A 113,906-nucleotide genomic window follows, 5' to 3' on the forward strand; every position below is an offset into this window, starting at 1 on the left:
AGCCTGCGCCGGAAACGCCATTTACAGCGCTGGCTATGGCGGATTTGGCGATGCAGGCCGGCGTGCCGGGAGAAGTCTTCAGCGTTATTACCGGCGATGCAGTCCAAATCGGCGATGCATTTTTTGCAAGCAATGAGGTCAGGAAATTCACGTTTACCGGTTCTACGCCTGTGGGCAAAATGCTGCTGGAAAGATCCGCTAAGACTTTGAAGAAAGTTTCGCTGGAGCTGGGCGGCAATGCGCCGTTTATTGTCTTTGATGATGCAAATCTGGAAGATGCGGTAAACGGCGCATTAATCGCCAAATTCAGAAATGCCGGGCAGACCTGCGTTTGCGTGAACCGCTTTCTGGTGCAGGCTGGCATTTATGAGCAGTTTATCCAGCGCCTGAATGAAAAAATGCAGGCGTTTTCAATTGGAAACGGCCTGGAGGGCGGCCATGATATTGGGCCGGTGATTAATCAGAATGCGGTGAAAAAAGTGCAGTCGCATATTCAGGATGCATTGGATAAAGGCGCAAAATTGATTCGCGGTGGCCGTCCGCATGCTGCCGGCGCGCTGTTCTTTGAGCCGACCCTGATCGCTGATGTCACGCCGGAGATGGATGTGGCAACGCAGGAAACTTTTGGCCCGCTGGCGGCTGTATTTAAATTTGAGACCGAGCGCCAGGCGCTAGAAATGGCGAATGATACAGATTTCGGTTTGGCATCCTACTGCTATACCAATAACCTAGGCCGCGCATGGCGCATGAGCCAGCAGCTGGAATACGGCATGGTGGGCATCAATAAGGGCATTATTTCCAATGAGGTCGCGCCTTTTGGCGGCGTCAAGCATTCGGGCTTAGGCCGCGAAGGCTCTAAATACGGTATTGAAGACTATATGGAAATCAAATACACCTTATTTGGCGGGCTTGAGGAATAAGCGGTGATGGCTGAAGCCTGAGCGGGCAGCTGTATTAATCAGGCTGATTTTTAAACAATATTTAATTCGTAATGGAAGTTCCCTCTCCTTTTTAAGGAGAGGGGTAGGGAGAGGATTTTATTGAAAAAATTCCCTCATCCTAACCTTCTCCCAAAGGGAGAAGGAACTTCCAATATTAATTTTACTGCCAATTAATAGTTACTTGTTGATTTATGAAAGGTATCTATTTAAGATGTCCTAGAATTTAAAAAAAAGCCAGTCAATGTCTTAACTGACTGGCATTAGCTTTCTCAGCGGCCTTTTTGATTCTGGAACAATTTGAGACGCGTTACTCAGTAGCTTCTAAAATTTCAAAATCATGGGTAATTTCAACGCCGCCGTCAGACAGCATTTTGCTGGCGGAGCAGTATTTCTCAGCAGAAAGCTCAACCGCTTTCGCCACCTGCTTTTCTTTAACGCCTTTGCCGCTGACCACAAAGTGCAAATGGATTTTGGTAAATACCGCAGGAATGCTGTCGGCGCGTTCGGCGCTCAGCTCGCAGCGCACATCGCTGATGTCCTGGCGGGCTTTCTTTAAAATGGTCACAATATCAAAAGACGCGCAGCCGCCCAGGCCAGTCAAAATCAGCTCCATCGGGCGCGGGCCGCGGTTCTCACCGCCGTATTCTGCCGAGCCATCCATGATAATGCTGTGGCCGCTTTGAGTTTTTGCCTCAAAAGCGACATTCTCTAGCCAATGAACACTTGTTTGCATTGCAACTACCTAAAAAAAGCTATAGATTTACGAAGTGCCTGTACACTAACATAAATTGAGCTGATAAGGAATTTCATCTCTTACGTGTGACAAGTTCATTTTAGGTCTGTGCGATCTATAAATTATCCATATCCGGAACCGTTAGCATGACTTCAAACTTTTCACAACTTAGCACAGATGCGCTGTCGCCAGGTCAGCTTCCTGAGTCAGTTAAAGCATTACTAAAACGTGCATACATAAATCGTTACCCAAAACGCACGACAATCGTAGATGCAGGATCAGAATCCAAATCGCTGTATTTGATTCTGAAGGGGTCTGTATCCATCATCCTAAGTGAAGATGATGAGCGTGAAATCGTGGTTGCGTATTTAAACGCGGGTGATTTTTTTGGGGAAATGGGTCTATTCGAAACCAATGCGCAGCGCACGGCGGAAGTCCGCACGCGTGATGTCTGCGAAATTGCCGAAGTGACTTATGAAAACTTCCATGAGCTGAGCAAGCAGTATCCAGATTTAAGCTATGCTGTTTTTGCCCAGCTGGTGCGCCGCTTGAAAAATACCACGCGCAAAGTCACTGACTTGGCGTTTATAGATGTGTCCGGCCGCATTGCGCGCTGCCTGATCGACCTGTCTTCTCAGCCGGAAGCGATGATTCTGCCGAATGGCCGCCAGATCCGCATTACCCGCCAGGAAATTGGCCGCATTGTCGGCTGCTCGCGTGAGATGGTCGGCCGTGTTCTGAAAACGCTGGAAGAGCAGGGCATGATTGAAACAGACGGCAAAGCCATTCTGATTTTTGATGCATCTTTAGAAGCCAACAATGAATTTTCATCAGATGATATTGATGATGAAGAATGAGTTCTAAGGAACTGAAAAAAAGCAAATCTTCGGGTTTGCTTTTTTTATGCCCAGCTTTCCTGAAAACCGCGGCCAAGCCGGCAAAATAGTGATTTAACTTAGAGGCTGAAATTGGTTAGTCTTAGTGATGAAGCTATTCAGCCTGATATAAAAATACAGCAAGGATTAAGAGTGTTATGCAGTTTAAACCTTTAGCCAATACCGGCATTTCAGTGCCGGAAATCTGCCTGGGCACCATGACTTTCGGTGAGCAGAATACGCAGCAGCAGGCCTTTCAGCAGCTGGACTATGCTTTGGAGCGCGGCTTGAATTTCTGGGATACTGCAGAAATGTATCCGGTGCCGCCTAAGCGGGAAACGCAGGGCGCCACGGAGCGCATCATCGGCAATTGGCTTGCAACGCGCGGCGGGCGCGACAAGCTGTTTTTAGCCTCTAAAATTGCAGGGCCGGGGCAAGGCGGCAGCCAGATCCGCGGCGGCGCGACCCGCTATACCGCAGCCGAAATTTCCTCCGCGCTGGATGGCAATCTGCAGCGCCTGCAGACCGACTATATTGACCTGTACCAGCTGCACTGGCCGCAGCGCCCGGCCAATTTCTTTGGCAAGCTGGGCTACGGCAATACTGAAGCCGGCAGCGCTCAAGATATTACTGCGCTGGAAGAAACCCTGACAGCTTTAAGCGCTGAAGTGAAAAAAGGCCGCATCCGCGCGATTGGCCTGTCCAACGAAACGCCGTGGGGCACATTGAAATTCCTGCATTTAGCGGAAAAGCTGGGTCTGGAAAAAGTCGTCAGCGTGCAAAACCCCTACAGCCTGCTGAACCGGACTTATGAAATCGGCATGTCGGAAATTGCAAAATTTGAAGGCGTGGGCCTGCTGGCCTATTCGCCTTTGGCCTTCGGCTATCTTAGCGGGAAATTCCGCAACGGCGCGCGGCCGGCCAATGCGCGGGTGACTTTATTCAGCCGTTTCAGCCGCTACAGCAATCCGCAAAGCGAATGGGCCACTGAACAGTATGCGCAGCTGGCGGAACAGCATGGCCTGACATTAACCCAGCTGGCATTGGCCTTTATCAAGCAGCAGTTTTTTGTGACCAGCACCATTATTGGCGCGACCAGTTTGGAGCAGCTACAAGAAAATATTGATGCGTTTCAGGTTAATCTTTCGGAAGAGATTCTGCAGGGCATTGAAGAAATTCACCGCCGGCAGCCGAATCCGGCGCCATAAAGCGCTGTCAATAAAAAATACCCTTAATTTTTAAGGGTATTTTTTTCGGCTTTGCCAAAAAATTGGGCAGAATGCCGCGGAATCTGGCTGCAACTGAATCTTTCTGCAAAATTAATCGGATTTTTAGAACAAAAGACTTGAAATTATTTTTCAGCAGACCAATATTAGTACTGATATCTAGAAAGTCTAATTTGCTAAGTTTTTGAAAAATATATAAAAATTTAGTTGAAAAATCGTTGAGTGTTCCCATATATCCATCAAGTACAAAATTTGTTGTGAGGAATAACAAGAATGCGTTTTGAAAAATTCACCAACCGCCTGCAGCAAGCCCTATCTGATGCGCAATCATTGGCCATGGGCAAAGACCATGCTGCAATTGAAGGCATTCATATCCTGTCGGCTTTGCTAGAAGAGGCTTCTAATTTAAGCCTGCTGCAGCAGTCGGGCACCAGCCTGCCGGAGCTGAAAACAAAGCTGCAGCAGGCGCTGAGTGACGCGCCAACCTTAGCCAATCCAACGGGCGACATCAACCTCAGTCCGGATGCGGTCAAAGCGCTGAATCTGGCCGACAGCTTTGCCCAGAAAGCCGGCGATGAGTTTCTGTCTACCGACTGGGTCATGCTGGGGCTGGCTGAAACCGGCGCGACCAAAACGCTATTGAACAGCGCGGGCCTGAAAACCGACAGCTTGCGCAATGTAATTACTAAAATCCGAGGTGATGAAAAAGTCATGAGCAATAATCATGAAGATCAGCGCGACTCACTGAATAAATATACGATTGACCTGACCGAACGCGCGCTGGCCGGCAAGCTTGACCCGGTGATTGGCCGTGATGATGAAATCCGCCGCACGGTGCAGGTGCTGTCGCGCCGCACCAAAAACAACCCGGTGCTGATTGGAGAGCCGGGGGTCGGTAAAACCGCGATTGTAGAAGGCTTGGCGCAGCGCATTGTCAACGGCGAAGTGCCGGAAAGCCTGAAAGACAAGCGGGTATTATCCCTGGATCTGGGTTCGCTGCTGGCGGGCGCAAAATACCGCGGCGAATTTGAAGAGCGCCTGAAAGCGGTGCTGAAAGATCTGGCCAAGCAGGAAGGCGCAGTCATCCTGTTTATTGATGAGCTGCATACCTTGGTGGGCGCAGGCAAGGGCGAGGGCGCAATGGACGCCGGCAACATGCTGAAGCCTGCTTTAGCGCGCGGCGAGCTGCGCTGCGTGGGTGCAACCACTTTGGATGAATACCGCCAGTTTATTGAAAAAGACGCCGCGCTGGAGCGCCGTTTCCAGAAAGTGCTGGTGGATGAACCGAGTGTGGAAGACACCGTTGCCATTCTGCGCGGCCTGAAAGACCGCTATGCAACGCATCATGGCGTGCAGATTCTGGATTCGGCCATTATCGCCGCCGCCAAAATGTCGCACCGCTACATCACCGACCGCCAGCTGCCGGACAAAGCCATTGACCTGATTGATGAAGCGGCTTCGCGCATTAAGATGGAGCTGGACTCCAAGCCGGAAGCTTTAGATAAGCTGGAGCGCCGCCTGATTCAGCTGAAAATGCAGCTGGAAGTGGTGAAAAAAGATGATGATGCAGGCAGCAAAGCCGAAGTGGCGAACCTTGAGCGCCAAATTGCAGAAATCCAAACCGAATACAATGATTTGGAAGAAGTATGGCGCGCCGACAAAGCGCTGGTTGAAGGCAACAAAGACATTCAGGTGAAGCTGGATCAGGCGCGCATTGCTCTGGAAAAAGCCCAGCGTGAAGGCGATTTGGGCGAAGCCGGACGCCTGCAGTACGGCGTGATTCCAGACCTGCAGAAACAGCTGGAGCGCATAGAAGCTGCGGAAGAGAATGAATCGCCGAAACTGCTGCGCAACAAAGTCACAGACAATGAAATTGCCGAAGTAGTGAGCGCGGCCACCGGCATTCCTGTAGCGAAAATGATGCAGGGCGAGCGTGAAAAGCTGCTGAATATGGAAGACTACCTGCATAACCGCGTGGTTGGCCAGGACGAAGCTGTGGTGGCGGTTTCCAATGCTGTGCGCCGTTCACGCGCCGGCCTGTCAGATCCTAACCGCCCAAGCGGATCGTTCCTGTTCCTTGGCCCTACAGGCGTGGGTAAAACTGAATTGACCAAAGCTTTGGCCAGCTTCCTGTTTGACAGCGATGACGCGATGATCCGCATCGATATGTCCGAATTCATGGAAAAGCATTCCGTGAGCCGCCTGGTCGGCGCGCCTCCAGGCTATGTCGGCTATGAAGAAGGCGGCGTTTTGACCGAAGCTGTGCGCCGCAAGCCGTATAGCGTGGTGCTGTTTGATGAGGTTGAAAAAGCCCATCCGGATGTCTTCAACATCCTGCTGCAGGTGCTGGATGATGGGCGCTTGACGGATTCACAAGGCCGCGTGGTGGACTTTAAGAATACCGTGATTGTCATGACATCCAACCTGGGTTCCAGCGATGTGCGTGAACTGGGTGAAGGCGCGACGGATGATGAAGTGCGCGCAGTGGTCATGAGCGCGGTAACGCAGCATTTCCGCCCGGAATTCATCAACCGTATTGATGAGCTGGTGGTCTTCCATTCGCTGCAAAAAGCGCAAATCCGCGGCATTGCCGATATTCAGCTGGCCCGCCTGCGCGCGCGCTTAAGCGAAAGGGATATGAGCTTAACTGTGGATGACAGCGCCTTTGATCAGCTGATTGAAGCCGGTTTTGACCCTCTGTATGGCGCCCGCCCATTGAAGCGCGCTATACAGCAGCAGGTTGAAAATACATTGGCGCAAAAAATCCTGTCCGGGGAATTTCAGGCAGGAGACACCATTGTTGTCCGGGGTGAAAATGGCCATCTCAGCTTTGAAAAATTAAAGCTAAGCTGATGCGCTGAATCAGCTTGCTGTTGAAAACACCATAAGGAACCCGGCTTCGGCCGGGTTCCTTATTTTGCACTTGTCGAATTTCCTCATTTAAATGCGCAAAGCGGATTGCATTTGTTCAAATGATGGAACTAATATGATGAATGCGCTGCTGCACAAAAACAGGCCTTCTGCGCATGCAGTTAAAACAAGAAAAATAGCGCTCTGGGTGATGAAGGGGCAGCAGGGAATAAACACGATGATGGGGTCTAAGCGATTGCGGCGCCTGAATAATGGGCCATACGGTGAAGATCGGCGTGCAGCAGGCATTGCGGTGCATGCGGCCATGCTTATTTGCGGCATGGCTCAAAAATGCCGCGCCAATGCCGGATTTCGGGGTTCTGCAGGCGGTTTTTTGCTGGCGGACTGCTATCGCTGCCATGCGTGGCGCTTTTTGATTAAACATGACTGTCGGGGAAAAGATGACTGCCTGGCTCAGCCAAAGAACGCATCTTTGCATATCGCGCCTGACCCTACTTTAAAGGTGGCTTGAATATGGGACTGTTGCTGGCTGCATCACACCGGTTTCTCGCGCTGGCTTGCCGGAAAGCGTTTCATCGCTTCCAGCATCAGGCCGGCCAGTTAGAGCGGGTTCAGCGCGCCAAGCTGAGCCAATTGTTAAAGCAGCATAGCGGGCAAAGCATCAGCTATGAACGCTTTGCGGAAAAATATCCCCTAACTAGCTATGCCGACTGGCAGGCCAAAATTGAGCAGTCGCGCCAATGCGGCAAAAACTTTCTGAGCGCGGGGAAAATTGTCCGCTTTAAGCCTACCAGCGGCTCCGGTGAAGCGCTGAAATTTATTCCGTATACGGAAATATTCCTCAGTGAGCTGGATCAGGCGGCCGGCTTATGGCTGGCCAGCCTGTATCAGCGCCATCCGCAGCTGAAAAATTCAACGCATTACTGGCCGGTGTCCTGGCTGCCGGAAAGCCAAAGACAGTTGCTTGAAAGCAGCAATCTGAACAATGACAGCGCATTGCTGAATGCCTCCAGGCATATCCTGAACAGTATTACGCAATCCGTGCCTGCGGAAATCGCTATGGCGCAGTCTGCCGATGACGCCATGTTTGCGACAGCCGTCTACCTTGCAGCGGACAAGCGCTTAGGCATGATTTCGGTCAGGAGCCCGACTTCCGCTCTGCAGCTGCTGGAGATGATTGAACGGCATCAGCCTGAAATCACCGCGGTGCTGACCACCGGTAAATGGCCGCGTCCAAGCCTGGCTTTTCTGCCTGCGCCAAAATCCTGCGAGCAGAGCTATAAGTTGAAGCATTTGAACCTTAAAGATCCGCAGTCATGGAAAAAGCTTTGGCCAAGGTTAAGCTTAATTTCCAGCTGGGATACCGCCAGCGCCGAGCAATGGGCAGTCCAGCTGCAGGCGCGTATTGCAGGCGTGGCTTTTGAAGGGAAAGGGTTGTGGGCGACCGAAGCTGTGGTTACGGTACCGTTTGAAGGCCAGTATCCTTTAAGCTATCAATCGCATTTCTATGAATTTCTGCTGCAGGATTCGCAGCAGCTGGTGCCAAGCTGGAAGCTGAAGCAGGGCGACATTGTCAGTCCGGTCATTACATCAGGGGCAGGCTTAATCCGTTATTTGATTGAAGATGAACTGGAAGTGACCGGTTTCTATCAGCAGGTGCCGTGCTTTAAATTTCTGGGCCGCAAAATGACGGTTGATCTAGCCGGAGAAAAACTGGATCAGAGCATGGCGGCGCAGGTGCTGGCCTGCTTTAAGCGGGAAGACTACGCGCCTGTCAGCCTGCTGGGCATAGAGCAGTGTAGCCTGAAAAAGCCGCACTATATTCTGCTGAGTGAGGGCAATGGCCTGCATCAGCCCAGCGTTGAAGAGCTGGACCGGCAATTGAAGCAAAGCTTTGGCTATGAACTGGCGCGTGACTTGGGTCAATTGGACGCGCCGGAAATTAAGCATGTAGATGACGCATGGCATTATTATAAGTCGCTGGCGCTGCACAACGGCATGCTGGAAGGCAGCATCAGGCCGGAACCGCTGAAAAAAATGAGAACAAAAATATACTGATAAGCCTAAGCCAGCGCGCAAAGGAATGCGCATTGCTCAGGCATGCCCTGCGGAAATCATAATGGAATCAGGGCCTCTTTAAGCTTAAGCCGGCCAGCGCGGCGCATTATGCAGAGCCGGTTTAAACTGGCGAAGCCATTTAAAAATATTTCTGTTCCCTGATAGCATTATGTGTTTTTTTGTAATTGTTATTTGATTATACTGCTATGAAAACAATCAAAAAAAGAGCAAATAATGTCGAAAATTATTTGGGCCGCGGGAAGCATTATGGCTGCAGCTGCCACAGCAGCCGGTGCAAACTGGTATGCAGATCAAAAGCTGGCTGCCTATTATGCGCAGGAGCAGCACTCCGTCGCGGATGATGAAGTGAAAATCCAGTACAGCAATTTTAAAATGGGCGCTTTGCAGGGGACGGCAGACTGGGTGATGACTTTAGCCTTAGATCCCTGCAAGGCCAATGATCTGCTGGTGTTGCAGGGGCAGGATAAAATCCGCAAAAGTTGGAACGGCTATCAGATTGATTCCAGCTATGTCTTCAAGTCCGGCAATGCCGCCGCCAAAGCGCTGTTGCGCGGCGAGCAGCAGGCGCATACCAAAATCAACTGGCTGGGCAGAGCCTTAACGACGGTAAACATTCCAAGAGTCGATACGCAGGCGGAAGGCGTAAAAGTCAGGCTTGATCCGAGCGTCATCAGCATTCATGCGGCCGCGCCAATCAGCGGCGCGCCTAAAGTGACAAAATTAGAAATGGAAATTCCGGCATTTACGGTTTTAAAAGGCCCGAGCCAAATGCTGATGCAGAATGTCCAGTTTGAAACCACGCAAGGGCTGAATGACGCCGTGCTCGATTCAGGCCATACGCGCTTTTCAGTCGCTTCCGTGCAGCGCCTGGATACAGACTTATCCGGCGGGATCAAGAACATGGAGATGATTTGGAATACAGAGGTCGGTGAGAAGACTGTCGGATTTGACGGCAGCTTTAAGATTGGCGAACTGAATGTGCCGAATTCGCCGGTGACCAAAGACATTGTCATGAATCTGGAAATTCAGAACCTTAGCCTGCAGCGCATGCAGGAATTGTCGACGGTGATGCGCAAGGCGCAAAAAAGCTGCGAAAGCGCTGAATTACTGCGTCAGGATGCATCGGATGCTTTCCTTAAAATCGTCAATGAAGGCTTTGATTTTGCCTCTGAAGGCAATCAGATCAGTGTCGGCAGCGGGGTAGGCAAAGCGAATCTGACCGGAAAAATGATGCCGGGGCATCACGGCTCAGTGCAGTCCTTTGTGAAAATGATGCCAAGCCTGCTGTCATTTAGGGCGGATCTGGAATTTGATAAAAACCTGCTGAAAAGCATCAGCAGCGGCTATTCGCAGGCGACTTCCGCGCCGCTGATGACGGATCAGGACATTGAAACCATGTTCAGCTCTCTGGAGTCTTCAGGGCAGGCCAAGCGCTCTGGCGACAGCTTGAAAATGCTGATGGATTATCAATTCGGGCAGAAAATGTTTTTGAACCCGGATAAATAAAGCCTTCTGCCGGCAGCCATGCTGGGAAATGCAAAAAACCGCTCAGATAGAGTAATACCAATCAGTTAAGCGTAATTTTTATTACGTATTGATAAATCTCCCCTAACCCCTCTTTGAAAAAGAGGGGGAACACTTTTGAATTCAATACGGTATTGAATCTAAGGTGCTCCCTCCTTTGGAAAAGGAGGGCTGGGGGAGGATTAAAAATGTTTAACTGACTTGCATTAGCTCAAATCTGAGCGGTTTTTTCTCCTGATGGATTTGCAGTGCTGAAGCGCAATCAGCGCGCCTCAGCATTTTTTCAGAGCTTAAACCGGATGGTGCTGGATTTTCCATGCGCGGTGGATTTTCTGATTGCGCTTGAAATCCGGGCCAATGGTTTCATTGCTGATTTCCTGCACGTCAAACATCGCTTCAACTTCTTCATCCATCTCAAAGCCGCGGTAGTTGTTTGAGAAGTACAGCGTGCCTTCCGTGGTTAAGCGGTTCATGGCGCGCTTCAGCAGAGAATTATGGTCGCGCTGCACATCAAATGTGCCGTAGAACTTCTTCGAGTTGGAGAACGTCGGCGGATCAATAAAGATCAGGTCATACTGCTCATGGCCTTCTTTCAGCCATTCAAAACAGTCGCTGGCGAAGAACTGATGCTGTTCATCGACATGGTCAACCGTTAAGCCGTTCAGCACAAAGTTCTCTTTAGACCAGTTCAGGTAGGTATTGGAAAGGTCAACACTGGTGGTGCTGGCTGCGCCGCCTAAAGCGGCATGCAGGCTGGCTGTAGAAGTATAGCTGTACAGGTTCAGGAAGTGCTTGCCTTTGGCTTCAGCAGCAATGCGCAGGCGCATTTGACGGTGGTCAAGGAACAGGCCGGTATCCAGATAGTCTGTTAAGTTGACTAGGATTTTGGCTTTGCCTTCCTGCACAATAAAGCGCTTGGACGCTGTGCTTTGCTTCGCGTACTGGGCTTTGCCTTCCTGGCGCGCGCGGGTCTTAATAAAGATTGCGTCGCGGCCTAAGCCGGTTACCGCGCGGATTGCCTGCAGCGCAAGGTTGAAGCGCTTTTTGGCTTTTTCAGGATCGATAGTTTTTGGCGGCGCATATTCCTGCACATGCAGCTTGTCGCCGTATAAATCGACCGCGACATTAAAGTCAGGCAAATCCGCATCATATAGGCGCAGGCAGTAAATATTTTCTTTAACAGCCCACTTTTTCAATGCCTGCATGTTTTTCTGCAGGCGGTTGGTGAAGTCTTCTGCGCCTTCAATCGCTTCAAACTGCTGCGGCTGCCAAGTGGCTAAAAATGGCTGAGTAACCGCTGCCGGTTTAATTGTTCCGAAGCGGACATAAATCGGCAATTTGCCGTTCATCAGGCGCAGAATTTGCGGATCATTAAAGGCCAGTACGTCAGCCTGCTCAACGGCCGCAGCAATTACGGCTGCATATTGATTCGGGAAATTCTTCTGCAACAGCGCAGATAGGCCTAAGTACAGCGCGCGGTTGGAGGCTTTTTCACCCAGACGCTCGCCATAAGGCGGGTTGGTGACAATAAATGCGCGCTTGCCGGCAGCTTCAAAATCAGGCCAGTCGGCTAAAGTGCGCTCTTCAATTTTAATTTGATCCAGAACCGATTCAAAGCCGGCGGCGATAATATTCTGCTTGGTGGCTTTGACTGCTTCCCAGTCGGCATCATAGGCATAGAATTTCGGCAGCTGCTGTTCCAGCGCTTTGGCGTGGCGTTCGGCAGCATCGGCTTTAATGCCCATCCATAAATCATGGTCATGGCCATTCCAGCCGTTGAAGCCGAAGCGGCGCACTAAGCCTGGCGCGCGGTCAGTCAGAATCATCAGCGCTTCAATAATAAATGTGCCTGAGCCGCACATCGGATCTAAAATAATTTCCGGATCGCGCTGTTTTAATTTTGCTTTTTGCAGAATGGCTGCAGCTAAGTTTTCTTTAATCGGCGCATCGGTCATGTAGCGGCGGTAGCCGCGCTTATGCAGCGAGTCGCCGGACAAATCCAGGCAGTAGGTATGCGCGGTTTTTCCGGCCAGCACATACAGGGTGATTTCCGGCTGCTTAATGTCAATGCTTGGGCGCTTGCCGACCGCTTCCATGAAGGAATCCACCACGCCATCTTTTACGCGCAGCGTCGCAAACTGGCTGTTGACTTTAATTTCACGCTCAACATGCAGGCGCACAGCAAATGTGCTTTGCGGCGCAAAAATCAGCGACCAGTCAAAGCTGATCGCACCTTCATAGAGCTCTTCAGCCACATCGCGCGCGTCATGGGTAAATTCCAGTTCATGGGTATGAATAGGCATTAAAACGCGTGAAGCCAAGCGTGACCACATGCAGATGCGGTAAGCGTCCGCCAATGTGCCTTTGAAAATCAACCGACCCGGCAACTGCTCAATATTTTGAACACCTAAACCTTCAATTTCCTCGCGGAGTAAGGTTTCAAGCCCATCTGCACAGGTGACCCAATATGAAGAAAGACGGGGTTTCGAATTCATGTAAATTTCCAAAAGCAAAAAAGCAATCCGATATTTTAACTTATTTTCACCTATTTGGGCGCATCATCTGCACCGGTTGCTTGAGAAATATGAAGCATTGCCTGCGTGCTCAAAAGATTCAGCAGCGCCGCCTAAAAAGAAAAATCACGTTATTGGTATGCATTTTGCTTATTTGAATGCTTATTCACTGAAGCATCTGCGCTTGGGGCTGGTAAAAAGCAGATGCATTCGGTTTTTTGAAGTTTTCTAATAGGGTAAGGGGAATGAAATGATGCATGCAGAGCGCGGTGAAAGTATTGTAAATTCAGAAGTTTTTTCTGCGGCGGCGCTGTTTTACGCGCGCCTGCGCAGAGTGACTGGCCGTGTGATTGATGTACTTTATCTGGCTGAAAATCAAGAATATGCGCGCTATGCCATTGAAATTGCGCAGCAGGCCAATGACCCGGAACTGGAGCGCCTGACTCAGCGCCTATATGCCTTGCTGGATTTAAGCGCGGCGGCAGAACCGGCAGAGGAAACGCTGGAAGAACAGCTGCAGGAGGAGCCTGAGTACCGTGAGGAGGCGACGCCGGAAGAAATCTACAATGCGCAAGTGTCCCATCATTATATTGGCGCGCTGCGCTAGCTTTCCGAAAGCATCAAATTTTTAGGCAGGCGTTAAGCGCTTGATCCGCTTGGCGCCTGTATTTTTTGCAGCAAAAACAAGGGGGAAAGCGCAGCGCCAAAAAAGTCCGGATGAATTACTCTGTTTAAATTATCTCATTGAATTAATACATAGGAATTCAGGATTAATTTTTTAATTTCCGTTTTTATTTCTGCAATAATTCAGTTCAAATGCTGAAAACTTCAACTGCCAAAGGCTGGGATTCTCTGTATAATGTATTAACTTAACGATAAGGAATCTCTCATGCACTTGGCGGCATTGCATACACCGAGCCAGATTCAACTCAACCAAGATGGAAACCTAAAACATTTTCTGACCATCGAAGGCCTTTCTAAAGAAACCCTCACAAAAATATTGGACACTGCGCAGTCCTTTTTTAATGACCAAAATCAGCTAATTACCAATAACCTCCTAGAAGGTCGCACGGTAATGAATCTGTTTTTTGAAAATTCCACCCGCACCCGCACCACCTTTGAAGCGGCAGCCAAGCGCCTTTCCGCCAACGTGCTGAACATTGATATTGCCCGCTCAAGCACCTCTAAAGGTGAGACGCTGCGCGATACCTTGTGGAATTTGGAAGCTATGGCCACGGACATTTTTGTGGTGCGCCATTCATCTTCAGGCGCGCCGCATTTCATTGCCAAAGACGTTTGCCCGCATGTCGCGATTATCAATGCAGGCGACGGCCGCCATGCACATCCGACGCAGGCCATGCTGGATATGCTGACCATCCGCCGTGAAACCAAGAAAAATTTTGAAGACTTAAGCGTTGCGATTATCGGCGACATTAAGCATTCGCGCGTTGCGCGCTCGGACGTGGCCGCTTTGCAGACGCTGGGCTGTAAAGATATCCGCGTGATTGCGCCGAATACCTTGCTTCCTTACGGTTTTGCAGAATATGGCGCAGATGTGCGCTTATTTAACAAAATGGAAGACGGCATCCGCGACTGTGATGTGATCATTACCTTGCGCATTCAAAACGAGCGCATTGATTCGCCGGCATTATCGTCACAGGCGGAATTTTACAAAATGTACGGCCTGAACAAAGAGCGCCTGGCCTTGGCGAAACCGGACTGCATCGTGATGCATCCCGGCCCTATGAACCGCGGCGTAGAAATTGATTCCAGCATTGCTGACGGCGCGCAATCGGTGATTCTGCATCAGGTGACCAATGGCATTGCGGTGCGCATGGCGGTGCTGGCTTTGGCCATGCAGGGCCAGCTGCAGGAAAAAGGTTTAATTGAAGCGGTTGCGGGTTAAGGGAAAGTCATGACTATTGTAAAAATTGAAAATGTGCGTGTCTTGGACCCAATCCAGAAAACTGACAGCGTGCAGACGGTTTATATTGAAAACGGCAAGCTGATTGCTGAAACAGCCCATGCTTCAGAAGTGATTGACGGCCAAGGCAAATGGCTGATGCCGACCATGGTGGATCTGTGCGCGCGCCTGCGTGAGCCGGGCCAGCAGCAGCATGGCACGCTGAAGTCTGAAGGCAAAGCTGCCCGTGAAAACGGCATTCTGCATATCTTTACGCCGCCGGATTCACAGCCGATTGTGCAGGACAATGGCGCCTTAATTCACGGCCTGGTTGAAAAAGCCATGCTGGACGGCGGCATTTATCTGCAGGTGATCGGCGCGCAAACCCAAGGCCTGCTCGGCAAGCAGCCGGCGAATATGGCGGGCCTGAAAAAAGGCGGCTGTACTGCGGTTTCCAATGCTAATGAGCCATTTATGGATGATGATGTGGTGCTCCGCACATTGGAATACGCCGCTGGCCTGGACATGACGGTGGTGTTCTATGCGGAAGAGCCGCAGATTGCCAAAGACGGCTGCGTGCATGAAGGCTTTGTGGCGTCGCGTCAGGGCCTGCCGATGATTCCAGCTTTAGCTGAAACTATCGCCATTGCCAAATACCTGCTGATGGTTGAAGTTAGCGGCGTGCGCGCGCACTTTGGCTTGTTGTCCTGCGGCGCGTCTGTTGAATTGATTAAGGCTGCTAAGGCGAAAGGCTTGCCGGTCACTGCGGATGTCGCCATGCATCAGCTGCATTTAACTGACCAGCTGATTGACGGCTTTAACTCGCTGGCGCATGTGCGCCCGCCGCTGCGTTCAGCAGCAGACCGCGACTTGTTGCGCCAAGGTGTAAAAGACGGCATTATTGATGCCATCAGCACGCATCATGAGCCATTAAGCAGCTCTGCCAAAATGGCGCCGTTTGCTGAAACGCAGCCGGGCTTTACCGCATTTGACACCTATGTGCCGTTTGGCATTCAGCTGATTGATGAAGGCCTGTTTGAACCGCTGCAATGGGTTGAGAAAGTGACTGCTGCGCCGGCGCGCGTTGCCAATATGTATGCGCGCTGGGTGGAAGAAGCCGGCTGGGCGCTGGTTGACCCTGCACTGGAATGGACGGTGAGCAAAGACAGCATTGTTTCAAACGGCAAAAATACCCCGCTGATTAATCAAACGGTAAAAGGCAAGGTGCTTAAAACCTTCGCCGCTTAGTTTTTATGGCAGTGAAAAGTCAGCTCCGGCTGGCTTTTTTATTGGGCTGTTCTATTCCTGATAAAAGGGAAAATAGCCTGAGAACAGGCGAAAAGCAGAGACAGCTTTAAGCAAGGGAAATTGAGCCTTGAATGCTCGCAAGGCAGGATTTTTTCTCAAGAGGATGGCTTAATCGCGCGCTTTTTGGTTAAATACCGCGGAAAATTATAAAACAGCATGGTTTAAATAGAATGAACAGCAAAAGCATTATTCTTGGTCTGGTTTGCAGTACAGCGCTGATTTCGGGCTGTGATTTTTTTAAAAATAAAAAACAGGAAGCTGCGGAAGTCAAAACTCCGGAAGTGGCTGACTGGAGCTGCACCGCGCCGGACAATGTGCAGCAGATGCAGGACTATCTGAAGGAAGAATATTTAAAAGAAGTCGATCAGCGCATCCGCCATTCAGGCTATGAAGCCGATCAGGCGCTGCTGGACAAAATCCGCAAAAACATCAAATTTGAAATCAGCCACATCAGCACCAAGACAGAAAAGCCCGAACAGGCGAAAACACTGGACTGCAGCAGCTTAATTACCGCTGTTTTGCCGAAAGGCCTGCAGAAGCGCGCCGAAAATGCCTATCTGGATGAGCCTTGTGAAGAATGCGAAACTGAAGAAAACAGCAGCCGCAGCTATACGCTGCAGGATCATTACAGCACGTCTTTTCCCAGCCTGACCTTGAAAAATGACCGCTTAAATGGCATCGACTTTATTTATCATATTGAAAAATCAGATAAAGATGAGATCAGCATGACCATGGAAAGCCATTATGTTGTGGGGCAGGCAGCCTATCTGACCCAGCTGGCGGTGCAGTACGCATCCTACTTAAAAGCCAATGCGCAGAATAAGGAAGATTCGAAAAAGTACGTAGAGGAAAATGCCGCGCAGCGTGATTTGGCGCAAAAGGCTTTGGATGTGCGCCAGAAAGAACTGGAAAATGAGAAAAAATCCAGCGTTGAGCGCCTGAATGCGGCGTGGGACCGCTTCAGCGCTGAGCAGAAGACCTCACTGCAGCAGGACCAGTCCGACTGGTTTGAAAAGCGCGATATTGACTGCAAGGTGCTGTCGCAGAAGAATGTGCATGAGCTGGATGAAAAAGAGCGGGAAACTTACCAGAAGCAGGCGGAGTATTGGAATGAGGCGATGTATCAGCAGAATCAGGACATTCAGTACAGCAAGTGCTTTATTCAAAAGACCAAAGAGCGTGCAGTGTATTTAAATAACGTTTTTAATTAAATTAGATCCGCATTTTTACTAAAGGGCGAATTGATTCGCCCTTTTTTTATTGGCATGCTGTAGGCGGTAAAAAAAACAGCGGATGGATTTATGCGGATCAGTTTTATCGGCGCCGGACGGGTGGCGCATCATTTGGCGCATGCGCTGAAGCAGCAGCATCAGATCGTCAATATTTTCAGTCAGGGCCATATTCATGCGCAGCAGCTGGCGGATGCCGTTGGCGCAGCAGCGGTGCAGTCTTTCACTGAATTAAGCGCTGATATTGATCTGCTGCTGATTGCGGTCAGTGACAGCGCCATTGCGCAGGTTATTCAGGCGGTGCATCCGCAGCTGCCGAAGACCTTAATTGCGCATACCTCGGGCAGCACCGATATCGCTAAGCTTGCGGAAGCGCATAGCCGGGCGGGCGTATTTTACCCTTTGCAGACCTTCAGCCTGGAGCGCGGGATAGACTGGGGCAGCACGCCGGTTTTTACCGAAGCTGCAGCGCCCGCTGATTTAGAACTGCTGACCGAGCTGGCAAATAGCCTAAGCAGTAGGGTCTATCAATATTCTTCGGCGCAGCGCCTCAGCCTGCATTTGGCTGCCGTCTACGCCTGCAATTTCGCCAACTATTGCTATGACATGGCCAAGCAGATTACGGATGAAAAACAGGCCGATTTCAGCCTGCTGTATCCCTTAATTCTGGAAACGGCGCAAAAAGCGCTTAAGGCTGACCCGAAAGACACGCAGACCGGGCCTGCCATGCGCGGCGACCATAACATTATTGCCATGCATACCCGGATGTTGCAGCAACAGCAGCGGACAGACCTGCAGCAGGTTTATTCGCTGTTCAGCGAGCAGATTTTAAGCCGGCATCAGCAGCCGTGAGGGCCGCTTTAGAGCGGCATTGCCTCAAAATATTTTAAACCGGATAAGAAGGAAAATAAGTTTGGCTAAGGATTTCAGCAGTCAGCAGGTGGTGGATGGCTACGACCAGCACATCAGAAAATTAATTCCCGGCTATGAAGTGGTGCATCAGCAGATTTTGGCGCTGCTGAAAGCGCATTTGCCTGAGCGCGCCAATATTCTGATTATCGGCGCAGGCACAGGCTATGAGCTGGGCTATCTGCTGCAGCATTTTCCAGACTGCAGCTTTACCGTCACGGAGCTTTCACAGGCCATGCTGGACAAAGCTCAGCGCTATGCCGCGCCGTGGAATGCCGCGGACCGCGTGGACTTCATCTTGGGGCAGCATACGCAGTTCAGCGGCCAGACAAAATTTGACGCGGTTCTATCCATTCTGGTCACGCATTTTGTGCCTTTTGAACAGAAACTGGAATTCATGCAGGGCGCCCGCCAGTGCCTGAATGCTGAGGGGATTTTTATGACCTTCGATTTAATGCAGTTTAAATCTGAATTGGAAGCCGGTGCCTTAAAGCAGATATGCGAGCTGAATGGCTTATCTGAAAAGCAGACCCAAGCCATGCTGCATAGAATGCGTGATGATTTTTTTGCGTTAAATGACCTGCAAACCTTGGAGCATCTGCAGCAGGCGGGTTTTGGCAAGGCGGAGCGCTTTAGCCAGATTTTGTGCTATCAAGGCTTTATTGCCCATGAATAAAAACCGTTAAAGCTGCGGCGGGATAATCAGCAGCTTCTCGATTGTTCCGCCAAAAGGCATTCTTAATATCAATTATTCTATTGCCTGAAAATGGCATACTTTTAGATCATAAAAATAAATAGCCTGGATCATAAAAATGCAGAATAAGTTTGATTATATTGTCATTGGTGGCGGCAGCGCCGGCTGTGTGCTGGCCGGACGCCTGACAGAAGATCCGAATGTGTCGGTCTGCCTATTGGAGGCCGGCGGCAGCGGAGACAGCTGGACTGTTAATGTTCCGGCAGCGGCGGTGGTCAGCCTGCCGACCCGAATCAATAACTGGGCCTTTGAAACTGTGCCGCAGGCGGGCCTGAATGGGCGCAAAGGCTATCAGCCGCGCGGCAAAGGCTTAGGCGGCTCGTCCAATATCAATGCCATGATTTACATCCGCGGCAACCGCGCCGACTATGACCGCTGGGCTGCGCTAGGCAATGCGGGCTGGTCATATCAGGAGGTGCTGCCTTATTTTATTAAGTCTGAAAATAACCAGCGCATACAGAATGAATATCACGGCAATGCCGGGCCGCTTTCGGTTACGGATGTGCGTTCAGACAATGCGCTGCATCGGCGCTATCTCGCTGCAGCGCGGGCGGAAGGCTATAAAATACTGGATGACTTTAATGGCGCAGAGCAGGAAGGCCTAGGGGTTTATCAAGTCACGCATATCAACGGCGAACGCTGCAGCGCGGCCCGCGCTTATCTGCAGCCGCATCTGCACCGGCCGAATTTAACCGTGCTGACCCATGCCGTGACGCAGAAAATTCTGATTGAAAACAAAACCGCGGTCGGCGTGGAAGTGCCGCATGCAGGGCAGATCCGGCAGCTGCTGGCCGCAAAAGAGGTGCTGCTCTGCGCCGGCGCGCTTCAGTCGCCGCAAATCCTGATGCTGTCTGGCATTGGCGATACTGCTGAACTGAAGGCGCACGGCATAGACAGCGTACACCATCTGCCGGGCGTCGGAAAAAACTTCCATGATCATCCGGACTTCATTTTTGGCTATAGCGTCAATGATATTCAGGGCACATTCGGCGTCTCTCTTTCAGGTTCGCTGGACTTGCTGAAGCAGATCAAGCGCTACCGCAGCGAACGGCGCGGCATGATTGCATCAAATTTTGCCGAATGCGGCGGCTTTTTAAAAAGCGATCCATCGCTGGAGATTCCCAATCTGCAGCTGCATTTTGTGGTGGCGCTGGTGGATGACCATGCGCGGAAATTCCATGCCAGCCACGGCATTTCCTGCCATGTTTGCCTGCTGAACCCGCGCAGCCGCGGCTCCATTCAGCTCAGCGGCGCAAAGATCAGCGATCCGCTGAAAATTGATCCTAACTTTTTTGCCGATGAGCGAGATGTGGAAGACTTGGTGCAGGGCTTCAAGCTGACGCAGAAGTTGATGCATTCGCCGGCGCTGTCTGAAATCTGCAGGCAGGATCTATTCACCGCGCAGGTTCGCAGCGATGACGATATCCGCCGGATTCTGCGCGAGCGCGCAGACACGGTTTATCATCCTGTAGGCAGCTGCAAAATGGGCATTGATGACATGGCGGTGGTTGACCCGCAGCTCAGGGTCTATGGCGTGCGGAATTTGCGCGTGGTGGATGCTTCGATTATGCCTGCGGTGGTCAGCGGCAACACCAATGCGCCGGTGATTATGATTGCGGAAAAAGCTGCCGATTTGATCCGCCGCGCCTGCAGGCAGCGGCAAGTGGCCTGAACAGGCACGGAATTGTACTGACAGCATGTTAAGTTTCATTTATTTTGTAAAATAATCATAAGAATAGGAACACACGCGATGACGGCGGAACAGCAGCTTTTTGATGAGAAAGACAGCTTTGACGCGGCAGGCTTAGCGCTTCAGCAGGCTTTTCAGCAGCAGAAGCAGGCGTTCAAGGCGCAAAGCTATCCCGGTTTTGAACAGCGCAGGCAGCATTTGCAAGCCCTGTATCAGCTGGTGGCGCAGCATCAGGATGAAATCGCCGCAGCCATCAGCCGCGACTTCTCCAACCGCAGCGCAGATGAAACCCGGCTGTTTGAGGTGATGACCAGCCTGAACGGCATCAAGCACAGCCTGAAGCATTTAAGAAAATGGATGAAGCCGAGCAAGCGCGAAGTCGGCATCCTGTTTCAGCCCGCCAGCGCCTATGTCATGTATCAGCCCTTGGGCGTAGTCGGCATTATTGTGCCGTGGAATTACCCGCTGTTCTTAGCAGTCGGGCCATTGGCGCAGGCGCTGGCTGCCGGCAACAGCGTTATGCTGAAAATGAGCGAATTTACCCCGGAGTTTTCAGCCTTATTTAAGAAGCTGATAGCCGTTGAATTTGCAGAAAGTCATGTCAGTGTCATTACAGGCGATGCACAAATTGCCCAGAAGTTTACCCAGCTGCCGTTTGACCACCTGCTGTTTACTGGAGCAACCGCAATCGCGCGCCATGTGCTGCATGCGGCGGCGGATAACTTAACCCCCGTAACTTTGGAGCTGGGCGGCAAATCTCCGGTCATTGTTGCGCAGGATGCAGACCTGAAGGAAAGCGCGCGCCGTGTCGCTTTCGGCAAAACCATGAATGCCGGCCAGACCTGTGTTGCGCCTGACTATGCGCTGGTGCACCGCAGCCAGCAGGATGCCTTCATCCAAGCCTATTTTGAAGTCATTCAGCAGTTTTATCCCGACAGCATCCGTGACAATCCGGACTATACCGCGATTGTCAGCGAGCGCCAGTTTGAACGCCTGCAGCATTACCTGATTGATGCGCAGCAAAAGGGAGCGCAGCTGATTCAGATCGAAGCTGCGCCGGACGGGCGCCGCATGCCGCATGCTGCCGTTACCAATGTCAGCGATGATATGGCGCTGATGCAGAATGAAATCTTTGGGCCAATTCTGCCGATTGTCTGCTATGAGCAGATTGATGAGGCGATTGCCTACATCAATGCGCGTGAACGGCCTTTAGCGCTGTATTATTTCGGCTATAACAAGGCGGAACAGCAGAAAGTCCTGCAGGAAACCCATAGCGGCGGGGTGTGCCTGAATGAAACCCTGATGACCGCAGGCATGGAAGATCTGCCGTTTGGCGGCATTGGTGCTTCTGGCATGGGGCATTATCACGGCCATGAAGGCTTTAAAACCTTCAGCCATGCCAAGTCTGTTTTTGTCCGGCCCAAATTCAGCTTAATGAGGCTGATTTATCCGCCATACGGCACATTGATTCAAATGTGGATTTACCGGCTGTTTTTGCGTTAATCGGGCCATAAAAAAGCGCTCTGATTTGAGCGCTTTCTTTGGTATTTGCTACAAGAGCTTAGCCGATTTTCTTGAAGATGAAGTCATTAATTTTATGGCCTTCTTCCAGTCCGCGGCGTTCAAACTTGGTTTGCGGGCGCCATTCTGGACGCGGGTAGCTGTTGCCTTTGCCTGCCAGATTTTCCAGATTTGGACGGTTGTCCAGCACATCCAGCATCCATTCCGCATACGGTTCCCAGTCAGTGGCTGAGTGGAACGTGCCGCCCATTGCCAATTTCTGCTCAACCAGCGGCATGCGGTCATGAGATACAAAGCGGCGCTTGAAATGGCGCTTTTTCTGCCAGGGGTCCGGGAAATACAGCTGAATGGTATCAATGCTGCTGTCCGGCATTTCACGCAGCACTTTAATCGCATCGGCGTCCAGCAGGCGCAGGTTTTTCAATTCAGACATGCCGGCTTCATATACGCACTGCGCAATGCCCGGCACATGCACTTCAATGCCGACAAAGTTGCGTTCTGGGTTTGCTTTCGCCATCAGCACCAGCGAGCGGCCCATGCCGAAACCGATTTCTACCGTTAAAGGGCGTTCTGGGTGTTCAAAATGCTGGCGCAGGTCGCCAACCGGGTATTCCAAAATTAAGTGACCATATTGTTCAAGCGCAGTGCGTTGAGAAGTGTTCAACGGCGTTGAGCGGCGCATAAACGTCACAATTTCACGCTGCTCGCTTAAGTTGTCCAGCTCTACGACTTGCTGGTCTAATTGATCGTTCGACATAACTTTGGCAAAGGTAAAAAAATTGAATGCGGTATTTTAAGTCCTGAGCTTAACAAGTCAAACTTTTTGCAGAAAATCAGCCGAAACAATCTTACCGCCAGCAGCGGAAAACTCAGTTAAATTGTCACAGAATTTTCACGGCTATGTCATTTGGTAAAATTATCCTGATCATAATTTTAACAAGCAATAAAAAATTATGAAGGCGTTCAATCCAAAATTCTTAACCGCATGCGTGCTGCTGGGCGGCTGCTCATTTCCTGTATATGCTGAAATCATGTTCAGCCAGTATATTGACGGGGCATCCAATCAGAAAGGACTGGAAATTTATAACCCGGACGGCAAAACTGTAGACTTATCCGGCTACAGCATTCTGCAATACAGCAATGGCGCTTCAGACAAGCCCAGCGGCACATTTGCGCTGGCGGGAAACTTAGGGCCAAAGCAGAAAATTATTGTCGGGCGCTCAGAGCTGCAGGCAGCCTTGGCGGGCTATGCGGATAAAATGCAGTTTCTGCAGAGGGGCGTGTCTTTTAATGGCGATGATGCCTTAATTTTAAAGAAGGGCGATAAAGCAGTAGACCGCTTTGGCCAATTGGGCGCAGATCCAGGCGATGGCTGGGGTACAGCAGAATTCAACAGCGCCAAGAACAGCCTGACGCGGATTCAGGCCAGCAATGACGCAGGCAGCGTCAACCCTGCAGATCCCTTCAATTTAGAAAGCCAATGGACAAAATGGTCTGACCGCAGCGCTTACAGTGAAAACCTGTTCAATGGCGGCGGCAGCCAGCCGGTGCCGGAAAGCATCAGCTGCAGTTCAGGCACCACAGCCATTGCCGACCTGCACAGCGCAGCGTTGGATCAGCCCTATGCAGTGCGCGGCGTGATTACCGCGGACTTCCGCTATAGCAATGGCTTTAATGGCTTCTTCATTCAGACTGCGGACAGCAAGGCCAAGGCTGGCGTGAATAATGCAATTTTTGTGTATATTCCGGCCAGCAGCGCGGTTAAAGGCGGCAAGCTGGGCGATGAAGTTATTTTAAAAGGCACGCTCAGCAATTACAAAAACCAGCTGCAGCTGCAGGACTTAAGCACCGAAGTGGTGTCCTGTCAGGACAACGCGTTGTCTTTGGTGCAGCCGCTGGCAGTGAATTTGCCCTTTGATAGCTTAAGCGCTCCCGCCGGCCATGCGCCGAAACGCTATCAGGGCATGCTGGTTAAGCTGCCGCAGAAGCTGACCGTCAGTGAAAATTATGAATATGGCCGCTTTGGCTCAGTGGTGCTTACGCCGGAACGCCATTACATTCCGACCAATCTCTATCCGGCGAAATCTGCAGAAGCGCTGGCTTTGGCCAAGCAAAACATGCTGTCCAAAATTGTGCTGGATGACGGCTATAACAATCAGAACCGGACGCCGTGGCTGCCGCAGAATTTCAGCGCCGCCAATACCCTGCGTACAGGCTATGACCTGCAGAATGTGCAGGGGATTCTGGAATACCGTTATGATCAATGGCGGATTCAGCCCCGCCCGAGTTTAGATCAGCCTGCAGTAAGTGCGGAAAAGAACCCGCGGGCTGCGCTGCCGGCGAAAGACGCCAAGCAAATCCGCGTGGCGGCTTTCAATGTGCTGAATTATGACAATGGCGCGGAAAAAGGCTTTCCCACAGCGCGCGGCGCAAGCACTGCAGCTGAGTTTGACAGGCAGCACAGAAAAATTGTCAGCGCTTTAAAAGCGATGGATGCCGATGTGGTGGCGCTGATGGAAATCGCCAATAACGGCTATGGGGAAAACAGCGCGATTGCCAATTTGACCAAAGCCTTGGGCCGTGACTGGAAATATGTTGCGCCTGCAAAAGATCAATTGGGCAGTGACGCGATTGCCGTTGCGGTGATTTACAACAGCAGGCGCGTGACGCCAGTGGGCAGCCCGGCGGTATATGATGATGAAAGCAAGATGAACCGCGTCACCTTCCTGCAAAGCTTTAAGCCGGCGGGCGGCGGCAAGCTGTTTACGGTCATTCCCAACCATCTGAAATCCAAAGGCAGCTGCCCTAAAGATAAGGCTTCGCCGGATGCCGATCAGGGTGACGGCCAAGGCTGCTGGAATGACCTGCGCACCAAGTCGGTTGCCAAGCTGATGCAGTGGGCCGCCAAAGAGCAGGCCGCGTTAAAGCAGAATGCAAACTTCCTGCTGCTGGGCGACATGAACAGCTATGCCAAAGAAGACCCGATTCTCGCGTTGGAACAGGCCAGCTATAAAGTGCTTTTGAATGATGAAAAAGTCGGCCAGGGCAAAACGGCGTACAGCTATGTGTTCGGTGTGGCCAGCAATGCGGAAGGCCATGGCGGCTCAGGCAATCTGGATCACGCCATTGCCGATGCGAACCTCTACCCGATGGTGAAGCGCGCCTTTGCATGGCACATTAACGCGGATGAGCCGACGGCGCTGGACTACAACGATGAATATAAAACTGATGAGCAGAAAGTCTTATTCTTTAAGGATGATCCGTACCGCTCCTCTGACCATGACCCGGTTATTGTCGATTTAGCGCTGAATGACGCAGCTGTGCAGCCGCCGCAGGACAGCGAGAAAAGCGTCGGAGGCAGCATGGGGCTGTTCGGCATGCTGAGCATGCTGGGGCTGGCGGTTTTTGCTCAGGTTCGGCGCCGCAAGGCTGTCCAGCCGGACTGATTTTTCAGGCTAGGCTTAATTAAAAATCTCCCAGTGGCTGACCGCTGGGAGATTTTTTGCATTCCTGCCTTAAATTTAGCTTTGCAGCTTATTCATCACAAGGAAAGCTATAGACCCGGCTTGAGTGGCAAAATGACCTGAATGGCCGTATGGCCGGCAGCGGAAGAAATGCTGAAAATGCCGCCTAGGCGGCTGATCCGCGCCTGCATGCTTTGCAGTCCTACATGCAGGCCGGCCTCTACGGTTTGCGGATCAAAGCCAACGCCATTGTCCTGAATGCGCAAGACCAGTTCATGGCTGTCCGCTGCGGTCAAAGCAACCCTCACTTCAGAGGCTTCACTGTGCTTCAGGATATTGGTCAGCGCTTCTTCTGCAACGCGGGTCAGCGTCAGGCATTGCAGCGCAGTCGGCAAGATCTGCCAAGCCTGTTCAAAATGCCATTGCGAACGGATGTCTATTTCCTCAAACAGCTGCGCAAATCTATGGCGCATCGGCGCGCCCCATTCCACAGGGGTATCAGGCACTTTGGAGGATAGGCTTGAGCCTGAATCAACCACTTGGCGCAAATCGCTGCGCAGCATTTTTAAAATTGATAAAACTTGCGGCTTATCGACTTTTTTATCATTCTGTTCCAGCATGATGATGGAGCGGACAATCGATCCGCCCAAGCCATCATGCAAATCGTGCGATAAATGGATGCGTTCCTGCAGGCGCGCATTTTCAAGCGCAAGCTTATGCTGCTGCCCTAATGATGCAGTCAGCTCCTGTTTGGCTTGCGTGACATTTTCCGCAAGTGTCCTGTTGAAGCGCTCAATTTGCCGGGTATTGCGGGCTAAGCGCAACGCCAGAATGGCGCCAACCGCCATAGTGGTAAACGGCCCTGCATAGGGGGACAGCGGGCGCCCTTCCATGGTCATCATGAACTGCGCGTCATTGACGGCAATCGGCAGATAGATGAAATACATCACCGCCAGCAAATAGGTTTCCGGAAGTTTTGATTTATAGGCAATTACAGGATAGCTCACGCATTTGGCGATAAAGATGAGGACAGCTGCTGCAAAGAACAGCTGCATCACTGCGCTGACTTTATCCGCCGGCGCCAAGCCAATGCAGACGGCCGCTGCGCCTAAAAACATAAAGAGCGCTTTTTGAATGCGCGGAAACGGTTTATGTGCAAAGTGCCATGCGCTTAAACAGCCCGCAACACTATAAAAGCAGAAGGTGATATTCTGCATGCGGTCAATGCCGATGGCGGTGAAAAAGGGGAGCGGATCGGTATATAAAAAGCAGAAGCTGTAAATGACCTATCCTGCGCCAGTCATGGCGAACCAGAAAAAGGCCTTTTCTTTGCGGTTGGCCAGCCAGGCTAAAAAATAAAAAACACCTACGACAATATTGACGATGGTGTTGAGGATAGGCAGCGTCCGCTTTTCCAGCAGCCATGTTTTATAAATTTTGTAAGTTTCAGGATAACTGCCTAAAACGGCATGCCCTAGGCCGGATTTCTGGGTAAAGCTTCCATAGGCTTGAATCCATAGCGTATTTTGGCCTTGCCGCAAACTGGATGCCGGAAGGTTCCATAAGCGGGGCACGTATTGGCTGCGTGATGCAGGCGCTTTTACAGAGAGATCCTGCCACAGCAGGTCATCATTTAAAAAGACTCTGCCGCTTTGGGTGATGCCTTCTATGGCGAAGGAAAGCGGCTGGTCTTGCAGATTATCCGCGCATTCATAGCTAAAGTGGATTTTATACCACGCCATGCCGTGAAAGTCCGGCCAGCGTTTTTCCAAGCTTGACCCAGCCATCGGCAGGGCGCTGCATTTCCTGCTTTAAATCGCCTTTAGCGGTTTCAATGCGCTGTATTTCCGCCTGACATGGCGGAGCGCTATTTTGAGCGGGCGCAGATGCAAATGCTGTGCTGGGGAACTGAATAAATACGGCAAAACAGGCGAAGAGCAGCATGATGGCGCTGTAATGGCTCAGCTCTGATGAATATTGAGAGAATCCCCGCGCCATGACACTTGTTCCCCTATATTTATTTTTAAAACTGCATAAAGATGCTGCTGAGCCAAAAATGAATGAAGCAGCAAAATCCAATGCTGATGTGGCGGATTATAATTTTTCTGAGGAAAAATATATAGATGAATTTTATCAGTCTGCAAATAGGAATAGCTGGATGGCGCTGCATGCGGCGCTGAAATTAAAAGAAAATTCAATCAATCCGCTTTTGATTAAGGCCGGCCAGCGGTCGCAGCCCTGCTTACTGGCCTGCATCGCTTATGGCTGAAAAGGGGGGGATTTACCGGCGCATCGCTGCGGATATGTGAATATGCGGCGTTTGCCAAAGCATCGCCTTTTCCGCCAAACGGCAATCATGCGCATGGCGAATCATCATCTGGAAAAAATCAGCGCAGATTGACTTGAAAAATTCCGTGATTTAGACAATATTCAAAGCGTAAATGTTTTTTTATGCATTTACGCTTTTTTGCAATTTACGGGTTCGATTACTTGAAAGTTTGCCAGAAGCGATTTAAAACATTAATAGTTTAATAACAAGGATCAGATATGAAGCTATATTATTCTCCGGGCGCATGCTCTTTAGCGTCGCATATTATTTTAAATGAAATTAATGTTGATTTTGATTTGGTTCGCGTTGACCTAAAAACACATAAAACAGAAAAAGGCGCAGATTATTACGAAATTAATCCTAAAGGCTATGTGCCGGCGCTGGAAATCAATCCAGGCTTGATCCTTACTGAAAACGTGGCGATTCTGCCGTTTCTTGCCCAGCATGATCCGAAACAGGACTTAATTCCGCCTTCAGGCTTGGGCCGCGCCAAGGTGCTGGAATGGCTGGGCTATCTGAATTCTGAACTGCATGACGCTTATTCGGTGTTCTTTGGCGGGCCGCTCAGCGCAGAGGCGAAGGAAAAAGCCTATGCGGAGATTGACCGCTTGCTCAGCTATATTGAGAAAAGCATCGGCGAATCAGACAACGGTTATCTGGTGGATGACAACTTTGGCCCGGCGGATGCATATTTATTTGTGCTGACCAACTGGTCGAAGGGCATTGGCCATGACTTGACGCCGTATAAGAATATCATTGCTTTGCGCCATAAAATTGCAGAACGCCAGTCGGTGCAGATTGCAATGCGCGACGAAGGCTTAATTCCTTAATTAAGGAAATATGCCGGACAAGAGAACGCCTCCGGGCGTTTTTTTATATTTGGGGTTGATTCGTGATTTTTAATCAATAATGTTTTGCTTGCTGATGTATTTTTTGCAATAAAAATTGCCTTTATAGTGCCTGCATAAATCAAGGCTGAAGGTTTTTTACATGAGCAATATCTTAATTATCAATGGCGCTAAAACGTTTGCGCATTCCGGCGGCGAATTGAACGACACCTTGGCTGCATTGGCAAAGGCGGTGTTAGGTGAATTAGGCCACAGCGTTCAAATGACGCGCGCAGACAGTCTGTATGATGCTGCTGAGGAAGTTCAAAAATATCTTTGGGCGGATACGGTTATTTATCAGATGCCGGGCTGGTGGATGGGCGCGCCGTGGACGGTGAAAAAATATATTGATGATGTCTTTACTGCCGGGCATGGCAGCCTCTATGCAAATGACGGCCGCTCGCGTTCTGACGCATCTAAAAAATACGGTTCAGGCGGGCTGATTCACGCTAAAAAATACATGCTGTCCCTGACATGGAATGCGCCAGTCGAAGCATTTTCCGCGCCTGATCAGTTTTTTCATGGCGCCGGCGTAGACGGCGTGTATCTGCCATTTCATAAAGCCAATCAATTTTTAGGCATGCAGGCGCTGCCGACATTCATGGTCAATGATGTGATTAAGGCGCCGGAGGCTGATGCCTATCAAGCGCAATACCGCAGCCACTTGATGCAGGCATTTGCCTAATAGGGAGATGGCCATGCTGACGGTTATTGCGGAAATTCTGTGCTATTCAGAAGATGACTTTAAAACGGTTTTAGCGTCTTTTAAAACCATTAGGCCGCTGGTGCTGCAGGAACAAGGCTGCCATGGCTATGATGTGCATATAGATGCCGCTGCAGAAAGCGCAATGCAAACCAAAGTGCCTTATTCCATTGTGATGTATGAAAAATGGGAAACTGCGCAGGATTTGGAAAGGCATATGCAAAGCGCCCATATGCAGGCGCATCAGCAGGCAGCGCTGGGTGCGGTGTCTAAAGTGTCAGTGCGCATTCTGGAAAAGGTTTAAGGCGCTTGCAGTATTAGGAAAACAGCCTTTCTGCAGTAATGCTGATCAGTTAAGCGTAATTTCATTATTACTGATTGATAAATCTCCCCTAACCCCTCTTTGAAAAAGAGGGGAACACTCTTGAATTCAATATGGTATTGAATTTCAAAACGCTCCCTCCTTTGAAAAAGGTGAGCAGCACTGCTGCGCAAGGGGAGGATTAAAAATCCTTAACTGACTGGCATTACCTTTCCGCAGGCTGTTTTATTTAAACTCATAATGCTCATTGAATTTGACCTGTTCCAGGTTGAGTGAATATTTATTTTTCAGCTTTGTCCATTCAGTTTTGACGGGCTGCCGGCTTTCTGCAAATTCATTTTTGCCTGAAGTGCTTTTCACTTTTCCGGTTAAGAAATTAATGCTCCGCTCTGTAATATCGCCGGAAGCGCGGTGGAAATCATTGCTGTCATATCCAATCAGCTTAAAAGACTGATCTTGATATCTGAATGTGTAGAGATGATTGGTCACATACCAGGAGCCGCAGCTGAGCCAGTAATGCAGGCCAATTTTAAGCAGGCCATTTTTGATGGCTAAAGCTTCGCCTTCAGCTAAAGGATCAGCAAGGCAGGGCGATTCGGCATCGCCTTCGGACGGCAGGAAGTCGTTGCTGGCTGCCAGCTGATAGGCTTGCGGCTTTTTAAACAAAACCAGCAGCTTCCGTGGGTTTAAATTCAGTTCGGGGCTGCCCAGGCTGTCATTCTTGACGATATTTTCAGGGCTGGTATTTTCAATAATGAGCGCAAGATCGGCCTGGCCATCGCCATTTAAATCGCCTTGAACTTTTTCCAGAAGTTTCCAGTTGTGGGGAATGAATGCCTGATATCCGGCCTTGGTTTCAGCCTTTGCCCACGCTGCATTGATCAGCGTATTGGCTAAAAGGCAGGTTGTCAGCAGACAGCCGATTTTCTGTTTTAGCATGAATTTAATCCTGATCCGTTATTTATATTTTTGCAAAAATCAAAGAAGAACTTAAATTGCGTATCCGATATTATTTTACTTAACTTTTAAAATTCAATCAGTTTAACGCTTTTTTTCGTTGAATCAGCGCGGTTCAGCGGTATTCAGCGCTATAAAAAAGGATTCCGAAGAATCCTTTAGCTAAAGCGTAGAAGCATGATCAGGCTTATTTAAAGAAATAGCCGGTTTCCGGCGAGCTGGCATTCGCCATGCGCTTGCGCGGCATGCGCCCGGCCAGGAAGGCTTCACGGCCCGCTTCAACTGCCTTCTTCATGGCGGATGCCATCAGTACAGGGTTTTGCGCGGCGGCAATGGCGGTATTCATCAGCACGCCGTCACAGCCCAGCTCCATGGCAATGGCGGCATCGCTTGCTGTGCCTACGCCGGCATCTACCAGTACCGGAACTTTGGCATTTTCTTTAATAATAGAAAGGGTATGCGGGTTCAAAATGCCCAAGCCTGAGCCAATTAAGCTGCCCAAAGGCATAATCGCCACGCAGCCCATGCTTTCCAGTTCCTGCGCCACAATCGGGTCATCCGAAGTGTAGACCATGATTTCAAAACCGTCATCAATCAGCGTGCGGGCGGCTTTTAATGTTGCTGTGACATTTGGGTACAGCGTTTTTTCATCGCCCAAAACTTCCAGTTTCACCAAATTGTGGCCGTCTAAAAGTTCACGCGCCAGCATGCAGGTGCGCACAGCGCTGTCGGCGTCAAAGCAGCCGGCGGTATTCGGCAGGATGGTGTATTTTTCCGGCGGCACCACAGAAAGCAGATTCGGCTGATCCGGGTGCTGGCCAATATTCACACGGCGGATGGCGACAGTGACAATCTCTGCGCCGCTGGCTTGAATGGCCAGATCGGTTTCGTGCAGATCCTTGTATTTGCCCGTGCCCACCAGCAAGCGTGAATTGAATGTGCGTGAACCAATTTTAAATGTATCTTCCATGGGAGCTCCAGTTAACCGCCGCCAACGGCATGTATGATTTCAATGCGGTCTGCATCGCAAATAGCTGTCTGTTCCAGCTTGCTTTTGGGAATGATCATTTCATTCTTTTCAACGGCAAAGCGCTTGCCTTCCAGCGCCAATTCCTGAATCAGTTCCAGTAAATTGCGGCATGAAGTCTGCTGCGGTTCGCCATTCAGGTAAATCTGCATTTCAGAAAATTCCGGGTGTATTATTTTGCGTATTTCATTGCGCTCCAAGCCAGCGCCAGCCAGCCTGCAATCATCAGCGCGCCGCCAATCGGGGTGATGGCGCCTAAGCCGCGCGGCAGGCCCAAAGCCATAATATATAAGGAGCCGCAGAAGAAGAAAATGCCGACTTGAATCAGCAGGAAACTGGCTTTAATGGGAAGCTGGGGAATCACTTTGCTGAGAACGGCAAGCGCCAGCAGCCCTAAAGCATGGTAGAAGAAGTAATCTGTAGCCGTTTGCCACCAGCCCAGCTGCGCTTCCGTGGCGCGGGCTTTCAAGCCATGCGCGCCAAAAGCGCCCAGCATGACCGCAAGGGCTAAATTCAGGGCTGAAATTGCGATCCACATGGGCAAGCTAACCTTGGCGAAATTTGCGCTCAACCATAGCATATTTTGAGCAGCAGATTAAAGATCACATCCCGCCATGTGCATAAATTTGCCCCTAAAAAAAGCCGCTTAATCAGCGGCTGTTTTTAAAGGGCGGATCATGAAGCGCTTCCTGCGCAGGCTAGGCTGCTAATTGGAAGACATCGCCACTTTAATTTTTTCCATGGCGTTTTTTTCCAGCTGGCGGATGCGCTCAGCGGAAACATTGTACTCGGCTGCCAGCTCATGCAGGGTGGATTTTTCATCATCCAGCCAGCGGCGCTGCAGGATGTTGCGCGAGCGGTCATCCAGCTGCTCCATCGCATCATGCAGGGCAGACGTGCTTTGCTCCTCATAGTCTTCATTTTCAATCAGACGGGCAGGGTCATAGCGGTTGTCTTCCAGATAAAGCGCCGGCGCAACATGCGTTGAGCCTTCATCGTCATCATCGCCCTGCGCTTCAAAGGCGGCGTCGTAGGCGGTGAGGCGGCCTTCCATTTCCAGCACTTGCTCTGCGGTCACGTTTAAATCGTCAGCAATGGACTGCGCTTCCGCCAGCGTTAATTTTTTTGATGATTTTTTCAGGCTGCGCAGGTTGAAGAATAATTTGCGCTGCGCTTTGGTGGTCGCAATTTTGACAATGCGCCAATTGCGGATCACATATTCATGAATTTCAGCTTTAATCCAGTGCACGGCAAAAGACACCAGGCGCACGCCCATATTCGGGTCAAAGCGCTTGACGGCTTTCATTAAGCCCAAGTTGCCTTCCTGAATCAGGTCGCCCTGAGGCAGGCCATAGCCCGCATAGCTGCGCGCAATATGAACCACAAAGCGCAAATGCGACATGACCAGCATTTTGGCCGCGTCTAAATCCTGATCGTAATAATAGCGTTCCGCCAGCTCTTTTTCTTGGTCGGCTGTCAGAATAGGAATCTGGTTGACAGTACTGATATAAGCACCAAGATTAACCCCGGGTGCCGATAATGACAGGGGCATCAATTGATTGCTGCTGTCACTCATGTGTTCTCCTTAAGAGTAAAAGGGTTTAGCCCAATAATTAAGTTTTATCTTAATCCAATATTTACCTGAATTATGGAAAATTGGGTAGCGAAATGTAAACTTTAATAAAGTTTTGAGGGCTTTAAGTTTAATTGAAAATATTTAAGATTCAATTAAGTAGTGATATTCATTATCCGCTATTTTATCCAGCCGGCAGGCTAAGGCATGCACCTGGCAATAGCGCAAAACATCCTGCTGGCTGTGCGGGTCCGATGACTTTAATAAAAAGCTCTGGCCGGCATGCTGTTTTAAGGCTTTTTTGAGCATTAAGAGCGGCATAGGGCACGGTTTTCCCATTGCATCAACAACAATGGCGGCTGCGGCTGAATTTTCACTCATGTTAAAATCCAATCACGGTTTTTAAAAAAGAACAGAAATATTAGCAAATTGGCCGGCAAAGCCCAAACAATTTGCAATTTATTTATAATCAGCAGTTAAGGAAAACAAACGCAAAGCTTGTGAAAAAATATTGTGAGATAAAATGAAGAATGATGAAAAAAATCTATTAATTGTCATGAACCCATGTTAAGCTCGATGCGTATTTGGGATTTCAGATAAACAAAAGTTGTTTTTCGCCCAAATGCAAATGGATGTAACCGGGATTTTGTTAATAGTTTTACAGAATGATTACAAGCTTAGAAATAAAAACATTTTTAAACTTTGTTTGCTCTGCTGTTTGCAACACCGGGTTGTCCTTTTTATGCAATACAATGAGGATTAACTTATGACAGCACGTGAACAAGGCGTTGTTAAATGGTTCAACGACACTAAAGGTTTCGGCTTTATTCAACGTAACGGCGGCGACGATGTATTCGTTCACTTCCGCGCTATCCAAGGTGACGGCCACCGTTCACTTCGTGACGGCCAACGCGTTGAATTCAGCGTAGTAAAAGGTCAAAAAGGCTTCCAAGCTGAAGAAGTTCAGCCTTTAGACTAATCGTCTAAGCAGTCTGAAAAACGCTCCAATGTAAATTGGGGCGTTTTTTGTTTATAATGGTTGAAGTTTTCTTGATTACTAACGTTCGAGCGCATTTATATGTCATCTGGTTTTGAAACCTTAAATTTACATCCGCAATTGAAACAGGCAATTGATGCTTTAGGTTTCAAAGAAATGACGCCAATTCAGCAGAAAGTCCTGAAATATACTTTGGCTGGACATGACGCTATTGGCCGTGCACAGACCGGTACGGGTAAAACGGCTGCATTTCTGGTCAGCGTGATCAATGATCTGCTGAATAATCCGGTTCAAGAGCAGCGCTACCGCGGCGAGCCGCGCGCCTTAATTCTGGCGCCTACACGCGAACTGGCTTTGCAGATTGAAAGTGATGCAAAAGAATTGACCAAATTCAGCAATCTGCATGTGGTGACGCTGCTGGGCGGCGTCGATTTTGACAAGCAGAGAGCGCAGCTCAATAAGAATTTTGTCGACATTATTGTGGCGACGCCTGGCCGTTTAATCGACTTGGTTGAGCAAAAGGAAGTCTGGCTGGATCAAATTGAATTTTTAGTGATTGATGAGGCTGACCGCCTGCTGGATATGGGCTTCATTCCTTCAGTGAAGCGGATTGTGCGTTATTCTCCGCGCAAGGAGCAGCGCCAGACGCTGATGTTCTCTGCAACATTCAGTTACGATGTTTTGAACTTGGCGCAGCAGTGGCTGTTCGAGCCGGTGACTGTGGAAATTGAGCCGGAAAAGAAAACCAATGCGGACGTGGAACAGCGCGTGTACATGGTTGCGAAATCAGATAAGTACAAGCTGCTGCAGGAAATTCTGCGCGATGAGCCGATTGAAAAAGTCATGATCTTTGCCAACCGTCGCGATCAGGTGCGCCGCCTGTATGATCATTTGAAGAAAGACGGCTATCAGGCCGTAATGCTGTCCGGTGAAATTGCGCAGGACAAGCGCCTGAAGATGCTGGATCAGTTCAAAAACGGCAAGCACAACATTATGATTGCGACTGATGTGGCCGGCCGCGGCATTCATGTCGACGGCGTTTCGCATGTGGTGAACTTTACCCTGCCGGAACAGTCTGATGACTATGTGCATCGCATTGGCCGGACTGGCCGTGCCGGCGCACGCGGCGTCAGCATCAGCTTCCTGTCAGAAGACGATGCGTTCTACCTGCCGGAAATTGAAAAAGCCATTGGCCAGAAATTGCCTTTAACCCGCTTGGAAGGCTATTGCTGATTTCATTCTGCAATAAAAAAACCGCTCAAATGAGCGGTTTTTTTGGCTTCTTTTTCAGGCTGAATGCTTATTTAGCCTGACAGGTGAAGGTGAGGACGGTTTGATAGTCATCATCCTTGCTGATGTCGGCATTGCTTCCGGTGATTGAGCCTAAAATGCCGGCTGCCGCTTGCACCATTTGACCGGTTTTTTCATCAAAAACGCCCTTCAGCGCGCCATTGTAGCTGCTTTTTTCATCGACAACAATCGGGGAGGCGTTTCTGCCGCAGGTGCTGTTGGCTGCTGCAATGGCATTGTTTTTGGCCGCAAGGCTGGTTTTGCCAACGGCAGTGACTTCATATTGATTGTTCGGCTTTTGAATGGCTAAAGACTTGGTTGGCGCATTTGATGCGCAGGCGCTCAGCAGGAGTGCAGATGCAATTGCGGTACAGGTGAGCAGCTGTTTTTTCATGATTTTTTCCCCGTTTGGTAAATTTTCTATATTTGAACACAGCTTCTGGGCATGAGCGCGTGAAAGCTGTATGAGTTGTGCTGCTTTTTATTGCCGGCCTGTGAGGCGGTGCGGCCGAATAAATTGAAACTTCACGGCGCCAACCGTATGGAGTAAGTGCTTGAGAATATGCTAATCTTGGGTTGGATTTATTAAAGCGGTATAAAATGTCAATGTCAGAGTTAGCGGTTGAAACAGTTCATCAAAACATTCATCAGCGTCAATCGATTGGGCATTTGGCTGAGCCGGCGCCGGATGCCGCGCAGCTGGAAAGGGCATTTCAAGCGGCTTTGACTGCGCCGGATCATCACCGTTTAAAGCCCACCCGCTTTGTGGTGGTGCATGAAGCGCAGCGTGAAGCGTTCGGCGAGCTGCTGTCGCAGGCGCTGGCGGATACTGGTCAGACGGAAGCTGCACAGCTGGAGCGCGTGAAGCATCATCCATTCCGCGCGCCGCTGCTGGTATTGGCTTTAACCCAGCTGCAGGAGCATCCTAAAGTGCCTCATTTTGAGCAGATTCTAAGCACCGGCGCGGCTGTGCAGAATTTCCTGCTGTCTTTGCAGGCTCAAGGCTTTTCAACCATGTGGCGCAGCGGCGCAGTGGTGGAGTCCGCTTTATTTAAGAAGGCTTTGGGCTTGACCGAGGCGGACTTGATTTCAGGCATTATTTACATTGGCACAGCGGTTAAGGCGATTCCGCCCCGCGCAGCCATGCAGACTTCAGAATTTGTCAGTGATTGGAAAAAATAAGCGCTAGCATTAAGAGCGCATCAGGAAATAAAAACAATGTCAGAACTTAAATTTTCAGATTTAGTCGAAACGGCGGCGCCAGCGGACAAAACCGCCCTGAGAGTCACCGTGCTGGGCGGCGGCAGTTTCGGCACAGCCATGGCCAATACGGCAGTGCGCAACGGCTGCGACACTATTATCTGGATTCGGGATGGGGAAGCGGCTGCCGATATCAATGCAACGCATATCAATAAGCGCTATCTTCCGGATTTCCAGCTGGAGGCCGGCCTGCATGCGACTTCAAATCTGGAAGAGGCGGTCTGCAGCCGCGACATTATTTTTGTCGCGATTCCAAGCCATTCATTCCGCAGCGTTCTGGAACAGATTAAGCCTTTCATCACTTCGCAGGCCGTGGTGTCATTAACCAAAGGCATTGAAGCGAAAACCTTCAGCTTTATGAGCGACATTATCCGTGAAGTGCTGCCGGAAGTGCCGTATGGCGTGCTGTCCGGGCCGAATTTAGCCAAGGAAATTATCGCCGGCCAGCCGGCTGGAACAGTAATTGCCAGCCAGTCTGAGCTGGTGCGCTATGCGGTGCAGCAGGCGCTGCACAGTGCGCTGTTCCGCGTATTTTCCAGCGATGATGTGCACGGCGTGGAGCTGGGCGGCGCGCTGAAGAATATTTATGCCGTGGCGATGGGCATGGCGGCGGCTTATGGCGTAGGCGAAAATACCAAGAGCATGATTTTAACCCGCGCCCTGGCGGAAATGAGCCGCTTTGCGGTGGAACTGGGCGCCAATCCGCTGACCTTCCTCGGGCTGTCCGGCGTTGGCGATTTGTTTGCGACCTGCAGCAGCCCGCTCAGCCGCAACTATCAGGTCGGTTTCGCCTTGGGTTCGGGAAAATCGCTGGAACAGGCGGCGAAAGAGCTGGGGCAGACTGCGGAAGGCATCAATACTATTGTGCAGGTTAAGGCCCGCTCAGAAGAGCTGAATGTCTATATGCCGATTACCAGCGCATTGTATGATGTGATTTATAACGGCGCGCCGCCTCTGAGCATTGCGCTGTCATTAATGAAAAATGGCCACCGCAGCGATGTGGAATTCGTGCTGCCGCATCAGCAGGCTTGAAATAAAACAGCGCTTGATGAAAACAGAATTGTCATGAACTATGTATATAATGCGCCACAGTAAATAAGGAAATTTTATGCAACTGACTTTAGTACGCCACGGGGAAGCAGCCCGGCCTGTGATGGGCAATGACAGCGCGCGCCCGCTGACGGAGCGCGGCCATCTGCAGGCGGAGCAGACTGCGGACTTCTTAAAGGATATTATCCGCCCGGAAGTGTTTGTAGTCAGCCCGCTGCTGCGCGCGCAGGAAACGCTGGCGCACTTGCAGAAGCATTTTCCCGATGTGCCTGTGGTGGTGTGCAATACCATTAAGCCGGACGATGATGCCAAAACAGCGGTAGAGTGGCTTTCACAGTTGCCTTATGAGTCAATTGCCGTGGTTTGCCATATGAATGTAGTGGCGCATATTGCGTCCATTCTGCTTTCAGAGTCATTCAACCCTTATGCGCTGGCGGAAGCCCGCATCTATGAGCAGGCGGTGATTGCATCAGGGCTGTCCACTCAAATAAAAAGTTTTATTCCGGCAGCATAATAAATTAATTAAAACGGCAGAAAAGCACCGATGTTGTATTTATGGATACCTGAGGCCAATGGGGTTTGGCAATGGTCGGATGGAGAGTGCTGGAAGCAGTCTTCAAATATTGAACAGCTGATTCAAGACCTGCGCGAGCATCACGGCAAAGAGGCTGTGGTGTTTTTTTCAAGCAGCAATGTGCAGATCATTCAGCAGGCCTTCCCGAAAGCGCAGTACAAGAAGCTTGGGCAGGATGGGGTGAAATATCTGCTGGAAGAGTATGTGATTCTGCCTTTGGATTTAATGAAGGTGCTGCATCATTTTCAGAATCCGGATCAGCTGACGGTTTTAGGCATTGCAAACTCTGCGGTGGAAACGCTGCAGCATGCGCTGACTTTAATTCCGGTCAAGACCGTGTCCCTGCTGCCGGATTTTCTGCTGCTGCCTGCGCCGGAAGTGGGGCAGACAGTCTTGGGCAACATTGGCGGGCGCCTGCTGGTGCGCGAAAATGAATTTTCCGGCCAGTCTGTTGATGATTTGGCGCTGTTTCTGGATTATCAGCCGGAGCATCCAGCCTATAAGATCACCAATCTAACAGCAGAACAGATGCATAGCCTGGAAGCTGTGGTCACGCAGGACCGGCTGGAAAGCTTTCATTATGCGGTGCCGGAGATTAAAAAAGCCAAGCAGCATCCATTCAATGTGCTGCCGAAAGCGAAAAGCAGCGCCGGGGTATCCGGCTACTGGAAAGCCTGCGCTGCCGTGCTGCTGGGCCTGCTGGTTGTGCAGTTCAGCTATGACGCTATCCGCTGGCATCAGAACAAGAAAGTGGCCAATGCCATGGCCGCGCAGGCGGTTGAGCAGTTTAAATACTGGTTCGGGCAGAACTATCCGGTGACGGAGCAGACCCTGAAAAGCCAGTTTGAAAGCCAGATGCGCCAAAGCCAGACCGGCAGTACGCAGGCTTTGTCTTTGCTCAGCCGGGTCGGCCCCGTGCTGATGCAGAATCAGGTTGTGGCGAACCGCGTGGCGTATGACAGTTCTACGCTGAATATGGAGCTGAAGGCGGGGTCGTCTGAAATTTTGCAGAACCTGACCCAGCAGCTGAACCAGCAGGGCTTTAAGGTGGAGCTGGGAAATATTCAGCCGAATAATTCCGGCGTTGTTGGATTGGTGAAAATACAATAATGAAAGCATTTGAACAAATACAGCAGTCGCTTGATCAGCGTGCAGAAAAAATTGCAGACTATTTGGAGCGGCTGTCGCTGCGCGAGCGCATCATGGTGGTATCGGCCGCCATTGTTGTGATTGTGGCGGCTGTCGGCTCTGCGCTGTTTTACATGCATAAGGCGGCCGAGTTTCAGCAAAAGCGCTTAAACGGCCTAAAAGACACCATTATCTGGATGCAAAGCAATGCGGTCACCATGAAGCCGGCGGGAGATGCTGAGCTGTCGGCTGCGGACAAGGTGCAGCGGGCTGCGCAGCAGCAGGGGCTTTCGGTCGCTTCGCAGCAGTCCGGCGGGCAGATTCAGATTGCGGTGATGCATGAAAATTATGCAGTGCTGGCGAATTTTCTGACGCAGCTGGCGCAATTGGGCCTAAGTATTGAAAAAATGGAATTAAGTTCAGAGGCCGGGCAGATTAAATTAACAGCTTCTGTACAATAATCGGCGGAAATAAAGAAGGCCTAAGCATGGCGTTTTCGCTGGGCTATGCCTATAATACGGCGACTTAAAAAGCAGTAGACTTTTGCAGATATGTTGTATTCTCTTGCCCGCCCTTTGTTGTTTACTTTAGCACCAGAGCGTGCACATGAGCTGACATTATCCCTATTGAAATCATCCCACAAGCTGGGCTTGATGCGCCAGGCTGTTGCATCTAAGCCTGTGACCTGCATGGGGATAGAGTTTCCTAATCCGGTCGGCTTGGCTGCCGGCTTAGACAAAAACGGCGCGTATATTGATGCGCTGGCCAGCCAGGGCTTCGGCTTTATTGAAATTGGCACCATTACGCCAAAGCCTCAGCCGGGCAACCCTGAACCGCGCCTGTTCCGCCTGCCGCAGGCCAAAGCTATTATTAACCGCATGGGCTTTAATAATGACGGCGTAGATCAGCTGGTTGAAAACGTCAAAGCTTCCAAGTTCAAAGGCGTGCTGGGCATCAATATCGGCAAAAACGCTGCCACCGCTGTTGAAGATGCGGTAGATGATTATCTGATTTGCCTGGAAAAAGTCTATAATTACGCTTCTTATATTACCGTCAATATTTCCTCTCCAAACACAAAAAACCTGCGCAGCCTGCAAAGCGGTGATGCGCTGACTGAGCTGCTGGAAACTTTAAAGAACCGCCAGCTTGAATTGGCGGAAGAAAACCAGCACTATGTGCCATTGGTGCTGAAAGTTGCGCCGGATTTAGAGCCTGAAGATATTCAGTTTATTGCGCAGCAGCTGCTGACCTTTAAAATTGACGGCCTGATTGTCACCAATACCACGCTTTCGCGTGAAGGCGTCGAGAATTTAGAGCACGGCAATGAGGCCGGCGGCTTGTCCGGCGCGCCGGTCTTTGCCAAAAGCACCGCTTGCCTGGCTGCCTTTGCGGAAGCGCTGCAGGGGCAAATTCCATTGATTGGCGTCGGCGGCATTTTGTCGGGCGCAGACGCGCTGGCCAAGAAAAATGCCGGCGCAGCCCTTGTGCAAATTTACAGCGGCCTCATATATACTGGACCCAAGCTGATTAAAGACTGCGTAGACGCGCTGTAAAGATCATGAACACCATTGATGTCTTTATACTGATTATTCTGCTCACTGGAGGGCTCAACGGTTTGCGTCAAGGATTTATTAAAGCCTTTGCGAACTTGACGGGATGGATTCTGGCATTAATTGTTGCGGCAAAATATGCATCCGTTCTGGCACCTTCGATGAGCTCACTCAGTTCAGACCCTGTGGTGCAGAAAATTGCGGCCTTCGCATTCATTGTCCTGATGATTGTGGTGCTGACATGGCTGGTGACGTATTTGCTGAACGGCATTTTAAAGACGCTGAAGCTGGGCCCGCTTAACCGTTTGGCGGGCGGCGTGTTCGGCGGCTTGAAAGGCCTGCTGGTTGTGCTGATTACCATTCAGGGTGTTGGGCCCTGGGTGGAAAGCTCGCCGCACTGGAAACAGTCCAAATTCATACAGGCTTTATTGCCCTACGCGCCTTGGGCGGCGCAAATGTCCAAGGAAGCGGCCAATGAAGCGCTGCATCATATTCATGCTGAAGATGAGCATAAATCTTCAGCTGCATCGCCTGAAACGCTGAACAGGAAAGAGCGTCCGTCAGGTGAGTCAACAAATAATCCTTTTTATTAATCCTAGCGTGTCTGCGAGGTTGCTATGTGTGGAGTAGTTGGTATAGCTGGTAAATCACCCGTTAACCAAATGTTGTTTGATGCATTAACGATGTTACAGCATCGTGGACAAGATGCCGCCGGGATCGTAACTTGCCATGAGGGCCGCCTGTATCTGCGCAAAGATACCGGCATGGTTCGGGATGTGTTCCATACCCGCCACATGCGCGCATTGCAGGGCAACTACGGCATTGGCCATGTGCGCTATCCGACTGCGGGTTCATCCAGCAGCGCAGAGGCGCAGCCGTTCTATGTGAACTCGCCTTACGGCATTACTTTGGCGCATAACGGCAACCTGACCAATGCTGCCGAAATTCATGATGACCTGTTCAAAACAGACTTGCGCCACATGAATACCGATTCAGACTCGGAAGTGCTGCTGAACGTATTTGCGCATGAGCTGCAGAAGCGCAGCAAGCTCACTGCATCTGCAGAGGATATTTTTGAAGTTGTCGCGCGCGTGCATGAGCGCTGCAAAGGCGGCTATGCGGTGGTGACCATGATTACCGGCCAGGGCCTGGTCGGATTCCGTGATCCGAATGGCATCCGCCCGCTGATTTACGGCTCGCGTGAAACAGAGCAGGGCAAAGAGTACATCATTGCTTCTGAATCTGTTGCGATTACCGCTTTAGGCTTTAAAGTCGAGCGTGATATTGCGCCGGGCGAAGCGATTTTCATTACCGCAAAAGGCGAGCTGTTCACCAAGCAGTGCGCTGCTGAGCCGGCATACCGCCCATGCATTTTTGAATATGTGTATTTTGCGCGCCCGGATGCCACCATTGACGGCATTTCAGTGTATAAAGCCCGCCTGAAAATGGGTGAAAAGCTGGCGCAGAAAATTCTGCGCGAATGGGGCGAAGAGCACGATATTGATGTGGTGATTCCAATTCCGGATACATCGCGGACTTCTGCGCTTGAGCTGGCTAATATGCTTGGTGTGAAATTCCGCGAAGGCTTTATGAAGAACCGCTATATCGGCCGCACCTTCATTATGCCGGGCCAGCAGCAGCGCGAAAAATCTGTGCGCCAAAAGCTGAACCCGGTTGAGCTGGAATTCCAGGGCAAAAACGTGCTGCTGGTGGATGACTCGATTGTCCGCGGCACAACCTGTAATGAAATCATTCAGATGGCGCGTGATGCCGGCGCGAAAAAAGTATTCTTCGCTTCAGCTGCGCCAATGGTGAAATACCCGAATGTTTACGGCATTGATATGCCGGCGAAGGCTGAACTGATTGCGTCCAGCCGCAGCGTAGAAGAAATCCGTGAAATTATCGGCGCTGACCGTCTGGTATTTCAGGATTTGGAAGACCTGAAAGCTGCGGTGCGCACCACCAAAGTGCCGGCGCTGCAGGAATTTGACTGTTCAGTATTTGACGGTGTTTACGTGGCGGGCGGCATTGATGACGCTTATCTGGCGGAGCTTGAGAAGAAGCGCAGCGATTCTGCGAAGCTGGAAAAGAAAGACAAGTATATTGATGTCAATGTCGATGCAGCCTCGGTTGACCTGACGGGAGTCCGCGAAGAATAATTGCTTCGGGACTCTGTGAAAAGCGGGAATTTCCCGCTTTTTTCATTTATGATGGCTGAACAAAAGACAATGTTGTTTTAAGGGATTGCATTGAAACGAGTTGGCTACGGCTTTATAAAAAACAAAAATATGTTCTGGCCTGCTTCGATCTGCGTGGCGGCGGTTTTATTAACCATAGCGATCATTAATGCGGTTGCCGGGCTGCTGGTTTTCTATACGGATTCTACCCAGCCGGTGTACTGGCATGTGCTCAGCCCTTATCTGGTTGCGCTGCTGCTGCTGATCATGTCGGTTTCGGTTTTGTACGAATTCTATATTTTCAGGATGGGCGGCCACTCTCTAGCGAAACAGCTTGGCGCGCGGCGCTTGAGCTTGATTGAGAGCGTTCCGGAAGAAAGCGTGGCGCTGAAAATTACAGAGCGGTTGGCGGAAACCTTTTTAATTGATACTCCCGCGCTGTATGTGCTGCCGGATGAAGTCGGGGTGAATGCGCTGACGGCCGGTTTTTACCCGCGCGATACAGTGATCATTCTAACCTGGGGCGCGCTGCAGAATCTGGATGAGATGGAGCTGTATGGCTTGCTCAGCCATGAGTTCAATAAAATCCTTTCCGGCGAAGCGGCTGAAAATACCCGTCTGAAAATCCTGTACAGCGGTTTAACCAGCTTCAGCCAGTGGGGAAGCAAAATCGCCAAGCGCGGCTTTTACCGCCGCGGCTATGTGCGTGAAAATAAATTTGAAACGGTCTTTGTCGCCATTGGCGCCATCATCTGGCTGGTCGGCAGCCTGGGGGTGCTGATCACCCGCTTCATTAAGTTTATTACGCTGGGCGGGCGGACCTATAAAAATGATCAGAAAACCAAGCGCCTGATTCAGAATGACGCCAATATCCAGACCCTGCTGCGCATTTATGTGCACCATTCAGGCTCGCAGATTCACAGCGAATATGCGGAGGCGATTTCGCATATGTGCTTTGCCAATGCGCTCAGCCCGCAAAGCTGGATGAACATCCATCCCAAAATTGCGCAGCGGATTTTTGAGCTGAATCCCGCAATGATTCAGGACCTGCAGCTGGAAAATCTGAAAAAGCTGAAAAACCAGCCATTGTTCAACTTATTCCGCTCGCTGGAGGAGATCAGCCCTGATCTGGCTGTGCCGTGGAGTTCTCCGCAGCCGCTGCCGCTGCTCAGGCTGTCGCCCATCAGCTTCGCGATTAAAGACGCCATTAAGCCATTGAAGCCGGAAATCCGCGAAAATTGGCAGCGCCCGGAGCTGATTGACCGCGCGCTGCAGACTGCAACCGGTTCGCGCGAAGTCATGGTGGCGATTCTGATGATCCGGCAGTACCGCGAGTTTATTCCGACTGAGGCTGAGGTCAGCCGCGCCATTGTGGACTCGCTGCTGCATTTGGATGGCCGCGTGCATATTGCGATTTTTCAGGAGGCCTGCAAGAACATCGGCGGCATGCCGGCAACCATTGCGCGCCAGTTCCTGATGAAGCTGGCGCGGATTATTCAGGAAGACGGCGAAATTGGCCTGCTGGACGCCTTGCTGCTGGAGCGGGTCAAGTTTGAGCTGCATTTGATGCCGATTCATGCGGCAACCGCGCTGGAAGACGTCAAGCCGAGCATTGTGCGCCTGATTGACGCGCTGCTGCATGTGCAGCAGATTAACAGCGACAGCCAGCTGGAAGTGCGCGAGATGATTCTGACGCGCATTCTGAGCCAGCAGGAGCTGGAGCTGTACAGTGAAATTTCTGATGAGCCGATTGATTTGGCGGAAATTCTCAATGACATTTCGGGCCTGCTGCTGCGCGACCGCTTCAGTATTCTGGCGGTGGCGGAAATCTGCCTGTGGAATGACCGGGTCATCACGCAGGATGAGCTGGATGTTCTGGAACTGCTGTATTGGCGGCTGGGCTTTGAGGCGGCAGAGATGATTGACCTGATGCAGAAGAAAAACAGCCTGACGATTATTTAGCATTGCGGGATGGCGCCTGCGGCCAGCCGGCGCTTTTCCGGCAAAAATCAGCTGGCGCTTAATCGGGCAAGAGCTGCGCACAGATTAAGCTGTATGGCGATAAAAGTTCTGCAAAGCGGCGCTATTCCCGATAGAATGATAAGCCTGAATTTGGTGATGATGAAATGATGATTGGGCATCAGCGTGACATAATGGCGGCATTGGGAATTGATGTCTGGATTCCTAAGGGCGCAGTGTGTCAGCCGCATCAGCCGTCTGCATGGCGCGATCAGGCGCCGCCTGAAGCGCTTTCTGAAATCATTCTGCCTAAAGCGCCGGCAAGGCTAGCGCAGGCGCTGCCTCAATTCAAGGCGGAACCTCCGCCCAAAGCTGAAGCTGTCCCGGAAAAGCCGGCGGCCGCGGAGGCTGCTGCGCCCAAGCAGGCTGAGCCCGCTGAACTGGTGCCTGCGCTGCAGATTTCCGCATTTTCCATAGAAGCCGTCAGCCTGCCGCATTGCGTGCTGCTGGTGGATGCCAGCCATATAAGCGCCGAGCAGCAGCAGCTGTGGAAAAATATTCAGCGCGCGGTTCAGGCGGAATTCCATGCCTTGCAGTGGCCGTTTGCATGGCCGAACATGCAGGATGGGCGCGGCGCAGCGTCTTATGTGCAGGGCTTTTTGGATGCGCTCAGCGCGGAAAAAAATGTGCTGTGCCTGGGCGGAATTCCGCATTTGCAGTCTTCAAAATGCATCCAGCTGGCTTCGCTGCAGGACATGCTGGATCAGCCTTTGCTGAAAAAGCGCCTGTGGCAATTTATGCAGAATAAAATCAGGGATTGACGGACGCATGAAGAAGAAAGTTGTAGTTTTTAGCCAAATTGATTCTGAAATTCTGACCAGGCTGCAGCAGCGCTATCATGTAGTTCAGGTTCATCCTAAGCTGGGCGATGTCAATCAGCAGATTTTAGCGCAGAGCCAGGACGCAGACGGCATGATTGGCGCCGGCCGCGTGCTGAATGAAAGCAATTTAAAGCATGCGGAAAAATTAAAAGTCATTTCCAGCGTCAGCGTCGGCTATGACAATTACGACCTGTCTTATTTAAATCAAAGAAAAATTCTGCTGACGCATACCCCGCATGTGCTGACGGAAACCACTGCGGACTTGGCTTTTGCGCTGCTGATGAGCGCGGCGCGCAAAGTGCCGTCACTTGAGCGCTGGACCAAGCAGGGGCAGTGGGCAAGGACTGCCGGCCCGGAGCAGTTCGGGCAGGATATTTTTGGCAAGACCTTAGGCATTATCGGCTTGGGGTATATTGGCGCAGCCGTTGCCCGGCGCGGATTTTACGGCTTCAACATGAATGTGCTATACCATAACCGGCGCGAAAAGCCTGAAGCGGCTGAACAGTTTAAAGCGCAGTTCTGCGCGCTGGATGACTTGCTGCGCCGTTCGGATTTTGTGGTGATTGCGGTGGATTTAAACGCCGCTTCAAAATCGCTGATTGGCGCGCGTGAGCTGGAACTGATGCAGGCGCATGCGGTTTTTGTGAATATTTCCCGCGGTTCGGTAGTTGATGAGCAGGCGCTGATTGAGGCTTTAAAAAATAAAACTATATTTGCTGCCGGCTTGGATGTTTATGAAAAAGAGCCGCTGCAGGCCTCAGAGCTGTTTGCGCTGGATAATGCGGTGACGCTGCCGCATGTCGGTTCCGCAACTGTGCAGACGCGTAGGCGTATGGCGGAATTGGCCTATCAAAATCTGCTGGATGCTTTGGAAGGCGGCGCGCCGCGCTGCGCGGTTAACCCCGGCTTCGGTTAAAGAATTAATAACACTTTCTTTCATAACTGCTCTATTTTCAATGCTATATTCCTTTTAAACAGGCTTAACCGGAATTTGAAATTGAAAAGATTTTTGCTGGCATGCGGTTTGGGGTTGTGCTCAAGTCTTGCGCAAACCCAGACTGTAGAATTCAATGCCGCATCGCAATTTTCTGTGCCGGATATCGGCGGCGGTGTCGGGCTTTTAGACCAGCAAAAAGAAAAATCCATTGGCGAAAAAGTTTTCCGCGAAGTCAATAAGCAGATGCCTGTCACGCAGAATCCGTGGCTGGAAGACCGCCTGTTTGCGGTCTTTTCGCATATTCTCAGCCAGACGCAGCTGAATCAGCCGGTTGGGCTGCTGATTATCAATGACCCGCAAATCAATGCTTTTGCTGTTCCCGGCGGCCTGTTCGCCTTAAATACCGGTTTAATCAATTCTGCGCGCAATATGGATGAAGTGGCGGGCGTGATGGCGCATGAAATTGCCCATGTGACGCAGCGCCATTACAGCCGCTCGCAGGAGGCGTTTAAGGGGCAGGGCCTGCTGTCACTGGCGGGAATTCTGGTGGGCGCCTTGGTGGCGTCTCAGGCTGACGGTGATGTTGGGGCGGCGGTCATGCTGGGTTCGCAGGCGGCGCTGATGGATAAGCAGCTGACCTACAGCCGCAATCAGGAGCGTGAGGCGGACCGCATCGGCATGCAGTATATGTACGCCTCCGGCTATAATCCGCAAAGCATGGCGGATTTTTTTGAGGTGATGCACCGCGCGACCAGCAGCGTCAGCTTTTTGCCGGACTTCTGGCTGACCCATCCCTTAACCACGCAGCGCATGAGCGAGGCGCGATTAAGGGCGAACCAGCTGCCTAAGGTTAAGCCGAACCTGAACAACGATGATTTTGATGTCATTAAATGGTACAGCCGGGTGATTTCCGGGCAAGCCAATGAACAGCAGCTGCAGTCCTTGGCGGATCAAAACAGTTTTGCCGGGATGCTGGCGCTGGCGGCTTTTCAGGCGCAGCATGGCGATTATGCCGCGGCGCAGGCGGTATTGGAGCGTGCAAAAAAGCTGAAATCTGACCATGTGCTGATGACTTTGCTGCAAACCGACATTTATCTTGGGCAAAATAAGCTGGATGAGGCTTTAAGCGGCATCCGCCGCGCGGCGGCGGTTATGCCGGAAAGCCGCGCATTAAATTACAAATATGCGGAGGCGCTGATCCGCAATCAGCAGCCTGCTCAGGCGCAAAGCGCTGTGCAGCCGTTTTTGCGCAATAACCCGCGCGATGTCAATGGCTGGAGGCTGATGCAGCAGGCGGCGAATGCGGACAGCGCTTCGCCGTTAAGGCCTGTCAATGTCTTGCGCTACCGCGCTGAAGTTGAATTCTGGTCGGGCTATGAAGAAAATGCAATCAAGTCGCTGCTGCATGCGCAGCGTTTGGCGAAGGAAAACAAAGCCTTATTCGCAACAATTAATCAGCGCCTGAGCGTAATGCAGAAAGAGCGCCAATTGAAAATTTAGGGCGGCTTGGAAGTCAAGGCAGCCGGTTCTTAGACTAAAGAATTGGCATATAAGGCGCAGAGCTGCCGGTTTTTTATCTGTATGCGCGGCCTTTGAGATATGCGCTGAAAGCAGCTGGTGCTACAATGCGCCCTGCAGAGTTTTCTGATTTGATTACAAAGACTTAATAGATGAAAAGATTTATATTCGCAGTATTTGCATTGGGTTTGGGTGTGCAGCTGGCTTCGGCCGCCGGTGCGGAGCAGTATGTGCTGGCGGTGCAGCAGATCAATGAAAGCTACAAAAAAGACACGCGGGATTTTTTCAATACGCTCAATCCGATGCAGCAGGGCTTCAGCAGCGCGCAGCAGGCGAAATTTTGCGGAATTGTCAGCCAATATGCCGACAATCTGTATCAGGCAGCGCATGAGAACCGAGCCTATTTAGACCGTCAATATGCAGGCATTACTAAGCAGGATGTGATTAAGCAGGTAATGTCATCTAAAGAAATGCAGATGCTGAAAAAGTATAATGTGCAGTGCGATTTGCGCTGATTGAATTTTTATAATGCTGCGGAAGAACTGTCTTTGCAATTAAAGGCAGTTCAACGCTAAAGATAAGACTTTATTAGACAGGGATTAAGCAAGCTTGGCTTTAATTTTAGCTGAAACTTGTGCAGGATCGGCACGCCCGGCTATGAGCGGACGCAGAGAGTTCATCACCTTACCCATATCTTTCATGCTAGTAGCTTCTTGCGCAACAATAGTTTGCGCAATGATAGAATCAAGCTCTTCCTCAGTCATAGCTTCTGGTAGAAATTGAGAGAGAATCTCAATTTCGGCTTGTTCTTTACTAGCTAAATCTTCTCGGCCAGCGCCTTCAAAGGCTTTAACCGATTCTTTACGTTGTTTGATTTGCTTTTCAATGACCGCAAGAACCTGAGCATCGTCAAGCTCAATGCGCTCATCGACTTCAATTTGCTTGATTGCTGCCTGCAGACTGCGGATTACCGTCAACTTATTCATTTCTTTGGCACGCATGGTGGCCTTCAAAACATCAGTGATTTGGTTTTTTAAAGCAGTCATTTTATTGTCCAGGTTGAGTCAATCAATCACAAATTAATCTTAGTACAGGCGAGTAGTACGTACTGATTCGCGCGCCAATTTCTTTTGGTAGCGTTTAACAGCAGCAGCTTTTTTGCGCTTACGTTCTTGAGTTGGTTTTTCGTAGAATTCGCGTTTGCGAACGTCAGCTAAAACACCCGCTTTTTCGCAAGAGCGCTTGAAACGGCGGATGGCTACGTCTACTGGTTCGCCTTCTTTCAATTTAACTTGTGGCATGAAGAATCCTCATTAAGTTATGGATAAGATCTGAGCAGTATTGCCCGAGATCACAAGTGAAGGTCAGTATTTTACTCATTTACATCTCATATCACAAGCCTATAATAGGCCTTGCAATAGATTTGATACAGGTTATAGGCAGTTTAATGATCGTTTTAGGCTTAGAAACATCTTGTGATGAAACAGGGCTTGCACTGTATGACAGCGAGTTGGGTTTGCGCGGGCAAGTGCTGTATAGCCAAATTAAACTGCATGCGGAATACGGCGGCGTGGTGCCGGAGCTGGCTTCGCGCGACCACGTGCGCAAGCTGATTCCATTAATGAACCAGCTGCTGGAAGAAAGCCAAATCAAGAAATCCGAGATTGATGCAGTGGCCTATACCCGCGGCCCGGGCTTAATGGGCGCATTGATGACCGGCGCGCTGTTTGGCCGAACTTTAGCCTTTGCGCTGAATAAGCCGGCGATTGGCGTACACCATATGGAAGGCCATATGCTGGCGCCTTTATTGTCTGAAAAGCCGCCTGAGTTTCCGTTTGTGGCGCTTCTAGTGTCCGGCGGCCATACTCAGCTGATGGCAGCCTATGGCATTGGCCAGTATGAGCTGCTGGGCGAATCCATTGATGATGCCGCCGGCGAAGCCTTTGATAAAGTTGCCAAAATGATGGGACTGCCGTATCCGGGCGGCCCGAATATTTCCAAGCTGGCGGCCGATGGCGATATGAATGCCTTTGCATTTCCGCGCCCGATGCTGCATCAGGGCCTGGACTTTTCTTTCAGCGGCCTGAAAACTGCTGTTTCTGTACAGCTGAAAAAAGTTGCAGGCGAGGGCCGTGAAGCGGATATTGCGGCTTCATTTCAGGAAGCGCTGGTCGATACGCTGGTGAAAAAATCTGTAAAAGCCATGAAGCAGACAGGCTTAAAGCGTTTGGTGATTGCCGGCGGGGTAAGCGCCAACAAGCGCCTGCGTGAACGCTTGGAAGCAGATTTGGCTAAAATCCGCGCCCATGTGTTTTATGCCGAACCTGCTTTATGTACAGACAATGGCGCGATGATTGCTTTTGCGGGCTATCAGCGCTTAAAGGCGGGGCAGCATGATGGCTTGTCTGTGACGACTACACCGCGCTGGCCGATGACGGAGTTGACCAATCCCGCGGAAGCGTAGAAATTGAAAAGAGGCGGAAGCCTCTTTTTTATTGGGCGTTTAAGGCATTCAGATGCGGCAAATAAAAGCATCTGAAAGAAGGCCTGAATAAAACGGAAAATTTGAAATAAAAACCCCCGGCATCCTGCCGGGGTTTTCCGTATTGGTTCGCTCGGTATAGCTCCTGCCGTACCTTACAGTCCTTGTGCGTATCTATGTTCTTATTCTTATCTGGAGCATCCTGCTCTCTATGTCCCCATCATAGTAAATTGCAGAGGGGGCAGCATAGAGGCAAAGCGCCTGAATTAATGTGCGCCAGAGCGTACAATGCTGGCTTTTTTTTATTCCGCTCGTGGGGATTTTACTTATCCAAGATGGGGTGGGCTTTTTCTTTAGTATCCTGGCTTGCTGAACTGTTGCAGGCAGGTAGAAATATCAATAGAAGTATATGAAATTTATGCAATCTCATAGTGCACCTTTAGAGGATTTTAGCCTGCATTTTTGGTCAACTCTCTAAGCTGCAGCATGGTTTTTCTGGGTTTAAGCTGATTGTGTTCTAAGCCTAATCGCTAAATAATGGCACTGCTCCATTATTTAGCTTTTTAAGCGCTGCTTCAAAGAGCAAAAGGAATTACAGATTTTTCAGCTGCTGCGAACCAATCCAGTGCTTGGAAAACTGGTAAGCGGCGCGGCCCGAACGCTGCCCACGGGCCTGGCACCATCTTAAAGCTTCAGCGCGCGTTTCTTCCGGCATCGGCATATCCGCCTTAGCCAAATAGTGCGCCACAATTTCCAGATACAGCTTTTGATCCATCGGGTAGAACGACAGCCACAAGCCGAAACGGTCAGACAGTGAAATTTTTTCCTCAACCGCTTCCTGCGGGTGCAGTTCCGTATGCTGAGGCACATCGGCGCGGGTTACAGGCGTGTTCTCATGCATGAATTCCGGCAGCAGATGGCGGCGGTTGCTGGTGGCATAAATAATGAAATTGCTGGCGCCTGACTGCAGCGAGCCGTCTAAAACGCTCTTTAAGCTGCGGTAATTTTCATCTTCCGCATTAAAAGCCAGATCATCACAGTACACAATGAACTTTTCCGGGCGGCCGGCAATCAGTTTCTGAATTTCCGGCAAATCAGACAAATCATCCCGCTCAATTTCAATCAGGCGCAGCCCTTGCGCTTCATACTCGGTTAGCAGGGCGCGGACAATTGACGATTTTCCGGTGCCGCGCGAGCCTGTCAGCAAAACGTCATTGGCCGGCAAGCCTTGTAAAAACTGCAGGGTGTTTTGAATGACTTTGCCTTTCTGCTTTTCAATGCCTTTTAGGTCATCCAGATAAATCTTTTTCGGCTGCTGAATGGCTTTGAGCTGCTTGTCCTGCCATTTATAGGCCCCTGCGGAAAAATCCGGAGCCTGCCTGATTTCCGGCAGAGCCTGCTGCAGCTGCAAAAGCACATCAGAAAGAGATTTTAAAATATTATCAGGTAAATCAAGAGTTGCCATGAATATTCAGCTTGTGATTAATCGATGAATAGATGTAATTTTACAGCAACACTGTATAGTATTTCTGCATAATGTGCCAATTGATGCAAACTTTTAGCTATTGAACTGAAGGTTGAATTTTGCAACAGTTTCAGCAGATGAGAAATGCAATGTATAAAAAGCTAGCGCTGAGGGATAGATATGCTATTACAAGATTTCGCACGGGATATTAATCCGCATCAGGCGTACCGCATCAAAAAATTAAAGCGCCAGCTGGAAACTGCGGAAAGCTATGAGGAATGGAAAGATATTGCGCTGAAAATAGATGAAGAGTCGGGCGCGCAGGAGTGGAAGCTGGATAACCGCTCGCCTTATTTTGATGCGGAAATTATTGCGTACCGGCTGTCCTTCCTGAAGCGCTACAGGGCGCAAAAGCGCACGCGTGACCTGATGTACATGCTGAGCGAAGGCCTGACCTATGATATTGCCAACATTGCCCATCCGCTGCTGTTTTCCGTGACCTATGTCGGCACCAAAAAAATTATTGAAGATTATGTGGCTGAAGTCAGCGAAGGGCTGGCTTTTATTGCTTCAGAGCAGTGCGAATGCTTAACCGTGCAGGAAAAAATCGCGTTCTTTAAGCAGAGCCAGAAGGCTTTTGGCCAGCCGGCGCTGATGTTTTCAGGCGGCGCAACTTTAGGGCTGTTTCATACCGGCGTATGCAAAGCGCTGATGGAGCAGGATTTAATGCCTAAAGTGCTATCAGGCTCAAGCTCGGGCGCAATTATGACCGCGATGCTGGGCGTTTCCAAGCCTTCGGCCTTTATGGAGATACTGAAAGGGCAGAACTTTTACAGTGAGGCTTTCCGCTTCAGAAAGCTCAGCGACTTGCTTAAAGGCAATGGCGGCCTGGCGGATGTCCGCTATTTGAAAAAATTCCTGATGGAGAATTTGGGTGACATGACGTTTGCGGAGGCGCAGCAGGCTTCCGGGCTGAATATCAATATTGCCGTCGCGCCTTATGACGCTTCGCAGGATGCGCGCATTATGAATGCCTATACATCTCCAGACTTGCTGGTCTGGAGCGCTGCGCTGGCGTCCTGCGCGGTGCCTATTTTATTCCCGCCGGTCAGGCTGACCAGCAAGCGCTATGATGGGGAATACACGCCCTATATGGCGGCGACCCACTGGGTGGATGGCAGCGTGCGCAGCGACTTCCCGCAGGAAAAAATGGCGCGCCTGTACAATATTAATTACACCATTGCCAGCCAGGTCAACCCGCACATTGTGCCGTTCATGCAGGATGAAGTTTCACGCTTCCGCAAAGACATGCTGAGCTGGCCGGAGCGCATTATCCGCAGGCAGGGCAAGGTCATTACCAAAGGCGTGATGGACTTTGCCCGCGAGCGGGTCGGCAAGGTGCCGCCGGTGCGCCGCCTGCTGGATCACGGCTATGGCGTGGTGGACCAGCTTTATTACGGCAATGTGAATATTGTCGGCAACCACAGCCTGCGCCACTACAGCTATATGCTGCAGAATCCGCGCCCGTATTTGTTTAAAATTCTGCAGCGTGAAGGCGAGCGCGCAACATGGCCGAAAATTTCACTGATTGAAATCCATGCGCGCGTAGGGAAAACCATTCAGCACTGCCTGGAGCTGCTGAATTACCAGAATGCGCCAGATCAGCAGCATGCAGAATACATTGCAATTTAATGAGCGCGCGCTGCAGTCTGCACAGTTTGTTTTGAAAACCAAGGCCAGAAGCCTGTCTTTTGGCCGGAGGCTGTATCAGTTTCAGGCTGCGGAGGATGGCTTGGGCGGCGCGCAGCCGCTGTTTTGGCTGAAAGCGCAGCGCTCCAGTGATTCATCCAGCAGCCCGGTTCATTATTCAGCGCAGGCGGAAGCCGGCTTTCAGCATGAGTTAAGCTTGTATCAGGCGCTGCAGCGCCAGCGCGCCGGCTTTCTGCTGCCTTTTCAGATTATTCAAGCCGATTGCTTAAATGCTGCAGAAGCGCTGTATCCGCAGGCATTGATCTTGCCGGATGCGCAGCCGCTGTTCAGCATTGACCCGCGGCGGCTGAGCGCCGCGCAGATTCAAGCGAAGCTGCTGCATGCGGCGGATGCGCTGGATCAGCTTGCGCAGCTGGGCTGGCTGCATGCAGATATCAAGCAGGAGCACTTTGTGCAGCATGCAGGGCAGGTCAGGCTGATTGACTTGGAGCAGGCGCAGTCCATTCATGCGCCGCCTCCGCCTGTGCTGAATGCAACACCGCGCTATATGGCGCCGGAATTGTTTCAGGGGTGGCCGAAAAGCCTGCAAAGCGATCTTTATGCGTTTGGCATTGTGCTGTATGAATGGCTGACTGGACAGCGCCTTGAGGCGCTGCATTATGAAGATTGGGCATATTTGCATTGCCAGCGCTTAAATATTGATCTTCCTCAGCAATTCCGATGCTTTCAGCCTATGCTGCTGGCCATGTTGGCCAAGCGAAAAAGTCAAAGAATGCGTGATTTTTCCCAAGTAAAAACACGCTTAATCACTGAAATTGCTTAGAAAAAATACAAAAAACACAATTTTGTTTTTTATTTAAGCAAACAAGGCGCTTTTTTATAAAAAGTGCTTGTCATGCCCAGGTGATCTCTATAATATACACAGCCATCGGGGACGTGGCGAAATTGGTAGACGCACTGGATTTAGGTTCCAGCGCCGCGAGGTGTGAGAGTTCGAGTCTCTCCGTCCCCACCACTTAAAGCTTAAGCAATAGTTTGAGTATTAAGTTACAGAGGATTGGTGTAATGGTAGCATGACGGTCTCCAAAACCGTTCGTCAAGGTTCGAATCCTTGATCCTCTGCCAAGTTTTAAAAAGTCTGATGTTATATCAGCACCCTGATGGGGACGTGGCGAAATTGGTAGACGCACTGGATTTAGGTTCCAGCGCCGCGAGGTGTGAGAGTTCGAGTCTCTCCGTCCCCACCATCAAATATTAAGCTGGATCAAAAACAAGCTTAATGTTGTAAAAACTTCAATGTTCAGTTGATGTTTTTAAAAAATAAAGTCCAATGCAAATTGGCATCCTAAATGGGGATGTGGCGGAATTGGTAGACGCACTGTGTTCAGGTCGCAGCGCCGCAAGGTGTAAGAGTTCGAGTCTCTTCATCCCCACCATCAGGTATCAGGCAAAGTCAAAAAAGACTTTTTATTGAAGAATATTCAATGCTTGGCTGGTGTTTTTGGAAGTTTAAGCCCAATGCAAATTGGCACCCTAAATGGGGATGTGGCGGAATTGGTAGACGCACTGTGTTCAGGTCGCAGCGCCGCAAGGTGTAAGAGTTCGAGTCTCTTCATCCCCACCAAATTTAAAAAAGCAAGGCATAGCGCCTTGCTTTTTTTATTGCCTGAAAAAAAGTGGCTTGATAGCAAAGAGCGGGGGGAATGACAGGCGCCTTTATCTGAGCCACGATGAGCTGTTCAGGCATTTTGGCTTCCATCGTTTTTGGCTATTCAGGGTGGAGCGCTGCTTTTATCTGCATCTGCAGAAGCGGGAGAATAAAGTTTAGCCGAAGAAGCATCTTGCTGCGCTTAAGCGGTATTCTCTGCAAAAAAAAAGCAGTTCATTTTAAGCGCTGCCTTGCGCGGCGGATAAAGCCGCCATTGTTCCAATAAGCCTGCAATTGTAAAAAATAAAAAGCCGGCCAATTGCCCAATTGACCGGCATGATGCATTTGAATGCGGTGTTTTTAAAAATCCATTTTTTCTCGATCAAAGCTTGGGCGCTGTTAAGCCTTTAAGTGGTCCTCAAATTCTTCGCCCAGCTGCATGGCTAAAGCATTGCCTGCAAGGTCGCAGGTGACCAGTCCATATTCCTTTTTAAAGCTGAAGCTGAAACCGCGGTTATCCGCCAAGGTGCGGACGTTGTATCCTAATTTTTCCAGCCAAAGCCGGAAGGCGATAAGGTTTTTTGCTTTAACCACTTTTTTCACGAGCGAACTCCTTATTCATTGTTAGATATTTAATAGGGGTGTTTAAATATCTTTTAAAGGGCCAATTTCCATATTTTTTATAAATTATTTACTTTTGATTAAAAAATAAACCTGCTGATGCGGAAGATTGGGCTGAAGTTTTGCTAAATGATTGATTTTAATTTAGATGAATATAATGTAACGAATTATGATGGGTGTTTAGGAGGTTAAGATAAATTGGAACGGTGATTGCATTTTGGGTTGTTATGGGAAAGCGCGGTTTTTTGTTTATGTAAGCAAATATATTTTTCATAAACTGACTTTGGAGGTGATGAAATTATAGTTTGAACCATTTTCTTTTTGCTCATTTAATTGCTTATAAAATTCATATAATTATTTTTACTTTTGTTATTGCTGTTTTTTTGACTGAACAGAAGATCATATAATTTCTTCTAAGTAAATAAAATCATTGTATATATTTTGAAGAAAATTAAACACTGCTATAATGTGCTGGATTTAGCTTTTATATAGATTAATGTTAATTAATACTTCTATTTTTTTGGGGTGGCAATGCTAAATAATACTTCTATTTTTTTTTGGGCGGTTTTGGGGTTAACGCTTTCGAGTGCAGTTGGGGCAGCCTCTATAAGCGTTAAAAATGATCGGTTGGGCTATCTGATTCAGCGTGTAGATTATCAGCGCATAGATGATTCAATTGAGAAATCTGAAAATCAGCTTTTAGGGCGCGCAAGCTGGAATATTCAATGCTGGGTAAAAGCTGGTGAAGACACCAAAATTTGCACCATGCGCAAGAATCATATTACGGTTATGCGCATGAATGATCATTACAGCTTGAGTGTAGGCATGAAACCGGCAAAAAATTCGATTACTGTGCTGACAGTGGACGACAACAGCGCTTTGCAGGCGCGAGAAGGCTTATACCGTGACGCGCAGCCGATTATTGATCAGTTCAAGCGCGGCGCTCAAGTCAAAACCGAGTTTAAGGCATCCAATACAGCGAAAACGGTGATGAATGAAATTTCACTGGTCGGCTTTACGGATGCATTTAATGACATGCAGCAGCAGTACAGCAGGCTGGACAGCTTCGATCCGCTGCGCCGGCTCTAAGGCGCCATTTGACAGCGCGGGGCGCAATCCACTTCCAAGCCGTTTATTGCCAGTTCGCAGGGCAAATGCATTCCATGTCGCTGAACGGAATGCATTTGCCTGAAGCAAGGGACTTTGCTGTGCGGCATAGCGCATTTAAAAATTATCTTTCCATTCTCTCAGGCGCTGGAATTCTTCAGCGCTGTCTGCGCGGATAAACGGGTTGGTTTCCAGCTCCAGTTCAATGGTGCTGGGCAGGGTGCATTGCCCCAGCATACGCTGGGCTTCGACCCGGTCAAAGCGTTCCTGAAGCGCAAGATTGTCCGGTTCCGCCTGGCGCGCAAACTGCGCATTGGCCAGGGTATATTCATGCGTGCAGTAGACTTTTGTGCGCGCCGGCAGGGCAGCCAAGCGGGAAAGCGAGGCGTACATCTGCTGATGCGTTCCCTCAAATACGCGGCCGCAGCCCATGGCGAACAGCGTATCGCCGCAAAACAGGACATCCAAAGCATCGATAAAATAAACAATGTGGCCCAGGGTATGCCCGGGAACCGCAATGATATCGACATTCAGGCCATGAAATTCAAACTTGTCTTGATCTTCCAGCGGCAGGCTGATGCAGGGGATCTTGCTCAGTTCACCGCGCGGGCCATAAACCGGAATATTGCGGCTGGCGATCAGTTCCGGCACGCCGCCAATATGGTCTTTATGCCAATGAGTCAGCCAGATCTGCGCCAGCTTCAGCTGATGCGCGCTGCAGTACTGCTCGACTAAGCCGGCTTCGGTCGGGTCAACCGCAATAACTTCGCGGGAAGCCTCATGCTCCAGTAGCCAAATGTAGTTCTGCAGTGAATTTTTGACGTCTATGCAGTGGATTTTAAAAGACATAGGGCAAACTTCTGATCAGCTTTAAATTATCTTTTAAGGTAGCACGAATTGATTGGGTTGAATAATGTTGCTGCCCGCCATGCATTGCCGCGGCGGGCGCGCAGGAATCCCGGGCTTATTCTGCAGCGTCCGCGTCTACAGCGCTGACCGCTTCGCCAATGGTGTAAAACTGGCCGCCTGCCACATGATGCAGGCTTTTCCATTCATCGCCGGCATCCTGATAATGCCAGCGCCCATCACGGAAAATGCGCTCATCGGCATAGGCGCCGATGACTTTGCCGATGAATAAATCATGCGCCTGCTGATTATGCGGTTCCGGAATCAGCTCGCATAACAGCCAAGCCGCGCAGCCTGCGACTGCTGGAATCTTGGAATGCGGGAAATTGAATAACTCCACCCCGCATTGGCGCAGTTTTTCCGGCGCATCGTTCAGGCTGATCATGCCGAGCGCATAGACCATTTTCAGTTGCCTGAGCGTGGGCACCTGCAGCGCAAAGCAGCCGGAATTTTCAATAATCCTGCGTGTTTTTGAACTTTTGTCCAAGACCACAGTCACTTTGGCGGGGCTGAATTCCAGAGCGCAGGCCCATGCGGCGGTCATCACGCCGGTATCCTGATGGTCTTGGGCAGAGACAAGAACTGTCGGGCCATGATTCAGCAGGCGGTAAGATTTTTCTAATTCAACGGGCAGAAGATGATTAAGCATGATGTTGAGCCTGTATATATTTAAAACTCGCCGGAATACGCTATCCGGATACGAAATATACAAAAAATGAATGGAGGTTAATCTATTGAATATATAGACATCGTCATTACAAAACAATCATAAGCAGCCGCTGGAGTGCAGGCGTATAATATAAAAATGAGATTGAAGGAAAGAACATGAACATGCCGGTCGTGCTGAATATAGCCATTTTTATTGCGCTGTTAATCTTGCTTGCGCAAACACATAGAACGCAGTGGAGCCTGTCGAAAAAAGTATTTGCAGGCCTTGGGCTAGGGGTGGCTTTTGGCTTGGGGCTGCATGCGCTTTACAGCGATTCGCCGGCTGTTTTAGCCGAGTCGATGCAATGGTTCAACATTGTCGGCAACGGCTATGTGAAGCTGCTGCAAATGGTGGTGATGCCGCTGGTTTTTATTTCTATTCTTGGCGCAGTAGTGCGCCTGCATGATGCCAGCTCTTTGGGCAAAATCAGCTTTTTAAGCATCGGCACGCTGCTCATCACCACGTTTATTGCGGCGCTGGTCGGGGCGGCTGTGACCAACCTGTTCGGGCTGACGGCTGCCGGGCTGGTGCAGGGCACGCAGGAAACTGCGCGCCTGGCGCAGCTGAACGCAGACTATATGGCGAAAGTGACCGACCTGAATGTGCCGAATTTTGTGCTGTCATTTATTCCAAGCAACCCTTTTGCTGAGCTGACGGGCGCCAATCCCACTTCCATTATCAGTGTGGTGATTTTTGCGGCGCTGCTGGGCATGGCGGGCCTCCAGCTGATGAAGGACGATGCGCCTAAAGGGCAGCGTGTGCTGGCGGCGATTGAAACCCTGCAGGCTTGGGTGATGAAGCTGGTGCGCCTGGTGATGCTGCTGACCCCGTATGGCGTATTTGCCCTCATTACCAAAGTGGTGGCCAGTTCAAAACTGGCGGATATCCTGAATCTTGGCGGCTTTCTGGTTGCATCCTATATCGGGATTGCGCTGATGTTCGCCGTGCATGCGCTTATTTTGGCGATGACCGGCATCAATCCGGTTAAATTCTTTAAAAAAGTCATGCCGGTGCTGGCTTTCGCCTTTACCAGCCGCTCCAGCGCAGCCAGCATTCCGCTGAATATTGAAGCGCAGACCCGGCGCATAGGCGTGCCGCAGTCGATAGCCAGCTTTTCGGCTTCATTCGGCACCACCATTGGCCAAAACGGCTGTGCAGGGCTGTATCCAGCCATGCTGGCGGTGATGGTTGCGCCGACGGTCGGCATTAACCCGCTGGACCCGCTGTGGATTTTAACTCTGGTTTGCGTGGTCACGCTCAGCTCAATCGGTGTTGCCGGCGTTGGCGGCGGGGCGACCTTTGCTGCCTTAATCGTCTTGCCGATTATGGGCCTGCCGGTCACGCTGGTGGCGCTGCTGATTTCAATTGAACCGCTGATTGACATGGGGCGCACAGCGCTGAATGTCAGCGGCTCAATGACTGCGGGCACAGTTACCAGCCAGCTGCTGGGGCAAACCAACAAGACAGTTTTTAATCAGGATGATGTAGATTTAACGCAGGTTTAAAGCCACAATCAGAACGCACGGTTAAATTTTAAAAGCCAATACTGCAGTATTGGCTTTTATTTTTAAAGATGATGAATAATGATAAATCAGCAATCAGGACTGGAAAAAACAGATGAAAATGTATCAGGTCGATGCCTTCAGCGCGCAGCTTTTTAAAGGCAACCCCGCTGCCGTGATTGTGCTGGATCAGTGGCTGGATGAAGCCTTAATGCAAAGCATTGCCATGGAAAACAACCTGTCTGAAACGGCGTTTGTCAAAAGGTTGCATGCGGAAAATGACGGCGAAAACACGGATGGCGAAAGCTATGAAATCCGCTGGTTTACGCCGGCCACGGAAGTTGACTTCTGCGGCCATGCCACGCTTGCGGCCAGCTATGTGCTGTTTAAGGACTATACTGCAGCCAAAACAATTCAATTTCATGTGAAGAATTTAGGCATATTCACCGTTCAGCAGGCGCAGGACGGCAAAATTAAAATGAATTTCCCGGTGCGCCGCGCAGAGGCTTTAGCGGTTTATCCCGATTTGCTGAGGCAGGCGCTGAGCAAGTCGTTCAAGCAGGTGTATTTAAATGCGCAGGCTTATATTGTGGAATATGAAACGGCGCAGGATGTGCTGGATGAGCAGCCGGATTTTGAACTGCTGAAGCAACTGGGGCGCATCCGCACAGCCATTACTGCATCTGGGCATGGCGCAGCTATGGATGTCGCAATTACCGCTTTGGGCCAGCAGTATGACTGCGTATCGCGCTATTTTGCGCCAGCCAACGGCATTAATGAAGATCCGGTGACCGGCTCAATCCATACCGGCATTGCGCCGCTTTGGGCGGAAAAGCTGGGCAAAACGGAATTGCTGGCCTATCAGGCGTCTGAACGCGGCGGAGAATTGCACTGCGCCATGCTGGAAAATGAACGTATTGAAATTTCAGGCTATGCCAAGCTGTATATGCAGGCTGAGATTTATCTGGATGCGCAGTAAAATTGCGCCCTGACCGCATCCGCTTGCAGCTGCCGGCGCAATATCCGGCAGCATCTTAAAAAAACACTTTATATAATGAGAATCATTCTCTAATATTGTCTGCATAACAAATTTACATTCTTTATTATTGGAAATATCAAGTTCATGCGTTTTAAACAGCTTACACTTTCACTTTTTTTTCTCGGTTTCAGCAGTGCGGTTTTTGCTCAGCCTGTTTTGGTTAAAACAGAGCAGAATATTGAAGAATATAAATTAGACAACGGTTTCCGCATCATTCTTGCGCCTAACGATAAAGAAAATAAAATTTTCATGAATACGGTGTATATGACCGGCTCGCTGAATGACCCGCAAGGCAAGGGCGGCTTGGCGCATCTGCTGGAGCATTTGGCGTTTAAAGGCACGCAGAATGTCAAAGGCGAAGAATTCCAGCGCCGGCTGGATCAGCATACTTTATCGGCCAATGCCAGCACAGATTATTATTCAACCAAATATACCAGCCTGATCCGCCCGGAACAGGCTGCGATTGATGCCGTGATTCATCTGGAAGCGGAGCGCATGGATAAGCTGGTGCTGCAGGAAAAATACGTGCCTTCAGAAATCGCGATTGTAAAGCGCGAGCGCGAAGTGCGCCTGGATCATCCCTTTGCTGTCCTGATTGAGCAGATTTTTAAAAGCGCATACGGCAATCAGCATTTAGGCCGCCTGCCGATTGGCGATCTGAAGGAGCTGCAGTCGATTAATATGCAGGAGCTGAACAAATTCTACCGCAGCTGGTATGCGCCGAATAATGCAGTGATGGTGCTTTCAGGCAAGTTTGACAAGGCCGCGGTGCTGAAGCAGATTGATGCGCAGTTCAGCCCAATTGCTGCGCGCGCCGTGCCTGCGCAGGCTGCGGTGCCTAAGCTGGACGGCAGCAAGCTTAAGCAGCGCCAGTTCAGCGTGCAAAAAGGCAGCGACTTGGCCAAATTCAATATCTATCTGAATGGCGCAGATCAGCCGATTGTGCCTGCTTTGGCGGCATCACCGGCGCTGTATACCCTGCAGCCGAGCGGGCATTTATATCAAAGCATCGTAGAAACGGGTTTGGCGACGGGCACATCGGCATCGACTTGGCTGGACCGCGACTTTAATCTGGTATTTATGGGCGCGGTTTATGCGCCGAACCATGACGCTGCGCGGGTGCAGAATGAACTGAACAAAGGCGTGGAGCAAAGCAAGGGCTTTAATGAAACCGAGCTGAACCGCATCAAGGGCATAACCCGCAATCAGGCGGACAGCATTAAGAATAACGCCGCGGCTTTAGGCTCACGCCTCAGCGATTACTATGTGGCGCGTCAGGGCGACTGGACGCAGTATTTCAAGGATTTAGAGGATATTCAGCAGCTGACGCCGGCGGATGTAAATCAGGTCTATAAGGCTTTCTTAAAGCCTGAGCACCGCATAACCGGCGATATTCTGCCGACGCCGGAAGAGCAGAAAAAGGCGCTGGCGCAGAAAAAGCCTGAACCTGCAAAACCGCTGGATCAGCAAGCAGCTGCAGAGGAGCCGTTGAAGGACGCAAGCGTTTATAAGGCTGAAGTGCAGCAATATGTGCAGCAGTCTAAAGCCTATCTGGAGCAAAAAGAAAAGCAGATTCAGCGCGGCAAGCTGAAAAACGGCATTCAGTATGCGCTGTTCCCGACAACAATCCGCGATGATAAGACTTATGCGTCAATTTCACTGGATTTCGGCACAGCGGAATCGCTGATGAATAAAGATGTGACTTTGGATTTGACCGCTTATTTGCTGTTCCGCGCTTCTGAGCAGCAAAGCCTGCAGCAGATTGCGGACAAGATCATTGAATCAGGCGGGTCTGCCAGCGTCAGCGCCAGCGGCAATGGCTTTAACATGCAGATTTCCGCTAAAAAAGACCAGTTTGAGGATTTCTTCAAATATATCCTGAATGTGATGAAAAGCCCGGCCTTTGAGCAGGCGCAGTTTGATTTGATTAAGTCGCAAAGCCTGGCCAGCCTGGACCGCCCATATACCGAGCCGGACACTGTGGCTGCTTTAACGCTGGCGCGCTTGCTTGAAACGCATCAGCCAGGCGATTTGCGCTATCACTTTGAGCCAGAGCTGGCGAAACAGCAGTATCAGGCCGCCACGCGCGAACAGGTGCAGCAGCTGTATCAGCAGTTCTTTAAAACCAATCACGCGAATATTGCCATTAGCGGCGAGTTTGACGCCAAGCGCATGCGGAAGCTGTTAACAGCCGAATTTGGCAGCTGGAAAACAGCAGAGCCTTATGCGCGCCTGAACGATGGCTATACGGCCTATAAGGCGCAGAAAGTTCATGCGCTGTCAGAACAGCGCGAGTTCGGCAGCTATCAGGCGTTATTGACCGTGCCTGTGGGCAGCGATAATCCAGACATGCCGGCGCTGCAAGTCTTCCGCCATATTTTGGGCGATTCGCAGCTGTCTTCACGCCTGGCGCAGGAGCTGCGTGAAAAGAATGCACTGGTTTACGGCTTTGGCGCAAATATGAACTTTGACAGCTGGACAGAGTCCGGCGCGCTGATGATCAGCGCGAATTATACGGCGGGCAAATCTGCACAGGTTTCGCAGACGGTGCATCAAGTGCTGCAGGCTTTATTGGACAAGGGTGTGACGGAGCAGGAGCTGGAAGCTGCAAAGGCGTCTATGCTGAAAAAGCGTGTAACTGCTTTGGAAGATGAACGCCGTATTCACAGCATGCTGATCCCTCAGCTTGAAAAAGGGCGTGATTTGCTTGACCGTGAAAAGCGTGATCAAGACATTGCGAAATTAACCAAGGCAGATGTCGATGCTGCGATTAAGAAATATATCCGCGTAGATCAGCTGGTTGAAGTGATGGCGGATCAGTATGGACAGGCGCAGGCTGCTGTGAAAAAGTAACTCAGCTTGAGGGTAAAAGTGCCTAAACAGAAAGAGCCGGTCAGCTAGCTGACAGGCTCTTTGCTTTTGTTTTGTACAGAAAAGGCAGATTATTCATGCGCTTTTAAGCTTGAGCGCCTGCATTGCCTTATTTTTCCTTTAAAACGCTTAATGCCTTTGCTGAGGTTATTCTACTCAACTGCGGGGCAGCAATCGCCCCGCAAGGCTTTAAAGCTCAGTGCTTGTGGTCGTGATCGTGTTTATTGGCGTGAAATTCTTCATTGTGGCGGAAGCGCAAATAGTTCTCGAACTGTTCGCAGTATTCATCATAATTGTCTTCCAGCATCATCTGAAACTGCTGCAGCACATAGGACATAACCTGTTCTTTGGCTTCGCGCATTTCCTCGCCGTCTTTAAAGCCGTTGGCAGCGACCCAGGTATTGAAGCGGGCGGTAGCGAACAGCATGGCAGCGCTGACTTGGCCGCGCATTTCAGCCGGCTTGACGGAAGAACCTTTTTCAACACGGCAAAATTCATTGGCTAGCTTGATAAATTCATCTGCGCGTTCAAAGAATGCCGCATTTAACGCTTCTTCTTCGGTGACATCGGTTGCTTCAATCTTTTGAACCATGAATTTTTCCTGACATGAAAATCTTAAAGGCTAATTATAGGCAAAGCCTTGCAGAAACAAAACCATTGACTTAATCTAAAAATAGCCTAAGCATAAATGGAATCCTTCATGCAAGATGCAATTGCGGTACAAAGCTTAAAAAGCGACATCGCCTTGCTGCGCCAGAATATCTGGCCGCCGGCAAATTTAGCCAATGTCGAAGGCTTGCCGATCTATTACGGCATCCAGTCCGAAGTCGCTGAATACTATAAGCAATGGGCTGGCCTGATTGAGCGGGCGCAGGAGCTGTTTCAGCCCTTTATGGAAGATGAGGCCATCGACGCCGTGCATTTGCCCAGCCATTTGAACCTGCCGCTGTTTTATTTTCATGTCGACCGCATCCGCATTAATAAAACCCGCGCCAAAGAGTCCAAAACGTTCCGCGGCATTGCCAGCCTGATGGACAAATGCGGCAAGTTTGAAACCGGGGAAACCGCAGCCATGCATCACTGGCTGGACAGTGATGACACCGCGGTTTTGGTTGCGCACCGTGAGTTTATTGACCTGCGCACTTATGTATTCCAGTACGGGCAAAGCGAATATACCCGGACGCGGTTCTATGTCAATGGCATTGTGCTCAGCGTTGAAGATGACTTTAAACTGGTGGATGCCCGCGACAAGCCCCGCAAGCAGCGCAATGACAGCTACAGCGACCCTCTGGCGGACAATAACACTTGGAAAGTTTTCGGAAAATACCGCTAGCTGAACTATCCGCAGCGAATCGGCAGGCAGATGAAATGGCCGGCTTCCAGTTCAGGAGCAGGCCGATACGGATCGTAAAAAAGCTGAGGGCTGTCCCGCATTGCCGTGATGGAAAACGCGTGGCATAAATGCCGCACGCGAGTATCTGAAGTTTATTTTATTCAGCTATGGGGCAGCAATATGAGGCTAGCGCTACTTCCAGAAGCACTGCGCTTGGCAAAATGCGGTTAACTCCTGCTGAATCTGCTGTTCGATATGATGCTGCTCAGCTGCAATCCAGCCCAGCACAAACCAAGACTGCGGCTGCTGGCTGACGCTTTTTTCAAACAGCGCCTGCGCTACAGTCAAGTCATTAAAGCGGCCCAGGCTTTCCTGCAAAGGCTTCAGCGCTTTCAAATACGGCTTCATTGCGCTTTGCGGATAAAGCGAGGCGATAAATTCCACGCTGTAGCGCAGGCGCTTGACGCGTTTGCGCAGGCGGTGCTTTTCTTCAGCCTGCAGCTGCTCAAATGCGCTTTCCGCTTGGCAGATCTGCTGATGCATTTTATTCAGCTGCTTGCGGCTCTGCTTTTTCAGCCTGCTTTTGCCGTCTTGCGGCTGGTGCGAAAACTCAATCAGTTCAAGCAGCAAAAGGGTAGTTTTGGGCGCCCTGAACAGCGCGCTGATATCTTCTTCAACCGCTTCGGCCTGCGCGGGCAGTTCTGAAACAGGCGAGCCGGCCAGCTGCAGCTGCGGAATTAAGCTTGCCGCCAAAGCATCACGGTCGCGGGTTGCGCCCAATTGCCTGAACAGTTCGGCCAGCTGATCCTGCCAAGCCTGCGTATCGCGGCCGGCCCATTGCCCAAAGGTTTTCAATGCGCTGCGCATGCGCCGTATCGCGACGCGCGCCTGATGCACATGGCCGGCTTCATACTGCTGGCCGGCAATTGCGCTGGAATTCGGCAGCAGATGCTCAAGGCAGTTGGCAATGATTTTTGCCAGCGCCGCGCCAACATGGTCATCCGCATGCAGCGCCAAGCTGCTTTGATACTGCACCGGCGCAGCCTGAAGCGCCTGCTGCAGCATCTGGCCTTTCAAGGCTTTGCTGCTGCTGTCCAGCCAGATCTGGTATTTTTCAACCCACGGCTGCACCGACTGAATCAGCGCATGAATGCTGCCTTGCTTGAGTTCAAATTCAATTTCATTTACTGGTGCGCTGCGCTGGCCGGCAATGATTTCGCCTTGGTCAAAAGCCAGTTCAATTTCGCTGTCCGCAATTTTCTGGATAAAGCGCTGGCGCTGTACCCGGGTTTCAAACTGAAGCTGCAGCGGGTTTTGCGGCTGAAGCACCGGCTCCAGCAGCTTTTTCAGCTTCGCATCCTGCAGGTACATTGCAAGGTCAATAGCTGCGGGTTCCTGTTCGCCCAGCTCAGATTCTATTTCTAGGCGTTCAATGGCGTTTTTCGGCGCTTTCAGCGTCTGCATCCAGGTGTGATTTTCCAGACGCTGCCGGAGCGCAATTTTGCGCTGCTGCAGGCAGCAGTCTGCGGTGTCGAAATATTTGGCCTGAAGCTGTACAGTTTCAGGCTTTTTACGCTGAAAGGCGAGGCAGAATGCTTTGTGCTTTTGTGCAGGAATTTGAAATTTAAGCTCAATTTCTGACATAGGGAAAGCCTTGCGTAGACGAAGTCACAAAGCTGACTATAAAGCAGTTTGCTTAAAAAATAAACACTGAAGATCAGCCCAGCAAGCCGGCTGAAGCGCCTGCAGCAACGCGCGGCATTACTTCAAGAACTTCCGGCTGACCAAGAACTGCTCGGTCGCTTCCAGCAGTTTCTGCGCATAAACTTCCTGCTTTGCAGTCAGCCAGCCCAGCACAAACCAGTCGCTGGCTTCAAGTTCGGTCTGCTGAATATAGACTGCCGATGAGGCTAAGATCTGATATTCATTGGCCGCCAGTTGGGCATCATTCAGCGCCTTGCTGTATTTCTGCAGATTTTTGACATCATAGATTGAGGTTAAAATCGGGAAGCTGAATTTCAGTTCCTGAATTTTTAAAGCTAGCGTGTCCAGGCTTTCAAAATCCGTTGCGGTGGCGCCATGCAGGCTTTCCTGCAGGGCTTTGTACTGATTCTGCAGGGTATTTTGCGCAAACCATTTCAGGTCATGCGGTTGCGGCTGGTCATCGGTATTCAGGCTGAACATCAGCAGTTCTAAATAGTGATGCACATTTAAAGTGGATTTGACCAGATTCTGCAGCTTTTCTTTGGCGAAAAGAATGTCTTTAGCCAGATTTTCAGAGGTTGTGCGGTTCTGCAGAAAGGCGCCCAGCGTATTCTGCATATGCTCGAAATGCTGCAGCTGGCTGAACTGCTGCCTGAAGGCTTCCAGCTGATAGCCCCATTTGTCTGAAATATCCGCATTCCAGTCTTTAAACAGCGACAGGGTCAGCTGCAGATGATGCAAGGCCTGCTGCGCTTCATCAATATGCGCCTGTTCAGCCGTCTGCGCAGACATGGCGGCGATATTCGGCAGCAGGTGCTGCAGCTGCTGCGCCACCAGCAGGCGCAGGTTTTTATTGGCTGGATCTTTTTTGCTGAGCTGGAATTCCTTGGCTTTGACTGCCGGGCTGGCCGGCTGCTGCAGCGCCAGCAAATTGCCCAGTTCGGCCTTGCTGCGCACATCCAGCCACAGCTGATATTTCTTCACCCATTCAGCGCTGAACGCCAGCAGCGCCTGAATTGAACCGCTTTTCAGCTCAAACTCAACTTCATGCACTTGCTGTTCCGCATGCGCAGTGCGGATGCAGCCGACATCCAGGCTGACTTCAATTTCCGCATCCTGAAATGCAATGACGCGCAAGGTGCGGACAATATCCGTTTCAAACTGCAGCGTCAGCTGGTCCTGCCTGCCGCCCAAGGCATCCTGCAGAATAGCCTGCGCTTCAGGATGCTGGCTGTAAACCGCCAAATCCAGATCGGGCGCCTGATCCAGCTCGCCTAAATCCAGATTGTGCTCAAAGCGCTCAATCGGGCTTTTTCCGGCCGCCTTCAGGGTCTGAATCCAGCGCGCGCCTTCCAGCCGCTGGCGCAGGGCGGCATGCTTTTGCGCCATCAGGCGCTCAGCAGTGTCGTAATACTTGGCTTTCAGTTGAAGCTGCTGTGACTTTTTGGGATCAATCGCCTTCAGCAGCGCCGCGCGGCGCGCTTCAGGGATTTGAAATTTCAATTCAACTTCGACCATGGGTATGTCCTAATTCTTCATTTGGATTGCAGCGCTAAAACGGCGCAGCCTTGACGGCGCATAGCGCTTAAAAACAGTTCCTGGCGCAAAAATGCGCGTGTAATTTTTTAAAGCCTGATTTTAACCAAAAACCAAATGCATGTAAGGCTTGACGATGCAGATAAGCCGGTTAATTGCGCAGAGATTGGCAAAGCCGCTTCCAGGCTGGCTATGCCTGCATGGCCTGAAGCCGGTGTTCAGCGTGCCCTTGGCGCTGATCAGATCTGCCTTTTCATGGCCTGAAATTTGCGCTATGGTGTGGAAAAAACATCAGGATGATGACTATGAATGCTCAAGCGCCAGTTCCGGCGGATCAGCAGCCCGAAGCGCCGGCCGCCATGCCAATTCAAAACTATGCGGATTTTTACCGTTTTTATTTAACCGAGCACCGCAATATCATGAGCCGGCGCCTGCATGTTGCGGGCAGCGCCGCTGGCCTGTACTTTTTTTCTAAAGCCCTGCGCCGGCGCCAGCCCAAGTATTTTCTGTATGGCCTGGCATCCGGCTACGCTTGCGCATGGATTGGCCATTTTGTTTTTGAAAAAAATAAGCCCGCCAGCTTTAAGCAGCCGCTGTACAGCTTTATTTCTGACTGGCGCATGCTGGCCGATGTTGCGCGCGGCAATTTGAGCCTGCTGGAGCGCAGCCGGGATAAAATTGACAGCTGATGCCGGCGCGCTGAATGCAGGACGAAAGCGCTGAGGAATTGCAGATCCGCCTTAACCGGCGGATTTTAATTTTTTGCTGAAATATAATCAGAACTTAAGCGCTAAGCCGGAGAAATGATATTGCATTTTTAAAGTTATTGTTCTAATAATGTTCCTGTTGCATTCAAGATGATAGATTTTAAAGTTTTCCAAGCCTAGAGCGACCTTCTCTAGGCTTTTTTTATTGCATGGAACAAAAAAAGATTATCAGGCCAATGATTTGAAAATAGAAAAATACTAGGTGATGGATTTAAATAGGGCAGGCCTTTTGATGGTTTATACGTTTCCCCGTACGCTTAACATAAACCATCAAAAGACCTAATATCGCGCTGATTTGATTATTATTAAGTATTTATCGTTATAGTTATGCATGTCATTTTACGTTTTTAAGGCTGCTGCGCTATCCCCAGAATTGGGTATTTTTCTAACAAAAGCAGGAAAAAGCAGTTTATTTGATGCAAGCTGCTGGCCAGGCAGCGTAGCGTTCTATTTCACTTGAGAAGTGCATATTCTTGGCCCGGTTCCGCGCAGTTCAGCCTATAATAGCCCTAAGTTTGATTCAGTGACTGTTAATATGCGCGGTTTATACCTTATCACCAATGATGATCCCTTGGCTGTGCTGCTCCCGAAATTGGACGCCGCTTTGGCGCCGGGCGCAGTTAAAATTCTGCAGTACCGCCGTAAAAAAGTGCTTAAGGCAGATCAGCCTGATGAAGTGGAGCAGATCAAGGCGCTTTGCGAACGCCATCAGGTGCCGTTTGTGATTAATGATGACTTGGCGCTGGCTGCGCAGTTCGGGCTGGGCGTGCATTTGGGCCAAAGCGATGGTGAAATCCGTGACGCTGCGCAGGGCTTGCAGCCGGGTGCGATTATTGGCCGCACCTGTGAAAACTCAATGCAGCTGGCTGAGCAGGCGATTGCCGATGGCGCCAGTTATGTGGCCTTTGGCGCCATTTATGCGACCAGCACCAAGCCGGAAGCGGGCAAGATCGGCTTGGAAGCTTTAAAGCAGGCTTCCGCCAAATTTGACCTGCCGATTTGCGCCATTGGCGGCTTAACGGTTGAAAACTCAAGGATCGTGCTGGAGTCCGGCGCAGACCTCTGCGCCGTGATTAGTGATATATTAGGCAAAACAGCCGAAGATATTCCCGCGCGCGTTCAGGCATGGGCGGACTTATTTGCGCAAACGGCATAAACGCTTTTACTTTATTACTTTTAGATATTTCAGTTGAGTGATTTCATGAGCTTATCTCCAAAGCAAGAACAATTGTTTAAACAGGCCAGCAAGCATATTCCTGGCGGTGTGAACTCGCCTGTGCGCGCGTTTAACAGTGTGGGCGGTACGCCGGTATTTATTGAAAAAGCTCAAGGCGCTTATCTTTATGACGTAGACGGCAAGCGCTATGTGGACTATGTCGGCTCATGGGGGCCAATGATTTTAGGCCATGCGCAGCCGGATATTATCAAGGCGGTGCAAACCGCTGCTGTAGACGGCTTGAGTTTTGGCGCGCCGACGGTGCATGAAACCACGCTGGCCGACATTATCTGTGAAATTATGCCGTCAATTGAGCTGGTGCGCATGACCAACTCAGGCACTGAAGCGACCATGACGGCGATCCGCCTGGCGCGCGGCTATACAGGCCGTGACAAAATTGTGAAATTTGAAGGCTGCTATCACGGCCATTCAGACTCGCTTTTGGTGAAAGCCGGTTCAGGCCTGCTGACCAACGGCGAAGGGGAAGCGACTTCTGCGGGCGTGCCGGCGGACTTTGCCAAGCATACTTTAACGCTGCCGTATAATGACATTGCGACTTTAAAGGAATGCTTCGCTAAATTCGGTTCTGAAATTGCCGGCGTGATTGTTGAGCCTGTGGCAGGCAATATGAATCTGGTGAAGCCGGTGGACGGTTTCCTGCAGGCGATCCGCGATGTCTGCGATGAGCACGGTTCAGTCTTTATTATTGATGAAGTGATGACCGGTTTCCGTGTTGGCTTAGGCGGCGCGCAGGCGCACTACAATGTTAAGCCGGATTTGACTACGCTGGGCAAAATCATTGGTGCAGGCCTGCCGGTCGGCGCATTTGGCGGCAAGCGTGAAGTTATGGAATGCATCGCGCCATTGGGCAAAGTTTACCAAGCAGGCACACTTTCCGGCAATCCGCTGGCAATGCGCGCAGGCATTGAAATGTTCAAGCATCTGCGCCAGCCGGGCTTTTATGAAGCGCTAACAGCTAAGCTGGAAGGCTTGCTGGCTGGCCTGCAGGCAGCTGCGGATGAAGAGGGCATTGCGTTTAAGACTCAGCAAGTAGGCGGCATGTTCGGCCTTTACTTTACCGATCAGGACGACATTACCAGCTTCGACTCCATGCTGAAATGCGATGTGGATGCATTCCGCAAGTTCTTCCACGGCATGCTCAGCCGCGGCGTGAATCTGGCGCCTTCCGCTTTTGAAGCAGGCTTTATTTCCAGCGCGCATAGCGATGAAGACATTGCATTTACGATTGAAATGGCGAAAGAAACATTTGCGGAAATGAAAGCTTAAAAGCGGTTAAGCTCTTTAGGCTAAAGCCCGCGGCGCGATGCTGCGGGCTTTTTTGTTTTCATGTTTTTTAACTTTTCCTAACGGCAGGTGATTCAGGCTTTTTAGCGTAAGCGCATTAAAAACTTTAGCTTAGAAAGCATTTCTAAGCTAAAGTTTATAAAAGCGTGGAGCTTTGATTGAAAAATAAGCGTGGAACGTGAATAATAATTAAAAAGCAGTTTCAAGGTGCTGAACCCTGGAACAGCCTTGACTAAGGTGTTGATGTTTATGAATAAATTTCAAGAATTTCGCATAGCGTGTATTATGTTAATTTTAGAGAAAATTAAAAATATAAAAGGGAATTAATATGGAAATTGATTTCAAGGTTAAATCCGTTTCAGGCTTAATTGGATCTTTAAATATTCAAATTATTCCTACTGATCTAAATAGAAATGCCAGTTGTCTAAATTCGATCGTAATTAATGAAGTTGCCTTTTCGTTGGTTGAAAATTTTTTTAATAGGAATAAGGAGGAATATTTTCATTGGGGAAATACCTATATTAGTTCTGAAACGATTGGAGGTATCGTTAAAGATTTATACTATTTTCATAGTTTTATAGCTAAAAGTAATAAATTTGACAGAACATTGAAACTGATCTTTAGTGAGGAGACAGAGTTTTTTGACGAGAATTTTTTAAGTTTGAAGCCTAAAGTCTTAATTATGATCAGTGAAATAATTAATTTTCTAGAAAATATTGAGAATCAAAAAGATGGCATTACAGTTCTTGGTGTTTAAGAAGCAAATTAGCATGGGCTGTTAATTCGTATTGTGTTAATTTTAGAAATATTTAATAGCTGGAAGTAATATGACTAAAAATCCGGAATGGGTCACACGTGGTAAAAGTATCAAGCAATTAATTGAAGAATTAGAATCTTTCGAAGATCAAAACCTATTAGCTGAGATATCTTTTGACGATGGAGAAACATCCAAGCCTATAAGTTTAGTTAGTAAAATTGATGGTAAATGTATTCTACTGAATTGTGAAAACTCAACAAAGTAATACCCATTATTTAAAATAATAGATGTCATAAGTCAAAAAATGTAAAAACGTGGATCTACGTTTCGCATAATTCGTATGATGTTAATTTTAGACAAACTACAATGTAATCATTAAAGCTATGGAAAGAAACGAATACCAAGAAGAAAAGCATACTAAGTTTCTTTATTCGAATAAAAGACGCATTCAGCGAAGAGTTCTACAATTAGAAAAATCTACAGCTGAAGCGATTCATAGTTATATTCAGTTTAACTATAGAGATGAATGGTTTGAAAGCAACTTTGCTATCTTAAGTTGTTGGAAATTTTCAAAAATAGATTTTGGTAAGCCTGACACTTTTTGGTGTGATACGATTTATTTTGAAGATTTTCATATAGAAAATAATAGAAAATTTGTTTTTAGTGGACACGCTTGGATTGGTTTATCAAGCAATGTTGGATCAGAATGGAAAGTTCCAGTTACAGGAAAATTTTGTATCAGCCCGACAGGGAAAATATTAAAAAATTATACCCTAATTTTTTACAATGGAAGTCAGAGATTAATTTTATCGAAACAATAAAAAAACCTTAAATCATTCTCCATTTAACATAATGGGCGTTATACGAAATCAATGGAAATACTGTTTTAATTTCCTGTTGGAAAACCACGAAGCATCCATTGTATGCCCCATAATACAGTTAGAATTAAGACTACTGAAACCACGATTTTTCATTCATGCAGTTTTAAGTATTCCTGAAATTAACATAATACATGTGATACAAAAGGCCCAATTCATAGGCCTTTCAATCACTTATTTAACCTAAAATCTTTTATACTAAATTAGAATATTAGAATCCAATATCTGATCTGCATTCTGTTGATTTTAGGCAATCTTCACGCCATTCTCTTTCTGACGAATAGGGAACCAGCCATTTCTTGCCTTGATTTCATTCCATAGCTGATCAGGTATGCGCAATTCAGGATTTCTTTCGGTCTCCAATTCTGTTGAAATCCGGCTTGCTTCCTTATTTCCTGCCAGTTCAACCCAGTCAGGATTCATGACAATGGCCTTGCCAATTGCAATCAGAGGCAATCCTAATGCCAGCGCTTGTTCGGCTTGACTTGGTGTTCGAATCTTCCCGGCAGAAATCAGAGGAATTCTATGATTTAAATGTTTCACTATGCGTTGAATTGTAAGTTCATCATCTGTGCGATCAACAGGCTGGCTATTCAAAACGTCTGTGAGTGAAACATGAAGATAATCAATACCGGCTGCAACTAAACGGTCAATCAGCTGCAAGCTGTCACTGATCCGCAGACCATGTTCCTCGTATTCTTCCACAGAGATGCGATAGCCCAATGCAAACGGTTTTTGCGCATATTGCTTGATGACACGTTGCACTTCATTCACCACAGCCAAAGGAAAATTCATGCGCTTTTCAAGCGTTCCTCCCCATTCATCCACCCGCTGATTAAACAATGGTGAAAAAAAGTTCTGAATGAGAAAGCCATGAGCGCCATGCAGTTCAATTCCGTCAAATCCAGCTGCAATCGCTCTTCGTGCCGTTTCGCCAAAGGCATGAACCATATCTAAAACTTCTTGATCAGATAAAGCGCGAGTAGTCATTTGGCTGTCGATAAAAGAACCGGCTGGTGTACGCAGCGCACTGGCACTCACCACATCTCTATTCGGGATTAAATCAGGCAAGGCTTTGTTGCCTGCATGGAAAATCTGCAGGATCGCCGGCGCGCCTCCGCTTTGGGCTGCCTGGGCTAAGTTTTTTAAACTGGGAATAAAACGGTCATCAAATGCCGCAAATTCATTGGTAAATCCAATCCCGTTTTCCAGTACATGGGTGCAGCCTGTAATGACCAAGCCAACGCCTTGTACACGCTGGCGAAGATATTGCAGTTCTTGTTCTGAAACTGTCCCATCATCATTCGCTGACCATGTCGTCATGGGTGCCATAATGATTCGGTTCCGTAAAGTTAGGTCTGGGGTGAATGGGAAAGGCTGAAATAATTTAGAATCTTGCATCGCCATGAATGTATCCAGCATATTGAGCTTTCTAAGAAAAGGTGGTCTTCACCATGAAACAAGGCATTAAATCTGATGCTTTGTTTCAGGCTTTCACTTACAGATTTGCTTTGTAGAATGGAATCAGTTTATCCAGCGCTGTTTTCACAGGCTCAGGCTTGTCATAAAGATCGTAATGCGACCAGCCCTCTACAACAACCAGCTCTTTATTGGCCGATGCGGCGCGGTTGATAATCTCAAAACCATCACGATATGCGCCAAAACCGCCCGGTTTGCTGCCCACGATAATCATGAGAGGCTGAGTCAGCAGAACTTCTGCTAAATGGAAGGCATCCCATCCCACAGCGGCGGCATTGCGTGAAAATAAGGTTTTATTCACGCCATTCGGCTTTTCGCCGCGCGCTGTACGGTAATATTCGGTCGCTTCCAGCGGGTCGATGTCGGCATGATCCGCTTTGGCTGCTTCTACAGTCGGATACAGCCCTTGATCGACACGAAGCGGAGCGCCTTTTGCCTCAGCAGTGCGTTGAGCAGCAATTGCTTCCAGAAATGCGACAGGATTGCCGCCGCTTGCTTCACGCATGACACGGCCATAGTTTGCACCGGTAATTGTGCCTACCGCTTTAATTCTGCGTTCAGTCATTGCAGCATTAATGGAATAACCGCCGCCGCCGCAAATGCCTAGAACGCCGATGCGGTTTTCATCGACATAATCTAAAGTGACAAGATAATCAGCAACCAGGCTGAAATCCTCAACACGGAGGGCCGGATCTTCAATATAGCGCGGCTCACCGCCGCTTTCGCCTTGAAAGCTTGCATCAAAGGCAATCACAACAAAACCGGCTTTCGCTAAGGCAGCACCGTAGACATTGCCGGAGGTCTGTTCCTTGCAGCTCCCAATCGGATGGGCGCTGATAATGGCAGGGTATTTTTTACTTTCATCAAAATCATCAGGGAAATATAAATCAGCTGCAATTTCCCAGTAGGGCGCTTTTACTTTTACACTTTTCATCGTTCATTTACCTTGTATTTTTAACTGCATGGATTACATAAAGTAGGGTTTGTCTGCATCAGAATGAGGCTTGCTGACACCTAAATTTTCTTTTGCATATAACGCTGGGTTGGCAATAATTTGAGTCACTAAGTGAGCAACACTTTTTCTGGATACTACCGTACCTTTAAAAGCCTCACCTTTATGTGTGATTTCAAAATCGACTTCGTTTTCATCTGTTAACCAGGCTGCTCTCAGAATGGTGTAATCCAAACTGGAGCTTTCAATTAAGTCTGCAGACTTGCGGTATGGAGGAAAATATTCACCGATTTCCTGATTATTCCACTCGCTAAACGCGCCTGGAACTTCATTGTAAATTCCAAGTGTGTTAATGGAAATCAGGCGCTGAATATTTAGCGTATTCATTACTTTAATGATATTTTCAGCTTGCCCCTCCATATCGCCGGCAAGGTTTGCATACACCATATCTTGCCCTTGCATGGCATCGGTTAATTGCTCTATGTTGAGAACATCACCTTCAATAATCCGAGTATTTGCCAGAGGCAGGGGAGCTAACTTGCTTTTATCCCTCGCAAAGAGTGTCAGCGCAATTTCAGGCTGACTCTTTAGCGAATCAATAGCCCATTGAGCGATTTGCCCTGCAGCGCCAAGTACCAAAACCTTTTTCATAGCGATGTTCCGCAATTTCTTTGATGGAATTGATCTTATCAAGCTATGGCTTTCATGATTAGAGGCTATAATCATATTGTTTTAATTAGCATCTCTTATTAATTGGCTCATTTTTATGAAAACAAACTTGAATGATTTGCATGCTTTTATTGCTGTAGTTCAGAATGGGAACTTCACCAAAGCGGCTGCGGCTCTCGGTACGACACAATCGGCTGTGAGCCAAAGTATTGGCAATCTTGAACAAAATTTAGAATTAAAACTATTTAACAGAACAACCAGAAGCGTCACTTTGACTGAGGCTGGAGAAAAACTGTTTGACTATGTTGGCCATCAGTTAGAGGACATTGCCTTAGGACTGGAACGCCTGAGTTTAATGAAAAATAAACCGCATGGCCGGGTCAGAATCACCGCGGATGATTTTTCGATAAAATATTATATTTACAGTAAAATCAAAAAAATAGTGAAAGAATACCCAGAGATTACCATTGAGCTTATTTCGGATAATCGGCAGGTGGATATTGCCCAGGAAGGCTATGATGCGGGTGTCCGTCTGGGACTGTCTATTGAAAAAGATATGATCGCCGTGCCGATTAGCCATCCAATTCAAATGTGTTTAGTTGCATCGCCTGAATATATGCAGGGTAAAGCTGAAATCAAAAGCATTCAGGATCTCAACCAGCATCATTGCCTAGGCATTAAGCTGCTGACGAGCAATTCATTATTGGCCTGGAATTTTATGCAAGGTGACAAGCAAATTGCTTATAAAATAGAGAGCCATTTAATTTTTACCGGTGTAGATCGGGTGCTTGATGCTGCCATTGATGGATTAGGTGTCGCCTATTTACCGCTTGATATCGTGCAAGATTTTTTGGCTGAAGGGAAGCTGCTCAGTTTTTTAAATGAAAGCGCTTCGACCTATCCGCCGCTTTATCTTTTTTATACGAGCCGCCGCTTCAATTCCCCTGCATTTCAGATCGTGTGTAATGCGCTGAAGGAAAGTTAATAGACCGCATATCGGCGCTGCTGCAAAGCAAATTTAAGCGATCAGCAGCAATTGCTTCCGGCTGAATTTTAAAACAGGGCCAATTGAAAATATTTTTGCCGCAAATCGGAAAAAACATGCGCAATTCGGGCTTTTCGCATTGTATTTCTTGGCTAAGCTTTTTATCATTGCGCCCTTATTTTCGCGATTGGCCTGGATTGAACATTGAATAGTTTTCTGACAGAACATCTGATTCATCGTGATGAAGATTTTATGGTGATCCATAAGCCGGCCGGCTTGCTCACTGTTCCAGGAAAAACAGCAGATCTGCAGGATTGCCTGATCAATCGCTTAGTGAAAGAAGAACCTAAGACTTTATTGATTCACCGTCTGGACCGCGACACCTCAGGCATTTTGGTTTTTGGCTTGTCAAAGCTGGGCCAGAACCGCATCTCCCGCCAGTTTCAAGAGCGCCAAACCGCTAAAACCTATCAGGCCATTGTGGCCGGGACTTTAGAAGGCGAGGGTACTGTTGATGTGCCTGTGGTGTATGATCCGTCGCGCCCGCCACTGCATATTGCAGACCCTGCGCATAACAAGCCCGCGCTGACGTATTGGCAGGCCCTTGAGCATTTTCAGATCAATGGCGCGGCCGTGACGCGCGTTACGCTGACGCCTATTACCGGCCGCTCCCATCAGCTTCGCGTGCACATGCAGTATTTGGGCCATCCAATTGTCGGCGATACCTTATATGCAGATGAGCAGCAGCAGGCCTTAATGCCGCGCCTGTGCCTGCATGCGGAACGCTTGAGCTTTCATCATCCGAAAACAGAGCAGGCCGTAGAATTTACCTGTCCTGCGCCATTCTAGAAAATACCCTTGAAACATTCGAAATGAGCCTCACTTTTTAGTGGGCTTTATGTCAAAATACATTGCTATTCGGTGCGGATTTTTGCTCAAATATCAAACACTATTTGGGCCTGAAATTTGCAGTCCTTACTTAAGATAAAGGTGGAAAAATTGCAGCAGTTTGCTATTGGTCAACGTTGGTTATCGGACACGGAAACAGAGCTTGGATTAGGAGTTCTTATTGATGTAGATGAGCGATCGGTCAGCATTTTATTCCCAAAGAGCGATGAAACGCGTGTATACGCGCGTCACAATGCGCCTTTATCCCGCATCGTATTTAACGCAGGCGATGAAGTTCAGGATCAGGAAGGCGTCATCTGGGCTGTAGAATCGGCAGAAGACCGCAGCGGCGTGCTGCGCTACAACGTTATCCGCACCAAAGAAGACGGTACGGAAGAGCGCAAATCCTTAAATGAAACCCGCATTGGCGCCAACATTCAGCTGTCTAAGCCGCTGGACCGCCTGCTGGCCAGCCAGATTGACTATAAAGAATGGTATGACCTGCGCATTGAGTCTTTGCTGATGCAGGCTAATATGCAGTCCAGCCCTTTGCGCGGCTTAGTCGGTTCGCGCGTTGGCCTGATTCCGCACCAGCTGTATATTGCGCACGAAGTCGGCAAGCGCTTTGCGCCGCGCGTGCTGCTGGCCGATGAAGTCGGCCTGGGCAAAACCATTGAAGCTGGCCTGATCATTCATCAGCAGCTGAAAACCGGCCGTTCTGAACGCATCCTGATTTTAGTGCCGGATTCGCTGCAGTATCAGTGGATGATTGAAATGCGCCGCCGCTTCAATCTTGAATTCTCCCTGTTTGATTTGACCCGCACCGCATCAATCAAAGAGCATGATCCGGAACAGAATCCGTTTTTAACTGAACAGCGGATTATTGCCAGCATTGACTTGATGATTGACCACGATGATCTGCGCGAGCAGGCTTTGGAAGCCGGCTTTGACCTGCTGGTGGTCGATGAAGCGCATCATCTGATGTGGAATGAAGAGGAAGGCGGCAACGACCGTTACGACCTTGTTGAAGAACTTTCGCAGCAGACCGCCGGTGTGCTGCTGCTGACAGCAACGCCGGAACAGCTGGGCGTGGAAAGCCACTTTGCGCGCATGCGCCTGCTGGACCCGCAGCGCTTCAGCTCGCTTGAGCGCTTTCTGGATGAAGAAGAAAAGTACCAGCATACGGCAAAAATTGCAGAAGTGCTGATGTCGGATCTGCCGCTGGAAGCCGCGCATTTAGACGCGGTGGAACAGCTGCTTGGACAGCGCATTGACGATAATCCTGAACAGCGTTTCCGCGCAATTCACGAAATTTTAGACCGCCATGGCACTGGCCGGATTTTATTCCGCAATACCCGCGAAGCGATTCAGGGCTTCCCGGGCCGTGACTGCCAGCCGGCGCCATTGCCGGCGCCGGAAAACTGGTCTAAAGACGGCAAGCTGCGCGAGCAGATGTGGCCGGAAGAAGCGCAGCTGGATGGCGCATGGATGGAAACAGATCCGCGCGTAATGTGGCTGATGGAAAAACTGCGCACAGACTTGAAGCACAATAAAGTGCTGCTGATTGCGCGCAGCGGCCCGGTGGTTGAAGCGCTGGAAAATGTATTGCGCCTGCACGCTGGCATCCGCACCGCCATGTTCCATGAAGGCATGAGCCTGCTGGAGCGCGATCAGGCGGCAGCCTACTTTGCTGAAGAATCTTACGGCGCGCAGATTCTGCTGTGCTCTGAAATCGGTTCTGAAGGGCGCAACTTCCAGTTTGCTTCTGACCTGATTTTATTTGATTTGCCGGCAAACCCGGATGTGCTGGAACAGCGTATCGGCCGTCTGGACCGCATTGGCCAGGAAAACCGCATTCAAATTCATGTGCCGTATCTGGCCGGCACTGCGCAGGAGCGCATGTTCCGCTGGTACAACGAAGGCCTGAACATTTTCAGCAATATTTCGCCAACTGCGCAAACGCTGCAGGAAAACTTCATTGTCAGCCTGAAAGACTGCCTGCTGGCGGATTTGGGCCAGCAGTTTGAAGACCTGCTGGAAGAAGTTTCAGTGCAGCGTGAAGCGCTGGAAGCGGAACTGCAGGCCGGCCGTGACCGCCTGCTGGAATACAACTCCTGCCGTCCAATTGTGGCGCAGGAAATTGTGCAGGCGCTGGAAGATTACGACGACAACACCACATTGCCCATGTTCATGAAGCGCTTTATGGCGGCCACGAACATTGATTTTGATGAGCAGAGCAACGGCACGGTGATCATTAAGCCGACCGACCAAATGCAGGTTCAGGGCCTGACTTTGGATGAAGAAGGCATGACTGCAACCTTCTACCGCGATCAGGCGCAGGTGCGCGAAGACGCGCAGTACCTGACGCTGGAGCATCCATTCACCGAAAGCGTGATGGAAATGATCAATACCCAAGGCTTCGGCAGCACCAATGTCGCTGTGCTGAAATCGGCCGCTTTGCCGCAGGGTTCGGTGCTGATTGAAGTATGGTTTAAAGTGGATGTGATTGCGCCTAAAGCCTTGAACCTGCCTTCAAGCCTGCCGCAGCAGCTGATCCGCGTTCTGCTCAGCGAAAAAGGCCAGGACTTGTCCGTTAAGATTGCGCCGGAAATTCTCAAGCCGTATCTGCACCATTTAGACAGCAACAGCTGCCGTCAAGTGGTGAAAGCGCGCCGTGAAGTGATTGAAGAGCGTTACGGCCAGGCATTGGAAATTGCCAAATCTGCATTGCCGAACTTCAAGCAGCAGGCGAAAGAAGTGTACGGCAGCAAATGGCAGTATGAAATTGACCGCCTGACCTACTTGAAGCAGTTCAATCCAAGCATCCGCGAAGACGAAATCTCCCGCCTGCAGAAGCTGCAGAAAGAAGGCTTAAGCCTGCTGGACGGGCTTTCGGTAACGCCGGAAGCCATTCAGGTGATGGTGGTGGTTAAGCCTTAACCGCAGCATGCAAAATGAAAGCGCCTCCGGGCGCTTTTTTAATCGCTTTCGTCCTAACCATTTTCATCCATCGGCATCTGCATATAGGTATGCAGCAGGCGCAGCACCGCATCTTCAAAGCTGACGTCAGCGCCGAGCAGGTCAAACTTTTCAGACAGCGCTGCATGGTCGGGGTGCGCGCTGTCCAGCTGTATCAGCAGCTGATGCCGGCTTGCCAGCTGTTCAGGGCGGACATGCTGCATGCAGGGCTGCTGCAGAGCCACGCTGCAAAATGGCATGCGATGGAGGGCGGCCAGAACATAATCCGCTTCTTCGCCTGCAGCGCTCAACACTTCCGGATCATAGGCATGGCAGTGCTGAACGATCTCCTGCACAATCTGTTCAGGGCGCTGATTCAGGTTTAAGCGGATATGGCGCTCAGGTTCCGCGCTGTTAAAGCTGTCAATTAGCCGCATATGCGCCTCAGGCTAAAAATTCTTCAAAATACTGCCAGATTTTCCCGGCGGCTTCTTCTGCGCGGGCAGGGTTCTTTGCCAGCCCCATATAGTCATGCTCAATAGCCTGCAGGCAGTCTGCAATTTCGGCAGCCGTCGCCTGCTCATTTTCCAGAATATCCAGAATGTCGGCAATATAGGCGTCATATTCATCCTGCATGGATGCGTCTTTGCGGATATTGATAGGGTCCCAGTCATGCAGCAGCACGTTTTGAATCTGCTGAATAAATAAATCAGACTTCTGTTCTTCGCTCATAAGCTTGCTCCAAATGCGGATATCTTGCGTTTCCGCCATTATATCGCGAACCGGGTGAAAATCCTGTTTATTGCAGCGCCAGCGGCGGGCGCCGCATAGGCGCCTATCCGGCCAAATCCGCAAGCCGTCTGAGGATGCTGGAGCAAAGGCGCGGCTTCGGTTAAAATGCCTCAAAAAATAAACAGCGGATGATAAAAATTATGGCAAAAGCGCTCATTACCCTCGGGTCGGCAACATCGCATGGCGGCGTAGTAACAGAATGTGACAGCTCCTTCCTGATTAACGGCATTGCGGTGCATTTGAACGGCATGAAGCATTACTGTCCAAAGTGCCAAGCTGCAGTTGCTGCCATTGCGGCGGACCTGTCCGTTACGGTAAAAGGGCGCGCCGTGGTCGTTGCCGGCGATAAAGCCACATGCGGCGCCATTTTTCTGCCCAGTCAGCACTTGGCGGTATCGGCCAAATAGGAAAAGCATCCCGGCATCAGTAATGCCAGTCAGTTAAGAAACTGATTGGCTTTTTCTTTTTAAACTCTAGAATTTATTTGATACGCGGAAGCGTCATCCGCAACCTGAGCAAGAATAAAAGCACTGCTTTTATTCGAAGCGCAAGTCTTTGAAATGGACTGTTTTTGCGATGAAAGCTGTTCAGTGCAGAAAGTGAACAGGTTTCGCGGTGAGGCGCATTGCGCCACAAGATGCTTTCCTTGCGAAGCTTCGCTTCTCATTTGGCGAATGAGAAACATTGTTTCGCAAGGAACAAAACGAGCTCCAAAAATTCGATTTCAAAACGGTAAGACTCCGCCGTGAATAATCCAAAAGGTTAAGAAGTTTGCAGCAAAACTCCTTAACTGATCAACATTATTCTGGCATCAGGCATTATTCTGCGGGCTGAGTGACTCGCCATTCAGCAATAAGCGCAGAACTGCAATTATCAAAAGCGCTTTTGCAGCATAGGCTGGACGCATTCAAGAACAGACTGTATTTCAGCATGACTCAACCGATACATTTTACCCATGCCAACGGCATTCCCTCCGCCAGCTATCAAAAGTTTTTTCAGGCTTTTGGAGCCGGCTATAATGTGAAAGCGATTCCGCTGATCGGCATGAACGCTGAATTTCCCGTGACTTACCGCTGGACGCATCTGGTGGATCAGGTGATTCAGGACATTCAGCGGCAGTTTCCCAATCAGCAAGTCATTGGCTTGGGGCATTCTTTCGGATCGCTGGTCACGCTGATGTGCGCCTATAAGCGCCCTGAGCTGTTTTCGCAGCTGGTGATGATGGACCCGCCTTTTGTGATTGGCGGAAAATCCGCTATTTTTGAAGGGCTGCAGAAATTAAAGCTGCAGACCGTAGACCGGATTACCCCGGCGGGCATTACCATGAAGCGCAAAGACCATTGGCCTAGCCGTGAAGACGCTTATCATTCATTGCGCAATAACCGCTTATTCAAGCACTTTGATGCGCAGTGCTTTGATGATTTTTTTGCCAGCGGCGTCAGGGCCGATCAAGAGCGGGGCGGGATGACCCTAAGCATTCCGAAAACTGCCGAAGCTGAAATCTTCCGCACTGTGCCGGCATGGTGGTGGCGGACGCCGCGCAAAGCGCCGCCGATGCCTGTGCATGTGATTACCGCGCAGCAAAGCCATTTCTACAGGCAAGGCCTGCCGCAGGGCATGAAGAAAACTTATGGCATTGAGTTCAGCGTGGTGGAAGGCGGGCATATGTTCCCGCTGGAGAAGCCGGAGGCTGCAGCGCAGTATGTGAAAAAAATGATAGAGATGCACAAGGTATCAGATGTTTGAAATTAATATGGGGGCTTAGGAAGTTAAAGAGGGCTGTTACGAAGTAATTTAAGCAAATCAAGGTACAAATTATCATGCTGATGATTGAAGAGATACTCCGTTTCTTTCAGATGCAAACAGATGCAAATAAAACATCTTTCTTTCAATACCCTTGAATTTGATCAGCCGCTTTTTGGCATAGCACCAAAATGATTTTATGCTGTCAATATGCCACTCCCCGCAAGCAAATTCATTGTCACCATGATTCACTCTTAAATGCTTGTCAAAGCCAATATCAACCAAACCATCATAGCCTCTCTATTCATCTGTGTTGATCACTGAATCAAGCTTAATATGCCAACGGATAATGCCTTGTAGCTTAGCTTTGGAGCAATCAGGCACAATTTCGTCATACACATTTTCAGCTCGTTTGAGCAGGCTAAATATAATTATTTTTCCTGATGTACCACGGCTTTTTTCTGCAAATACGACGAGCCCCGAAGTAAGATTCATCCAGTTCAACAACACCATTGAAAGGAGAAATTTCATCGCATTGAGCAGCAATTGTTTGATGTAGCTTGATGTAAATTATATTGATGGAACGTACTGAGATATTAGTGAGTTTAGCTGTATCTGAGGCAGTGAAATCTATGGCAAAAAAGCGAATAATCTGCCTGAATTTTACTTCATTGATTCTTGAGCGGGAATAGTATCTATTTTTTGCTTTAATATAAGGACGTTACCATACTTTTTAATATGCTTAACTTCCTAGGCCCCTAAGAAAACTTATCAAAAACTGGAGGTCAATTCGCGCACCAAAGCCGTGCATCTGGCGAAGCAGATCGGCTTATTAAGCTAGCGCACGCGCTGCGGCGCCAAGCGGTCAGCGGATGCGGGCTTCATCCAAATGGCGCGCGCCTTCCAGAATCATCCGGATCATGATCATGGTTTGCTCTGCAACCGCTTTGCGTTCTTCCGGCGGCAGGTCAATCACCTTGGCGCCCATATTGAACACCAGCTGCGTGATGCCTTTGGCGACAATGTCCGGGTGCGCCAGTTTGCTTTGGTTGAGCCTTTCCAGAACAATCAGGTCTTCTTTCAATTCCTGCTGGAAAAAATTCAGCTGGCGTTCAACCGCCTGCTTGTACGACGCCGAACCGGTATAGCCTTCGCGCAGCAGCAGGCTTAGGTTGCCTTCATCGACATTCAGCTGCGCAATAAATACCTCCACTGAACTGCGGATAATGCTGTTCTGCTTGGATGCCTTGAGGCGCGCTTCATGCAGGATTTTACGCAGCGCCAGGCCGGAGCGCTCAATCAGCTCAATGGCCAGTTCATCAATATCTTTAAAATGGCGGTAAAAGCTGTTCGGCGCAATGCCGGCTTCACGCGCGACTTCACGCAGGCTCAAAGACGCAATGCTTTTTTGCGGGCCAATTAAATGCAGGGCTGCCTGAAACAGTTCTTCTTTTGTAATTGTAGCTTTGCGGCCGACTGTGCGGACAGCTGCTGTTTCAGGGACAGTTTGAGGTTGGAGCATGGTGCCTAGATTCGCTTTCAATGCAGACCGAGTCATATTTTTCAAGGAATTGTAAACCTTAACATATTATCGCGGAAGCTTACAGCCTTTGTCGGGTTTAGATTAAATGCACGAATATATATACAAATATATATACATGTGTATAATAATTAAAAATTGCGATGAGATGTCTCTGCTATGCATGCACTTCAAAAAACAAAACAGCCCTTCAGTTTCTTTACGGAAAGCGTGGTCGATTTGAATGCAGTCAATTTCTGGCTGCAGAAGTTCAACCCGCTGTGGTCTAGCAATCAGGCGCTGGGCAAAGTTGTACAGAAGGAAATGGCGGCCGAGGATATGGTCAGCTTAACGCTGCAGGTCAACCGGCATTTTAAATTCGGCCAGGCAGGACAGCATCATCCGGTATTTATTACGATTGGCGGCGTGCGCTATGAGCGCACCTACAGCCTGACCCGGCTGGACAGCCAGCATGTGCTGCTCAGCGCAAAAAAAGTCACTGCGGGCAAAGCCAGCGCCTGGCTGGCTGATCAGGCCAAAGCCGGCGACATTATTGAGTTTGGCCTGCCTTTTGGCGACATGACTTTGCCTGCGCAAAACAGCCCGCTGGCGCTGCTGGCAGCCGGCAGCGGCATTACCCCAATGTTCAGCCTGTTGAAAGCGCTGAGCCAAACAGGGCAGATGGGCGCGCAACCTGTGCAGCTGCTGTACTGGGTCAAGCGCCATGAAGATGTGGCCTTTAGCGCGCAGTTTGAAAAGCTGGCGCAGCTGCATGCAAATTTCACATTCAAAATTTACTATACGCAAGACGCTGAAGCGGATGCGCGCTTAAACGAAACGCATGCTGCGCAGATTGCGGATCTTGCCGGCAGCACTGTTTATGCATGCGGGCCTGCCGGATTTGCGGCCAAAGCGGAAGAGCTGTTTGCACAGTCCGCGCAGGCATTTCAAAGCGAAGCCTTCAGCATGAACCTTGCGCCGGTAGATGACATCGGCTTTGTGAATGTCACGCTGGCCAAATCCAATAAAGTCGTCAGCATTCCAAAAGGCCAGTCCATTTTAGTGAGCCTGGAACAGCAGAATATCAGGCCGGAGCATGGCTGCCGCATGGGCATCTGCAACAAATGCGTCTGTAAAAAAGCGGAAGGCGCAACCAGAAATTTAGTGAACGGCGCGCAGCATGCTGAGCCGGGCAGCTTGCTTAAGCTGTGTGTCAATTCAGCGCAGACTGATCTCATCATTGATTTATAAGGTAGGACAATATTCATGAACATGCCTGTAAAACTGCAATATTTTAAAAATCCAAAGAACCGCGAACTGACTCAGGCGGACTTAGATGAGCTGGCCCGCGAGCTGGATGCCATCCGGCAGGAAGTTGTGGATGATATTGGCGAAAAAGACGCCAAGTACATCCGCCGTGTCTATTCAGCTGTCCGCTATTCTTCCCTGGCTGGCCGCGCGCTGCTGTTTGCAGGCTGGTTCCCGCCGGCGTGGGTGCTGGGCACAGGCTTGCTCAGTTTTTCCAAAATTATGGAAAACATGGAGCTGGGGCATAATGTCATGCATGGCCAGTACGACTGGATGAATGACCCTAAATTCAACGGCCCAAGCTATGAATGGGATATTGTCGGCACGGCGGACAACTGGCGCCAAACGCATAATTACAAGCACCATACCTATACCAACATTAAAGGCATGGATGATGATATCGGCTATGGCCTTGTGCGCTTATTTCCGGAACAGCGCTGGAAGCCGGGCTTTCTGCTGCAGCCGCTTTACAGCATTCCGTTCTGCCTGCTGTTCCAGTGGGGCGTAGCCATACAGAATCTGGAAATCGGCAAGGTCTGGTTTGGGCGCAAGTCTAAGGCGGAACTGAAAGAAGAATGGATGCCGCTGCAGAAAAAGATCTCTAAGCAGCTGTTTAAGGATTATGTATTCTTCCCGCTGATTGCCGGCCCGGCAGCGCTGCCGGTATTTGCCGGAAATTTAGTGGCGAATGGCGTGCGCAATATCTGGACATTCAGCATTATTTTCTGCGGCCATTTTACAAAGGATGTGGAAGTCTTTCCGAAAGCCGTGCTGCAGAATGAAAGCCGCGGCCACTGGTACATGCGCCAGATCCGCGGTTCATCCAACTTGACCGGTTCAGAGGCTTTTCATATTTTGACGGGCCATTTAAGCCATCAGATTGAGCATCATTTATACCCAGATGTTCCGGCGCGCCGCTACCGTAAAATGGCGCCGAAAGTTCAGGCAGTATGTGAAAAATACGGCCTGAACTACAACAATGCCAGCCTGGTAAAGCAGTACGGCAGCGTGCTGAAGCGGATTGTGAAATATGCGTTTCCTTTTAAAAAGTAAGCTGCATTAAGTTTTTGATATTAAAGTAAACAGGAGCAATTGCCTCAGGCGGTTGCTCTTTTTTATGAGCAACTGGCCTGTTTACTATTTGTGATTTCTTGTAAGAAAAAATTATACAGGCCGGAAATATTTGAGCATTTTTGCCAATTGAATAATTGTATAAAATATGATCTAAAAAATAATACTCTGGCGGAGTATATGCTGCGCAGCCGTAAGGCTGCATTTTATTTATGACATTTGCGCTTTTATTGATTTGAAAATAAGAAGAAATAAATTTTAAGTTTAACGGCCAGTATAAAATTTAGGAATGTCCGGCTGCAGCGGATGATTCTTTTTACTAAATGATAATGCCTGCCAAATAATAATGTTTTTTAACTTGAGGATTAATCACTGTATTTTTTTGACAGCATGAATTTTATATTGATCATGCTAGATTTTAAATAATAACAACAACTGCTTGAGCAATAATATGACTAAAAAGCAAGCAAGAACTATTAGAATTTCCAATGCGGGGTTTACGCTGCTGGAAATCATGGTGACCGTTGTAATTATTGCAATTCTAGCCATGATCGCCATGCCCATGTACTCAAACTATATCACCAAGTCCAAAGCCCGCAGCGCAGGAGCTGATCTGGTTGCGCTGGGCCTGGTCATTGAAAGCCTGTATCAGCGCAATCTCAGCTACCCTGTGCCTGCTGTGAATCCGACTGTTTCTACAGCAAAAACGCAGGAATATGCAAGCGCGTGGCAGCCGGCGGAAACTGACACTTTTGACTATACGGCAAATGCCGCCGCCACATCCTATACGCTTACTGCCACAGGAAAGGGGCGGAATGCGGGATGCAATTTAACGCTCACCAATAAGAACATACGCACCATTAGCGGCGGTTCAGGCTGCGGAGGATTATCGTCATGGTAAGCCTGCCGCGGGGGATCACCCTGATAGAGCTTCTGATTACGGTCGCGCTGATTGCAATTTTGGCGATGTCCGCTTTGCCGCTGGGGCGGGCCTGGGTGGCCAATGCGCAAATCACCAAAACTGAAAAGCTGTTTCTGGAAGCCTATAGCCGCGCCAGAAATGAGGCGATCCGCAACCCGAATGCCGTGAAAATTGACGGCACAGCGCCGGCTGCGGTCTTAATTATCGACAACACCGCTAAAACCATGACGGTCAGAAATAAAGATGACAGCGCGGCCGACTCAATTGTTCTGCAGTCCGCAATTGAACCCACGGTTACGGTGACCCTTTCCACAGAATGCAATAATAAAATTCCGCTGAATAATAATGCTTATGTGCTCACTGCAGATTGCAAAGTCTACACAATAACCGCAAGTGGAGGTACAAATGCAGCAGGTGCCTTATAGAAAAACGCAGCATCGGGCGCATCAGCAGGGGATTACGCTGATCGAGGTGCTGGTTTCAGTTGCAATGATGGCGATTATTGGCCTGGGGGCGGCTTATATTGCCGGCCGCACAGCGGTCATTCACCGCGATCAGAATATTCATTTATATACAGTTAACCAGTTCCGCCAGCAGCTGGAAAACACCGGGCAGTGCAGCAGCAAAGCGGTAGGAACGCATAATGTGCAGGTGGATGTTGCCGGCGCAAGCGTGCAGGCGGTCTGTTCGGTAAAAAAAGAAACGTTCAGCGTTACAGCGAGAGACGGCTCCGGCAATCAGAACAATGGGGTCGCTGCCGGAACAGTAGATGTAACTTATGCGGATATTCAGGTCAGTACAGCGGACAGTTCGATTGTTCCGATAAAAGTAAAAATATCGCCTTAAGGGGGTCATTATGATTCATTCACGCTCTCAGCGGGGTATTTCTTTAATTGAAATTCTGATTGCGCTGGCTTTATCTATTCTGATTATTCTAGCGATGCTCCGCGCCTTTGTGACGACGGGCGCAGTAACCTCAGAATCCTCGGCTGGCGCCAAAGCGGACAGCAGCATGATGCTGGGCTTTATTGCCGCTGACCGCATTCTGCAAGGAATGGGGTTTGGGCTAAGCAATACCTCGGCTGGGTACGGGACGAATTTTCAGGTGCTGGATAAAGACGGCAGCCCGGTTGCAATTGGGACTGCAGGCAAGTATCTGGTTTGGAAAAGCTCAGATACGCTCTGCCAGGCCTTATACAGCCATGCAAACGGCCTGTATTTATATGGGAAATCCGCCGGCTATGCATGCACGAGCTTAGCCAAGCCGGCAGATGCTACAACGCCTAAAGAGCTGCTGATTGCTATTGATGAAGCTCTCCGTTCATCGGGCATTTCAAATAATTCAAACAATATTGGAAACATTGACTTGAAAGTGGAATCGGCCGCCGGATGCGTGCCTTTTGGCGCCAAAAATGGACTTGCTGACAGCGCCAAATATCAGGCGGTACTGACAGCGCAAGCTTATGCTGCCAGCAGCGCCAGCGCGGCGAAAACCATCAGCAATGTCACCTGCCTATTTAACTTCAAATAGGGGAGAATGAGAAATGAATCATATATGCTGTAAAACGGGGAAAAATTTCAATCCGGCGGGCGCTTTAAAACAGGCCGGTTTTTCTTCCCTGCTGTTTGTTGTGCTGGTCGGGCTGTCATTAACTGTGCTGACGGTGGGCTATATGTCGTCCATGCGCAACCTGCAGTCAACGGCTGTTACTGCGCATGCGCAGACGCAGGCGCAAATGCAGGCCATGATTGGCTATCAGGGATTGACGGAATTTCTCAAAGGGCAGTCAATTGAAAATATCAATAAAATTGAAACAGGCACCTTAACGCGCAATGCGATGACGATTCCATTCAGCAAAGTCAGCTGCGGCACGGGTCAATACTGCTTTGATATTACCGGCAAGAGCGGCGGGGCCAGCGCAATCCTGCGGAGCAATTTTCTGATCAGTGAAAGGCTGGATAAAAAAACTCAAACAGGATCTGTTTTTGCCGGCGGGCTGACTGTCGGCGGCAATTCATCTTTAACTGGCAATGGCGTATCAATTGCGGTAAAAGACGGCATTGTTAAAAATAACTCTGGAACAGATATTTCGGGTCAGCTGACCGGCATTACCGTTGAAAAATATACAGCTTCAAACTTTATTAAGGCGGAAGATTTAAAAGATCAGGCGAATTATACTTTTTCCCTCGATTCATCCGGCAATCAAGTCTGTGAAAAAGCCAACTTATACGCTGCCGGCGGGGGCGTGATTGCAAAGCAGACCTTCAGCTGTTCTCAGTATAACGGCATTACTTACAGCGGCGGCGCCTGGAGCATTGACAGTTCAAAAAACCTGCCGGCCGGCGTGCTGTGGTTTAAGGAAAAAGTGGTTGTCAACCTTACAACAACAGATCTGATTAATACGGTGATCAGTGTTGGAGGCATTGAAAGCAAGATTCCTTCAGGCAATAAAGGCGTCAGCTATAATGCTTATGCGCCAAATGCGTATTTCATTAAAATCCCCCTTGCTGTTATTTCAAAAATATGCGGCACGTCAGGCGCCATACCTGTGCAATACTGCAAATCTGACGGAACTTTAAAGCCCTTAGATGAGCTGGATGATTCTCCCGCAAATATCGGCAATATCTTATTTTTAACCAATGGCCAATTGGCGCTGGATTCAGGCAACTTAGGCGGGAAAGGAGGCGCTGTTCCCAACTCGGTCAATTATTTCGGAAATTTAATTGCATCGTCCGGAGCTGGCGGAACCGGTTTGGCCTCTGCAAAATTTGTCGGAACGGGTCTGATTAATATTTTCGGCAATATTGTGATTACAGGCGAAACGGATGCGACTGAATTGAATGGCAATATTAAAGTCGGATTAATCAATGCAGACGCAACCGGCTCATCCATGCCAGTCTTGGTCAAAGATTTCCTTGCCAAAGGCATCCGCTATATGTGAAAAGGGCCAGCCTAAAAGCTAGCTAGCTCAGCTGCTGATTTTAATGCCAGTCAGTTTTTAAACTGACCGGCATTGCCAAGTTAAGGAGCTTTGAGCAGCCGCTGACCATGTCAAAATGCAATGACATTGCTTTTATGGCGGGCCGCTTAACTGCAGCTGCTAATGAGAATTGGCAAATGGGCTTTGATTGCGCCGGCTGAGTTCCGGCAAATGCAGGTCTGTTCCAACCATAAAGCGGTGATCCGCCAAATCCAGCATGGCCAAGTCCTCGGCGCTGTTGCCGTAGGCATAGACCGCGGCATAATCCTGCAAATTGTACCGCTGTAAGATCCGCATCTTTTTCTGTTCGCCGCTGCAGTCCGCCGTCTGATAAAATCCGGTAATTTTCTGGCCTTTAATTTCAACTTCAGAACAGATCAGCTCAATGCCCAGCAGGCTGCAGACCGGCTTTAAATACAGGTCGACCGATGCGGAAACTAAAGCGATGTCATGGCCTAAGTCCTGATGCGCTTTCAGCTGATTGAGCAGATGCGGATTAAGCGACGTCAGCAGCTCCTGCGCATAGTCTTCCGCAATGCGCTGCACCTGTATGGCATCTGAATCGCTGAACATGGCGCGGTACAGCTTAGGGCGCATGGCATGGGCAGGGTACAGGTTCAAATAGTAGCCCTGAATCCACGGCAGGATTTTCAGCCCCCGCCGGACAATATGGCGCTTGGAAAGCGAATAGAAAATGAACCCTGTAAAGCTGTCTTTGGTGCACAGGGTGCCGTCAAAGTCAAAAAGCGCTAAATTTTTAAATGCTTTATTTTGTTCATGCATGTCTGATAGCGTCCATTTACTCTGCTCGCGAACCAGTTGGTATTGTAGTCCCGGCTCAGCTTAGGCCCCGAAATGACGACTTGCGGCATCATGGCGTAAAAAGGCGCTTTGCCGGTTTTTTCCTGATACAGCTTGGTGACCGCCCGGTAAGTCGCCGTGTCCTCAAAGTCTTGCTCTTTTTCATTTTTCAAGTCTGAACGGATCTGGCGCGGGGTTAAAATTACATTGTTGGCTGCGAAGACATTAATCAATTCACGCTCAGATTCGCTTTTGGCGGAGCGCGGAGAGCCGTCTTTGCTGTACAGCAGTAAGTCGCCGTCCAAGGTCAATTCAGCTGCGGTCAAGTCATTCAGCATGCTCTGGAAGGCAGCGTTGCGGCTGGAATACATGCCTGAATTATAGTCGGCAAAGCGGTACAGCGGCTTGTCATAGTCTGCCGGGTACATCATCAAGCGGTGAATGCCGTAATACAGGCCGCCATATTGAGAATATAAATCGGTGCGGAGTTCAGCGATGTTTCCGCCTTGGCGCTTATGCTCTTTAGCATAGCCGATATGCACCTGCATGGAGCCTAAAGTGGTAATCGGGTTCATCTTCTCGCCAAAATCCTGGCCGACCAGCTTGGCAGCGCCGGTCAGCGCGCTGACATGATAATGCTTGGACATGTAGTCAAAAATTTCGCGGTACAGCTCATCCAGCTCGCGCTCCGTTTTCACGCGGCGCATCTGGCTTAAATAGTTGTCTTTAGGGCTGGGCTGGGTTTTCAGGACTTCTTCAAAATAGCCGGCAACGGTGCCGCCAATTCCATCGCCCAGTTTTTCTTTAAACTTTTCATCCAAGCGGGTTTGAACTTCCTTGACCGCCTTTTCGCCTAAGCCGGCGACTTGCGGATCAGCGACAAAGTTGGATTCCTGATCGACGACGGCAACAATTGAGCAGACATTTTCCTTGGTTTGCGGAATGCCGAGCTGCTCTGTAATGTCGTAAATGTCCTGCGCCCAAGAGCTGCGGTCATTGACGCGCCCGGGAAGTGCTTTGCGGATCTGCTCTGCATTCAGGGTCGGCTCATCATCTTTAGACCACCATGACCCGTTTCCGCAGGCAGCTAAGCCGATTGAGACCGCCAAAACAGACATTGTTTTAACGCAAGCAGTGTAAGCAAAGTTTTTTTTCATATCGTAGAAAGCATGTTCCGAAAATGTGGGCCGAATGAGCAGATGCAGTATACTATGGCTGCTAAAAAAGTGATGCGTTTATATGTATATTGCGGATTGCCGGCTGTCAAATTGTTTGGCTGCATCGCCGATGGCTGGCGGGGAAGCGCTTTAAAAGAATAAAAATAACAGCAGTTTAATCTGCTGATGCGCGGCAGAAAATGCAGCTCTGGCGCAGCTGGGCAGGGCATATTGAAATTGAGCCTTTTCATTGCTATGCGCCTGATCTTTTAAGCCGCCTGGGCGGAGTTGTTTTATGGAAAGCGCGGTGATTCAATATTAAAAAGCGCAGATATAAATATCTCAAATGCAGTGATTCAAATCATTTATGGGAAAGGTTTATTTTTCGAAGCGGTTGTTCTGTATACTAAACCAAGCGGCGCAGTTTGTTTTATAAATTATAAATAATATTTAAAGGGTTAAGGTTTTTTATAATGACGGAATATGTAAGGCTGGTATATGTCAGTAGATTTTACCGCAATGATGACAGTTTTAAATTAGACTTAATGGATATTTTAACGGCGTCGGTTAATCATAATACGCTGCATGGCATAACCGGTATGCTGTGCTATGGCAACGGCTGCTTTATTCAGTGTTTGGAAGGGGAAAAATCAGCAGTTTCTGATTTGTATTTTAAGAAAATTTTAAAAGATAAGCGGCATACCTCCTGCCAGCTGATTTATTTTGAAGAATCCGCAGTTCAGCTGTTTGATCAGTGGGCAATGAAATTCGCGCCGCTGAATCCGAATTTAAGAAACTTTTTCTTGGAGAATCATCAGAATGAGTTTGATCCCTATCTGCTGAATTCAATCACAATCGGGCCATTTATCAAGCTCTTATCAACACAGCAGGGCTGGGAATATTATATTTAACCGCTCTTGCATTCCTTTAATGCGCTTGCAGGACATGGCATTGCTTAGCGGTTTGTTATTTCCTGTGTGTACAGCAGCTGGCGGCAATACCGGAAAAGAAAAAATTTACAAATAGAAGCATTAAATAGAAATAAAGAAGATCAGCTGCTTAGAGGAAAGCTGCAAAGGGAGGCCGCTGCATGCTGCCCCCAAATGCCGAGGCGCCTGCTTAAAATCAAAAATCATATGCTATAACTGGATTGTTAAACCGGATTAATTCAGCCTGAATCTCAATGCAGCCCAGCCAAGGCATGGCTGAAATATAAAATGAATAACGGCAGATCAATAAAGCTGGAGATGAATCATGAGCAATAAACCTACAGTTATTTTAGTGCACGGTTTTTGGGGCGGCGCAGCCCATTGGGGGAAAGTCATTTTGGCGCTTTCCCGCAAAGGCTATACTAAACTGCATGCTGTTGAAATGCCTTTAACCTCTCTTGCAGATGATGCGGAAAGGACGCGTAAAATGATTGCGCAAGTTGATGGCGATGTCTTGCTGGTCGGCCACTCTTATGGCGGCGCAGTGATTACTGAAACCGGGAATCAGCCGAATGTCGTGGGTTTGGTCTATATCGCCGCGTTTGCTCCTGATGCAGGGGAAAGCCCGGGCGCCATCACCCAGCAGCATTTGCCCGAGGCTGCCCCGAATTTAGTGCCGGACAGCGACGGCTTTTTATGGCTGAATCCTGAAAAATTTCATGAAAGTTTCTGCCAGGACCTCAGCGCAGATGAAGCCTTGGTGATGGCGGTTACGCAAAAAGCCCCTGTGGCCAGTACTTTCGCTGATGCTGTCAGCGCGCCGGCGTGGAAAAATAAGCCGTCTTGGTATCAGATTTCGGCACAGGACCGCATGATTAGCCCGGAAAATCAAACAGCGATGGCGGGACGCTTAGGCGCGAGAAAAGTGATTTCCTTAGATGCCAGCCATGCGTCTTTAGCATCACAGGCAGCGGCGGTCGCGGACTTGATTGATGAAGCTGCATTGGCTTTAGCCAAATAAAGCTTGCGCGCAGCTTTGCCTGCTCAACGTTTTTTATTGATAGCGCTTATCCGCAAGCGGCGGGCATTGTGAACGTCGCCACCTCAGGTAATTAACTATGGCGCTTGCACTGCCTCATTTTTGCTTTAAAAGTTTCAATGCCTTTGTGCATAGTGCGCCATAATTTAAACAAAGTTGAAAAAATCAGATTCTTTAAAGTTAGGAAATGCCATTGATAAATTTTTAAAATATAATAAAATTAATTACTAAAATATAACATTTGGTTAAATTATGAGTGTGCGCAGTTGCGTTATTTTAGCACTGACAGGTGCATTCTCCTTATTTGCCTGCGCATATCAGGAAAATAACCGGAAAAAAACTGCTGAAGTGCAAAAAGTGGTGGCGGATGCAGAACAGCAATTAAAAGAGCTGCGCGGGCAATAATAACTGCAGTATCGAAGTTTAAGGGCTGCCTGGATTTAAGATTTAACCTGAATATAAGCAACATTTAGCGCCGCTGGCGCAAAATAAAAACAAGCGGCTGATTAAATGCGCGGGCCTGCTTAGGTTGAGTAAAATGCTTTTAATATTCATGTTAAAATAATTATTTTAAGAAAAGCATAATGAAAACCGCTCAATCCTTTTTTAGTCTAACAGTTATTGCCTGTATTTGCGCCAGTGCTGCGGCAATGGCTAAAACGACTGGTTCAGTTTTTTCGCCTAAAAAAGGCGTAATCTGTGACACATATATTTGCGCAGATCAAAAAGGGGTATCTAAGCCATTAACGGCCAGATATTTGGGGAAAGCGAAGGCAAACCGCGCTTTTTCGCAAGGCAGCTTTGATGCAACAGCATTTACTTTATCAAATGGCGTATTTTGCGATACGAAAACTAAATTGTGCCATGCCGACCGCTATTTTGATCAGAACGGCAAGCGCAGTAAAGTTGATAAGAATATGACAGACAAGCTGTTTCAAAAATAGGGTGATTACTGAGCCCTGTGCATGCGTCTAACCGTCTCGGGCGGTTTTTTATGCGCGCAACCCATTACCTGCAATTTCCTGCGCCGGATCGGTCAGGCCGAAGCAGCCAGCGCCGTGCTTGATTCATGCGCTGGAAGGAAGCAGGCCTGTTAAGGCGGCAAGATAGGGCAGAGTCTTCCAGATGCTTTCACAGCGCCGTTTTACCGAGCTAAACCGCATCATTGGCAAAACCGGCATGCTAAAGAATAGATATTTTCCGCTGAAATCTCTAAACTAGCGCCCTTATTCAGCGCTCCTGTTTCTGTTCCTGCAAAATCTAAATACTGTTTAATGCATTCAGCCCAGCTTCGCGGTTCAGTTCGGCGGGACTGGTTTTACCGGATTCAGTGCAATGCCGGCTGCAGTCTGCTTAACCTATCCGCGGAAGATGGCTTGCGGAATGCTTGAAATGCCGGATAGCTCTGATGCGCTGTGGCCGCGCGCCCATTCAATGAAGTTAAACGAGGTTGAAAAATTGAGTCAAAACAATGTAATTAAAGAATTGTTTGAAAGATCAATCGATAAGAAGCTTTGGGTTGCGCCGATGGCGGGCGTAACCGACAGGCCTTTCAGAACCTTATGCAAATACTTTGGCGCAGGGCATGCCGTCAGTGAAATGATGACCTCGGATAAAACGCTGCGCATGAGCAAAAAAAGCCTGTACCGCGCCAATTTTGACGGCGAGCTGGCGCCGATTTCCGCCCAAATTGCCGGCTCAGACCCGCTGGAGCTGGCGGAAGCCGCCCGCTATCAGGTGGCCAACGGCGCGCAGATTGTGGACATCAACATGGGCTGCCCGGCAAAGAAAGTCTGCAGCCGGCTGGCGGGCTCAGCGCTGCTGAAAGATGAAGATCTGGTGGCGCGCATTTTAGATGCGGTGGTGGCTGCTGTTGATGTGCCGGTAACGCTGAAAACGCGCTTAGGGTATCTGAATGGCCATGAAAACATCATGAGGGTTGCAAAGCGCGCCGAAGAAGCCGGCATTGCTGCTTTGGCGCTGCACGGCCGCACCCGTGAAGACATGTATTTGAACACTGCGCGCTACGAACTGATTAAGGATGTCAAGGCGATGCTGAACATTCCGGTGATTGCCAATGGCGATATTGACAGTCCGGAAAAAGCCAAATATGTGCTGGATTATACCGGGGCGGATGCGGTGATGATTGGGCGGGCGGCGCAAGGGCGGCCTTGGATTTTCCGTGAAATTGGCCATTATTTAATGACCGGCGAGCATTTGGCCGCGCCAGGCATTGAAGAAGTCAAATCCGTGCTTCTGGGGCACTTGGCCGAACTTTATGCGTTTTATGGCGAATACTCAGGCTGCCGCATTGCGCGCAAGCATATCGCGTGGTACAGCAAAGGCCTGCGTTCCAGCAATGAATTCCGCCAGAACATGTATAAAGTGGAATCCACAGCAGAGCAGTTTAAAGTGGTTGAAGACTATTTCAATCATTTGCTGGCGCATGGCGAAATCATGAGTGATGTGCAGGTTGAGCAGGTTAATTTGCTGGAAAGTTAAGCCATTTTTCCGCAGAAAAGACAGGCTTAATGGAGATTCCGGTATCAATCTCATCACGAATGCTATTTTATCAGCATCAATGCCTTCTGCAGTATCCGTCCTTTCAAGCTCAGGAAGTCTGCCTGAATCTTGCATTTTTGCAATCTTCTGAGCTGGCATCCGCGCTGCTTCATTTTGCGCGGGCTGATCCGAGTCATTCCCGATGGAACCGGTTAGGCCTTACTTTCCACATGTTCTTCCGTATCGCCGCTTTAAATCATGCCGGCTGACAGGAAGAACAGTCGGTCATACAATGCGCTAACCGCTTTAAGGCAGCTTAGGCTCAGGCGATATTCATTTCCAGAACCAGCTGGTTGACTAAATCGGCGGCTTCAAGCTCACGGATTTGCGCCGCATTGCTGCCGGCCCAAAATGCGCCAAAGCCATGATCTCCCTGCTGGGACGCCGCGGCATGCAGCTGTTTGCCCAAGTCATAGGCATAAGGGTAGGCAGCAACCGGCGGACGGTCCGGCGCATCTACTTGAGTATGCCAATGGTTGATCAGGCCGCGCGCAGGGCGTCCTGAAATGCTGGCCGTAACTTGGGTCAGCGGCTGATTGAACAGCGCCTTGCGGTAAGCGTCATTGGCATTAGAGGTTTTGCACTGCACAAAGGCTGTGCCCAGCTGCACCGCATCGGCGCCGAGCTGCAGCATCGCTTTGGCCTGCTGTCCGATCATAATGCCGCCGGCGGCAACAACCGGCGCGCTGCAGTGCTTTTTCAGCAGCTGTACCAGATCTGCCGTTTTGATGCAGCTGTCAAAGCTTTGGTTGAAAATGCCGCGGTGGCCGCCGGCTTCAATGCCTTGCGCAATAATAATATCAATGCCGGCTGCTTCAATCGCCTGCGCCTCGGTCAAATGGGTTGCGGAAACCAGAGTGATGATGCCGGCATTTTTCAGCGCCTGAATCTGATGCGCATGCGGAATGCCGAAGTGGAAGCTGACCGCCTTAGGCCGGGTTTCTAAAAGGACATTTAAAAAGTCGTCATTGTCCAGAAAGCTTGGGTAGATGCAGCGCAGCTGTTCCGGCGGAGTGGCGCCGTATTTTGCAAATTGCGGCTGCAGGTGCTGAATCCATTGCTGCGCTGTTTGGCTGTCTAAAGCAGCGCTTTGATGGCAGAAGAAATTGACTTGAAACGGCTGATCGGTCAGCGCTTGGGTGGCTAGAATCTGCTGGCGCGCGGCTTCTGCCGTGCTGGCGCCTAAGCCGAGTGAGCCCAGCGCGCCTTGGTTGGAAACTTCTGCAGCCAATTCAGGGGTGGATACGCCAGCCATCGGCGCTAAAAAAATCGCATGTTTTATTTCAAGCTGTTCTAATAAAGTCATAAGCAAAGCTCCTTGCGTCTCTCTCACTGTGCCTAAGCCTTGGAAATTTGGCAAATAATATTCGCTATTTCGTTGTGGAATATTCAGGCTGGGGTATTCAGGCAGGGCAAAGCCTACTTTTCCGCATACAGCTGGATGATGAGGAAGCGCGGCTGAAATGAAAAATCGCTTTCATGGCCATTTTATGCATAATACGGGGCAAGATTTAAAGATATTGAAATGATTGAGTAAAGCCATGAAGCCGATGTTCGCCGCGACCATTTTATCCAGTCTATTCATCAGCGCCTGCTTTTCTGAAGAGCAGCAGAAAGCTGAAGTTGATCCGAAAATTTACGCAGCTAAAGACGCGCAGGATCTGCAGCTGAAAATTGATCAGCTGAATAGCCGGCTGGCGCAGGAGTTCCGGCAGTTTAAGCAGAAAGAAAGCTTTGCTTTTTCAGATCAGTCTGCGCTGGATACGGCAAACTTGAGAACGCTGAATCTGCATCCTGTCAGCTCGACTTCATTAAAGCCGACCAAAGAGGCCTATTGCGTGATGATGAACGGCTACTTCAATGAACTGTACCGCTTAGGGCATTACAATTTAAATCTGCTGGATGCGGTTAAAATGAACAATGCGCCGAAAACCGGCTTAAAGCAGAAGTTTGAAAATGCTGATCAATTCTATAAGTTTATTTTAGATGAGCACAGCAGCTATAAGCAGGCGCAGCAGGTTATGGGCTTTGGCTGCAATTTGCGCGGCGCGTTAAGCCCTTAATTTGCCGGTTCTGCGGAATAGCCGCTGAAAATAAACAAGCCCATCATTTGATGGGCTTGTTTGCGGTTTAGCAGCCGGTTAATTTTTCCGGCTGCGGGCGTTCGCCGGGAAAGAAAGCCGGGCGCAGCTTAACGCCAATGCTGTTGCCGGCAAAGGCGAAAACCAGCCACAGCCAGCCATGCACGCTGCCGGAGGCAATGCCGCTGAAGTATGCGCCAATATTGCAGCCATAGGCCAGGCGCGCGCCGTAGCCTAACAGCAGGCCGCCAATGACGGCAGCCAGCAGCGAGCGCTTGGGAATATTGAAATTCGGCGCGAACTTGCCGGCAAGGCTGGCCGCCAGCAAGGCGCCGAGCATAATGCCGAAATTCATCACCGAAGTAATATCCAGCCAAATCGAATCGCTCAGGGCTTTGGCATTAGCCGGCTGCTGCCAATAGCTCCATGAAGCGACATCCACACCGGCAAAGCTGGCTGTTTTGGCGGCCCAGACCGCCAGCGCAGACGTTACGCCCCAAGGCCGGCCGGCCAGCGCTAAAGTGGCGAAATTCAGCAGGGTGAGGAGAACACCGGCCCAAAGCAAAGGCCAAGGGCCGCGGATAAAGCGCTTCCAGCCTTGGGTCTGGCTTTGCGGCTCAGCCTCTAAGCTGCCGTGGCGCTTCTTTTCAAAATACACCGTGGCGCCGGCAATCAGCGCAAACAGCATGAAATTCAGCAGCAGGGCAGGCATAACGCCAAGGCTTTGCACCACGGAAATCGGCGCCAAATGCGGCAGGTTGAACCACCAGTCCAAATGCGCCGTGGCGAATAAAGAGCCGGCGCAGAAAAAGGCTAAAGTCACAATCATGCGCGCACTGCCGCCGCCAACCGTATACAGCGTGCCGGATGCGCAGCCGCCGCCCAGCTGCATGCCAATCCCGAAGATGAAAGCGCCAATCATCACCGACAGGGAAACGGGGCTGACAAAGCCTTCGACCGGATTGCCAAAGAGTTCGCCTGCGCCCAAGGCCGGGAAAAACAGCAGCACGGCGAGCGCCAGCATAAGCATTTGCGCGCGCAGCCCGCGGCCGCGGCGCTCCTTAATAAAGACCCGCCAGCTTGAAGTGAAGCCAAAAGATGCATGATACAGGGTCATGCCCAATGCACCGCCGATCAGGAACAGCAGGGCCTGATTTAAGCCGGAAATTTGATAAGCGCCGAGCGTGCCGGCAATTAATAAGGCAAAAGCCACCCAAGCCGATCCATGTGATCGGCCGGATGGCGCAGCAATAACAGACATGGGAGAAAAAATGCAAAATGAATCAGCCGGGTATTGTACGCACTTTAAATATCAGCAAAACAGATACTGCTTAAATCAATAATGTGGATATCTTATTTTAAATATCAATTTATTTGATGAATTACACTGGCGCAACATCAAAAAGCGAGCCGATCCAGCTGGCGAATAGCATGGCTGCAACTCCCCAGGCTGTTACCCTGAAACTGCCTTTCAGCATGGAGGTTCCGGCAAAATAGCTGGACAGCGCGCCCAGCAGCGCCAGCGAAAGCACGCCAACGGCCATGACTGCGGCAGCGGCATACTGCTCAGGGCTGAGCAGTATGGAAAACATGGGCAATAGCGCGCCCAAAGAAAAGGCCACCGCCGAAGAGCCTGCCGCCAGCAGCGGCTTGGCTGCGGTATTGTCATGAATGCCGATCTCATCTCTGGCATGCGCTTCCAGGGCATTTTTTGCCGTGAGCTGCACCGCGACTTGGTGCGCCAGCTCTGGCTGCAGCCCGCGCGCAATATAGATTTGCGTCAGTTCTTTCAATTCATTTTCCGGGTTGCGCTGCAGCTCGCGGTGCTCCATGTCCAAGTCGGCTTTTTCTATATCTTCCTGTGATTTCACCGAAATGTACTCACCGGCGGCCATGGAGCTTGCGCCTGAAATCAGGCCGGCGATGCAGGTAATCAGCAGCGTCTGCGCCGATGCGCCGCTGGCTGCCATACCCATAATTAAGCTGGTCACCGAAATAATGCCGTCATTTGCGCCCAGCACCGCGGCCCTCAGCCAGCCCGTGCGGTGAATATAATGATGCTCGCTATGATGTGGAAAAGACATGCTGCAGTCCCGTTGATTCAATTTTCTACATAATGGACAGGATTGAAGCAAAGTTGCAAGCGATATCATTATGATATTGCAGAAAAAAGCCCTCATGACGAGGGCTTCTTGATTGGACTGTAACTGCGCAGCGGTGAAATTACTGCTGGGCTTTCTCTTTTACGTCAGCTGCGCTTTTCTCAATGGCGGCAGCCGCGTCAGCAGCAGCATTTTTAGTGGCTTCTTTAGCATTATGCGCTGCAGCTTCAGTCTTTGCAGCAGCTTCATCTGCAGCTGCGTCAATTTTGGCAGCAGTTTTGTCAGCCGCTGCTTCTGTTTCAGAGGCAGCATGCTCAGCAGCATTTTTAATGTCGTGGCTGGCTTGGCTGGCGGCGTTTTCAATATGCTCGCCAGTTGTTGCGCCTGTTTCAGGGGCTTTGTCTTTATTGCAGCCCACCAGGGCAACAGTCGCAGCTAAACCGGCAGCAGCAAGTAATTTATTCATTGGGATATTCCTCTTTTTTGTTGTGCCCGTAGCATGGGCTGGAAGTATATTAGCTGATAAAATAATCAATAAACGCTCAAAAATTGTTGATTATGTGTAACTTTATGGATTGAATGAATATTTTAAAGTTTCATTGTTTGATGTTCCGCCTAAGGCTTTGAGGCGTAAGCACTTCAAGTTTTGATTTGAAGCGCTTAAAAACTGCAAATAACTATAAAAAAGTTGCTTGATTAATATGCGATAAAGGCTGATTGATTTCAAATATTCTGCTGCGGATATTTTGGATGCCAAAGCCTTCTAGCCGGGCAGTATGCATTTTCAGATACTGTTCTGCATGAGATGCAGTGTCAAAAAGATAGATGCCGCCTGCTTCCTGAGTATCTTTATTTTCAGTCCATATCTTCCACAGCATGTCATCTTCATGATTAATGCTTTCAGCGAGCGGCTGAAAGGCTTTGGACATCTCTGTGCCAAATGGCCCTTGAGTCGGGAAATCTACCTGAAGGATTACAGCCATAATTATGCGCTCTGACAATAGGTGAAAAAATTATAGCATTGGATAGGGACGCGCAATTTTTTTATTCTAAAGATAAAAAGCCCGCATAAATGCAGGCTTTTTATTGGGAAATCTAAAAAATTAAAGGCCGGCAGATGCTTTAAGCGCTTCAACTTTGTCGGTTTTTTCCCAGGTAAATGCAGTGTCCGAACCTTCGCGGCCAAAGTGGCCATAGGCAGCGGTTTGCTTATACATTGGCTGAATTAGGTTCAGCATGCGGGTAATGCCGTAAGGGCGCAGGTCAAAGTGCTCGCGGACCAATTGAATAATCAATTCATCCGAAACCTTGCCGGTGTTGAAAGTGTTGATTGAAATAGATGTCGGCTCTGCTACGCCAATGGCATAAGACACTTGAATTTCACATTTGTCCGCCAAACCGGCAGCCACAATGTTTTTCGCGACATAACGGCCTGCGTAAGCAGCTGAACGGTCAACTTTCGATGGATCTTTGCCGGAGAAAGCGCCGCCGCCGTGGCGCGCCATGCCGCCGTAAGTATCAACAATAATTTTACGGCCGGTTAAGCCGCAGTCGCCCACAGGGCCGCCAATCACGAACAGGCCTGTTGGGTTGATATGGAATTTTGTGCCTGCATGGAACATTTCAGCTGGAATGATTTTCTTCACGATTTCTTCAATCACAGCTTCTTTCAGGTTCGCTTGTGAAATTTCAGCATCGTGCTGGGTTGAAAGCACAACCGCATCCAAACGCACCGGCTTGCCGTTTTCATAGGCAAAAGTCACTTGGCTTTTTGCGTCTGGACGCAGCCAAGGCAGTGAACCGTCGCGGCGCAATTCAGCCTGCTTTTCCATTAAGCGGTGCGCATATGAAATAGGCGCCGGCATCAATACGTCAGTTTCACGGCTGGCATAGCCAAACATGAGGCCTTGGTCGCCCGCGCCTTGATCTTCAGGTTTTTGACGGTCAACACCCTGAGCAATTTCAGGCGACTGCTTGCCGATCATGTTGATGACCGCGCAGGTAGAACCGTCGAAACCGAGGTCAGTGTGGTGGTAACCAATGCCATTTACGGTATGGCGAACGATTGCTTCAAAGTCAACGTTGGCAGTTGTTGTGATTTCACCAGCAAGTACTACAGCACCTGTTTTTACAAGCGTTTCACAAGCAACCCGCGCATATGGGTCTTCTTTTAAGATTGCATCCAAAATGGCGTCACTGATTTGGTCAGCCATTTTATCCGGATGGCCTTCGCTTACAGATTCCGAAGTAAATACAGCGTACTCGCGCATAAGTCCTATCACAGTTAAATTTAAAAGACGCAGTATGTTACATCGAGTTGCTTTAAAGGACTAGCTCAAGTCGATTAAATTGGATGAATTTATTTCAATTTATTGACTTTTTATTTGATATGAGCATCTGAAAAATTGATAAACAGCCCGGATTTTCAAATTCATTGCTGCCCGCCGCGCTTTTTAAGCTGGACAGATCCGGCATGCAGCGCATGCGGCGTGCTGGATTTTTTATGCGGCAGCCTTTTGATTAGCATGAATTATTTTAGATAAATGGCCAGCAGCGTCAGGTGGCAGCGCTACAAGGAATAGTTTTGAATATTCATTCAATTCATTTTTATTCTAAAAAGATGAATTTTATTCAGCTTTGCGCTAAACCCGTGTAATTTCATAAAAAGTTAACACATTCCTGCTTAGCTGATGGCGCTGCATAGGCTGCATCCATTTGGCTTCAAGTGGCTGATTCAGCATTGCTTTTAGGCCTGCAGGCCAAACAGGGCAAAGCGTTCTGCATAAAACAGTGCGCGCGGGCAGCCGGTTGCTCAACAACTGTGCGAAAAAGGCCTGGATTGTGATTTATTAGTGAAAACTTGTTCCTTAGACTTTACCCCTTGCTGTTTTTTTAAGACAATACGCACAGCTTTGAATTTTCCTATTCATCATCTTCTTTAAACGATTTAGTTGGACTCTGACCTATGACAACCCCGCTTAACGAACGCCGTATTGCAAACGCAATTCGTGTATTGGCAATGGATGCTGTGCAAAAAGCAAATTCAGGACATCCAGGTGCTCCAATGGGGATGGCAGATATCGCTGATGTGGTATGGCGTGAATTTTTAAATCACAACCCAACAAACCCGCAATGGCCGAACCGTGACCGTTTTGTACTGTCTAATGGCCATGGCTCAATGCTGCAGTATGCATTGCTGCATTTAACTGGTTATGACCTTTCAATTGAAGATGTAAAAGCTTTCCGCCAATTGCATTCTAAAACGCCGGGCCATCCGGAATTAGGTTATGCGCCGGGTATTGAAACGACTACAGGCCCTTTAGGTCAAGGCATTGCAAATGCGGTCGGTTTTGCGCTGGCTGAAAAAACCTTAGCGGCGCAATTCAACAAAGAAGACATTCAGGTTGTAGATCACTTCACTTACTGCTTCTTGGGCGACGGCTGTTTAATGGAAGGCGTTTCGCATGAAGCATGTTCATTGGCGGGCACTTTAGGCCTTGGCAAGCTGATTGCTTACTACGATGACAACGGCATTTCAATTGACGGCGAAGTAGAAGGCTGGTTCTCTGACGATACAGAGCAGCGTTTCCTGGCTTACGGCTGGCAAGTGCTCCGTGTAGACGGCCACGATGCCGACGCAATCCGCGCAGCGACTGTGGAAGCGAAAGCTGAAACTAAAAAACCGACAATCATCATCTGCAAAACGGTTATCGGCTTAGGCTCTCCAAACAAGCAAGGTAAAGAAGACTGCCACGGCGCGCCGCTGGGCAACGACGAAATTGCGCTGACCCGCGAAGCGCTGGGCTGGAAAGAAGAGCCATTCGTTATTCCTGCTGACGTTTATGCAGCCTGGGATGCTAAAGCTAAAGGCACTGAATCTGAAGCTGCCTGGAATGAAACTTTTGCTGCTTATGCTGCAAAATATCCAGCAGAAGCTGCTGAACTGAAACGCCGTGTAAGCGGTGAATTGCCTGCTGATTTCGCTGCTCAAGCCGATGCGTATATTGCTGAAGTGAATGCAAAAGCTGAAACCATTGCAACACGTAAAGCCAGCCAGAACGCGCTTCAAGCTTTTGGTCCGTTGCTTCCTGAAATTTTAGGCGGTTCTGCTGACCTTGCCGGTTCTAACCTGACTCTTTGGAAAGGCTGTGTCGGCGTTCAGGACAATCCTGCAGGCAACTATGTGCATTACGGCGTGCGTGAATTCGGCATGACTGCAATCGCCAACGGTGTTGCACTGCACGGCGGCTTCATTCCTTATGTAGCAACATTCCTGATGTTTATGGAATATGCGCGTAATGCAGTACGTATGTCTGCACTGATGAAACAGCGCGTGATTCATGTGTATACGCATGACTCAATTGGTCTAGGCGAAGACGGCCCGACGCATCAACCTGTAGAACAAATTGCTTCTTTGCGCGGTACGCCAAACTTGAATACATGGCGCCCATGCGACACCGTTGAAGCGGCGATTTCTTGGAAATCTGCACTGATGCGCGCTGAAGGCCCAACTGCATTAATCTTCTCTCGTCAAAACCTGCCGTTCCAGGCGCGTACTGATGCTCAAATTGCTGATGTTGCTAAAGGCGGTTATGTATTGGCTGAAGAAAAAGGCGAATTGAAAGCAATCATCATTGCAACAGGTTCTGAAGTTTCATTGGCGATGGATGCGTATGCGCAGCTTGAAGGCGTGCGTGTTGTCTCTATGCCATGTGCTGAAGAATTTGTTAAGCAGGATGCTGCTTACCGTGAAGCGGTTCTGCCGTCACATATCCGCGCGCGTGTTGCCGTAGAAGCTGCGCATGTGGATTACTGGTGGAAATTTGTCGGCCTAGACGGCAAAGTGATTGGCATGACCACATACGGTGAGTCTGCGCCAGCGAAAGACCTGTTCCAATTCTTCGGCATTACTGCTGAAGCGGTTGTAGCTGCGGTAAAAGAACTGACTGCTTAATTCTTCAGAATGAACAGCGGTAAAGGGCGCTCCTGAAAAGGGGCGTTTTTTTATGGACTAAATGACATTAAGCCTATGGCGGATTACCTGCCATAGGTTTAAAGTTTATGCAGTCATTACAGTATTCATCAAAGTTGGCATGCATATGCCGGAAGTGAGGAAAATATGAGCCTGTATAGCCAGATTAATGATGAAATTTTCCTGATGGAAACGGGCGAGCAAAAGTGGATTGGTCAAGATCTGCCGCTTGAAAACATGATGGCTGTTGAATTGATGCTGCAGGATCTGCAGGAAGATAAGATCATTAAAATCCGCCGTAAAAACCACGAAAAGCACACCGGCTTAAAGCAGGTTGACCGCGTGCTGGTTGAGAAGCTGTAAGCTTGTTTTGCAGTAAAAGCCCCGAAAGGGGCTTTATTTTTTTCTGATATAAATTCAATGTATGATGAGGTTTAATCAAAGATAAGTTTTATTTGAAATTAGGCAGAACTAATGCCGTGTAAAGGAACGTGATTCTGCAGAGCGGCCCTGTAAAATATAAGGAACATGATGAGAAGATTGGCATTATCTGAAAAGAAAGAACGCGGCATTCCCCGAAAATTACGAAACTTAAAGTTATGGAGTGAGCGTTTTAAGGGCTATTTCCCTGACTTAACTGATTATGATGACCGATATTTTAACTGGAAAATTCCAGTGCCTTTGAATTTAGTGGTGGGGCGCCATAGTAAGGATTCTGATAAAGCGCTTTGTGCGCAGTATGTGCTGAATGCCTGCCAGCATTTAATAGAGGCGAAGCCAGAAGGGCTTGGTTTTTGTAAAGTTGTTTGCGTTATTATGCAGCTGGATATGTTTTCAAGCGAAATCTGCATCTATTTGGATGAGCAATATTTCAATGCACATACTTGTTCAGGCACACTATATGATTCAGGCTGCATTTTATCTGATGAGAAAAGCTTAGTGAAACGCTGGGGCTTGAAGCTTCCTCAAATGCTGTCTGAACGCGGAATTCATATTGAATATATTGATCCTGAAGATGAAACTGCTAACTATCTTTCTGATCACTGGTATTTTTTTGAAAAGGCATAAAATGAATGAATTTTCGAGACGCCGCATTAAGGGGATTATGCGGCAGTGAAATGCTGGCATGGGAAAATTAAAAGCATTTTTTGCCAGTATCAAGGCATTGGCATAAAACAGCTGAAAATATGAATAGCCTAAGTATGATTTAAAATGCTGTGAATATGCAGATATTTAAAATGGGAAAAATGGAATGCAGAATCAAATCAATATTATCGAATTATCAAAAATTACTTACGACGCTTGGTTTAAGCTTTGGACAGCGTATCAGTCTTTTTATCAAACGGATTTATCGGCGGAAGTGAGTCAGAATACATGGAGCAAGCTGATTAATTCTGAACTTACTCATATTTATGGATATGCTGCTGTCGTGGATTCTGAGGTTGCCGGTATTGTCCATGTAATTGAACATGACAGCTGCTGGACGGTTAAGCCTTATGCTTATTTGCAGGATTTGTACACGCATGCAGATTTGCGTGGCAAGGGCATCGCTGGGAAATTGATTGCGCATGTGTATGAGCAGGCAATGCAGCGGCAGTGTGACCGCGTGTATTGGCTAACGCATCAGGATAATGAAACCGCGCAAAGGCTTTATGATAAAGTCGCAAGAAAGACGGGATTTATTCAATACCGAATGTAAAAATCCAGAGCGGAGCTGCATGTTATGAAAACTTCAGCAATGAGCTGCTCCTGCCTGCAGCAGTGTTATGCATTTGTATCCTGCCGGAAAAATAAGATTTTAAGCGTTAAGCTTGCACATCTATTGCTGGAGTCGGAATGCAGATTGTTTGCTCTAAGATATTGTAAATAAGATTAAAAATATAAAGCATGCAATGGAGAGTTCTATTTTTCTGGCAATACCGGCTTAAAAAACGCAGATTGTTTCATTCTTGCAACATATCGTTTTATTCATAGCGCTGAATTAAACTCAGAAAGGAATAAACTAGCACTCATTCGGAAGTGAGATAAAAACATGAACTTTAAAGCATTAACAATCGGTTTAGCTGTTGCGTCAGCTGCAACGCTTTCTATGGCTAAACCAGTTGCATACCAAATTGACCCAACGCATACAGCGACTGTATTCAGCTGGAGCCACTTCGGTTTCTCTACGCCATCCGCGAACTTCAGCGACATTCAAGGCACAATTAATGTTGACAATGCCAAACCTGAAAATTCATCGGTGAATGTGACCATTCCATTATCCAGCCTGAACACAAACGTCAAGGCGCTGGATGAGCATTTGCAGAAAGCGGATTTCTTTGATGCTGCAAAATATCCAAACATCACCTTTAAAAGCACCAAAGTTCAGGCCGCAGGCAAGAACAAATACAAAATTACCGGCAACCTGACGGTTAAAGATGTGACTAAGCCGGTTGTGCTGGATGCTGTGCTGAATAAGCAAGGCGTGCATCCAATGACTAAAGCTGAATCTATTGGCTTCAATGCGACAACATCATTTAACCGTTCTGCATTTGGCGTAGGCGCATATGTGCCGAATGTCGGCGATAAGATTACAGTCAATATTACAACTGAAGCGTCGGTTCCTGCTGCGAAGTAATCTGAACTCGGCTATTTAGTCGCAGGCAGTAAAAAAGCACCATTAAGATGGTGCTTTTTTTATCGCAGTGCATCGGTCAAGAATTTCTATTCAACAGCAGATAGCAGCCGAAACTTATGAAAATACCGCCGGTAATGCCGTCAATCCATTTGCTCAGCCGCTGGTAGATTTGATTCATTTTCGGCATGGAAAAAAGATAGGCCACTGCAGCAAACCACAGCAGGCTTTCGATCCAAATCATGAATAATAAAGTACTTTGTGAACTCAGAGAAGCGCTGCTGTCGATGGCTAAAGCAAAAATACTGCTAAAGTAAATCAGGGCTTTAGGGTTTGCCATATTGGTAAAAAATCCCTGAAGCAGCAGCGCCCATTTAGATTTGGGTTTCGATGCCGCCGCAGCTTTTACGCCTGCTGTACTTTTACTGAGCGCCGCTTTCAGCATTTGAAAGCCTAAGTAAAAAAGATAGCAGCCGCCTAAAATCATCAGCACCTGCTGCAGCCATGCAATTTTTTGAAAAATAAAATGCAGGCCGCTTAAGGCGCAAACAGCCCAAACTAAGATGCTCAGCGAAACGCCCAAAGCCGCATATAAAGCATGCATGCGTGACTGGCGGATCGCGCTTTGCGTCACAAATAAAAAGTCAGGGCCGGGGCTAATCAATGCAAAAAGATGAATGATCGCAATACCCAAAAGTGCGGACATGATAATACTCAGTAGATGAAGATGGTTTTGACCGAAGAATTAGCCGCCTTAACGGGTTAAATGGCGCATAAATTTTTCCGCAATTAATTGAGCTTGCGGTTCTAAGCTGCCTGCATAACGCAGATTGTCTGCGCGCAAAGCAGGAATGCTGATGCTGGCTTTGCGCAGCTCGCAGGTGTGGCCAATCAGCCATTTTTCCATGCTGTCGGCTGCTGCTTCTATATGAAACTGCAAGGCGAGGATATTCTGGCCGACGGAAAAAGCCTGATTTGGGTAAAGATCGGAACTGGCCAATAGCGTGGCATGTTCAGGCAGGTCAAAAGTATCGCCATGCCAATGCAGCACGGGCGTTTCCGCCAGCGGCGCCAAAATATTGTCCGGGACTTCGGCAAGGCTGAGCTGGCTCCAGCCAATTTCCTTGGCATGCCCTGCATAGACTTTTGCGCCCAAGGCATGCGCAATCAGCTGCGCGCCTAAGCAGATGCCAATGGTGGGCAAGCCGCTTGCCAGGCGCTGCTTGAGCAAGTCAATTTCCTGCTGCAGGAAAGGATAGTCCTCCGCCTCATAGACTCCAATCGGCCCGCCTAAAATGATGGTCAGGCCTGTGTGCTTAAAAGCTAGGGTCAAATCATCGACGCCGGCTTCAAAGTAGCGTACGCGGAAACCCAGCTGATAAAAAACATCTTCAAGCGCGCCCAAGTCTTCAAAAGCAAGATGCTGAATGGCGTAAATCGTGTCTGGAAATGCGGAAGTCATGGCAAATCATTGGAATCTATAGATGCCTAGAAATTTATCCTGATTAGCGGCAAATAAAAAGCACGGATTGAAAAATTAAAGCGGAAATATCAGGGAATGCTGGCATCTGCTGATGCAGGCTGCGGCGGCGCCGTAAAATAGCGCCTGTAAATTTGCCTGAATAGGCGGATTCACAGCTAAAATGCGGTTTGCGTTGCATTTTGCATAAAATAATTTTCATCAGCGCTGAATTTGCTGAATATATAATATGAAAATTAATATATATTGAAAAATCGCAAAAAAAATTAATGAAAAACAGATAGTAATCAAATGCATCAAGGGTATGATGATATACCTGAAAAAATTGCTTGATGATGCGCAAGAGAATCAGTTAAATTCCATATATATGATTTTTATATTAAAAAATATAGAGAAGGGGTGTTTTATGGATGTTGAGCATACCCGCGATGCAACCTTGTTGCATGCGATACATAAAATTTTACTGAAAGAGTGGGACCCTTTGGGGATACGGCGCATTCCTGCAATGCGTGACGAATATGATGATTATCTGCCGAATATTTTTAAATTGATTAGACAAAATTCAAGTGAAACTGAAATTTTTGATTACCTGTGGTGGGTTGAACAGCGCGTGCTGGAAAAGCAGGGCAATAAGGCGCACACTTTTCGGATTGCCGGTTTATTAAAAGTCCTGCAGAAAATGTAACAGCCGCGATTCAATCACCGGCAGAAGCCATGTTACTGCCTATAAAAAAGGCCTCATGTGAGTAATGCTGATTAGTTAAGGAGTTTCATAGTAAACTTCTTAACTTTTTTGGGCTATTCACGGCGGAGTCTTACCGTTTTTAAAGTGAATTTTTGGGGCTCGTTTTGTTCCTTGCAAAACAGTGTTTCTCATTCGCCAAATGAGAAGCGAAGCTTCGCAAGGAAAGCATCTTGCGGCGCAGTGCGCCTCACCGCGAAACCTATTCACTTTCTGCACTTAAATAATTTTGTTGCAAAAACAGTCCATTTCAAAGGCCAGATAGGTTGCGGATGACGCTTCCGCATATCAAATAAAGTCTAGGGCGTGTCATCAATTAAGCCAGATAATCGTTGAGGCAAGATAAATCGCTGACAAGAAGTTTTGAGCTAATTTATCATAGCGTGTGGCAATACAGCGGTATTGCTTGAGCTTGGCAGATGTTTTGCTTTATAGAGATCCGGGTCATAATCACGCTGATCAATAGAGTTGCTTCTAGCCAGCATCACAACTTGACCCTTAGCCTCTTGAATTGGATTGATGACCCGATCCTTGGAATTGTAGGCTTTATCCATAAGCCATATGCTGCTTAACGATAAGTCCAGCAGTACATCGGCACCGTTTAAGTCGTGGGCCTGACCAGCAGTGAGATAAAATCCTGTCGGATTGCCTAATGCATCAGTACGGGCATGAATTTTAGTGCTTAAACCGCCTTTACTGCGCCCAATCGCCTGTTCTTTTTTTCCAGCACTGTGCTGATGAGCGCGCACAATGATTGAGTCAAGCATGGCATATTCATTGTCACTGCCATTTGACAGCACGTCAAAAATCTTCTGCCATACTCCTGTTTTAGCCCAACGGCTGAAGCGGGTATGTACCACTCTAAAATCGCCAAACCGTTCCGGCAAGGCCCGCCATGGAATACCTGAATGATAGCGATAGAGTACCGCTTCAACAAATAATCGG

The 113,906-nt window shown here is 49.2% G+C and carries 110 protein-coding genes, 5 tRNA genes and 2 pseudogenes (2 of these 117 cut by a window edge); 77 read left to right on the forward strand and 40 right to left on the reverse strand.

Translation table 11 applies throughout. The features are described 5' to 3' along the window. Positions 1-920, forward strand: partial view of an NAD-dependent succinate-semialdehyde dehydrogenase gene (locus BEN74_RS17575; protein ID WP_068910714.1) — the 3' portion only. 538 nt of this gene lie to the left of the window's left edge; the window shows 920 of its 1,458 coding nt (coding positions 539-1,458); the start codon falls outside the window, past its left edge; the stop codon is at positions 918-920. A gap of 328 nt (positions 921-1,248) precedes the next feature. Here BEN74_RS17575 and BEN74_RS17580 read toward each other — a convergent pair whose 3' ends face one another. Then, on the reverse strand, positions 1,249-1,674 hold the full coding sequence (locus tag BEN74_RS17580; RefSeq protein ID WP_068910715.1) for an OsmC family protein: 426 nt from the start codon (positions 1,672-1,674) through the stop codon (positions 1,249-1,251). Positions 1,675-1,820: 146 nt separating this feature from the next. Here BEN74_RS17580 and crp point away from each other — a divergent pair, with 146 nt between their 5' ends. The 6 genes from crp to BEN74_RS17615 all read left to right on the forward strand — a co-directional run bounded on the left by crp (position 1,821) and on the right by BEN74_RS17615 (position 10,231). Next, a complete protein-coding gene (crp, locus tag BEN74_RS17585) occupies positions 1,821-2,531 on the forward strand; it encodes a cAMP-activated global transcriptional regulator CRP (protein ID WP_068910716.1) in 711 nt (236 codons plus the stop codon). 176 nt (positions 2,532-2,707) lie between these two features. After that, on the forward strand, positions 2,708-3,757 hold the full coding sequence (locus BEN74_RS17590) for an NADP(H)-dependent aldo-keto reductase (protein ID WP_068910717.1): 1,050 nt from the start codon (positions 2,708-2,710) through the stop codon (positions 3,755-3,757). 291 nt (positions 3,758-4,048) lie between these two features. Then, positions 4,049-6,628 (forward strand): ATP-dependent chaperone ClpB, encoded by a 2,580-nt coding sequence (gene clpB, locus BEN74_RS17600; protein WP_068910719.1) that lies wholly within the window; start codon positions 4,049-4,051, stop codon positions 6,626-6,628. A gap of 133 nt (positions 6,629-6,761) precedes the next feature. Next, on the forward strand, positions 6,762-7,157 hold the full coding sequence (locus tag BEN74_RS17605; protein WP_068910720.1) for a hypothetical protein: 396 nt from the start codon (positions 6,762-6,764) through the stop codon (positions 7,155-7,157). A gap of 2 nt (positions 7,158-7,159) precedes the next feature. Beyond that, on the forward strand, positions 7,160-8,704 hold the full coding sequence (locus BEN74_RS17610; RefSeq protein WP_068910721.1) for a GH3 family domain-containing protein: 1,545 nt from the start codon (positions 7,160-7,162) through the stop codon (positions 8,702-8,704). Positions 8,705-8,938: 234 nt separating this feature from the next. After that, a complete protein-coding gene (locus tag BEN74_RS17615; RefSeq protein ID WP_068910722.1) occupies positions 8,939-10,231 on the forward strand; it encodes a DUF945 family protein in 1,293 nt (430 codons plus the stop codon). Between the two features lie 308 nt (positions 10,232-10,539). Here the strand turns inward: BEN74_RS17615 and rlmKL are convergent, their stop codons facing one another. After that, positions 10,540-12,744: a bifunctional 23S rRNA (guanine(2069)-N(7))-methyltransferase RlmK/23S rRNA (guanine(2445)-N(2))-methyltransferase RlmL gene (gene rlmKL / locus BEN74_RS17620; RefSeq protein ID WP_068910723.1), complete on the reverse strand. Its 2,205-nt coding sequence runs from the start codon at positions 12,742-12,744 to the stop codon at positions 10,540-10,542. A 268-nt stretch (positions 12,745-13,012) separates the two neighbouring features. Here rlmKL and BEN74_RS17625 point away from each other — a divergent pair, with 268 nt between their 5' ends. The 8 genes from BEN74_RS17625 (at position 13,013) to BEN74_RS17660 (ending at position 22,058) form a co-directional block, all read left to right on the forward strand. Further along, positions 13,013-13,369 carry a hypothetical protein gene (locus BEN74_RS17625; RefSeq protein ID WP_068910724.1) on the forward strand — a complete coding sequence of 119 codons (357 nt, stop codon included), beginning with the start codon at positions 13,013-13,015 and terminating at the stop codon, positions 13,367-13,369. A 282-nt stretch (positions 13,370-13,651) separates the two neighbouring features. Next, positions 13,652-14,668 carry an aspartate carbamoyltransferase catalytic subunit gene (locus BEN74_RS17630; protein WP_068910725.1) on the forward strand — a complete coding sequence of 339 codons (1,017 nt, stop codon included), beginning with the start codon at positions 13,652-13,654 and terminating at the stop codon, positions 14,666-14,668. A gap of 9 nt (positions 14,669-14,677) precedes the next feature. Beyond that, entirely contained in the window at positions 14,678-15,913 is a 1,236-nt protein-coding gene (locus BEN74_RS17635; protein ID WP_068910726.1) for a dihydroorotase, read from the forward strand. 230 nt (positions 15,914-16,143) lie between these two features. After that, positions 16,144-17,184 (forward strand): hypothetical protein, encoded by a 1,041-nt coding sequence (locus tag BEN74_RS17640; protein WP_068910727.1) that lies wholly within the window; start codon positions 16,144-16,146, stop codon positions 17,182-17,184. Between the two features lie 90 nt (positions 17,185-17,274). Further along, complete coding sequence (locus BEN74_RS17645; RefSeq protein WP_068910728.1) at positions 17,275-18,054, forward strand: Rossmann-like and DUF2520 domain-containing protein; 780 nt, start codon at positions 17,275-17,277, stop codon at positions 18,052-18,054. Positions 18,055-18,115: 61 nt separating this feature from the next. After that, complete coding sequence (locus tag BEN74_RS17650) at positions 18,116-18,787, forward strand: SAM-dependent methyltransferase (protein WP_068910729.1); 672 nt, start codon at positions 18,116-18,118, stop codon at positions 18,785-18,787. Between the two features lie 136 nt (positions 18,788-18,923). Next, on the forward strand, positions 18,924-20,537 hold the full coding sequence (locus tag BEN74_RS17655) for a GMC family oxidoreductase (protein ID WP_068910730.1): 1,614 nt from the start codon (positions 18,924-18,926) through the stop codon (positions 20,535-20,537). Positions 20,538-20,615: 78 nt separating this feature from the next. Continuing rightward, positions 20,616-22,058, forward strand: a complete 1,443-nt coding sequence (locus tag BEN74_RS17660; protein ID WP_068910731.1) for a coniferyl aldehyde dehydrogenase — start codon at positions 20,616-20,618, stop codon at positions 22,056-22,058. 58 nt (positions 22,059-22,116) lie between these two features. Here BEN74_RS17660 and trmB read toward each other — a convergent pair whose 3' ends face one another. Further along, positions 22,117-22,833 carry a tRNA (guanosine(46)-N7)-methyltransferase TrmB gene (gene trmB / locus BEN74_RS17665; protein ID WP_068910732.1) on the reverse strand — a complete coding sequence of 239 codons (717 nt, stop codon included), beginning with the start codon at positions 22,831-22,833 and terminating at the stop codon, positions 22,117-22,119. Between the two features lie 196 nt (positions 22,834-23,029). On the opposite strand from trmB, the gene BEN74_RS17670 reads away from it, so the two are divergent. Next, on the forward strand, positions 23,030-25,522 hold the full coding sequence (locus tag BEN74_RS17670) for an ExeM/NucH family extracellular endonuclease (RefSeq protein WP_068910733.1): 2,493 nt from the start codon (positions 23,030-23,032) through the stop codon (positions 25,520-25,522). A 107-nt stretch (positions 25,523-25,629) separates the two neighbouring features. Here the strand turns inward: BEN74_RS17670 and BEN74_RS19755 are convergent, their stop codons facing one another. The 3 genes from BEN74_RS19755 to BEN74_RS19765 form a co-directional block, all read right to left on the reverse strand. Beyond that, positions 25,630-26,757: a sensor histidine kinase gene (locus tag BEN74_RS19755; protein ID WP_228200367.1), complete on the reverse strand. Its 1,128-nt coding sequence runs from the start codon at positions 26,755-26,757 to the stop codon at positions 25,630-25,632. A gap of 69 nt (positions 26,758-26,826) precedes the next feature. After that, positions 26,827-27,312, reverse strand: coding sequence for a hypothetical protein (locus BEN74_RS19760; protein WP_228200368.1), 486 nt, complete (start codon positions 27,310-27,312; stop codon positions 26,827-26,829). Then, positions 27,269-27,538, reverse strand: coding sequence for a hypothetical protein (locus BEN74_RS19765; RefSeq protein WP_228200369.1), 270 nt, complete (start codon positions 27,536-27,538; stop codon positions 27,269-27,271). Before BEN74_RS19765 ends, BEN74_RS19760 begins: the two co-directional genes overlap by 44 nt. A 549-nt stretch (positions 27,539-28,087) precedes the next feature. Between BEN74_RS19765 and BEN74_RS17685 the strand changes: the two genes are divergently transcribed. The 3 genes from BEN74_RS17685 (at position 28,088) to BEN74_RS17695 (ending at position 29,763) form a co-directional block, all read left to right on the forward strand. Then, positions 28,088-28,699, forward strand: coding sequence for a glutathione binding-like protein (locus BEN74_RS17685; RefSeq protein WP_068910735.1), 612 nt, complete (start codon positions 28,088-28,090; stop codon positions 28,697-28,699). A 160-nt stretch (positions 28,700-28,859) separates the two neighbouring features. Further along, positions 28,860-29,441 (forward strand): NAD(P)H-dependent oxidoreductase, encoded by a 582-nt coding sequence (locus BEN74_RS17690; RefSeq protein WP_068910736.1) that lies wholly within the window; start codon positions 28,860-28,862, stop codon positions 29,439-29,441. Positions 29,442-29,454: 13 nt separating this feature from the next. After that, a complete protein-coding gene (locus BEN74_RS17695; RefSeq protein ID WP_068910891.1) occupies positions 29,455-29,763 on the forward strand; it encodes a putative quinol monooxygenase in 309 nt (102 codons plus the stop codon). Positions 29,764-30,006: 243 nt separating this feature from the next. On the opposite strand, the gene BEN74_RS17705 is transcribed toward BEN74_RS17695, so the two are convergent. From BEN74_RS17705 to BEN74_RS17730, 6 genes are all read right to left on the reverse strand, one after another. Further along, a complete protein-coding gene (locus tag BEN74_RS17705; protein ID WP_068910738.1) occupies positions 30,007-30,720 on the reverse strand; it encodes a hypothetical protein in 714 nt (237 codons plus the stop codon). 205 nt (positions 30,721-30,925) lie between these two features. Then, positions 30,926-31,708, reverse strand: a complete 783-nt coding sequence (locus BEN74_RS17710; RefSeq protein ID WP_068910739.1) for a thiazole synthase — start codon at positions 31,706-31,708, stop codon at positions 30,926-30,928. An 11-nt stretch (positions 31,709-31,719) separates the two neighbouring features. Beyond that, on the reverse strand, positions 31,720-31,917 hold the full coding sequence (thiS, locus tag BEN74_RS17715; RefSeq protein ID WP_068910740.1) for a sulfur carrier protein ThiS: 198 nt from the start codon (positions 31,915-31,917) through the stop codon (positions 31,720-31,722). Between the two features lie 20 nt (positions 31,918-31,937). Beyond that, complete coding sequence (locus BEN74_RS17720; protein ID WP_068910741.1) at positions 31,938-32,303, reverse strand: DUF423 domain-containing protein; 366 nt, start codon at positions 32,301-32,303, stop codon at positions 31,938-31,940. A gap of 168 nt (positions 32,304-32,471) precedes the next feature. Next, complete coding sequence (rpoH, locus tag BEN74_RS17725) at positions 32,472-33,341, reverse strand: RNA polymerase sigma factor RpoH (protein WP_068910742.1); 870 nt, start codon at positions 33,339-33,341, stop codon at positions 32,472-32,474. A gap of 141 nt (positions 33,342-33,482) precedes the next feature. Then, positions 33,483-33,719 carry a sulfurtransferase TusA family protein gene (locus BEN74_RS17730; protein WP_068910743.1) on the reverse strand — a complete coding sequence of 79 codons (237 nt, stop codon included), beginning with the start codon at positions 33,717-33,719 and terminating at the stop codon, positions 33,483-33,485. 385 nt (positions 33,720-34,104) lie between these two features. Here BEN74_RS17730 and BEN74_RS17735 point away from each other — a divergent pair, with 385 nt between their 5' ends. Beyond that, positions 34,105-34,317 carry a cold-shock protein gene (locus tag BEN74_RS17735; RefSeq protein WP_004648643.1) on the forward strand — a complete coding sequence of 71 codons (213 nt, stop codon included), beginning with the start codon at positions 34,105-34,107 and terminating at the stop codon, positions 34,315-34,317. A 99-nt stretch (positions 34,318-34,416) separates the two neighbouring features. Continuing rightward, a complete protein-coding gene (gene rhlB, locus BEN74_RS17740; protein WP_068910744.1) occupies positions 34,417-35,568 on the forward strand; it encodes an ATP-dependent RNA helicase RhlB in 1,152 nt (383 codons plus the stop codon). Positions 35,569-35,635: 67 nt separating this feature from the next. On the opposite strand, the gene BEN74_RS17745 is transcribed toward rhlB, so the two are convergent. Continuing rightward, entirely contained in the window at positions 35,636-36,019 is a 384-nt protein-coding gene (locus BEN74_RS17745; RefSeq protein WP_068910745.1) for a hypothetical protein, read from the reverse strand. A gap of 212 nt (positions 36,020-36,231) precedes the next feature. On the opposite strand from BEN74_RS17745, the gene BEN74_RS17750 reads away from it, so the two are divergent. The 13 genes from BEN74_RS17750 (at position 36,232) to BEN74_RS17810 (ending at position 49,174) form a co-directional block, all read left to right on the forward strand. Further along, positions 36,232-36,807: a nitroreductase gene (locus BEN74_RS17750; RefSeq protein ID WP_068910892.1), complete on the forward strand. Its 576-nt coding sequence runs from the start codon at positions 36,232-36,234 to the stop codon at positions 36,805-36,807. Positions 36,808-36,843: 36 nt separating this feature from the next. Further along, positions 36,844-37,917: an NAD(P)H-dependent glycerol-3-phosphate dehydrogenase gene (locus BEN74_RS17755; protein WP_068910746.1), complete on the forward strand. Its 1,074-nt coding sequence runs from the start codon at positions 36,844-36,846 to the stop codon at positions 37,915-37,917. A 76-nt stretch (positions 37,918-37,993) separates the two neighbouring features. Next, positions 37,994-38,449 (forward strand): phosphoglycerate mutase family protein, encoded by a 456-nt coding sequence (locus tag BEN74_RS17760; protein WP_068910747.1) that lies wholly within the window; start codon positions 37,994-37,996, stop codon positions 38,447-38,449. Positions 38,450-38,479: 30 nt separating this feature from the next. Continuing rightward, positions 38,480-39,619: a type II secretion system protein GspL gene (gene gspL, locus BEN74_RS17765; RefSeq protein ID WP_068910748.1), complete on the forward strand. Its 1,140-nt coding sequence runs from the start codon at positions 38,480-38,482 to the stop codon at positions 39,617-39,619. Beyond that, the gene (gene gspM, locus BEN74_RS17770) at positions 39,619-40,098 is read left to right on the forward strand and encodes a type II secretion system protein GspM (RefSeq protein ID WP_068910749.1); all 480 of its coding nucleotides are present in this window, start codon (positions 39,619-39,621) and stop codon (positions 40,096-40,098) included. Before gspL ends, gspM begins: the two co-directional genes overlap by 1 nt. A 90-nt stretch (positions 40,099-40,188) precedes the next feature. Further along, complete coding sequence (locus BEN74_RS17775; protein ID WP_068910750.1) at positions 40,189-41,190, forward strand: quinone-dependent dihydroorotate dehydrogenase; 1,002 nt, start codon at positions 40,189-40,191, stop codon at positions 41,188-41,190. A gap of 5 nt (positions 41,191-41,195) precedes the next feature. Further along, positions 41,196-41,780 (forward strand): CvpA family protein, encoded by a 585-nt coding sequence (locus BEN74_RS17780; protein ID WP_068910751.1) that lies wholly within the window; start codon positions 41,196-41,198, stop codon positions 41,778-41,780. Between the two features lie 24 nt (positions 41,781-41,804). Continuing rightward, positions 41,805-43,346: an amidophosphoribosyltransferase gene (purF, locus tag BEN74_RS17785; RefSeq protein ID WP_068910752.1), complete on the forward strand. Its 1,542-nt coding sequence runs from the start codon at positions 41,805-41,807 to the stop codon at positions 43,344-43,346. 90 nt (positions 43,347-43,436) lie between these two features. Then, complete coding sequence (locus BEN74_RS17790; protein WP_086374267.1) at positions 43,437-45,326, forward strand: M48 family metalloprotease; 1,890 nt, start codon at positions 43,437-43,439, stop codon at positions 45,324-45,326. Positions 45,327-45,493: 167 nt separating this feature from the next. Next, positions 45,494-46,144, forward strand: a complete 651-nt coding sequence (locus BEN74_RS17795; protein WP_068910893.1) for a hypothetical protein — start codon at positions 45,494-45,496, stop codon at positions 46,142-46,144. 7 nt (positions 46,145-46,151) lie between these two features. Further along, the gene (locus BEN74_RS17800) at positions 46,152-47,120 is read left to right on the forward strand and encodes a 2-hydroxyacid dehydrogenase (protein ID WP_068910754.1); all 969 of its coding nucleotides are present in this window, start codon (positions 46,152-46,154) and stop codon (positions 47,118-47,120) included. 81 nt (positions 47,121-47,201) lie between these two features. Next, a complete protein-coding gene (locus BEN74_RS17805; protein WP_068910894.1) occupies positions 47,202-48,641 on the forward strand; it encodes a M48 family metalloprotease in 1,440 nt (479 codons plus the stop codon). 170 nt (positions 48,642-48,811) lie between these two features. Beyond that, on the forward strand, positions 48,812-49,174 hold the full coding sequence (locus tag BEN74_RS17810) for a hypothetical protein (protein ID WP_068910755.1): 363 nt from the start codon (positions 48,812-48,814) through the stop codon (positions 49,172-49,174). An 84-nt stretch (positions 49,175-49,258) separates the two neighbouring features. Here the strand turns inward: BEN74_RS17810 and BEN74_RS17815 are convergent, their stop codons facing one another. Continuing rightward, on the reverse strand, positions 49,259-49,705 hold the full coding sequence (locus BEN74_RS17815) for a GatB/YqeY domain-containing protein (protein ID WP_068910756.1): 447 nt from the start codon (positions 49,703-49,705) through the stop codon (positions 49,259-49,261). Between the two features lie 39 nt (positions 49,706-49,744). Next, positions 49,745-49,960 (reverse strand): 30S ribosomal protein S21, encoded by a 216-nt coding sequence (gene rpsU / locus BEN74_RS17820; protein ID WP_001136722.1) that lies wholly within the window; start codon positions 49,958-49,960, stop codon positions 49,745-49,747. A 146-nt stretch (positions 49,961-50,106) separates the two neighbouring features. On the opposite strand from rpsU, the gene tsaD reads away from it, so the two are divergent. Continuing rightward, positions 50,107-51,123 carry a tRNA (adenosine(37)-N6)-threonylcarbamoyltransferase complex transferase subunit TsaD gene (gene tsaD, locus BEN74_RS17825; RefSeq protein ID WP_068910757.1) on the forward strand — a complete coding sequence of 339 codons (1,017 nt, stop codon included), beginning with the start codon at positions 50,107-50,109 and terminating at the stop codon, positions 51,121-51,123. A gap of 610 nt (positions 51,124-51,733) precedes the next feature. On the opposite strand, the gene BEN74_RS17830 is transcribed toward tsaD, so the two are convergent. Continuing rightward, complete coding sequence (locus BEN74_RS17830) at positions 51,734-52,606, reverse strand: ATP-binding protein (RefSeq protein WP_068910758.1); 873 nt, start codon at positions 52,604-52,606, stop codon at positions 51,734-51,736. Positions 52,607-52,786: 180 nt separating this feature from the next. Between BEN74_RS17830 and BEN74_RS17835 the strand changes: the two genes are divergently transcribed. From BEN74_RS17835 to BEN74_RS17865, 7 genes are all read left to right on the forward strand, one after another. After that, positions 52,787-54,298, forward strand: a complete 1,512-nt coding sequence (locus BEN74_RS17835) for a DUF3336 domain-containing protein (protein WP_068910759.1) — start codon at positions 52,787-52,789, stop codon at positions 54,296-54,298. Then, positions 54,276-55,139 carry a protein kinase domain-containing protein gene (locus BEN74_RS17840; RefSeq protein ID WP_068910895.1) on the forward strand — a complete coding sequence of 288 codons (864 nt, stop codon included), beginning with the start codon at positions 54,276-54,278 and terminating at the stop codon, positions 55,137-55,139. The genes BEN74_RS17835 and BEN74_RS17840 overlap by 23 nt, the downstream gene beginning before the upstream one ends. Positions 55,140-55,246: 107 nt before the next feature. Next, positions 55,247-55,331, forward strand: a tRNA-Leu gene (locus tag BEN74_RS17845). A gap of 36 nt (positions 55,332-55,367) precedes the next feature. Then, a tRNA-Trp gene (locus BEN74_RS17850) sits at positions 55,368-55,441 on the forward strand. Positions 55,442-55,478: 37 nt separating this feature from the next. Beyond that, a tRNA-Leu gene (locus tag BEN74_RS17855) sits at positions 55,479-55,563 on the forward strand. A gap of 104 nt (positions 55,564-55,667) precedes the next feature. Next, positions 55,668-55,752: transfer RNA gene (locus tag BEN74_RS17860), tRNA-Leu, on the forward strand. A gap of 103 nt (positions 55,753-55,855) precedes the next feature. Beyond that, a tRNA-Leu gene (locus BEN74_RS17865) sits at positions 55,856-55,940 on the forward strand. Between the two features lie 423 nt (positions 55,941-56,363). Here the strand turns inward: BEN74_RS17865 and BEN74_RS17870 are convergent. Beyond that, positions 56,364-56,567, reverse strand: coding sequence for a hypothetical protein (locus tag BEN74_RS17870; RefSeq protein ID WP_068910760.1), 204 nt, complete (start codon positions 56,565-56,567; stop codon positions 56,364-56,366). Between the two features lie 549 nt (positions 56,568-57,116). Here BEN74_RS17870 and BEN74_RS17875 point away from each other — a divergent pair. Further along, entirely contained in the window at positions 57,117-57,674 is a 558-nt protein-coding gene (locus BEN74_RS17875; RefSeq protein ID WP_162898207.1) for a hypothetical protein, read from the forward strand. 135 nt (positions 57,675-57,809) lie between these two features. Here BEN74_RS17875 and gloB read toward each other — a convergent pair whose 3' ends face one another. After that, positions 57,810-58,541: a hydroxyacylglutathione hydrolase gene (gene gloB, locus BEN74_RS17880; protein ID WP_068910762.1), complete on the reverse strand. Its 732-nt coding sequence runs from the start codon at positions 58,539-58,541 to the stop codon at positions 57,810-57,812. Between the two features lie 115 nt (positions 58,542-58,656). Next, the gene (locus BEN74_RS17885) at positions 58,657-59,247 is read right to left on the reverse strand and encodes a flavin reductase family protein (RefSeq protein WP_068910763.1); all 591 of its coding nucleotides are present in this window, start codon (positions 59,245-59,247) and stop codon (positions 58,657-58,659) included. Positions 59,248-59,423: 176 nt separating this feature from the next. Between BEN74_RS17885 and BEN74_RS17890 the strand changes: the two genes are divergently transcribed. The 3 genes from BEN74_RS17890 (at position 59,424) to BEN74_RS17900 (ending at position 64,701) form a co-directional block, all read left to right on the forward strand. Continuing rightward, a complete protein-coding gene (locus BEN74_RS17890; protein WP_068910764.1) occupies positions 59,424-60,812 on the forward strand; it encodes an L-cystine transporter in 1,389 nt (462 codons plus the stop codon). Between the two features lie 112 nt (positions 60,813-60,924). After that, complete coding sequence (locus BEN74_RS17895) at positions 60,925-61,788, forward strand: PhzF family phenazine biosynthesis protein (RefSeq protein ID WP_068910765.1); 864 nt, start codon at positions 60,925-60,927, stop codon at positions 61,786-61,788. Positions 61,789-61,932: 144 nt separating this feature from the next. Next, positions 61,933-64,701, forward strand: coding sequence for a M16 family metallopeptidase (locus tag BEN74_RS17900; protein WP_068910766.1), 2,769 nt, complete (start codon positions 61,933-61,935; stop codon positions 64,699-64,701). 214 nt (positions 64,702-64,915) lie between these two features. Here the strand turns inward: BEN74_RS17900 and BEN74_RS17905 are convergent, their stop codons facing one another. Next, the gene (locus BEN74_RS17905; RefSeq protein ID WP_068910767.1) at positions 64,916-65,311 is read right to left on the reverse strand and encodes a DUF3144 domain-containing protein; all 396 of its coding nucleotides are present in this window, start codon (positions 65,309-65,311) and stop codon (positions 64,916-64,918) included. Positions 65,312-65,419: 108 nt separating this feature from the next. On the opposite strand from BEN74_RS17905, the gene BEN74_RS17910 reads away from it, so the two are divergent. Further along, positions 65,420-66,052: a hypothetical protein gene (locus tag BEN74_RS17910; protein WP_068910896.1), complete on the forward strand. Its 633-nt coding sequence runs from the start codon at positions 65,420-65,422 to the stop codon at positions 66,050-66,052. Positions 66,053-66,244: 192 nt separating this feature from the next. On the opposite strand, the gene BEN74_RS17915 is transcribed toward BEN74_RS17910, so the two are convergent. Beyond that, entirely contained in the window at positions 66,245-67,696 is a 1,452-nt protein-coding gene (locus BEN74_RS17915; protein WP_068910768.1) for a CHAD domain-containing protein, read from the reverse strand. 117 nt (positions 67,697-67,813) lie between these two features. Next, entirely contained in the window at positions 67,814-69,274 is a 1,461-nt protein-coding gene (locus tag BEN74_RS17920; protein WP_068910769.1) for an inorganic triphosphatase, read from the reverse strand. Between the two features lie 323 nt (positions 69,275-69,597). Between BEN74_RS17920 and BEN74_RS17925 the strand changes: the two genes are divergently transcribed. The 6 genes from BEN74_RS17925 (at position 69,598) to BEN74_RS17950 (ending at position 74,158) form a co-directional block, all read left to right on the forward strand. After that, positions 69,598-69,981, forward strand: a complete 384-nt coding sequence (locus BEN74_RS17925; RefSeq protein ID WP_068910770.1) for a DUF962 domain-containing protein — start codon at positions 69,598-69,600, stop codon at positions 69,979-69,981. 613 nt (positions 69,982-70,594) lie between these two features. Then, positions 70,595-71,215: a thiamine phosphate synthase gene (gene thiE / locus BEN74_RS17930; protein ID WP_068910897.1), complete on the forward strand. Its 621-nt coding sequence runs from the start codon at positions 70,595-70,597 to the stop codon at positions 71,213-71,215. A 45-nt stretch (positions 71,216-71,260) separates the two neighbouring features. Then, complete coding sequence (gene hemL, locus BEN74_RS17935) at positions 71,261-72,562, forward strand: glutamate-1-semialdehyde 2,1-aminomutase (protein WP_068910771.1); 1,302 nt, start codon at positions 71,261-71,263, stop codon at positions 72,560-72,562. Between the two features lie 346 nt (positions 72,563-72,908). After that, on the forward strand, positions 72,909-73,337 hold the full coding sequence (locus tag BEN74_RS17940; RefSeq protein WP_068910772.1) for a hypothetical protein: 429 nt from the start codon (positions 72,909-72,911) through the stop codon (positions 73,335-73,337). A gap of 70 nt (positions 73,338-73,407) precedes the next feature. Further along, entirely contained in the window at positions 73,408-73,602 is a 195-nt protein-coding gene (locus tag BEN74_RS17945; RefSeq protein ID WP_068910773.1) for a hypothetical protein, read from the forward strand. 118 nt (positions 73,603-73,720) lie between these two features. After that, positions 73,721-74,158, forward strand: coding sequence for a hypothetical protein (locus BEN74_RS17950; protein WP_068910774.1), 438 nt, complete (start codon positions 73,721-73,723; stop codon positions 74,156-74,158). Positions 74,159-74,461: 303 nt separating this feature from the next. Here the strand turns inward: BEN74_RS17950 and BEN74_RS17955 are convergent, their stop codons facing one another. The 3 genes from BEN74_RS17955 to BEN74_RS17965 all read right to left on the reverse strand — a co-directional run bounded on the left by BEN74_RS17955 (position 74,462) and on the right by BEN74_RS17965 (position 77,297). Beyond that, entirely contained in the window at positions 74,462-75,622 is a 1,161-nt protein-coding gene (locus tag BEN74_RS17955) for an NADH-dependent flavin oxidoreductase (protein WP_068910775.1), read from the reverse strand. Positions 75,623-75,713: 91 nt separating this feature from the next. Further along, positions 75,714-76,628: an alpha/beta hydrolase gene (locus BEN74_RS17960; protein WP_068910776.1), complete on the reverse strand. Its 915-nt coding sequence runs from the start codon at positions 76,626-76,628 to the stop codon at positions 75,714-75,716. A 33-nt stretch (positions 76,629-76,661) separates the two neighbouring features. Then, entirely contained in the window at positions 76,662-77,297 is a 636-nt protein-coding gene (locus tag BEN74_RS17965; RefSeq protein ID WP_068910898.1) for an SDR family oxidoreductase, read from the reverse strand. A 115-nt stretch (positions 77,298-77,412) separates the two neighbouring features. Between BEN74_RS17965 and BEN74_RS17970 the strand changes: the two genes are divergently transcribed. The 3 genes from BEN74_RS17970 to rapA all read left to right on the forward strand — a co-directional run bounded on the left by BEN74_RS17970 (position 77,413) and on the right by rapA (position 82,128). Next, positions 77,413-78,300: a LysR family transcriptional regulator gene (locus tag BEN74_RS17970; RefSeq protein WP_068910777.1), complete on the forward strand. Its 888-nt coding sequence runs from the start codon at positions 77,413-77,415 to the stop codon at positions 78,298-78,300. Between the two features lie 204 nt (positions 78,301-78,504). Next, on the forward strand, positions 78,505-79,149 hold the full coding sequence (locus BEN74_RS17975) for an RluA family pseudouridine synthase (protein ID WP_068910778.1): 645 nt from the start codon (positions 78,505-78,507) through the stop codon (positions 79,147-79,149). 141 nt (positions 79,150-79,290) lie between these two features. Then, on the forward strand, positions 79,291-82,128 hold the full coding sequence (gene rapA / locus BEN74_RS17980; RefSeq protein WP_068910779.1) for an RNA polymerase-associated protein RapA: 2,838 nt from the start codon (positions 79,291-79,293) through the stop codon (positions 82,126-82,128). 53 nt (positions 82,129-82,181) lie between these two features. On the opposite strand, the gene BEN74_RS17985 is transcribed toward rapA, so the two are convergent. Both BEN74_RS17985 and BEN74_RS17990 read right to left on the reverse strand, forming a co-directional pair. Beyond that, a complete protein-coding gene (locus tag BEN74_RS17985; protein WP_068910780.1) occupies positions 82,182-82,583 on the reverse strand; it encodes a hypothetical protein in 402 nt (133 codons plus the stop codon). Positions 82,584-82,590: 7 nt separating this feature from the next. Further along, positions 82,591-82,878: a hypothetical protein gene (locus BEN74_RS17990; protein ID WP_068910899.1), complete on the reverse strand. Its 288-nt coding sequence runs from the start codon at positions 82,876-82,878 to the stop codon at positions 82,591-82,593. A 200-nt stretch (positions 82,879-83,078) separates the two neighbouring features. On the opposite strand from BEN74_RS17990, the gene BEN74_RS17995 reads away from it, so the two are divergent. Together BEN74_RS17995 and BEN74_RS18000 are read left to right on the forward strand one after the other, a co-directional pair. Then, positions 83,079-83,345 (forward strand): PAAR domain-containing protein, encoded by a 267-nt coding sequence (locus BEN74_RS17995; protein ID WP_068910900.1) that lies wholly within the window; start codon positions 83,079-83,081, stop codon positions 83,343-83,345. 523 nt (positions 83,346-83,868) lie between these two features. Continuing rightward, positions 83,869-84,684, forward strand: coding sequence for an alpha/beta fold hydrolase (locus tag BEN74_RS18000; RefSeq protein ID WP_068910901.1), 816 nt, complete (start codon positions 83,869-83,871; stop codon positions 84,682-84,684). Between the two features lie 23 nt (positions 84,685-84,707). On the opposite strand, the pseudogene BEN74_RS18005 reads toward BEN74_RS18000, so the two are convergent. Both BEN74_RS18005 and fabR read right to left on the reverse strand, forming a co-directional pair. Next, positions 84,708-85,393, reverse strand: a pseudogene (locus BEN74_RS18005) (IS1595 family transposase). A gap of 153 nt (positions 85,394-85,546) precedes the next feature. Next, on the reverse strand, positions 85,547-86,239 hold the full coding sequence (gene fabR, locus BEN74_RS18010) for an HTH-type transcriptional repressor FabR (protein ID WP_068910902.1): 693 nt from the start codon (positions 86,237-86,239) through the stop codon (positions 85,547-85,549). 141 nt (positions 86,240-86,380) lie between these two features. Here fabR and BEN74_RS18015 point away from each other — a divergent pair, with 141 nt between their 5' ends. From BEN74_RS18015 to BEN74_RS18050, 7 genes are all read left to right on the forward strand, one after another. Beyond that, entirely contained in the window at positions 86,381-87,451 is a 1,071-nt protein-coding gene (locus BEN74_RS18015; protein WP_068910781.1) for a ferredoxin reductase, read from the forward strand. Positions 87,452-87,466: 15 nt separating this feature from the next. Beyond that, on the forward strand, positions 87,467-88,561 hold the full coding sequence (locus BEN74_RS18020) for a fatty acid desaturase family protein (RefSeq protein WP_068910782.1): 1,095 nt from the start codon (positions 87,467-87,469) through the stop codon (positions 88,559-88,561). 469 nt (positions 88,562-89,030) lie between these two features. Beyond that, positions 89,031-89,480, forward strand: coding sequence for a type IV pilin protein (locus tag BEN74_RS18030; protein ID WP_068910784.1), 450 nt, complete (start codon positions 89,031-89,033; stop codon positions 89,478-89,480). Continuing rightward, entirely contained in the window at positions 89,474-89,926 is a 453-nt protein-coding gene (locus BEN74_RS18035) for a pilus assembly FimT family protein (protein WP_068910785.1), read from the forward strand. Before BEN74_RS18030 ends, BEN74_RS18035 begins: the two co-directional genes overlap by 7 nt. Next, complete coding sequence (locus tag BEN74_RS18040) at positions 89,907-90,347, forward strand: prepilin-type N-terminal cleavage/methylation domain-containing protein (RefSeq protein ID WP_068910786.1); 441 nt, start codon at positions 89,907-89,909, stop codon at positions 90,345-90,347. Before BEN74_RS18035 ends, BEN74_RS18040 begins: the two co-directional genes overlap by 20 nt. A gap of 10 nt (positions 90,348-90,357) precedes the next feature. After that, complete coding sequence (locus tag BEN74_RS18045) at positions 90,358-91,032, forward strand: PilW family protein (protein ID WP_068910787.1); 675 nt, start codon at positions 90,358-90,360, stop codon at positions 91,030-91,032. 13 nt (positions 91,033-91,045) lie between these two features. Beyond that, on the forward strand, positions 91,046-92,443 hold the full coding sequence (locus tag BEN74_RS18050; protein WP_068910788.1) for a hypothetical protein: 1,398 nt from the start codon (positions 91,046-91,048) through the stop codon (positions 92,441-92,443). Positions 92,444-92,602: 159 nt separating this feature from the next. Here BEN74_RS18050 and BEN74_RS18055 read toward each other — a convergent pair whose 3' ends face one another. Together BEN74_RS18055 and BEN74_RS18060 are read right to left on the reverse strand one after the other, a co-directional pair. Continuing rightward, entirely contained in the window at positions 92,603-93,265 is a 663-nt protein-coding gene (locus BEN74_RS18055) for an HAD-IB family phosphatase (protein WP_068910789.1), read from the reverse strand. Further along, positions 93,232-94,440, reverse strand: coding sequence for a DUF1615 domain-containing protein (locus BEN74_RS18060; protein ID WP_068910790.1), 1,209 nt, complete (start codon positions 94,438-94,440; stop codon positions 93,232-93,234). Before BEN74_RS18060 ends, BEN74_RS18055 begins: the two co-directional genes overlap by 34 nt. Before the next feature lie 473 nt (positions 94,441-94,913). Here BEN74_RS18060 and BEN74_RS18065 point away from each other — a divergent pair, with 473 nt between their 5' ends. The 5 genes from BEN74_RS18065 (at position 94,914) to dusB (ending at position 98,910) form a co-directional block, all read left to right on the forward strand. Beyond that, a complete protein-coding gene (locus BEN74_RS18065) occupies positions 94,914-95,351 on the forward strand; it encodes a BLUF domain-containing protein (RefSeq protein WP_068910791.1) in 438 nt (145 codons plus the stop codon). Between the two features lie 343 nt (positions 95,352-95,694). Then, on the forward strand, positions 95,695-96,390 hold the full coding sequence (locus BEN74_RS18070) for an alpha/beta hydrolase (protein ID WP_068910792.1): 696 nt from the start codon (positions 95,695-95,697) through the stop codon (positions 96,388-96,390). A 270-nt stretch (positions 96,391-96,660) separates the two neighbouring features. Continuing rightward, positions 96,661-96,813, forward strand: a complete 153-nt coding sequence (locus BEN74_RS19525) for a hypothetical protein (protein WP_162898208.1) — start codon at positions 96,661-96,663, stop codon at positions 96,811-96,813. 179 nt (positions 96,814-96,992) lie between these two features. Beyond that, entirely contained in the window at positions 96,993-97,352 is a 360-nt protein-coding gene (locus BEN74_RS18075) for a YcgJ family protein (protein ID WP_068910793.1), read from the forward strand. 583 nt (positions 97,353-97,935) lie between these two features. Continuing rightward, entirely contained in the window at positions 97,936-98,910 is a 975-nt protein-coding gene (dusB, locus tag BEN74_RS18080; RefSeq protein ID WP_265936600.1) for a tRNA dihydrouridine synthase DusB, read from the forward strand. 322 nt (positions 98,911-99,232) lie between these two features. On the opposite strand, the gene BEN74_RS18090 is transcribed toward dusB, so the two are convergent. Then, positions 99,233-100,276 carry an NAD(P)H-dependent flavin oxidoreductase gene (locus tag BEN74_RS18090; protein WP_068910795.1) on the reverse strand — a complete coding sequence of 348 codons (1,044 nt, stop codon included), beginning with the start codon at positions 100,274-100,276 and terminating at the stop codon, positions 99,233-99,235. A 235-nt stretch (positions 100,277-100,511) separates the two neighbouring features. On the opposite strand from BEN74_RS18090, the gene BEN74_RS18095 reads away from it, so the two are divergent. Beyond that, on the forward strand, positions 100,512-101,033 hold the full coding sequence (locus tag BEN74_RS18095; RefSeq protein ID WP_068910796.1) for a hypothetical protein: 522 nt from the start codon (positions 100,512-100,514) through the stop codon (positions 101,031-101,033). Positions 101,034-101,100: 67 nt separating this feature from the next. On the opposite strand, the gene BEN74_RS18100 is transcribed toward BEN74_RS18095, so the two are convergent. The 5 genes from BEN74_RS18100 to metK form a co-directional block, all read right to left on the reverse strand. Continuing rightward, positions 101,101-102,312, reverse strand: coding sequence for a YeeE/YedE family protein (locus tag BEN74_RS18100; protein ID WP_068910797.1), 1,212 nt, complete (start codon positions 102,310-102,312; stop codon positions 101,101-101,103). Positions 102,313-102,433: 121 nt separating this feature from the next. Then, positions 102,434-103,135, reverse strand: coding sequence for a VIT1/CCC1 transporter family protein (locus BEN74_RS18105; protein WP_068910798.1), 702 nt, complete (start codon positions 103,133-103,135; stop codon positions 102,434-102,436). Positions 103,136-103,274: 139 nt separating this feature from the next. After that, positions 103,275-103,619, reverse strand: a complete 345-nt coding sequence (locus tag BEN74_RS18110; protein WP_068910799.1) for a hypothetical protein — start codon at positions 103,617-103,619, stop codon at positions 103,275-103,277. A 211-nt stretch (positions 103,620-103,830) separates the two neighbouring features. Further along, a complete protein-coding gene (locus tag BEN74_RS18115) occupies positions 103,831-104,136 on the reverse strand; it encodes a monooxygenase (protein ID WP_068910800.1) in 306 nt (101 codons plus the stop codon). A 120-nt stretch (positions 104,137-104,256) separates the two neighbouring features. Further along, positions 104,257-105,423 (reverse strand): methionine adenosyltransferase, encoded by a 1,167-nt coding sequence (gene metK, locus BEN74_RS18120; RefSeq protein ID WP_068910801.1) that lies wholly within the window; start codon positions 105,421-105,423, stop codon positions 104,257-104,259. Positions 105,424-106,118: 695 nt separating this feature from the next. Between metK and tkt the strand changes: the two genes are divergently transcribed. The 5 genes from tkt to BEN74_RS18145 all read left to right on the forward strand — a co-directional run bounded on the left by tkt (position 106,119) and on the right by BEN74_RS18145 (position 110,742). After that, positions 106,119-108,107 carry a transketolase gene (gene tkt, locus BEN74_RS18125; RefSeq protein WP_068910802.1) on the forward strand — a complete coding sequence of 663 codons (1,989 nt, stop codon included), beginning with the start codon at positions 106,119-106,121 and terminating at the stop codon, positions 108,105-108,107. A gap of 165 nt (positions 108,108-108,272) precedes the next feature. Next, the gene (locus BEN74_RS18130; RefSeq protein ID WP_068910803.1) at positions 108,273-108,488 is read left to right on the forward strand and encodes a hypothetical protein; all 216 of its coding nucleotides are present in this window, start codon (positions 108,273-108,275) and stop codon (positions 108,486-108,488) included. A gap of 168 nt (positions 108,489-108,656) precedes the next feature. Next, positions 108,657-109,193, forward strand: coding sequence for a DUF3916 domain-containing protein (locus BEN74_RS18135; RefSeq protein ID WP_068910804.1), 537 nt, complete (start codon positions 108,657-108,659; stop codon positions 109,191-109,193). A gap of 184 nt (positions 109,194-109,377) precedes the next feature. Next, on the forward strand, positions 109,378-109,824 hold the full coding sequence (locus tag BEN74_RS18140) for a GNAT family N-acetyltransferase (protein ID WP_068910805.1): 447 nt from the start codon (positions 109,378-109,380) through the stop codon (positions 109,822-109,824). Between the two features lie 333 nt (positions 109,825-110,157). Continuing rightward, positions 110,158-110,742, forward strand: a complete 585-nt coding sequence (locus BEN74_RS18145; protein ID WP_068910806.1) for a YceI family protein — start codon at positions 110,158-110,160, stop codon at positions 110,740-110,742. A gap of 76 nt (positions 110,743-110,818) precedes the next feature. Here the strand turns inward: BEN74_RS18145 and BEN74_RS18150 are convergent, their stop codons facing one another. After that, the gene (locus BEN74_RS18150) at positions 110,819-111,445 is read right to left on the reverse strand and encodes a LysE family transporter (protein WP_068910807.1); all 627 of its coding nucleotides are present in this window, start codon (positions 111,443-111,445) and stop codon (positions 110,819-110,821) included. Positions 111,446-111,493: 48 nt separating this feature from the next. Continuing rightward, positions 111,494-112,201: a glutamine amidotransferase gene (locus tag BEN74_RS18155; RefSeq protein ID WP_068910808.1), complete on the reverse strand. Its 708-nt coding sequence runs from the start codon at positions 112,199-112,201 to the stop codon at positions 111,494-111,496. Between the two features lie 322 nt (positions 112,202-112,523). Here BEN74_RS18155 and BEN74_RS18165 point away from each other — a divergent pair, with 322 nt between their 5' ends. Next, positions 112,524-112,904, forward strand: a complete 381-nt coding sequence (locus tag BEN74_RS18165) for a hypothetical protein (protein ID WP_228200370.1) — start codon at positions 112,524-112,526, stop codon at positions 112,902-112,904. A 369-nt stretch (positions 112,905-113,273) separates the two neighbouring features. Here BEN74_RS18165 and BEN74_RS18170 read toward each other — a convergent pair. Next, positions 113,274-113,906, reverse strand: a pseudogene (locus BEN74_RS18170) (IS5 family transposase); it runs 56 nt beyond the window's last position.

Origin of the sequence: Acinetobacter sp. WCHAc010034, assembly GCF_001696615.3 — a bacterium.
Taxonomy (GTDB): domain Bacteria; phylum Pseudomonadota; class Gammaproteobacteria; order Pseudomonadales; family Moraxellaceae; genus Acinetobacter.

Coding starts and splice junctions, on each gene's coding strand:
- gloB (WP_068910762.1), bottom strand. CDS start 58,541: ATGTCTTTTAAAATCCACTGCATAGACGTCAAAAATTCACTGCAGAAC.
- BEN74_RS18050 (WP_068910788.1), top strand. CDS start 91,046: ATGAATCATATATGCTGTAAAACGGGGAAAAATTTCAATCCGGCGGGC.
- BEN74_RS17750 (WP_068910892.1), top strand. CDS start 36,232: ATGTCAGAGTTAGCGGTTGAAACAGTTCATCAAAACATTCATCAGCGT.
- purF (WP_068910752.1), top strand. CDS start 41,805: ATGTGTGGAGTAGTTGGTATAGCTGGTAAATCACCCGTTAACCAAATG.
- BEN74_RS17910 (WP_068910896.1), top strand. CDS start 65,420: ATGCAAGATGCAATTGCGGTACAAAGCTTAAAAAGCGACATCGCCTTG.
- BEN74_RS17670 (WP_068910733.1), top strand. CDS start 23,030: ATGAAGGCGTTCAATCCAAAATTCTTAACCGCATGCGTGCTGCTGGGC.
- BEN74_RS18105 (WP_068910798.1), bottom strand. CDS start 103,135: ATGTCTTTTCCACATCATAGCGAGCATCATTATATTCACCGCACGGGC.
- BEN74_RS17690 (WP_068910736.1), top strand. CDS start 28,860: ATGAGCAATATCTTAATTATCAATGGCGCTAAAACGTTTGCGCATTCC.
- BEN74_RS17580 (WP_068910715.1), bottom strand. CDS start 1,674: ATGCAAACAAGTGTTCATTGGCTAGAGAATGTCGCTTTTGAGGCAAAA.
- BEN74_RS17890 (WP_068910764.1), top strand. CDS start 59,424: ATGAACATGCCGGTCGTGCTGAATATAGCCATTTTTATTGCGCTGTTA.
- BEN74_RS17985 (WP_068910780.1), bottom strand. CDS start 82,583: ATGCGGCTAATTGACAGCTTTAACAGCGCGGAACCTGAGCGCCATATC.
- BEN74_RS17775 (WP_068910750.1), top strand. CDS start 40,189: ATGTTGTATTCTCTTGCCCGCCCTTTGTTGTTTACTTTAGCACCAGAG.
- BEN74_RS18000 (WP_068910901.1), top strand. CDS start 83,869: ATGACTCAACCGATACATTTTACCCATGCCAACGGCATTCCCTCCGCC.
- BEN74_RS18065 (WP_068910791.1), top strand. CDS start 94,914: ATGACGGAATATGTAAGGCTGGTATATGTCAGTAGATTTTACCGCAAT.
- BEN74_RS17625 (WP_068910724.1), top strand. CDS start 13,013: ATGATGCATGCAGAGCGCGGTGAAAGTATTGTAAATTCAGAAGTTTTT.
- clpB (WP_068910719.1), top strand. CDS start 4,049: ATGCGTTTTGAAAAATTCACCAACCGCCTGCAGCAAGCCCTATCTGAT.
- BEN74_RS17915 (WP_068910768.1), bottom strand. CDS start 67,696: ATGTCAGAAATTGAGCTTAAATTTCAAATTCCTGCACAAAAGCACAAA.
- dusB (WP_265936600.1), top strand. CDS start 97,936: ATGGCGGGCGTAACCGACAGGCCTTTCAGAACCTTATGCAAATACTTT.
- BEN74_RS17875 (WP_162898207.1), top strand. CDS start 57,117: ATGCTAAATAATACTTCTATTTTTTTTTGGGCGGTTTTGGGGTTAACG.
- rhlB (WP_068910744.1), top strand. CDS start 34,417: ATGTCATCTGGTTTTGAAACCTTAAATTTACATCCGCAATTGAAACAG.
- BEN74_RS17920 (WP_068910769.1), bottom strand. CDS start 69,274: ATGGTCGAAGTTGAATTGAAATTTCAAATCCCTGAAGCGCGCCGCGCG.
- BEN74_RS18030 (WP_068910784.1), top strand. CDS start 89,031: ATGACTAAAAAGCAAGCAAGAACTATTAGAATTTCCAATGCGGGGTTT.
- BEN74_RS18055 (WP_068910789.1), bottom strand. CDS start 93,265: ATGCATGAACAAAATAAAGCATTTAAAAATTTAGCGCTTTTTGACTTT.
- BEN74_RS17780 (WP_068910751.1), top strand. CDS start 41,196: ATGAACACCATTGATGTCTTTATACTGATTATTCTGCTCACTGGAGGG.
- BEN74_RS18070 (WP_068910792.1), top strand. CDS start 95,695: ATGAGCAATAAACCTACAGTTATTTTAGTGCACGGTTTTTGGGGCGGC.
- BEN74_RS18145 (WP_068910806.1), top strand. CDS start 110,158: ATGAACTTTAAAGCATTAACAATCGGTTTAGCTGTTGCGTCAGCTGCA.
- BEN74_RS17970 (WP_068910777.1), top strand. CDS start 77,413: ATGAAAACAAACTTGAATGATTTGCATGCTTTTATTGCTGTAGTTCAG.
- BEN74_RS17755 (WP_068910746.1), top strand. CDS start 36,844: ATGTCAGAACTTAAATTTTCAGATTTAGTCGAAACGGCGGCGCCAGCG.
- tsaD (WP_068910757.1), top strand. CDS start 50,107: ATGATCGTTTTAGGCTTAGAAACATCTTGTGATGAAACAGGGCTTGCA.
- BEN74_RS17810 (WP_068910755.1), top strand. CDS start 48,812: ATGAAAAGATTTATATTCGCAGTATTTGCATTGGGTTTGGGTGTGCAG.
- BEN74_RS17945 (WP_068910773.1), top strand. CDS start 73,408: ATGACTAAAAATCCGGAATGGGTCACACGTGGTAAAAGTATCAAGCAA.
- BEN74_RS18060 (WP_068910790.1), bottom strand. CDS start 94,440: ATGAAAAAAAACTTTGCTTACACTGCTTGCGTTAAAACAATGTCTGTT.
- BEN74_RS17840 (WP_068910895.1), top strand. CDS start 54,276: ATGCAGAATACATTGCAATTTAATGAGCGCGCGCTGCAGTCTGCACAG.
- BEN74_RS19525 (WP_162898208.1), top strand. CDS start 96,661: ATGAGTGTGCGCAGTTGCGTTATTTTAGCACTGACAGGTGCATTCTCC.
- BEN74_RS17990 (WP_068910899.1), bottom strand. CDS start 82,878: ATGAGCGAAGAACAGAAGTCTGATTTATTTATTCAGCAGATTCAAAAC.
- BEN74_RS17730 (WP_068910743.1), bottom strand. CDS start 33,719: ATGAGTGAAAATTCAGCCGCAGCCGCCATTGTTGTTGATGCAATGGGA.
- BEN74_RS17655 (WP_068910730.1), top strand. CDS start 18,924: ATGCAGAATAAGTTTGATTATATTGTCATTGGTGGCGGCAGCGCCGGC.
- BEN74_RS17965 (WP_068910898.1), bottom strand. CDS start 77,297: ATGAAAAAGGTTTTGGTACTTGGCGCTGCAGGGCAAATCGCTCAATGG.
- BEN74_RS17705 (WP_068910738.1), bottom strand. CDS start 30,720: ATGCTAAAACAGAAAATCGGCTGTCTGCTGACAACCTGCCTTTTAGCC.
- BEN74_RS17685 (WP_068910735.1), top strand. CDS start 28,088: ATGAAGCTATATTATTCTCCGGGCGCATGCTCTTTAGCGTCGCATATT.
- BEN74_RS17605 (WP_068910720.1), top strand. CDS start 6,762: ATGATGAATGCGCTGCTGCACAAAAACAGGCCTTCTGCGCATGCAGTT.
- thiE (WP_068910897.1), top strand. CDS start 70,595: ATGCGCGGTTTATACCTTATCACCAATGATGATCCCTTGGCTGTGCTG.
- BEN74_RS17760 (WP_068910747.1), top strand. CDS start 37,994: ATGCAACTGACTTTAGTACGCCACGGGGAAGCAGCCCGGCCTGTGATG.
- rpoH (WP_068910742.1), bottom strand. CDS start 33,341: ATGAGTGACAGCAGCAATCAATTGATGCCCCTGTCATTATCGGCACCC.
- BEN74_RS18165 (WP_228200370.1), top strand. CDS start 112,524: ATGATGATATACCTGAAAAAATTGCTTGATGATGCGCAAGAGAATCAG.
- BEN74_RS17905 (WP_068910767.1), bottom strand. CDS start 65,311: ATGGTTCAAAAGATTGAAGCAACCGATGTCACCGAAGAAGAAGCGTTA.
- BEN74_RS17995 (WP_068910900.1), top strand. CDS start 83,079: ATGGCAAAAGCGCTCATTACCCTCGGGTCGGCAACATCGCATGGCGGC.
- BEN74_RS18100 (WP_068910797.1), bottom strand. CDS start 102,312: ATGTCTGTTATTGCTGCGCCATCCGGCCGATCACATGGATCGGCTTGG.
- BEN74_RS17720 (WP_068910741.1), bottom strand. CDS start 32,303: ATGTGGATCGCAATTTCAGCCCTGAATTTAGCCCTTGCGGTCATGCTG.
- BEN74_RS18095 (WP_068910796.1), top strand. CDS start 100,512: ATGAAGCCGATGTTCGCCGCGACCATTTTATCCAGTCTATTCATCAGC.
- BEN74_RS17590 (WP_068910717.1), top strand. CDS start 2,708: ATGCAGTTTAAACCTTTAGCCAATACCGGCATTTCAGTGCCGGAAATC.
- BEN74_RS18045 (WP_068910787.1), top strand. CDS start 90,358: ATGATTCATTCACGCTCTCAGCGGGGTATTTCTTTAATTGAAATTCTG.
- BEN74_RS17800 (WP_068910754.1), top strand. CDS start 46,152: ATGAAGAAGAAAGTTGTAGTTTTTAGCCAAATTGATTCTGAAATTCTG.
- BEN74_RS17735 (WP_004648643.1), top strand. CDS start 34,105: ATGACAGCACGTGAACAAGGCGTTGTTAAATGGTTCAACGACACTAAA.
- BEN74_RS18135 (WP_068910804.1), top strand. CDS start 108,657: ATGAGAAGATTGGCATTATCTGAAAAGAAAGAACGCGGCATTCCCCGA.
- BEN74_RS19765 (WP_228200369.1), bottom strand. CDS start 27,538: ATGGCGCGGGGATTCTCTCAATATTCATCAGAGCTGAGCCATTACAGC.
- thiS (WP_068910740.1), bottom strand. CDS start 31,917: ATGCAGATTTACCTGAATGGCGAACCGCAGCAGACTTCATGCCGCAAT.
- BEN74_RS17795 (WP_068910893.1), top strand. CDS start 45,494: ATGATTGGGCATCAGCGTGACATAATGGCGGCATTGGGAATTGATGTC.
- BEN74_RS17645 (WP_068910728.1), top strand. CDS start 17,275: ATGCGGATCAGTTTTATCGGCGCCGGACGGGTGGCGCATCATTTGGCG.
- BEN74_RS17695 (WP_068910891.1), top strand. CDS start 29,455: ATGCTGACGGTTATTGCGGAAATTCTGTGCTATTCAGAAGATGACTTT.
- BEN74_RS17955 (WP_068910775.1), bottom strand. CDS start 75,622: ATGGCGATGCAAGATTCTAAATTATTTCAGCCTTTCCCATTCACCCCA.
- BEN74_RS18150 (WP_068910807.1), bottom strand. CDS start 111,445: ATGTCCGCACTTTTGGGTATTGCGATCATTCATCTTTTTGCATTGATT.
- trmB (WP_068910732.1), bottom strand. CDS start 22,833: ATGTCGAACGATCAATTAGACCAGCAAGTCGTAGAGCTGGACAACTTA.
- BEN74_RS17885 (WP_068910763.1), bottom strand. CDS start 59,247: ATGCTTAATCATCTTCTGCCCGTTGAATTAGAAAAATCTTACCGCCTG.
- BEN74_RS17610 (WP_068910721.1), top strand. CDS start 7,160: ATGGGACTGTTGCTGGCTGCATCACACCGGTTTCTCGCGCTGGCTTGC.
- BEN74_RS18040 (WP_068910786.1), top strand. CDS start 89,907: ATGCAGCAGGTGCCTTATAGAAAAACGCAGCATCGGGCGCATCAGCAG.
- BEN74_RS18035 (WP_068910785.1), top strand. CDS start 89,474: ATGGTAAGCCTGCCGCGGGGGATCACCCTGATAGAGCTTCTGATTACG.
- BEN74_RS19755 (WP_228200367.1), bottom strand. CDS start 26,757: ATGCAGAATATCACCTTCTGCTTTTATAGTGTTGCGGGCTGTTTAAGC.
- gspL (WP_068910748.1), top strand. CDS start 38,480: ATGTTGTATTTATGGATACCTGAGGCCAATGGGGTTTGGCAATGGTCG.
- BEN74_RS17960 (WP_068910776.1), bottom strand. CDS start 76,628: ATGAAAAGTGTAAAAGTAAAAGCGCCCTACTGGGAAATTGCAGCTGAT.
- tkt (WP_068910802.1), top strand. CDS start 106,119: ATGACAACCCCGCTTAACGAACGCCGTATTGCAAACGCAATTCGTGTA.
- fabR (WP_068910902.1), bottom strand. CDS start 86,239: ATGACTCGGTCTGCATTGAAAGCGAATCTAGGCACCATGCTCCAACCT.
- metK (WP_068910801.1), bottom strand. CDS start 105,423: ATGCGCGAGTACGCTGTATTTACTTCGGAATCTGTAAGCGAAGGCCAT.
- BEN74_RS17900 (WP_068910766.1), top strand. CDS start 61,933: ATGCGTTTTAAACAGCTTACACTTTCACTTTTTTTTCTCGGTTTCAGC.
- BEN74_RS17635 (WP_068910726.1), top strand. CDS start 14,678: ATGACTATTGTAAAAATTGAAAATGTGCGTGTCTTGGACCCAATCCAG.
- BEN74_RS17950 (WP_068910774.1), top strand. CDS start 73,721: ATGGAAAGAAACGAATACCAAGAAGAAAAGCATACTAAGTTTCTTTAT.
- BEN74_RS18110 (WP_068910799.1), bottom strand. CDS start 103,619: ATGAATAAATTACTTGCTGCTGCCGGTTTAGCTGCGACTGTTGCCCTG.
- rlmKL (WP_068910723.1), bottom strand. CDS start 12,744: ATGAATTCGAAACCCCGTCTTTCTTCATATTGGGTCACCTGTGCAGAT.
- BEN74_RS18115 (WP_068910800.1), bottom strand. CDS start 104,136: ATGGCTGTAATCCTTCAGGTAGATTTCCCGACTCAAGGGCCATTTGGC.
- BEN74_RS18090 (WP_068910795.1), bottom strand. CDS start 100,276: ATGACTTTATTAGAACAGCTTGAAATAAAACATGCGATTTTTTTAGCG.
- crp (WP_068910716.1), top strand. CDS start 1,821: ATGACTTCAAACTTTTCACAACTTAGCACAGATGCGCTGTCGCCAGGT.
- BEN74_RS18020 (WP_068910782.1), top strand. CDS start 87,467: ATGAACATGCCTGTAAAACTGCAATATTTTAAAAATCCAAAGAACCGC.
- BEN74_RS17835 (WP_068910759.1), top strand. CDS start 52,787: ATGCTATTACAAGATTTCGCACGGGATATTAATCCGCATCAGGCGTAC.
- hemL (WP_068910771.1), top strand. CDS start 71,261: ATGAGCTTATCTCCAAAGCAAGAACAATTGTTTAAACAGGCCAGCAAG.
- BEN74_RS17615 (WP_068910722.1), top strand. CDS start 8,939: ATGTCGAAAATTATTTGGGCCGCGGGAAGCATTATGGCTGCAGCTGCC.
- BEN74_RS17660 (WP_068910731.1), top strand. CDS start 20,616: ATGACGGCGGAACAGCAGCTTTTTGATGAGAAAGACAGCTTTGACGCG.
- BEN74_RS17940 (WP_068910772.1), top strand. CDS start 72,909: ATGGAAATTGATTTCAAGGTTAAATCCGTTTCAGGCTTAATTGGATCT.
- BEN74_RS17830 (WP_068910758.1), bottom strand. CDS start 52,606: ATGGCAACTCTTGATTTACCTGATAATATTTTAAAATCTCTTTCTGAT.
- rpsU (WP_001136722.1), bottom strand. CDS start 49,960: ATGCCACAAGTTAAATTGAAAGAAGGCGAACCAGTAGACGTAGCCATC.
- BEN74_RS18015 (WP_068910781.1), top strand. CDS start 86,381: ATGCATGCACTTCAAAAAACAAAACAGCCCTTCAGTTTCTTTACGGAA.
- BEN74_RS17745 (WP_068910745.1), bottom strand. CDS start 36,019: ATGAAAAAACAGCTGCTCACCTGTACCGCAATTGCATCTGCACTCCTG.
- BEN74_RS17815 (WP_068910756.1), bottom strand. CDS start 49,705: ATGACTGCTTTAAAAAACCAAATCACTGATGTTTTGAAGGCCACCATG.
- BEN74_RS18130 (WP_068910803.1), top strand. CDS start 108,273: ATGAGCCTGTATAGCCAGATTAATGATGAAATTTTCCTGATGGAAACG.
- BEN74_RS17925 (WP_068910770.1), top strand. CDS start 69,598: ATGAATGCTCAAGCGCCAGTTCCGGCGGATCAGCAGCCCGAAGCGCCG.
- BEN74_RS17630 (WP_068910725.1), top strand. CDS start 13,652: ATGCACTTGGCGGCATTGCATACACCGAGCCAGATTCAACTCAACCAA.
- BEN74_RS18155 (WP_068910808.1), bottom strand. CDS start 112,201: ATGACTTCCGCATTTCCAGACACGATTTACGCCATTCAGCATCTTGCT.
- BEN74_RS18075 (WP_068910793.1), top strand. CDS start 96,993: ATGAAAACCGCTCAATCCTTTTTTAGTCTAACAGTTATTGCCTGTATT.
- BEN74_RS17640 (WP_068910727.1), top strand. CDS start 16,144: ATGAACAGCAAAAGCATTATTCTTGGTCTGGTTTGCAGTACAGCGCTG.
- gspM (WP_068910749.1), top strand. CDS start 39,619: ATGAAAGCATTTGAACAAATACAGCAGTCGCTTGATCAGCGTGCAGAA.
- BEN74_RS17895 (WP_068910765.1), top strand. CDS start 60,925: ATGAAAATGTATCAGGTCGATGCCTTCAGCGCGCAGCTTTTTAAAGGC.
- BEN74_RS18140 (WP_068910805.1), top strand. CDS start 109,378: ATGCAGAATCAAATCAATATTATCGAATTATCAAAAATTACTTACGAC.
- BEN74_RS17710 (WP_068910739.1), bottom strand. CDS start 31,708: ATGGAAGATACATTTAAAATTGGTTCACGCACATTCAATTCACGCTTG.